The sequence below is a fragment of the Paenibacillus plantiphilus genome, assembly GCF_927798095.1.
Classification (GTDB): domain Bacteria; phylum Bacillota; class Bacilli; order Paenibacillales; family Paenibacillaceae; genus Paenibacillus_Z; species Paenibacillus_Z plantiphilus.
Genome location: NZ_CAKMMF010000001.1, coordinates 173,014 through 288,356, shown reverse-complemented (window position 1 = coordinate 288,356; position 115,343 = coordinate 173,014). Strand labels below are relative to the sequence as shown.

Genomic DNA, 115,343 nt, shown 5'->3' with positions numbered 1-115,343 from the left:
AACTCTCATGGTCAATGCGGGGTACAAGGGAGACGTTGGTCTGGTCCTGCACGGGTTTATTTCTGCTGTCCAGACGCTTCGCGATGGGGTTGATCGAGTAACAACGATCAATGTTTTAGACTCCGAGGATTTATCCAAGCGAGTGCTTAAAGATGTTGCCTATACAAAAGGCACACTGGCCAGTTCAATCATAAAACAGATGGCACAGCAAATCGGGCTTCCAATTGCTCAATTTGACTTATACCAAGATTATCGGTATATGGACGGTTACACTGCTTCCGGAGAGGTCACTGAGATCATCGCTAAAGTCGCCCAGGATTGCCGAACAAGTGTCTACATCAACAAAGGCAAACTGTATGTCCGCAATCTACGCAGCGGGGCAGACGATCTATTTAGGCTATCTGAATCTACTGGATTGATTGGTGTCCCAGAGTGGCAAGAGAGCGATGGCGCACAAGGATACGGATTAACCTCCCAGTTGCAATACCGGATAACAACTGCATCTGTCATCGATCTTAAGAGCCGGTCATTTAGCGGGCGGCTTTACGTGCGCAGTGGATCCCATAAATTCAGCAGGACCGGAGATTTTATCACCGAAATGGAGGCGGTATTGTGAAGAATCCCGATCCTGCAGGCACGCTGGCCCGCCTAATGCTAGCAGGTATGAACAAGAAATATGGAGTTCTTAACGTTGCTCTACCGTGCAGGGTTTTGTCCTACGATGCCTCAAGCTGCTTGGCAACGGTTCAGCCACTTGTACGATCAGGACCGGACAAACCTGCACCGATAGAGTCCGTTCCAGCGCTAGGGCAGCGATATTCGGTAGATGGCGGAGCGGAACAGATATTTAAACCCTCGCTGCATGTAGGTGACGTTGTGCTTGTCGTTTGCGCGGACCGAGAGATTAAAAACACCTTGGCCGGTCAAATTGCAAGCCCGGATACGGCGCGGCAGCACAATCTTAATGATGCGGTAATCGTGGGGGTGTTTGGATGCAATCTTTAAAGTTGATTGACGGTGATCTTGTGTTCGATGGTGGCGAGCTTCAGATGATCGATGGTCCCGAGGAGTTGGCGCAGAGCGTACGGATCGCGCTCGGGACCAATAAAGGCGAGTGGTGGCTTGATCCGGACTTCGGGATTGATTTTTCACTGTTCTTTGGGAAGGATCTCAGTCAAGAAGAGATGCGTGAGGAAATCCGACAAGCTCTGCACCAGAACGATTGGATATCTACCGTTGAAGACATAACTATTGTGGCAGATCGGATAGCACGCAAGCAGTCCATTTCCTTTATTGCGACAGCGCTTAGCGGCGACACGATAACGGGGGAGGTGATGATCGATGCTTGATCGTACTGGATTCAAGCGCCAGAGATTCGAAGATATTTTCGGAAGCATGGAAGCCAAGACCAAAGAAGTATTCGGGGAGACGACCAACACCTCAGAGCGTTCGCCGCTTGGTCTTCTGCTGCGGGTTGTAGCTTGGGCGCTTGCACGGCTCTGGCAGGACACGGAGGCGGTCTATAACAACGGGTATATCAATACAGCTGAAGGTAACAACTTAGACCGTCTGGGTCCGTATGTGGGCGTTACACGTATCATGGCGCAATACGCCACAGGCTCGGTTGTGCTGACGGGATCGCCGGGCTACATCGTGCAGGCGGGATTTGTCGTCGCAGCGGGTGACTTTTATTTCGAGACGGATACTGATGCTGTTATTGCGCCCGAAGGTACAGCGACAGCAACTATTACAGCAATGGAACCCGGTCAGCGGGGGAATTTCGCAGCTAACATGATAACGGATATTGTAAACCCTAATGCAGATGTGACAGACGTTACAAATCCCATCTCGACGGGTGGCGGGAGGGAGAAGGAGACAGATCAAGAGTTCCGCGATCGCTTCGAGCTTTCGGTTTCTGCTGGCGGTGCGGGAACGGTGGACAGTATCCGAGGGGCGCTGTTGTCCGTTCCAAGTGTCCGGGCGGCTGCCGTCATCGAGAATACAACTAATGCGGTTGTTAATGGCCGTCCCCCTAAATCATTCGAAGCTTACGTTTTGGGCGGGCAGCCCCCAGATATTGGTGCTGCTATCTTCGGGAAAAAAGCGGCTGGCATTGAATCTTTCGGTGACGAAGCGGTAATAGTGACGGATCTGAGTGGTAACGACCACGAGGTCCGTTTTTCTTATGCTGAAACGATCACTCTGTCCGTACGAGTTACAGTGACCAAAAATGCCAGTTATCCAGCCGATGGGGTCGCGAAAATCAAAACGGCCATGATTAAGTATGTAGGCGGTGAAGATGCCGACGGACAACTATATGCGGGTCTGACGATGGGCGACGATGTAATCTATGCAAGGATGATCGCCGCTGTACTCAGCGTTCCTGGCGTAGAAGATACAACCATAGAGTTATCAACGGACGACGGTTCTATTTGGGAACAACAGAATATTGAAGTGGATCAGCATCAGGTTGCTCAGACTTCGGCGGCGCAGATCGAGGTGTTACCATGATTGACAACATGATCAAGCGGTTGATGGATGTTTTCGCAAAACGTCCAGATAGCAACGTTAGCAAATTACTTGCTATCATTCGCGACGAAATGGCGAAGGTGGATGAGACACAACAGCGGATGACTCTCTGGAAGGATATTGATCAGGCTGAGGGAACAACGCTGGATCAAATCGGACGCAATGTCGTCCAGCCGCGTGGAGCTGCTACTGACGAGGTATACCGCATCTTGATCAAGAGCAAGATTGCTAGGAATTTGTCCAAAGGTGACATTAACACGGTCATCCGAGTTATCGCGGTCGCAGTTTCAGCGCCGCTGAATGAAATCGAGATTCGCGAGAAGTTTAACGATCCAATTGACCCGGAGCCTGCGACCTTGTCTCTCATGCGCCTACCATTAGACAGGGTCAACGCATCCGGAATAAGCCTGCAACAGTTTGCACGTATCATTCAACGTACGGTAGCGGCTGGGGTGCGAGTTGACGCTGTTGAGTTGGCAGGAACGTTTGCGTTCGGAGCAATTGGAGATGAATCTGATCCAGATAGCGGGTTTGCCGACATCTTGCAGAATACCGGCGGGCGACTAGGAGCTGTGTTGCAGCCGGGAGAGGATACGGATCTTCCAATATAATATAGAAGGGAATCATGGACATGGCTTTTGAAGAACAACCGCCTAAATGGTTAGCGCCGGGAGTTGAACCGCCGGAAAGCAAGAAATCAGAAGGGTGGCTCCCGAACGAGCGTCCGCCAGCAGACTACTGGAACTGGCAAATGAACCAAGTCTACCTCACCTTGCTAGAGTTGCAGCAGAAGGCAGCGGAGGGAACAGAATTAACGGCTCTCGAATCCGCCTTACTCGCCCACATCAACGCTTCAGACAATCCGCATGATGTTACAGCCGCACAGATCGGAGCAGAAACACCGGCAGGAGCTCAAACCAAGGTAGACATGCATGCAATTGCAACATCAGTTCACGGGGCTACGTCAGCAGCAACAGCAAACCGCATACCGATCAGAGATAACAACAGTCGGTTTAAAGTGGGGGCTCCAGTTGCAGCGGATGATGTAGCGCGTAAGGATACGGTAGATAATGCTGTAACATACGGAGTGCTGCGCAATTCAATTATTAATGGTGGTTTCGATATATCCCAACGAATCGGAGTGTTAGGCAGTTTGACTCTCCCGGCAACAGGCGGGTCGGGGAACAATTACGGCTATGCGCTTGATCGTTGGTGGACTCAAGCATTTACAAACACCACAAGTAGTGCCTCTGTAACTGTATCTCAACAAGCATTTAGCTTGGGACAAACGATAGTACCAAACTACCCAAAATACCATTGTCGTATCGCTATAAATTCATTACCTGCGTTGGGGGCAAGTTCGGCGGTTATTCGCCACATACAAAGGATCGAAGGTGTTCATCTCTTTTCCGGTAAAAGTGCCACTTTATCGTTTTGGGCAAAAGCTAGTACAAATCGTTCCATCGCTGTGACAGCGGGTCAAGATTTTGGTATAGAGGGGAGCGCGGGAGTTACGGTCGGACAAGTCATAAATCTAACTACTTCATGGCAGCTTTTCTCTTTAACGTTTAGTTTTCCATCGATAAGTGGCAAAACGGTAGGAGAGCATAATCATTTAGCTATTAAAATCATTCCGTACAAACAGGACGATTTAGCCGGGGAAACTATTCCGTCTGGCCAGGTTGGCTCTTGGACGACGGGGAATATCGACATTGCACAGGTTGTGTTAAACGAAGGGGCCGCTGCATTGCCGTTCCAACCCAAAAGTTTTGCGGAAGAGTTGGCACTGTGTCAACGATACTATGAAAAGTCCTACAATTATGGAGTTGTACCGGGTTGGTCGACAAACATGGGAAGAGAAGGAAGCCGAGTTCAAGGGGCTGGAAATTATACTATGGAGTCCACTATCCATTTTAAGGTACCAAAACGCGTGTCTCCTACAGTTGGTGTATACTCAACTACAGGCGAATGGGGGTTCTGGCGGCTTGGAGGTTCTACCAATATCGCGCAAAGTGCAACTAATGTCTCGGAGACAGGATTTCTTTCGTTTTCGACTCGCGAATGGGCGCTAAACGATATCTATGAGTATCAGTGGACAGCGGACGCAGAGCTATAAGGATAGGAGGGGCGACATGGAACACAAACACTATTACCGGTTAGATGAAGATGGCATTGTAATCCTTGCATTCTCGGATGCGTTCCAGCAACCGGAGGAAGCGGACCACTATGTCACAGACGGGGGGAGACACTTTAACCCGACAATAACCAGTGTTCGCGGGCAATATCTCTATAAGCTTGTAGCAGGAGAGATTGTTGAACGATCTCAGCAGGAACTTGAAGAGGAATGGGCAGCTCGGCCAGCGATTAAGTCGCCGGAGCAGCAGCGCATTGAGCAACTGGAGGCCGATAACGTCTCTCTTATGACTGCTATGGCAGACATTTATGAACAGCTAATAACCCTGCAATCAGGGGGCGAGGCCTAATGGCTGCAATCTACTTTAGATTGATCCAACTCGGCATTAAGACAATCGACGATGTGCCGGATCGGGACAGGGCCGCAGTACAAGCGTTAATAGATAACAATCAAGAGGGCTCCGCATAGCGCGGGGCTCTTTTCTATTGGAGGGGTCAACTTGATAAATCATTTGAAGGAATACGGAATTAATCTGGCGACAGCAGCAATCGGCACGAACGGCAAAGAGGCTGCATTGGGAGGTACGGTTGCTGCAGCGGGTATTATTCTGTCTGACCTATTGGGCGGATGGGACACGGCTTTAAAGGTGTTGCTTGCACTCATGGTTGCTGATTATATCACAGGTCTGCTAGGCGCAATCAAACAGCGCAAAGTGAATAGTGACACAATGTTTTGGGGAGGTATCCGCAAAATTACCGTTCTTTTTGTAATCGGCCTTGCGGCTCTGTTGGATGACTGGATTCAACCAGGCGCTCCAATATTTCGTACAGCCGCGATTTATTTCTATGTCGGGCGCGAAGGGCTGTCAGTCATTGAGAACCTGGGCACGATCGGCACACCAATGCCGCGTGCAATGACCGATTTTCTCACGCAGCTCAACGAGAAGGGAGACGGTAAGCATGCTGACGCTGGACCAAGTAAAAAGTAAATCAGCCAAACGGCTGGAGGGGCTGCTACCCGCAGTCCACGCTGCAGCCGTCAAACTGATCGAACGGACTTATGCACGCGGCGTGCCGATCATCATCACACAAGGACTCCGCACAATCGAATATCAGAACGAGCTTTTTGCTCAAGGGCGAACGAAACCCGGTCCCATTGTCACAAATGCGAGGGGCGGCAAGAGCTTCCATAACTACGGCGTGGCGATTGATTTCGCGCTGCTTCTGCCCGATGGCCGCACCTGCTCATGGGATATGACGCGGGACGGCAACGGGAATAAACTGAAGGACTGGATGGAAGTCGTCGATGAAGCCAAGAAGCTCGGCTTTGAATGGGGCGGGGATTGGCCTCATTTTAAGGACAACCCCCACTTGCAGATGACGTTCGGGCTCACGATCAATGATTACGCTGCTGGAAAACGTCCGGCAGCTCCAGCAAAGGAGGATGAGTGCGAAATGAAAGCAGCGGATGCGAATTTGATAATCAAGAGGTTCCTGCAGCCGGACTGGGCGGATGCCAAGAAGAAAGGCGATGCCGCAGGAATGCAAGAAGCAAACCGCCTTGCAAACGTGTTGCGCGAAGCAAGCGGACAACCTAAACAATAAAAAGAAGCCCTCGGCCTATGCGGTCGGGGGCTTCTTTGCGTTATTTAATAGTAACAAACTTTGTTACAAAGTCAGCTCTATAATCTTTAGTGAAATACTTGTTAGAAACTTCGGTCCGCCATTTTTCGTTTGAATCATCGGAGCCAATCTCTTTGAAGTCAACTTTGAAATATTCTTCAGCAGTTGTGCGGTCAATGTCGATACTATAAGTTTTTCCTTCAAAAGGGATTGATATTTTCACTTGATTCATTCCTTCAAATTCTTTGAATAGGCGAGTAGATTCTTCCATTAGAATCTTGTTAATAGCATCACCAGTGTCAAAGTATGTAGAATATCTGGCTTCATCAATATTCGATTTAGGATTTTCCTTTTTATACGAATCGAAATCACCGAAGTAGGAGATTGTTATTGAATTATCCTCAATTAATCTTTCCTTGATGAACGTATTTCCTTTTAGGTTTTTACTATAGGCCTCGACAGCTGCCTTGTCCAGCTTTTCGATTTTCACATCTTCTCCTCCATTCGTCTTCTCCTGATTGACACCGCAAGCTGAAACAAGCATTATTATAGCTAACAAACTAATCACGATACTAAACCGCTTAATCACTATTATTCCCCCTCTAGTTAATCTAATTGTGATTCTACTATATACTTCTACAAATCCCCACAAGTTTCAACAAATTCTCAAACGCTTGTGATTTTGAAAAAAATAAAATCACTTAAAAATCACATTTTCAGTGAATACAAGAGAAGTCCAACGAATATCGAACTGATAATAATGGTAGGAATCAACCAAATAACCATCGAATACGAATGTGTGCGGAGCCAAACGAAAGTGATCTTTTTATCCGAAACGTGATATAATAAGATGCAGGAGACTGAGACTACAGAAAGCAGGTATGGCTCATGAAGACGAAGAAGCTTCCTGAACGCAAGCCGGACTGGCTTAGAATAAAATTAACGACAGGCGGCAACTATGCCGAGCTGAAAGATATGATGCGTTCCAAGACACTGCACACCGTTTGTGAAGAAGCACGCTGTCCGAACATTTATGAATGCTGGGCGAATCGTACCGCAACCTTTATGATATTAGGCGATATATGCACGCGGGCTTGCAGATTCTGCGCAGTAAACACCGGCATGCCGACAGAGCTGGATCTGCAAGAGCCGGAGCGGGTGGCTGAAGCTGCGGAGCAGATGGGACTAAAGCATTGCGTAGTCACTTCGGTTGCACGCGATGATTTGGCCGATGGGGGCGCGATGATTTTCGCCGAGACAGTCAAAGCGATTCGGAAGAAGCTGCCCTTCTGCAGCGTAGAGGTGCTTATTCCGGATTTCTTGGGCAATCGGGACGCGCTCCAGACGGTCATGAATGTGAAGCCGGATATTTTGAATCATAATATTGAGACGGTTGAAAGGCTGTCTGATCGCGTCCGGGCGAAAGCGAAATATCCTCGTTCTTTGGAATTGCTGAAGCGGGCTAAAGAAATGCAGCCAGACATTCCGACGAAATCGAGCATTATGCTCGGAGTTGGCGAAGAATGGGATGAAATATTGCAGGCGATGGATGATTTGCGGGCAGTAGATTGTAATATTTTGACGCTAGGCCAATATTTGCAACCGTCGCCGAATCATCTGGCTGTTGAGCGCTATGTTCATCCGGATGAATTCGCGAAGCTCAAGGAAGAGGGGCTGAAACGCGGGTTCAGCCATGTTGAATCCGCACCGCTTGTTCGCAGCTCTTATCATGCGCATGAGCAGGTGAAGTCCGCTTCAGAGGCGAAGACGGCAACCTTGTGAGAAGGAGTGGGGAGCAGCTTTGATCCATATTAGCGGCAGAACCTATGAATTAATATACGAACACAAAAATGCCTGGAATCCGGAGTCGTTTCGGGAGCGGTACAGCGATGTGCTGGAGCGCTATGATTATGTTATCGGAGATTGGGGCTACAGCCAGCTGCGTCTAAAAGGCTTCTTCCGTGATAATCATCCGAAGGTAACCCGTGACAGCATGTTTTCGTCTATTGTTGATTATATTAACGAGTATTGCAACTTTGGCTGTGCATATTTTGTCCTTCAGAAGCATCCGGATATGAAACGGGAAGGCAATGAAGGCGAGGCTGGACGCGATGACGAGGATTACGGCTCTCCAGAACGTAAGGAGAGCAGTGAAGAGGGAGAAGCAGCTTCGCTTACAGCGGCATCCGAGGAAGGGCAGGAGCAGCCAGCTCGCGTGCTGCCGCGTCATCAACGTGATCCGCGCCGTGAGCGCCATCAGCGGAATAAGGATAATCAGAAGGATAGCGATAAGGAACAGTCCAAGGAAGGACGCAAGCCCTTCGCTAAGGATCGGGATAAACGGGATCGCAGCAGCAATGGGCAGGGAGCTGCCGCAGGCAGCAATCAGGAGCGTCCACGTCGCAGCAATGATCGTGAACGTCCGGGCAAACGGCACTTCTCAGCAGCTTCGAAGGCAGCACCGGTTGCAGCGGCTGCGGAGACACCAGCCCAGTCGCCTGCTCAGCCACAGGACAAGGAATAGCTGCATCATGCGGCTTTTAAGCAGAAAACCTCCAAAACCACTGAAGGGCGGTCTTGGAGGTTTCTTCTGTTTGGAGTTATTCGTTATTTCTATTTCACATCGTAGCCAAGAAAGGCCTCGCGAACCCGATTCCAGAAAGGAAACGGCCTGTATCGGGCAAAGCTTACTTTGTGGTCTGCAACACTGCAGCGAATGGAACGTATATCGCTGCGCGTCATGTTGAGATGGTCGAAAGCGAGCTGCAGCCGCTGCTCCTTGCGTGAAATAATATCGCAATGATGGTGCTGCGGCAGTAGAACAGAGGAGCCGAGCGTTCGGAAAACCCGATTGTTGATGGATGCGATCTCGGCAAGCTGCAGCGATTCAATCGATGGATGAATAACAGCCCCGCCTAGACTTTTATTGTATGCCGTGCTTCCGGATGGAGTAGAGACGACGATTCCGTCACCGCGAAACATCTCGAACAGCTCGTCATTAATATCAATTTGAGCGACTAGTGTGCCATCGACGCCCTTGATCGTAAATTCGTTCAATGCGACATGCGAGGATGTGCCCTCGTCTGTAACCAAATCGATTTGCGCAAGCGGATAACGAACGATCCGGGGCTCGTTGTCAGCCATCATGCGAACCAACTGCTCTAGCTCATCGGCCTGCCAGTCAGCGAAAAAACCGAGATGCCCCGTATGGACGCCAATGAACGCAACGTCAGCGATCCGGTCAATATGAGAATGAAAGGCTTGCAGAAGCGTCCCGTCTCCACCGATTGAAATAACCATTTCCGGCTGATCATCATTTCGCTTCAGCCCCAACTCCGCTGCAAGGGTATGGAATCGCTCCGCCAGTTCCTTAGACAGTTGATCTCCCCTGTCCACTATGACATAGTTCAATGAAACAAGCTCCTTCCGAACGGATGATACTTCGATTCTATCGGAAATCTCCCCCGAATACAATGTTATCCTACAGGTCCTAATAATCTCCAGAGCAGGTAGACGAGCGCACTGGCTATACAGCCATGGATGAACCTGGCAATCAGAAAGGGCCGGTATCTCAGATCGGTGCGGCTGAGCAGGCTTGCAATTTGGGCGTGAACGGATAATCCGCCCCAGGACAGGATGAAGGCGGCAATTGCGGTCTGATGCATAAGTCCGCTTCCTATAGCTGCTCCTGCAGCCTTCGCGCCTAGCGTTACCTCAAACAAGCCGTTCACCACCGCATTCGATAATGAGGCAGGGAGCCCAAGCAAAGTCATAACCGTTCCAATTCCGGCTGATAAAGCGCTAATCGTCCCTGCCTGTGTCAGCAGCTCCATTAAGACGGAGAAGAATACAACTAAACCGCCAACAACGATCATGAGCCGAAGGGAGGCTTGAATCGCATCCTGAAACAGTGTGCCCAGTGGTCTTCCATCGAGAAGCCTGGCCTGGTGCATAGCTTTGACAGCTTCGATGAGCCGCGGGCTTTTGCGTCTGTTAGAGCGTAAGCTGCTGCCTCTGTCAGATGGCGGACGCCATGCTTCTGCATCCGTTGATCCACGCGAATGACGGTCATGATACCGCATCATAAAACCGATCATCATCGCCCCGCCATAATGAGCCGCCGCTAGAATGGGAGCAAGCGCAGCGTTGTGGAAGAAACCGACGGCCACGGCCCCAATGAGAAAGATGGGATCAGATGAGGTAGTGAATGCAACGAGCCGTTCGCCCTCGGCTCTTGTTATGAGCCGCTGTTCCCATAGCTGGGACGTTAATCTGGCGCCAACAGGATACCCTGACGCGAATCCCATTGTAACAACGAAGCCGCCAATGCCAGGCAGACGGAATAGAGGACGCATAAACGGATCCAGCATAGTGCCGAAGAAATGGACGATTCCGAATCCGAGAAGCAGCTCGGATATGACAAAGAAGGGGAAAAGTGCAGGAAACAGAACCTGCCACCATATAGATAAACCGCGGACTGCCGAATCAAGCGCTGCAGCAGGGAAGATTGCGAGCAGCAGGGCAATAAGCACAGCGGACCAGGCGGGTATAACTGCCGGTCGAAACAGAAAGTGCAGTATGTGCACAAAGTCCCACTCCAATCCGTATTAGCTCGGTTATTATTGTATATGTGAAGCATTGGACAAACATCACTTAGAGCTTCTGTTGGGGCGGAAAATAATTTCGAAAACGCTTGCAAAACATTGTATTTTTTTCGACATATTTATGATACAATGGCAGTACATCGAACGCTTGGGGTGATGACTTATGAGTATAATTGCTGGCATCCTCGTTTGCGCCTTTGTCTATGTTATCCGGGAGTCATTATTGGCTCCAGGTGAAGAGGATTACGAAAGCTGACGAATTGTTTATTCGTACTATTCAATGACCTAAATGCCCTTCTTGAGGGCATTTTTTTTGTCTCTTTGGCGTACATGCACAATAGAGGAGAATATTTGTGATATAATTCAAAAGAACTACAAATTGGAGTTGGAATAGACGATGAATAACTATAGAACGATTTATGAAGCGGTTGGAGAAGATGCAGGAGTAAGACGAATCGTGGAGGCCTTTTATCCCAATGTACAGGCTCATCCACTCCTCGCCCCGCTTTTCCCCGAGGATATTAATCCAGTGATGGACAAGCAGCATATGTTTTTAACGCAATTTTTCGGAGGGCCGTCTCTTTATTCGGATGCCTATGGACACCCGATGATGCGTGCCCGCCATATGCCCTTTCCAATTACGCCGGAGCGTGCGGAGGCGTGGCTGTCATGTATGCGGGAAGCGTTGACCGAGATTGGCATGCCAGAGGATTTGAAGACAATTGTGATTGAACGATTATCTGGACCGGCTCACCACTTTATTAATACGAACGAACGGGAGATGTGAACTATGGAGCCGCTGTACTCGACAACTATTACATGCATTTGCTGTGACAGTCCATTCCAGTCATCGCGGGTTAGACCGAGCTTCAAGAAAGCCGCGTCACGGGACAGCGATTTCTGCTCTTATTACAAGAACGACATTAATCCGGATTATTATGTTGTTCGTGTTTGTCCGAAATGTGGTTTTGCTACAACAGAGAATGGAATAGATGTGCTGAATGATCGGCAGAAACAGCAGTATTATGACCGGATTGGCGTTCATTGGGCGATGCGGGATTACGGCGGCAAGCGTACGATAGACCAGGCAATGGAATGCTATAAGCTTGTACTGCTGTGCATGCAGGTGATAGGCGGCAAGGATCGAGTGGTCGCTGGAATACTGCATCATATTGCGTGGCTGTACAGGTATATGGAGCAGCGGGAGCAGGAGGATCGTTTCCTGCGCTTTGCGCTAGAGGCTTATATCCGCGTATATGAGACGGAAGGTGTAACACTTAACAATGCGAAGCTGATGTTCCTTATCGGGGAATTGCATCGTCGCCTTGGAGACAAGCATGAGGCTGTGCGCTGGTTCTCGCGAGTTGTTAATGACAAGAAGATTGTGGATGCATCCATGATCCGCGCCTGCCGCGAGCAATGGCAGCTGCTGCGCCAAGAGCAAGCTGATAAAGAGGAATCAACAGGTTCAGAGGATGGACAGGCGACACTAAATGCTTAATGGGAAGACAAGAAGCCGATCGGGCGAGCAATCGCGGATCGGCTTCTTTATGCTTGGCGCAGTATCGTATCGGTCAGCAGATAGTCGGGATCGGCATCAAGGATTGTTACTCGACTGTGACAGCATGGGAATACAAGCAGACGTTTCTTGCCGCTCCTAATATCCTCCAGCTCGCGAGGGCGAAGCGGAAGCAGGACATTATCCTGCTGGCAGAAGGGACAGGATTGGACATAGATGTCCTTCATAATAATATCGTAAGGCCACGCGCGTTCGAAAGGGATCACGATTGTGAGGCTCCTTTGCCGTCGGAGCTGCTCTCGGGGCTGGCTGCCGCAGCATCTTGTGAGGAAGCGGTCGACTTGGCCAGCTCAGCAAGCTTCTGCAGCAAAATATGTTTGGGCATATGCATCAGGTGCTCAAGTGGCACATTCATCTCTTTGGATAGCTTGAGTGCTGTTTCCGCTGAAATCTGCAACGGTTTGGACATAGTAATCTCTCCTTCTTGGAACGGCGCATCTGGTGCTGCCGATCATGTTCGCTGAATATTGGAAATTAGTGCGGCCCATTCGATATAATATAAGTTATACACCGTGTATGGAAAAACTGCAACGCGAAGCGGTCAATAATAGTGGTGACACCCGTACCGCCCCACCGCGCGCTGAGAGCGGTGCATGGTGATGGTATAGGTCAAGAACGCGGCTCAATACCGCATGACAGTAAGGAGGAGCAGAATAAATGGAGCAATTGTATCCAATGAAGTGGGATTTGGATGTGTTTTATGAGGGAGGCTCTGGCTCATCCTCGTTCGGGAACGAATTGAATGCGCTGGAGGCCGACATTAAGAAGCTCTCAGCCGATCTGACCGCATGGGCAGATTCGCCGTCAGAGGGGATCAATAAACGGGATAAGCTGTCGGAATGGACATCCGCTGTGCAATCTATTCTGCTGCGGCTGCGGCAGTCGGAATCGTTCGTCTCGTGCTTGCTTGCGCAGCAGGTGAAGGATACGGCAGCGATGGGCTTAAACGACAAGGTGAAGACGTTGGCGGCTAAGTTTAACGGGGTGCTGACAAGCTATGACGAGCAGCTCCGGTTAACCGATGACGAGGAGTGGCAGCACTGGCTGAAGGGGGATGAGGCTGCTTCTCTAGCTTTTTCACTCAATGAACGGAGGGACGCAGCCAAAGAGAAGCTGACGCCCGCGCTTGAAGCGCTTGCTGGCGAATTAGCGGTCGATGGTTATCATGGCTGGGGAGACTTCTACAATACGATCGTTTCTCGCGCCAGATTCGAGGCTGCTGACACTGACGGCACGATAAAGTCACTGTCTGCAGGACAAATGCACAACCGGCTTTCCAGTGGCGACAGGAGCGTGAGAGAAGCCTCCTTCAAGGAGTGGGAGCGAGAATGGGGAGAGCAGTCTGAGCTGTGCGGCGAGGCTTTGAACCGTCTGGCAGGCTTCCGCTTAAAGCTGTATGACCGACGGGGTTGGAGCTCTGTTCTGAAGGAGCCGCTTGCTATGAACCGAATGAGCGAAGCGACGCTTCAAGCGATGTGGACAGCAGTCAATGAAGCGAAGTCTGAGCTGGTCCGCTATATGGAGCGGAAGGCGAAGCTGCTTGGCGTTGCGAAGCTGGATTGGCATGATGTGGAGGCACCGCTCGGCTCTGCAAGCCGAACAGTTCCATATGATGAAGCGGCATCCTTCATTCTTGACCGATTCCGTGAGTTCAGCCCTGATCTGTCGGATTTCTCGGCAATGGCGTTCCGCGATGGCTGGATTGAAGTAGAGGATCGCGCGGGCAAACGTCCTGGCGGTTTCTGCACGGCGTTCCCTAAGAGCGGTCAAACACGTATTTTCATGACCTATTCGGGGACCGCCTCGAACATCTCGACATTGGCGCATGAGCTGGGGCACGCTTATCATCAGCATGTCATGAATGATCTGCCGCCGCTTGCGCAAGAGTATGCTATGAATGTCGCTGAGACGGCATCGACCTTCGCGGAGCTCATTGTTTCCGATTCGGCGCTTCAAGCAGCCGTTGACGAGAATGAGAAGCTGGCGCTGCTGGATGATAAAATTCAGCGATCAGTCGCTTTTTTTATGAATATTCATGCCCGGTTTCTGTTTGAAACGCGTTTCTACGAGCTGCGTCGCCAAGGGATGGTAAGCCATGCGGAGCTGAGCAAACTCATGGAAGAGGCGCAGCAGGAAGCCTTCTGCGGGGCGCTTAATGAACTGCATCCGCATTTTTGGGCATCCAAGCTGCATTTTTACTTAACGGATGTGCCGTTCTACAATTTCCCTTACACGTTCGGTTATTTGTTCAGCAGCGGAATTTACGCTGTGGCGCAGCAGGAAGGGGCAGCGTTCGCAGAGCGTTATGTGGCGCTTCTGCGGGATACGGGCCGGATGACAGTCGAAGAGCTGGCGAGCAAGCATCTTGGCGTGCGTCTGGATGAGCTTGAGTTCTGGCGCGGTGCAGTGGCGTTGACGAAAGCAGATGTGGACGACTTCCTTGCGCTCACGACTGATCAATAACGGATCAGAACGGTCCAAAAACGGATATGCTTGTGCTTTGAGATTGATCTTCTGCAGACTGTATACATGTGGCGAATAATGGAATATTAAAGGGTGAGGACAAACAGCGCAGCTTAACGACTGCGCTGTTTGTCTATTGGAGCCAGTCAGTTGGAAGGAGAATGGGCATGGAACGGACATTTGTGATGATCAAGCCGGATGGGGTAAAGCGTGGTCTCATTGGTCCCATTATTACCCGGTTTGAACAGAAGGGGTTTCATCTTGCAGCGATGAAGCTGATGAGGATTGATCGCGCGCTTGCAGAGCGTCATTATGGAGAGCACCAGGATCGTCCATTTTTTGGCGAACTGGTCGATTTTCTAACCTCGGGGCAAGTATGTGCGATGGTGTGGGAAGGTCAGAATGCGGTTGCGAATACGAGAGCGATCATTGGCGCGACGAATCCTGTACAAGCATCGCCGGGGACCATCCGTGCCGATTTTGCACTCGATATTGCCAGCAACATTGTTCACGGATCAGATTCGCCCGAGAGCGCACAGCGAGAAATAGCGCTTTTCTTTGATGGAGCACCTGCCCTCGAAACAATGTACAGAATGACAGGCGATGGAGCTGCGCTGAATACGACGCATTGAAGGGCGAATATGACGGTATGCGCGCAGTAATGTCTGCGGTAAACAAGATTATCGACCTTTTTGCAGGAAGTCAGCGATTATAATCCCCTTAAACAGCAAAGCTGTCCCGGCAGTAGTCATCTACTCGCGTGGGACAGCTTCACTATGATGTATGATATTAGAATGTTTCGTTGATGACGAGTTTGTCTAGCGGCAAACGATCAGTTGCACGAGCAGGTGTTGCAGCTTCGCCAATTGGCAGGAGCATAACTGGAATGAAGCGAGCAGGAATTTTTAAGGCTTCAACTAACTTCGCGGAATCAAAGCCGCCCATCGGTACTGTATCGTAGCCTTTTGCTTTAGCCGCAAGCATTAGCTGCATGGAAGCAAGACCGGCATTTTTGTTCGCTTCATCTCGTGCTACTTGCGGATTTTGATACGCGCCAGCCACTTGATTGACCATATTATCATGAATTTCCTGCGTAATCTGTCCTGCTGCGAGCTTCTCGCCATATATTTCTTGTGCAGTAATATGCGCTTCTAAATCACCCAGAACGACGACAGTGACTGAAGCATCCGATACTTGCTGCTGACCATAGGAAATCTTCGTCACAAGATCCTTCTGCGCTTGATCGCGGATGACGAGAAAACGCCATTGCTGCAAGTTCCATGAGGAAGGCGCTGCTGCGGCCAATTCCAATATTTCATTCAAAGTTTGATCTGGAATAGTAACATTGCGGTTGTATTGACGTACAGAATGGCGCGCCCGAATGACCTCTTCGGCTGACAGGGCGGTAGAAAGGTTAGTCTGGTTCATTATTATTCTCTCCTTTTATATAGTGAGTTATGGGGAAGCTGCTTGATAATCATTAACAACTAACTTTATTATAGTTACAATTAATTTATTTAGCAACTGCTTTTTTTATACTGGATCAAAGGGCCCGTTTTTCATCTGGAGCAGTATGTTTGGGTGATTCGTTGCAATGTGGAGCGGGGCGTTAATGTCATACCCGATGGATCTGTAGCTATTGTTGCTCTTAACAAGATCATATTGAATTAGAGAGCTTCCCTTATCCGGCAAAGCAACAGATTGTATTGCATGTAGAGCAAAGGTCCCGCTAGTGGATAGAGCACTGAACTCCCAAGCCAAGCCTGAACCAACAGCAGTATAGTTGAGGTTCTCCGATCGATCACCATAGTGTACCGTCGCAGCAGAATGGGGCTCCAAGGCATAGCTGCCGCTATAAGCGATTGCTATGCCAGCTAACAGATCCTCCGTGTTTGGCAAGGGAGGCCCATCCCATTCAAAGGAGCCGATGATGAATTTGGATTCCTCATAGCGTTCGTCAGCCTTTGTTCCCTCGAATAGGTACAATGTCAAGGAAGTATATTGCTGCTCCGTGGTCCATTCATCGCTGTCGACGCTTCTAATCTCATTGTTGTCTGTGATGATGAAATTATTCTTTCCCTTTCTTGCACGAGTTATTTCCAGATTCTCAGACAATTGATCCCAATCGGATTTTAATGTGTAGGATGCTTCCGGGAATAGTTCTGCCGCCTGGAGATGGTTGTTATTATGCTCGACTACTACAAACTCTGTGTAAGGTTTGTTATCGAGGGAGGTATTCGTATTTGAGCAGCTTGACAGCAGGATGGTGATCAAAATAATGATGGGCACAGACAGTCGCATAATTAACACTCCGTTTCCTTACATTGATGCTAGCCAATCCTACATCTCGCAGTGAATTTGATAATCTCGGGTAATAAGCTTCAGTACTTATCGTAAGTTGCACCTGTCTAACAGGTTACTTGATAAACACTCTCTAATCAAATAATAATTTCCAAATAGACCACCAACGCCGCTCAATATAGCGCTTCAAGCACACGCAATCTGAACGTCCTAATAAACACTTCGGAAATTTTGTGTTGACTGCTGATCTGCACCTGTGGTAAATTATGGTCAATCAAATCGAACGAATACGGAAGCACCGTAAATTAGCAGTCATGACTGCGACATTTATGGTGCTTTTTTGTGTTTTTATTCTCTCGTTTTTGGAAAAGGAGCAGGTGAACCACGATGAGTAAACAGCATTTGATTCTAGCTGTTAAAGAGCCCGAATATGTTGAGCGACTAGCGGCATATATCCGGCATTCTTCATTAGGTGAAAGCTGGCAGTTGACTGCTTTTACTAATCTGTCGGCGTTTCGCAATTATATTGACGCCGGTTATAGCATGGACCTTATTGCGGTTCAGCCTCCCTTTCTTGGAGAGCTGGGCGCTGAAATGGAGGGGGCTCCAATCGCAGTGCTTGTCACCCGTCATGGACAATGTCCGGGTCACAAGGAAGTGCTGCAGTATCAGCCCATCCCACAGCTAATCGGTGCTCTTTCTGCAGCGCAAGCTTCGTACGGGGAGCATAATGGCGGAGACGGACGGCCTTCGGCTGCCGCAGCTGTGGTTGCTGTCTACTCCGCAAGCGGAGGAATTGGCAAGACCGCTGTTGCGCGTCAGATTGCTCAACAAGCTGGAGTTAGGGGGTCGCGGGTTTTTTATCTGAATCTGGAGCAATGGAATGCAGCTTCACTTTGGCTTGGAGATGAGGGAGAGGAGGATTTTGCGCAGATGCTCTATACTTTGCAGGCTCAGCCTGATCGAGCCTCATTGCGATTAACGGAGCTTCGCAAACGGCATGCTGTGATGAAGTTTGATTATTTTGCGCCATGCTCCAATGCAGATGAACGCTTGTCTCTCAACATGGAGCAGGGAGGGTTGCTTCTCTCAACCATTGCGGAATGTGGCGAATATGATGTCGTGGTTGTTGATTTGGACAGCAGGGTGGACCCGCTTCATCGAGCGGTGTTCCAGTACTGCACCCATCTGGTCTGGCTGGTAAGCAAGGATGTCGTTGTACAGAGGAAAACAGAGCTAGCGCTGCGTTATTTGGAACAAAAGTGGGGCCGTTTGTTCCAGGAACTGAAGCGCAAGTTCCGTTTCGTCCAGATGCGGGCGGCATCAATTGACAGCACTGCTACTGCTAATGATCCCTTCCCTATGCGGCTTGATGGCGTCATTCCTGCAGTAGCGGAGCTGGCTGAGGGATTGGCAGGCACTGATGGGGTTGTATCACCCGCATTTCGTGGCGCGGTGGAAGCACTGCTGGATCGATTGGTCATAGCCGAGGGGGGAAGGGGAGATGGGTGAGGAGACTGTACTGCGGCTCAAAGCACAAATTCGCGCAGAACTGGATCTGGACAATGCAATGTCGGATGAGCAATTCATAGAGCGGATTGAGAGAACCGTGTTTCTATGGTGCAGGGACAATCCGATGTCCGCAGGAGACAAGCTGCTGCTTGTGCGTCGTTTATTCCACTCCTTTCGGGGATTGGATTTGCTGCAGCCGTTAATGGAAGATTCTGCAGTGACTGAAATTATGATCAATAGCCATGAGGAGCTGTTCATTGAACGGGCGGGACAAATGAGTCGTTCATCGCTTGCATTCGAGAGCCGTGAACGTCTGGAGGATTTGATTCAGATGGTTGTCGCGGGCGTCAATCGTGTCGTTAATGAGTCTGCGCCAATTGTTGATGCGAGATTAAAGGATGGCTCAAGGGTGCATATTGTGCTGCCGCCTATAGCGCTCAAAGGCCCCACGATGACCATTCGTAAATTTCCAGAGAGTCCGATGCAAATGGAGGACCTGGTCCGATTGGGGGCACTGACAGAAGAAGCAGCCAAGTGGCTGAGGCAGCTTGTTGTCGCCAAATACAACATCTTTATTAGCGGCGGTACTGGATCAGGGAAGACGACCTTTCTGAACGCATTGTCCCAGTTCATTCCTGAGGATGAGCGGCTTGTAACCATTGAAGACTCTGCCGAGCTGCAGATTCGCACAGTACCCAATCTGGTAAGTTTGGAAACTAGAAACGCCAATACGGAGGGAAGGGGAGAAATTTCAATTAGGGAGCTCATTCGCGCATCATTGCGGATGCGTCCGAGCCGAATTGTCGTTGGCGAGGTGCGCGGGGGCGAAGCGATCGATATGCTGCAGGCGATGAACACTGGGCATGATGGAAGCTTGTCCACCGGCCACGCCAATAGTGCTCGGGATATGATGGCACGGCTGGAGACGATGGTGCTAAGCGGGGCGGAGCTGCCGATAGCGGTTATTCGACAGCAGATTGGGTCGGCAATTGATATTATCGTTCATTTGTCACGACTGCGAGACCGTTCCAGGCGGGTAACGGAAATTTGCGAGATTGCTGGTGTGAAGAATGGAGAGGTTGTACTTGAATCCCTATACCGGTTTGAAGAAGAGGGCGAGCGCGATGGTCGAGTTATTGGAAGTCTGAAGCCGACAGGCCGCTTGCTGCAGCATACCTGGAAATTGCAAATGGCGGGAATACGATTTCCAGAGGTGGAGGGGGCATGAAGATACAGAGGAAGGTGAAAAATCGGGGAGCTGGCGGATGGTTGAAATGGCTTGGCTGGCCGGAGTCAAGTCAGAACGAGGGAAGCAAAGGACAGCGAACGGCGCAGTTGCCGCAATATACGGTCTATCAGCTCAGCAGGAATCAATTTATGCTGGCAGCAGCAGCAGGCTGCGGGATCGTCTTCATTGCAGCCTATCTGTTCTATCGATCCGTTCCTGTTGCGCTCATACTTGCTATGGCGGGCGCTCTCGCTCCACGGTTGCATCGCAAGTCGCTTCTCTCAAGAAGGCGGATGAGATTAACGCTGCAGTTCAAGGAAGCGCTGTATTCCATCACATCATCTTTGGCTGCTGGCCGCTCGGTAGAAAATGCGGTTGTGACATCGATAGATGATCTTAGACTGCTGTACCCAGATCCGACGACAGAGATTATTACGGAATTCGAAATTATTCGTTCTCGAATGGCATATGGAGAGCCTTTGGAGCATGCGCTTATCGATTTCAGCGATCGGGCAAACATGGATGATATTGCACAGTTCGTGGATGTGTTTGTCACCTGTAAACGGTCCGGCGGCGATCTGGTGGAAGTCATTCGCCGGACTTCGCAGACAATCGGGGAGAAGCTTGATGTGCAGCAGGAGATTGCAGTTATGATTGCCCAGAAGCGGTTCGAATCGCGAATTATGATGGCAGTGCCATTTGTATTTCTTGCTTTTCTCAGCTTCGCAGCACCTGATTATATGACCCCGCTGTACAGCGGCATGGGCTATGCCATGCTTACGGTGTCGATGATTCTTCTTGGTGTTTGTTATGGGTTCATGATCAAAATTATGAATATTCGAATGTAAGGAGGATGGCCCCTTATGGGTATCGCAGTGGGCTCGATCTTGGCGGTTGTATGGGTTTTATTGATCATGATGGATGGACGCAACAGCACGCGCGGCAGTCCCAGAGACAGCTCGCGGGCAGAAGAAGAATGGAAGAGACGGTTTATGATGCAGCCCTTCCGTCTGCTCATAGAGAGGAGTGGACTGCAGGATCGGTTTCAGCCGTTTGTATCTGGCTTGCACGCTAAACTGCTCGTTCTGAATGGAGCAAGCTGGAGTGTTGAATCGACCAGGCAATTTATCGCTTCCATAATTGGTTTTGGCTATGCAGCTATGGCTGGAGGCGCTTGGCTGAGCGTATTAAGTGGTGAAGATTCGCTGCTGTGGCTGGCCGTGCTTATTGGAATGATCATTCCTGTAGCAAAGTGGCGTGATATCAGGAGTAAGGTTGAGAGAAGGAGACAGGACATTTTGCTGATCCTGCCAGAGGTGCTCAGCAAGCTTATGCTGCTTCTGGGCGCTGGCGAAACTGTGCAGCGGGCATTAATCCGTTGTACCGAGCGTTCGCATGACAGCGGGACAAGCCCGTTGTCGAATGAGCTGCGGAAAGCGAATGAAGCGATTCGCAATGGAGAATCCTTCGGTGCTGCAATGGAAGCATTCAGCAGAAGATGTGCCGTACAAGAGGTATCGTTATTCACGACAACGCTGCTTCTGAACTACCGGCGAGGAGGCGATCGGCTGGTGCTGTCACTCAGGGAGCTTTCTTATACGCTTTGGGAGAAAAGAAAGTCGGTCGCCCGATCCCGGGGAGAAGAGGCATCGTCCAAGCTTGTTTTTCCATTGGTCGGCGTATTCCTGATATTGATGGTGCTTGTCGCCACGCCAGCTATTCTATTGATGGGCGGCTAGCCATGTGATGGACTGCCGCGATGCAACGCCACACAGCGCGCTGTGTTATAGACAGAGAGAGGACAGAGTTATTATCAATTTACAATACAGCTACATCAAAGGAGAGATTGAAATGAAGAACATGAAGATGAAGAAGAAATGGGCGAAAGGAGCCAGGACCTTCTGGCGTTCGGAGGCTGGTATTGGAACACTGGAGATTGTTCTTATTCTTGCCGTACTCATTATTCTAGCATTGGTTTTCAAAAAATGGCTGATCATATTAGCAAATAAGCTAATGGGCAAAGTAGATGTTGAAGCAGATAAAATTTTCAGTTGAGCTCCGTTCCAGGCTAAGGAGCGATGAAGGCAGCATAACTATTGAATCGTCAATGGTTATGCCGGCTGTGTTCTTCACTCTAATGATTATGCTTCTATTCAGCATGTATGTGTACCAGAAGGTTGTCATCTACCATACCGCGTCTATTTCGGCAGAACGCGCTGCTTTTCGTTGGGACAACAGCTATCGTGATGCTGCAAGCGGCATGGGAATAACCGGACAATACGACGGCCTGTACTGGCGAATGTCTGATGACGGCGCGCTGCATTCGTTGTTCGGTTTAGGCAGCGATAATGAGAACGGGGAGATGGTCGTTTCTGTCGGCAGCTCTGGCAGCTCTGGCTCTGGCAGTTCTGAGATAGAAGAAGACGGGGCAAGCGCGGTTTCACTTCCTAAGGTGAAGATGAGCAGCATTGCTGGGCGAATACCGAGTTTTTACGAAGGGCAGATGAAGTATGCGCATGGCTTCGTAGAGAAGCGAGTAGAAGTGAAGCTGCGAAAGCCGATGACCATCTTGCCGCTGGAATGGATGTTAGGACATTCTGAACCTGCGGGGCGCAGCTCGGCTGCAGTTGTTGATCCCGTTGAGTTTATTCGCAATGTTGATCTTGTCCGCTACTATACGGCGAAATTCGGCCAAGGGACTAGCGGAGGTCCAAAGCGAGCACAAGCTGCACAGATTTTACAAGAACGAAAAGTTAAATAATTGTAATGAGCGCATTGCCTGGAGGGAGGTATCCAAGAAGCTTGAGATGGAATGAATGTGATAGGAAGAGGGGGGCTCGCTTATTCGCAATGGACCAGCGCGGCTCGGTTTCTGTATTTCTTATTATCGCAACATCGGGAATTCTTTTATTCACGACGCTGCTTATTGACTATGCAAGAATTGCGGCATTCAACAAACAGATTGAGCTGGCTGCTCAATCAGGGGCACGCTCAGCGCTCTCCGCTTATGATGGCATGCTGTATGACCGCTACGGATTATTTGCCGCCGGCGGTACTAGCCGCAGTGAATTATTCGCCCGTACTGCGAAGGGCAATTGGCGCCCTGATTCGGACGAGTCTTTCCCTTTGCTGCGCATACAGTATCGTTCATCGCATGTGAACAGCTATGAAGTGCTGGGTGCTTATCCGGTGTTTAAGAGACAAGTGCTTGAAGAGATGAAGTATAAGGCTCCCATTGATTTCACTATGGAGGTGGCGGCGAGGTTTGCTCCGGTTTCTATTGCGATGAAGGAAGCGTCAGCCACGGTGAAGCTGTTGGAGGAAGTAAGAGAACGATACGATAAACGAGAAAAGCACTTGCAAACCGTGCTTGACTTGCAGCGGCAGTCGGCTGATCGGGCTCTCAGTGGAATTGCAGAGCTAATTCCGGTTCAGCTTGTCGATGCTGTCAGCGGCAGTACTGCGGCGAGCATCGCAGACGGCTATTCCGCTTATGTAAGCTGGTGCGAACAGGACGCGCATCTTGAGGAAAAAGAAAAGCCGCAATATACAGAGGATATCTCTAACTATGAGAATACAGCTCGATCAGTGTCAGGTGATTTGCGCAAAGAGAGCATGCATGCAATGCGTCGTCATCAAGAGCTGGAGAGTAAGGCGCTAAAGGAGCTCGCTGAGGCCGAGCGGTTGAACACGGAGATGAAGGCCGTTATCGAGCGCATAAAGCAGGAGAACCAGAACACTGGCTTTGATCGGGTGAATGGAAGTAAACATGCGGCCGGAACACCTTCAACAGTTACTTCGACCGATACTGCGCAGCTTCGAGAGGCTGGGCAGTCTGCTGAAGAGCTTCTGCTTGCACCGGACTGGTTTGTGAAATATAAGGGGGAGCTTACCTTGCAAACAACGATGTTCGCCTCCTTTGATTCCGAAACATCGGGATTCCAATCGAATGTAACGGCTGCACTTTCCAATCATGGCTCGTCAGCTCTTCTTATTGAAGGAGCTGCTCAACTGCGCATCGCATTTGAGCAGTATGCGCAGAAATTTATTCAACCGGGCTCGGTTCTGGATTTGCGCATGCAAGAAATGAATGAGAGACAGTCCGCTGATGGCGAACGCAAGAAACAAGAAGCAGCCGCCGAGTCCAAATTGGGAGAGGTTCGCAAAATGATGCATGGGATTACATCCATTCCGCAAATGGGGGAGCATCAGGAAATGTTTGATCAAGTGAAGGAGAAGCTCCATTCCAATCTGCAATTCAACGGGCTGGCAGAAGCTTCAGGTTCAGCGGCAGCAGGCTGGGATGATGATCCCAACGATGCGGCCGTTAGCTCTATGTCATCGATGGAAACTATTTTCTCAGGCATGGCGGATTCTATGGAGGGGATTCGAGACTCGCTTTATTTGAATGAATATATCATTCATCGCTTTGCTTCTTTTCCGCCGCAGAAGCTTGGAGCTGTAATGAGGAACGAGGGACATGAAGAGTTCTCGAACGCGTTGAGCCTGAACAATCAAGAGGTGGAGTATATTCTTTACGGCTTTCATTCACCGGCTGGCAATATTGCGGCTGCCTATGGTGAAATATTCGCTGTCAGGCTCGCAATTCGGACTATGGAAGGCTTGATTGCATGCCGTTCATTAGGACATCCGCTGCTTGTGCTGGCAGGCGCGCTGCTCTACGGTCTGGAACAGTCGATTGCCGATATGGTCTTGTTAAGTCAGAAGGGCTCGATACCGCTTTCTAAATATGTCGATATTGAGCTGACTTATGCGGATTATTTGCGCATTTTCTTATTGCTGCACGGGAGCAGCGATGAGAGAATGTCACGGACAATTGCTGTCATAGAACAGAATACTGGAATGACGCTGTCAAAAACCTCAACAGGTATTACTGGGGAGCTTACAGCTTCTGTGAATCTTTGGTTTCTCCCGGGTCTTATGAGAAGCTTCACGAATTTCGGAATATTGAATGGAAGGGTAAAGGGCAACCGATATGAGACGACAAAGACAATCGGATGGTCATACGGTTAACAAAAGAAACGAAGAAGGAAGCATAGCAGTGGAAGCTTCTCTTGTAATGCCGGTCGTGCTCATGGTCATTATTTTATTTGTCTGTTTAATCCGATTGTCAGCCGTTCAAATGGCTCTTCATGGGGCAGTCTCACAAACGGTCAGGCAGGCTGCGGCTAATATTAAACCGATTGAGCTGGCGATTCAGCAAGCCTCGGGGTATATGCCCCCTCAATTGGGGGGATTGGGAGTGCCTTTAATGGAGGCGATGCCGGAAATCAGGTCTGTTGCTGCGACGCTCGCGGGCTGGCTGCCGTCACCAGCGGGGCCGCTCATGTCAGAAGCATTGAATGGCAATTGGAAACCTCTGGAGGATGTCGCTGCTACATCTATTGGCCGCACGGTTGTAGAACCACTGCTGCGTCATGAAGCTGATAAAGAGGTACTGGATGTTTCCGAGCTAAAGCTGAGCAAGCTTTCCCTGCCGGATTTACAGGAGAAGGCGGAGCCGTATATTCGCATTGAAGCCGAATACACGTTCAAGCTGGGACTTCCATTCACGAAGCGTTCTATTGTTCTAAGAGAACAGGCAGAGGAGCGGGTGTGGGTCAGCGATGCTGCTCCAGCTCCTAGAGGCAGCGGGGCTGAGAGTGGGACGGAATCCACCAGGGCGAATATACAGATCGTATCCATTGAGCCGAACCCGCTCCGGCCGGGAAAAAAAGCGACGATCGTTGTTCAAAGTGATCCGAACCGCAAGCTTTCATTGGGGGTCAGCTATAAGAGCGGTCAGAGCGTTGCGAGAAATTTGGGGGATGCGACAGCGGATGGCGAAGGCGCCGTGAAGTGGTCCTGGCTTGTCTCGGGCAACACGACGCCGGGTGTTTGGGAGTTGATCATAACCGCCGATGATGGAACCAAAGTAGCCAGACATTTTGTTGTTGAAAGTTCTGGCAATAGAGATTAGGCTTCGCGATTCGATGCTGTAATGCGCGTGAATAGGCTGACTTTTGCTACTGACCAATATCTTCAGAAAGGAGGGAATTGTATGGCAATGACGATACCCTATGGCGCTACCGCTGTGCTGCTGCTGCTTGCTCTCATTAATGATCTGAAATCGATGCGCATTCCAAATTGGTTGACGGTCTCGTTCTTTACAGCTGGCTGCTGCTATCAGCTAGCTGCAAACGGCTTGGAGGGGGGATGGTTTTCACTGCTGGGCGTATTCGCAGGTTTTGTGCCGCTTATGGTTCTTTATTTATTCAATGGCATAGGAGCTGGAGATGTGAAGCTGTTTGTCGCGCTCGGTGCATGGATTGGAATGACAGCCGTTATCCAAGTGCTTATTTATGCCATTCTATATGGGGGAGCGGTAGGAGTGGTTTTGTTATTGTTCCACAGACCATTCGGGAGACGTCTCCTGACAGGAGTAATAGCCTTTATTGTGCCTGGCTTCCTTAGTCAGCGCGAACTGCTGCATTCATGGACGAAGGATGGCTTGCGCTTTCCTTTCATGATTGTAGTCGTTCCCGCAGCATTGACTACATGGTGGCTGACAGATGTATAGCGAAAGGAGGATTCAGGATGGCTATAGAAGCGTATCGGATCGATTTCTCGATGAATCGGGGACATGAGATGGTCATTGATCGGCCGTCTGGCATATTGCGCGAAGAACTGGATGAGGTGGAGATCGGGATGCTGCAGGGGCAGCGTATCCCTAAGCTGCTCCGTCCCCAATGGGTTGATATTGATGGCTCGGTAACATTTCGTTATTTGCTTTCTGGCAAAAGGATGCTCTCACATCGATTGCAGCTTGTACCGCTCAAGATGATTGACTTCTATGCGCTCCTCCTTGCTGTTGTAGAAGCAATCGATGACTGTCAGCACTATATGCTGCGTGCAGAGGGGTTTCTGCTGCATGAACAATATATGTTTGTTGGTGAACAATGGGAGGATATCGGTCTGGTGTACATTCCACTGAAACATGCAGGAGCTGGACCTTCCGCAAGCGAAGCGGTCATTGCGATGGCTGTGCGATGGATCGGCTATGTCGAACAGCCCGATGGACTGGGCTTGCAGCACATCTTCCAGCATTTAAGGGAAGACCGTGTATCATGGAACGGGTTGCGGCAAGCGCTGCTGTCTCTATTAAGTTTATCCAATAATTATTCAGCAAGTAGCTCGCCGGCAGCTTCGAAGTCTCTGTCTCCAGACATGATTTCTAAGGATGCTCAACAAAAAATTGCTGAGCAGGACTCGCTGCTCTCGGAGAAGCGCAAACGGGTGGCGCTTATCTCATTGCGCAATGATGCCAAACAAGCAGCTAGCGGGCAGTCTGTGGAAGCGGCTGCTAATCTTTCGGAGGAAGGACCGCGCAAATTAGCGGACGAGGATATGCCCGAATTGCAGGATGTTGAGGAGACCTCGGCAGGAGTTGGCTCATTAAAGGTGAAAAAGCTTAGCATCGCTGGTTTTGTCGTTGTAATGGCGCTAATCTGGCGGTTTATTTACATGGCTGCGCCGACGAATGTCAGCTTGCTTATTAGCGCGGGTCTGACTCTGATATCATCCGCCGGATTGTTTTTGCTGTGGCGAAGGATTACGAATGGTCATGAATTCGAGAATGAGGAAGAGGATGACAGCAATTGGATGGAGGAAGGGCTCGCACTGGACTCTACATGGCTGAATAAAGGTCATCGTGCTGCCAACTTGCATAATGAGCTGAATAAAGGGCAGAATGCTGCCATCATCAATAATGCTGCTATCATCAATAAGGAGCAGCACAAATGGGAGCCTGTTAAGGAGGAGAATGGACAACGCATCTCTGATCGATGGAGGTCTGGTGAAGTGGCAATGGAGTCGGCTAATATCAGTGCTCCTCCGAGAAGACAGCAGGATGCGACGGTGCTGCTTGGCAGACAATTGAAGGGTAATTATTCCGCGAGCAATGTCGTCCCTTGGCTGGCAAGAGAATCAGGCGGAACGACGGAAAGAGTTGTTCTTGAGCAACGTGTTATTATTGGACGTTCTGCAGAGGGTACAACCTATGTAGACAATGCGCCTGGTGTATCGAGGGCGCATCTGGAGCTGGTTGACGAGAACGGTGCCTGGATTGTAAAGGATGTAGGCTCCAGAAACGGCAGCACGATTAATGGCGAGGCGATGATTCCTTACAAAACCTACAGTTTAAATAATGGAGATGTACTGCAGCTGGCGGGTGACAAGGGCCCGAAATATGAATTTCGGGCCGGGTAAGGCAAGCGAGCGTGTAAGTTATGCATGTCGTTGTCGTCCGACGAGTTGTTGCGTTGCCTTGTCAATCGTCGGATATTGGAATTGAAATCCGCTCTGCAGCGCCTGGCGCGGGATGACTCGCTGCCCATCCAGCAGCAGAGTGGACAATTCCCCGAAGATGACTTTCATCAGAAATGCAGGAACAGGAAACCAGTGTGGTCTGCCCATAGCTGCTGCCACGGCTTTGCCAAAGGCATCATTGGGGACAGGATTCGGTGTTGAAGCGTTGATTGGGCCGGATATATTAGTATTATCGAGGCAGAACATGATGAGCGCTATCATATCTTCAATATGAATCCATGAGATCCATTGCCGCCCGCTGCCGACCTTGCCGCCCGCGAATAAACGGTATGGCATCGCCATTTTTGGGAATGCGCCTCCTTTGGCTGCAAGCACGAGACTAACCCGCAGCTTCACAAGCCGTGGTACTGCGATACGATCAGCCGCTTCTTCCCATTGCTCAACTACAGAGGACAGAAAGTCATTAACCGTCGCCGGACTATTCTCTTCAAAAATATGGTTTTCTGAAGTCCCGTAGATGGAAATGCCCGATGCGTTCACGACCACTTCCGGCTTGCGATTCAAAGCGGCGACAATCCGCCCGATCTTCTGAGCAGCCTCAATCCGCGACAACAGTATGCGCTGCTTGGCAGCCGCTGTCCATCGCTGATTAATGGACTCTCCGGCCAAATTCACGATGGCATCTACCCCTTCCAGCAGGTCAGGAGCAGTTTCCAGCTCTGCCCAGTTCAAGCTGCGCAGGTGCGAATGCTGTGCAGGGGCGGAAGCCGACGTCCTGGAGATGATCCATACTTCATCCCCTCGGCTAAGAAGCGCTTTCACCAGTGCAGAGCCAATAAATCCTGTTCCTCCTGCAACTGCGATTTTCATTTATACTCCCCCCTGCAAAGTATGCTCTATTCCTTCGATTGCGGTCTGCGGATAGCTGCATCATGTCTTCCCCATCATTATATGGGTTCGCAAGGAGAGAGCCGCCTGTTCAGGCGGCGCATTATTTGTTAAGCAAGTGCTTGTAAGGGGAATAATCAATTCCTTGCTTGTCAAGAAAGCTAATAAGACTGCGGTAATCACGCTTGGGAGTGGCACGAATATATCCTTCAATGCAATGGTTCCTGAGCACCTCGGTTGATCCGCTTTCGACAGCGACTTGTGCGATTTTGGCAGCAATGGAATGCTTCGCTATATCGCGGAAGGCGCCGGGAACCGGAGAAACGAGCTGGTCGAGGAAGCTTTTGGAATCCTCAGGCCACATGCCGCGGCTGCGCTCCACCCAGTAATTCTGCCAATCGAGCTTTGACTTGCCATCGCGCATGGGAAGCACCTTGAGAAATTTGCGGAACATAAAATAACCGCCGATCGCCATAAAGCCAAGCATAACAAACGCCCAAAACATTATAAAATACATAACCCAATCCGGTATATTGTCCATTACGATGCTTCACCTCTCAATAAGGATTATACCTTATTCACGGCTCTCTGTAAGGCCGCTGAAAAATATTCACCAAACTGCCACTCAAAAAATTGATTTCATTATAAGCTACGAAGCTAGTGACTCGCAACATGTACCAGAAGAGGCATTGTTGTTAAACCTAGATTTATTTCGGCATACCCTGTAAAATAGGGGGGACAAGCTATAAATGAAGGCCTTCAGCATGAGGGCAGAAGGCAATTTGTGAGGGGAGCGAGAACAATCATATGTTGAAGATCGGATCGCATGTATCTTTTTCCGACAAAGGTTTGTTAACTGCAGCTAAGGAAGCTGTTTCTTACGGTTCCAGCTCATTCATGATTTATACCGGTGCACCGCAAAACACCCGGCGCAAGCCGATTGAGGATTTATACATTGAAGAAGGCAAGGCAGCTATGAAGGAAGCAGGAATCGACGAGATCGTCGTGCATGCGCCTTATATCGTTAATCTTGGCTCATACAAGGAAGATACGTTTGAGCTGGCGGTACGCTTTCTTCAGGAAGAGATTCGCCGGACGGACAAAATCGGCGTTCGCAATATTGTGCTGCATCCTGGCGCTTACACGGATAAGGATGCTGAATTTGGCATCGCCCGTATTGCAGAAGGGCTGAATGAGGTGCTGGAAGGCACGAAGGAAACGAATGTCAACATTGCACTTGAGACGATGGCTGGCAAAGGGACGGAGATCGGCCGCAGCTTTGAAGAAATCGCGCAAATCATCGACAAGGTGAGAGACAACAGCCGGTTGACTGTTTGTATGGATACCTGCCATATGCATGATGCTGGTTATGATCTTGTAAATGATCTTGACGGCGTGCTTGCCGGATTTGACCGCATTGTCGGTCTCGATCGTGTAGCGGTCGTTCATGTCAATGACAGCAAGAATCCGCGCGGAGCGGGCAAGGACCGTCATGCTCCTGTTGGAGCAGGCTGGCTGGGACATGAAGCGATTCGCAATATTGTGCATCATGACGGCTTGAAGAATCGACCGTTTATTCTTGAGACGCCTTGGATCGGCCAAATTGACAAGAAACAGCGTCCGATGTATGAAGCGGAGATCGCTTTGCTACGCGGAGATGCCATGTCACGTTTCGGCGGAGAGTTTTTCGACCAAGTGGAGCAGCTGCATCATTTTTTCCATAAACAGGATATCGATCCTCGTGCTTATGTGCTGGCGACTTGGGATGTGCTCAAGAATGATGCCAAGGCGAAAAAAGCCGATCCGCGAGAGCCAATGGACCGATTGTATGACCTGGTGGTAGAGCATCGCATCCTTCCTGAATTGTCGGAAGAAGCAGTCAATCAACGAATAACGGCTTGGTTTGCGGGCAAATCGCTGCTCGTTAATGCGTAAAGCACTAGCAACAGCATGAATAGTAGAGGAAGGAAGTCAGCAGCCTAATGACGAACACGTATCAACACAAGCCTGCACAGCAACCGGATAAACGGAATCGAGCGAAAATGCTGATTTCTTGTCCGGACCGTCCGGGAATTGTCGCATCGGTATCGCATTTTCTGTATGAGCATGGAGCGAATATTGTTCAATCGGATCAATATTCGATGGACCCTGGGGGCGGGATGTTCTTCATCCGTTTCGAATTTGATTTGAATGATCTGGACACAGAGCTGCCTGTCCTGCAGGAGGATTTTGTCCGTGTGGCGGATCGGTTCGAGATGAAATGGCATACGTTCCGCGCCAGCCGCAAGAAACGTCTTGCTGTATTTGTATCCAAGGAGGATCATTGCTTGCTTGAACTGCTCTGGCAGTGGCAGGCTGGCGATCTGGAGGCCGATATTGCGATGGTCATCAGCAATCATCCTGATATGCGGGGACTGGTGGAATCATTCGGCATCCCCTACCACCATATTCCGGTGACTGCTGAAACGAAAGCGGAGGCTGAGAAGCAGCAGCTGGAGGTCGTCTCTGATAAGGCGGATCTCATCGTGCTGGCACGTTATATGCAAATTATTTCGCCCAAGTTCATTGAGCAATTCCCTAATCGGATCATAAATATTCACCATTCCTTTCTTCCTGCATTTGTAGGCGGCAAGCCATATGCGCAGGCCTATCAGCGCGGTGTGAAAATCATAGGCGCAACTGCGCATTATGTAACGGAGGAGCTTGATGGCGGTCCGATCATTGAGCAGGATGTTCAGCGGGTTAGCCACCGTGATAACGTGGACAATCTGAAGCGCATTGGCCGAACGATCGAGCGTGTTGTGCTGGCGCGCGCTGTGAAATGGCATATAGAGGACCGCGTGCTGGTGCATCAGAATAAAACGGTTGTATTCAATTAAACATACAGCTGTCATCTTTAATGAAAGAATGGGAATTATAGGCTAAGTCGCGGCTCTGCGCGGCTTGGCTTTTTTCATTGAACTGCACTTTAAGGATGGAAAAGGCTGACGCGTAATGGTACAATGTTTCACAGCTAGTGCGTGAAAAACGCGCAAATAAAAATAGAAAAACAGTAAACGGAAGCAAACCTTACGTTTCTTGACGTTGATTTGCTCCGCAAAATGTTCTGGGAGGAATTACGCAATGACAGTTACACAGAAGTCTATCGACCAGCTTTCCATTGATACGATCCGCACACTCGCAATTGATGCGATCGAAAAGGCTAATTCCGGACACCCTGGTATGCCGATGGGCGCTGCGCCGATGGGCTATCAATTGTTCGCGAAGAGCATGAATCATAATCCGTCGAATCCGAGCTGGATTAACCGCGACCGTTTCGTTCTGTCTGCTGGTCATGGCTCGATGCTGCTCTACAGCCTGCTACATTTGTCCGGCTATGATCTGCCGCTGGAGGAGATCAAGAACTTCCGTCAGTGGGGCTCCAAGACACCTGGTCATCCAGAGTTTGGTCATACTGCCGGCGTTGATGCTACTACTGGACCGCTTGGTCAAGGCGTAGCGATGGCTGTAGGTATGGCGCTTGCAGAAACCCAGCTTGGCGCGACTTACAATAAAGAAGGCTACAATGTTGTCGATCACTTTACGTACGCGATTTGCGGCGACGGCGATCTGATGGAGGGCGTAGCAAGCGAAGCGGCTTCCCTCGCAGCTCATCTGAAGCTTGGCAAATTGGTTGTCTTGTACGATTCCAATGATATCTCGCTTGACGGCGAATTGAATTTGTCGTTCTCTGAGAATGTTCAAGGACGCTTCGAAGCCTATGGCTGGCAAGTCATCCGCGTTGAGGATGGCAATGATCTGAACGCTATTGCAGCAGCGGTTGCAGCGGCTCAAGCTGATACAAGCAAGCCGACGCTGATTGAAGTGAAGACGGTTATCGGCTACGGCAGCCCGAACAAGGGCGGCAAAGGCGGACATGCAGGTCCTCACGGATCGCCGCTTGGCGCTGAAGAGACGAAGCTGACGAAGCAATTCTATGCGTGGAGCGAGGAAGAGGCATTCCACGTACCGGCTGAGGTTCGTTCGCACTTTGCAGAAGTGAAAGCCAGTGGCGAGCAAGCCAACGCAGCTTGGGACAAGCTGTTTGCAGCTTACAAAGACGCTCACCCTGAGCTTGCAGCTCAATTCGAGACAGCTATCAGCGGTAAGCTGCCGCAAGGCTGGGACAATGATTTGCCTACCTACAGCAATGAAGACAAGGCGGTATCGACGCGTGTCGCTTCAGGAAATGCACTGAACGGACTTGCGAAGAATGTGCCGAACCTCGTAGGCGGCTCTGCCGATCTTGAGAGCTCGACCATGACTCATCTGAAAGGCTTGCCGGTCTATAAGGCGGGCAACTATGACGGACGCAACATCTACTTCGGCGTTCGTGAATTCGCAATGGCGGCAGCAATGAACGGTATTGGGCTTCATGGCGGTTTGAAAGTGTACGGAGCAACCTTCTTCGTATTCACCGACTACCTCCGTCCGGCAGTGCGTTTGTCCGCTCTGATGAAGCTTCCGGTTGTATATGTGCTGACGCATGACAGTATTGCTGTCGGCGAAGACGGACCTACACATGAGCCGATCGAGCAGCTTGCTTCGCTTCGCATCATTCCAGATCTGACGGTCATCCGTCCTGCGGATGCCAATGAAACGTCAGCGGCATGGGCATATGCATTGGAGAATGGCAGCAAGCCAGTTGCGCTGGTTCTGACTCGCCAGAATCTGCCGATTTTGAAAGATACGAATGTGAATGCGCGCGAAGGAATCACGAAGGGTGCATACGTCGTATCCGAAGCAGCTAGCGGCAAACCGCAAGCGCAAATTATTGCGACCGGCTCTGAAGTGCAGCTGGCCGTTGAAGCGCAGCGAGCGCTTGCAGCGGAAGGCATTGAAGTGCGTGTAATCAGCATGCCGAGCTGGGATTTGTTCGAGGCGCAGCCGCAATCCTATAAGGATTCCGTCCTGCTTCCAGATGTTAAGGCACGTCTTGCAATCGAGATGGGATCGCCATTCGGTTGGGAGCGTTATGTAGGGGACAAAGGCGCTATCCTTGGCATCAACACCTTCGGCGCATCGGCTCCAGGCGGCAAGGTTATTGAAGAGTATGGCTTCACAGTTAACAATGTTGTCAGCAAAGTGAAGGCTCTGCTGTAAGCATCATCATATAAGCGGGGCTAGCCGCATTATTTGCAGCTGGCCCTGCACCATTTTAACTATAAGGAGATTACAAGAACGATGTCCCAACAATTCGAGAATGTAACAGTCGTGAAAAAAGCCAATATTTATTTTGATGGAAAAGTAACGAGCCGTACGGTTGTATTCGCTGACGGAACGAAAAAAACGCTCGGAATTATGATGCCGGGCGAGTATGAATTCGGCACAGACGTGAAGGAAATAATGGAAATTGCTGCAGGCGATTTGAAGGTGCTTTTGCCAGGCGAATCCGAGTGGATTACGATCTCCGGTCAAGGCGAGTTTATCGTTCCTGCCAACGCGAAGTTCAAGCTTCAAGTGGAGACCGTTACGGATTATTGCTGTTCTTACATCGCTGAATAGTTGCAGACAGGGAGTCAGAGTTCCTGCTATATTCAAACTACTGTGAGCGCAATTGCAAAAATACAGTTGTTCCCTCGATTCGATGATCGAACAGCGGAAACAACTGTATTTTTGCGCCAATTTCTCAAAACGCGCCCATCGCAGCAGCTGCCTCAAATTGGTCACGGATGATGTGTTCTGCAGCAGCTGCCTGGAATTTGAGCGGGCGGGGAGAAAGAGAGCAGCTTCGGCGACGACTGCGCAAATGAAAGGAGGGTTGTCTCATGAGTAGAAATCTACTTATGGGACAAACCTCCTTTCTTTTTCATTTCCTGCTCGTCTTCTATTCGATCTTGCTCTGTCTATTAATATAATCCTCCAGCAGCAAGCGCTGATAGGGGGCTAATCCAGCAAGCAGGCAGCCGTATCGGAATGCGCCATCGATCGTTTCGATGCGAATGATGCGGCCCATGACAGGCGGAAGGCCAGCGTCCTTGGGAAACTGAATGTGAATGAACATATCGCGCTCAAGCGGTGAGGCGGATGAAATTTGCAGGCCGCTGTCGGAAAGATCGCATAAGATACCGTCAATCGGTTGGCCGGTGAAAGAACCTTCCTGCTCCCATTGGTATACCGATAATACGAGCGGGATATGAAGCTTGAGCCGGCCGCTTCGCCTGCGGTCACTCTGATTATCATCCTGAGTAGTATGGCCAGCTCCATCAAGTGCTAATGCTGCTGCTGTTTCGTTATTGCTGTGCGATGTGATAGGCTTGCCAATCCATTGCTCGTAGCAGTATGCCAGGGCAGAGAGATCCAGATCGCCTACTCCCATCGATTCACTGGCCTGGAACACGCTTTTGACTGCTTCAAGGACAGGGGTTGGAGTCTTGAGATTGTCGGAGAGGACGGAGGATAACCGCAGGTCCTTCAACATAAGCGACAGGGAGAATTGCACGCTGAAATCACGCTCCAGCAGCTTGGGCGCTTTCATCTCGGTGAATCTGCTCGCAGCCCCGCCAGAGCCAACGAGTTCAAGGAAGGCCGCAGCATCTATGCCGCCGCTTGCTGCAATCGTCATACCCTCAATTAAGGCGGCGGCATTAATGCCGACCACTGTATTATGCGCAAGCTTAGCAGTTGCTCCGCTCCCGCTTGGCCCCATATGAATAATTTTGCGTCCCATAGCGAGCAATACTTCCTGTGATCGTTCCATAACAGCGGGATCCCCGCCAACCATGAATACAAGCGTGCCGTTCTCTGCTGCTGGCTTGCTTCCTGTGACAGGAGCATCGAGGAAATCAGCGAATCGTGCAGCGGTATCCCCGGCAATTTCGCGCGCGAGCGAAGGAGAGATTGTACTGCTGTCTATAATAATAGAACCTGGCATCAGTTCACTGAGAAGACCATTCTGTCCATAATAGACTTCGCGAATGGCATCGTCGTTGCTGATCATCGTTATGACAAGCTCCGCTGCTCGCGCAACGGCCGCTGGAGTTTCGGCGTTATCTGCGCCTAATTCAATAAGTTCCTCTGCTTTGCCGGGTGTGCGATTGTAAATTGTGACCTGATAGCCCTTGCGAAGCAAATTTGCAGCCATCGGAGCTCCCATGACGCCAAGCCCGATAAATCCGATTCGGTTCATTCGATACATCTCCTTGTTTCCGATTTATATTTCACTTGCTTTATCATAACACAGCATCCTTGCAGTTTAGTGACCATTCCAAGTCTATCCCTGTCATTGCCTTGTTTTTGTGTCGGAAATCCATTATCCTAATGCTAGGTAAAAAAAGGACAGTCTATGGGGACTTGCATGAGCCGCTACAGCATCAGCGAGAAAGTCTCTGAGCAATGCAAGGCGTACATATATGCAACGAGGCTCTGCTTGTCCTGTCTGCTCGCGAGGTATTCTGGCACAAGCAGCGCTAAAAATTTTTCGGGAGGTTTCACATCATTATGAGTAAAGCCGTAAAGTTTGATTACAGCAAGGCGTTGACATTTGTAGGGCAGCACGAGATCGATTATTTGACGGACCAGGTTCGTCTGGCTCATGATCAGCTGCACAATGGAACGGGTGCGGGATCTGATTATCTGGGCTGGATCGATCTGCCGACTAATTATGACAAGGAAGAATTCTCGCGTATCCAGAAGTCCGCAGCGAAGATTCAATCCGACTCCGAAGTGCTGGTCGTCATCGGCATTGGCGGCTCCTATCTCGGAGCGCGCGCGGCAATTGAAATGCTGTCGCATTCCTTCTATAACATTCAAACCAAGGAACAGCGCAAGACGCCGCAAGTGCTGTTCGCAGGCAACAATATAAGCTCGACATATGTTACGCATCTGCTGCAGGTGCTGGAAGGCCGCGATTGGTCGATTAATGTGATTTCCAAATCCGGCACGACGACCGAGCCGGCTATTGCATTCCGCGTATTCCGTGAAGCGCTGGAAGCCAAATACGGCCAAGCCGAAGCACGCAAACGCATCTATGCGACAACAGACCGCGCAAGAGGGGCGCTTAAGAAGCTCGCAACGGAAGAGGGCTATGAGTCCTTCGTCATTCCGGATGATGTAGGCGGACGTTATTCCGTTCTTACAGCTGTGGGACTGCTGCCGATCGCTGCTGCCGGCATCGACATTGAGGCGATGATGAAGGGCGCTGCTGACGCATCAAAGGAATACAGCAACCCTAATCTGGCTGAGAACGAAAGCTACCAATATGCTGCTGCCCGGAACGCGCTCTACCGCAAAGGCAAGACGACGGAAATTCTCGTTAACTACGAGCCGGCATTGCACTTTGTTTCGGAATGGTGGAAGCAGTTGTACGGAGAGAGCGAAGGCAAGGATTTCAAAGGCATTTTCCCTGCTGCAGTCGATTTCTCGACGGATCTGCACTCCATGGGTCAGTTCATCCAGGAGGGCAACCGCAATATTTTTGAAACGGTCATTCAGGTGAACAACGTTGCCGAGCAAATCGTTATTGGACATAACGAGGGCGATCTTGACGGCCTGAACTTCCTCACTGGCAAAACGATGGATTTCGTGAACAAAAAAGCATTCGAAGGCACGCTGCTTGCGCATACGGACGGTCAAGTGCCGAATTTTATCGTTAACATTGCTGATATGACACCCTATACGTTCGGCTATCTCGTCTATTTCTTCGAGAAGGCTTGCGGCATCAGCGGCTATCTGCTGGGCGTGAATCCATTCGATCAACCGGGTGTGGAGGCTTACAAGACGAATATGTTCGCTTTGCTCGGCAAACCTGGCTTCGAGAAGGAGAAGGCGGAGCTGGAAGCTCGTCTTTAATCGGCTAGCCGTATAACGGCGGTATAAATCTCCTCCTGAGGAGCATGCATGATGCTGGATAAATATCGCACATTGCGACAGATGGCGAGCAAGGAAATCATCATCAAGAAATCCCGATTTATTGGATATGGCAAACCTGTTGAATCCGAAGCGGAAGCGGTCGCTTTCATTGAAGAGATCAAGAAGCAGCATTGGAATGCGACCCATAACTGCTCGGCTTATATGGTAGGCGAGCGTGACGAATTCCAGAAGCAGTCGGATGACGGAGAACCGAGCGGCACAGCGGGCAAGCCCATCCTTGAGGTCATCAAGCATCAGGGACTCAAAAATGTCGTCATCGTTGTCACGCGTTATTTCGGCGGCATTATGCTGGGAGCGGGCGGATTGATCCGGGCGTATACGGACGGGGCGGTTGCCGCCATTGAAGCGGCGGAGCCAGTCCAGTACACGCTTCACCGCGAAATCATCGTAGATGTCGATTATACGTGGTACGGGAAGCTGGAAAATGAGCTTCATGCCCGGGGCGTCAAGGTGGGCGAGACGAATTTCACCGACAGGGTCATTCTTACTTGCCTGCCCGAAGCGCCGGACGCGGAACGGTTCGTCGCCTGGATGACGGATGTAACCCAGGGCCAAGCCATCATTACGGCAGGCGAGACGAAGTATGAGATGGAAGCGGAATAGTGTCGGGTAAGGCCAGCCGAATTTGGGGCTGGCCTTTTTGCTGCTGCCGCAGCGGGTTATTTTACACGGGCAGCAGGTGATTGGTATGATTGAAGCAGAGATTCGAGACTTGACGGAGCAAGGTGAGCAGATATGGGAAGATATCTTTATTCATACAGAGCGGCGCAGCAATTGAATATTCTCGCGGATGATCCGGGCTTCAGACTGTGGACGGAGACGTATATGCTGATTGCCGTTACCGGAGGCAAGGGAGAGGTGCATATCGATGGCAGGGAATGGCTGGCGCAGCGGGACAGCCTGTTTATGTGCAATCCGGACAGAATGCTGGAAATCAAAGCAGTTCCCAAGCATGATCTGGTGCTTCATCTTGTTCATTTTCACATTCTGGAGGAAGACTCGCCTTCAGGCGAGCCTATGCTGTACCGCGAGAGGAGAACGTCCTGGCAGCCGGACGGACCGCTGGACAAGCCCTCCCCCACTTACCGGATCATAATGATAATGAAGGAATTGACGAAGCTGATGGAGAGCGCTGATGACGGCGGGGAAATCGGGATGAACATGCGGCTGCATGAAATTTTGCAGCTCATGATAAGCGGCGGGAAGCCGGGGGGAGAGAGCGGCCAGCCTAATGAGCGGATACAGGCAGCGGTCGATTATATGCAGCAAAATTACAAGGAGGAAATTACGAGGGAGTCTATCGCCGCGATGACGGGATTTCACCCTCGCTTCTTCTCCTCGCTGTTCCGCAAGGAAACAGGCTTCGGCTTCTCTGAATATTTGACGAACCTCCGCATCAACAAGGCGAAGGAGCAGCTTCTTCTAAGCAGAGGCCGAACCTTGAACGACATTGCCCGTGATGTAGGCTATTCCAATGGCCTGTACTTGAGCAGGAAGTTCAAGCAGGTTGTAGGAGTTGCGCCTTCCGCATACGGAGGGCAGCCTAAACGGATTGTCGTCTACGATTGGGTCGGCAATCTGCTGGCGCTTGGCATCAAGCCTGTAGGGGCCTCATTTCCCTATGGGCTGGACAGCCTGAAGCTCTTGAAGGACGAGCTGGAGGGAATACCTGATATTGGCCGCACATCGGTTAATTCGATGCTGGAGCTGGAGCCGGAGCTGATTATTGCCTCGGACTGGCTGTATCCGCAATTAATTAAAGGAATGCAGAAGGTTGCTCCGACTTTGGTCGTTCAATACGGCGATCCGTTCGAGCGCTTCAAGGATCTGGCGGAAATTCTCGACAGGCAGGAGGAGGCGAGGGCGTTCATCTCGCGTTATGAGGAACAGGCTATGCGGGCGAAGGAGCTGATCGCTGAAGCGGTCTCGCTGGAGGAGACGGTGGCCCTCTACGAAATCGGCAATGGATGCATTTGGATTCTCAATGAGTTCCATGGCAGAGGCGGCTACAATCTGTACCGATCATTGGGTCTGACTCCTCCGGCCATTATTCAGGAGCATGTGCTGGGCAGAGGAAGGGTGCGGTCGCTGCCGCTGGAGAAGCTGCCTGACTATGCGGCCGATCATATGATCGTGAGCGTCTCCTCGGCAGTGCAGGACCGGGCAGAGACGGAGCGGCTGCTGGCGCATGAGGTGTGGAAGCAGATTCCGGCGTACCGCAACAATCGCATATACCGGGTGGATAAGCAGCTTTTTTATCCATTCGATGTGTATTCGCTGAGCAAGCAGCTGGAAATTCAGACGAAGCTGTTTCTGTCCCGCAAGTAGGCGCTTCCCGGCATATGTCCATTTTGTGCATGAAAGGAATGACTTTAAGGCATAGACAATTACCCGCAGCCTGATAAAATGATAATAGATAATGATAATCATTATCACTATATTAGGAGGGTCATAAACGATGCTTTTTTCAAAACAAACATTAAAGCTGGGCGTAGTCATGATTGCGCTCACGCTCATTCTTGCCGCATGCGGGGGAAACCAGTCCAATAATGGAGGCTCGGGAGCAGGCTCGGCCAACGGCAACGGAGACAACAAGCCGAAGCAGGAAGCCGGCAGCAATCAAACGGAAGCTCCGAAAACCAAAATATACAAAGCGGAAAACGGCGATATCGAGGTTCCTGTCAATCCCGAGCGGATCGTCGCCATTACATTTCTCGGCGATTTGCTGGCGCTTGGCGTAACGCCGGTGGGCGCAGGCTCGATTGCGCTGGATAATTCCGTGCTGCTCAAGGAGGAGCTTAGCGGCGTAACCAGTGTCGGCGACGTATCCGTGGAGGCGGTTATGGACCTTGAGCCTGACCTTATTATCGTGCCGAGCTATCTTCCAGGGGAGACGGTCGAGCAGCTTGTGAAGATTGCGCCTACGGTGGCTATTCCTTGGTTCGGCTTTACCGGAACAGATCCGCTGGATCAGGTGAAGACGATTGGTGGTCTGATCGGCAAGGAAGCGGAAGCCGAGGCCTTTATTGCACGGTATAAGGAAAAAGCGGCCGAAGCGAAAGCACGGATAGCCGGGGCGATCGGGCCGGACGAAACGGTCGGCAGCTATTCCATCTGGGCGAAGAGCTTCTGGGTATTGCCCAAAGGAAGAGATGCCGGATACAATTTGCTGGAGATGTTCGGGCTGACTCCGCAGGCCAAAGTGAATGAAGAGGTCATAGCAACCGGAGAGGGCAAGGATATCTCGCTGGAGGTGGTGCCGGAATATGCGGCTGACCATATGTTCGTCACCGTGTACGAGCCGGACGGCGGCAGTGAGCGGGCCAAGGAAATTATGGAGGGCTCGTTGTGGAACAACCTTGATGCGGTCAAAAACAACCATGTCTATATGCTGGATATGACCGAGTTCTGGATGAATGACGGGCTTAATCTGGAAAAGCAGCTCGATATACTGGTGGATATTATTTTGGCGCAGAACAAATAAGAGAACGGCAAATGATGCTGGCGGACATTTCCTATTGATGGGGAATGTCCGTTTTATGTTGCTGAATCTGTCTGCGGACTTCTGGACGGCCGTTCTTGCATTCTCACCGACGCCCCTTCTTCAAAAGTTCAAATAGATGTCATTATTTTTTCTTATGACAAGGATTGACTAGACAGGCTGTTATCTGCTACATTATCAATACCGAGTAAATTAATAGGAATTAGCGCGATTCCATGAGGAAAGCGTCAGGGGGTAACTAGGCTTTGAATCTTATGCTGCGGAGCAAGTGGTGGAGCTTCGGATTCCGTACCACGATCATGCTTTATTTTATTGTACTTATCGTATTGCCTATTATCGGAATTTATACCCAATCGTTCTCGCTTGGTTGGCAGCCATTCTGGGACAGTGTCACTGATCCTCTTGCATGGAATTCGGTGCTGCTGACGATCAAGCTGTCGGTTATTGCCACCGTTATTAATGTGCTGCTGGGCACAATGATTGGCTGGGTTCTCGTTCGCTACCGGTTTCCGGGACGGCGCCTGCTTAACAGTCTTGTAGATTTGCCATTCGCACTGCCGACTGCTGTCGGCGGGTTAATGATATTGCTGCTGCTTGGACCGAACAGCTTCGTCGGCGATATTGCCGCGAGATTCGGTATTGAGATTGTGTTTCACGAGCCGGCGATTGTCATCGCTATGCTGTTCGTCACCTTTCCCTTCGTCATTCGCGCCATCCAGCCGCTGCTGGAGGAGCTCGACAAGTCTGAGGAGGAGGCGGCCTACACGCTGGGCGCTTCGGCATCGCGAACGTTCATGCAGGTCATATTCCCAACGATCCTGCCAGGAATTCTGAGCGGGGCGATGCTCGCATTCTCGCGGGCGCTTGCAGAATTCGGCGCGGTTGTTCTTGTAGCGGGCAACATACCGGGCAAGACGCTGATTGCTTCCGTCTATATTTTTGGCGAAATCGAAAGTGACAATCCGCAAGGCGCGGCGGCAGTATCGGTACTGCTGCTCACCCTCTCGTTCTTCATTCTATGGGTCGTCAACCTCATTCAATCGAGGAGGTTGGACAAATGAAGAAGCTGTGGATTACACTTACGTACCTTGTCTTTATCATTCTATTGATCATTCCGATTATCAAAATATTCACCGGCGCATGGGAAGAGGGCTGGGACGGCTTCGTCGAAGCGTTATCCCGCAAGCAATCGCTGCACGCCCTCATGATGACCGGCATTATCGTCGTCGTCGTAACGGCAATTAATACCGTGTTCGGCGTTATGCTGGCACTTTACCTCGTCCGTGCGGGCTGGATCGGCAAGCGGATGAAGCAGTTTATGAACAGTCTCGTTGATTTGCCGTTCGCGGTATCGCCGGTTATCGGCGGACTGATGATCGTTCTGCTGCTGGGACCGAGCTCTATTATGGGCGCGTTCTTCGAGGATATCGGATTTAAGGTGGTTTATGCGCTGCCGGGCATGATTCTGGCGACGTTGTTCGTTACATTCCCGCTGATGGTCCGCGAGGTTATGCCCGTGCTGCAGGAGATTGGCTCTCAGCAGGAGGAAGCGGCGTCAACCTTGGGCGCATATTCCTGGTATACCTTCTGGCATGTTACTTGGCCTTCGATTCGCTGGGGCGTTATATACGGGGTCGTGCTTACGGTCGCCCGTTCGCTTGGAGAATTTGGAGCCGTCCTCGTCGTTTCGGGCAATATAATGAATAAGACACAGACAGCGACAACGCTAGTCTATCAGGATGTAGAGAACTTCAACGTGATCGCGGCGAACAGCATTGCACTTGTGCTGGCGGCCTTCTCGGTCGGTTTGCTGCTTCTTATGGAATGGGCGAAAAAGAGAAAGGAAGTGCATTAAACGATGCATATCGAGGTGCGCGGATTAAAAAAGCAATTCGGTGATTTTCAGGCTGTTAATGATGTCAGTTTCGAGATAGAGAAGGGTCACCTTATCGGTCTGCTGGGACCGAGCGGCGGCGGCAAAACATCCATTCTGCGCATGCTGGCAGGGCTGGAATCTCCGAGCTCAGGCGATATTATTTTTCATGGCAAAAGAGTGAATGATCTGCCTCCGCAGGAGAGAGGGATCGGCTTCGTCTTCCAGAACTATGCGCTGTTCAAGCATATGACGGTCTATGACAACGTCTCCTTCGGCCTTAAAGTAAAGGGGCAATCGAAGGAGTTTATCCGCGAACGGGTCATGTCCCTGGTTGAGCTGACGGGTCTCAAGGGCTTCGAGCATCGCTACCCGCATCAATTGTCCGGCGGACAGCGGCAGCGTGTCGCCTTCGCGCGCGCGCTTGCGCCGGAGCCGCAGCTGCTGCTGCTCGATGAGCCGTTCGCGGCGATTGACGCGAAGATTCGTACAGAGCTTCGTACTTGGCTGAAGGATATGATCGAGCGCGTCGGAATTACCTCGATCTTCGTTACCCATGACCAGGAAGAAGCCATCGAGGTAGCGGATGAGATTATGATTATTAACAAGGGCCGTCTGGAGCAGAAGGGATCACCTTGGGAAATATACAAAAATCCGCAGACGCAGTTTGTTGCAAGCTTCATCGGCGAATCTACGATCGTTGAGAACATCGAGCGGCTGAAGGGCTTTGAGGAAGCGGCCAATTGGCCTGGAACACAGGCGCTGATCCGGCCTGAGTATATTGAGATCGGGAAGCTAAGCGAGTTCCGTCTGCCATCGGCGACGTTTCAGGGTACAGTGAAGCACTTGCATTTCCGAGGCAGCGAATGGATGGTTGAGGTACAGGTTGGCGATATCAAGCTGATTACTTACCGGTCCCTGGAGAAGGATGTGCTTCAGCCTGGCGATGAAGTAACGGTGCTCATTCATCGCGCTTATCTGTTCAATGATAGCGATACGTGGATTATGGAGAATAGGCTGAAGGTAGATCCGATGCCTATCCATATTTAATTTGCTTATGAGAAAGCGTTGTGTATACTCGATGAAATCTTATTTGGCACAGGGTGGTCGATTCGCGGCAGCAGTGCTTCTGTCTCTTGTATTGCTGACTGCTGCGGCATGCGGGAATAACGAAGGAACGCCTGCGGATAACGGGGACGGCAAACCGGCAGCGAAGGGCGATGTGACGTTGGTCATTGGAGCCTACTCTGTCGTGAAGGATGCATTCGGTGAGCTGCTCCCGCAATTTCAGGCCGAGTGGAAGGCGAAGACGGGACAGACGGTTGTATTCCAGGAATCCTACGAGGCATCGGGAACGCAAGCCAGAGCTATTGCTGGCGGGTTCGAGGCGGATGTCGCGATACTGGCGATGGAAGGCGACCTCGACAAGATTGAGAAGGCGGGATTCATCTCGCATGATTGGAGATCAAAGCCCAGTCAAGGCATCATTACCCGCTCAATCGTCGTGATTGGAACTCGGGAAGGCAATCCCAAGAAGATTCAGGACTGGGAGGATCTTACCCGCGATAAGGTGAAGGTGCTGTATCCCAATCCCAAGACATCCGGCGGCGCGCAATGGGACATCAATGCGATCTATGGCGCCGGCTTGAAGAAGTCGGAGACAGAGACAGGCAAGAAAGACCATGCATATGCCAAAGACTTTCTCGTTCGGGTTCACGACAATGTAGAGTCTCTCGACAAGAGCGGCCGCGCTTCGATGGCGGCATTCGAATATGGTGTCGGCGATGTCATCGTGACCTATGAGAACGAGCTGCTCGCACGTATCAAGCAGGGCATTCCCTACGAGATTGTCGTACCAAGCTCGACCATTCTGATCGAGAATCCGGCAGCGGTCGTAGACGCCAATGTGGATAAGCACGGCACTCGCGAGATTGCAGAGGCATTCATCGATTTTCTGCACAGCAGGGACTCGCAGAAGGTATTCGCTGAGCGGGGCTTCCGGCCTGTAGATGAGATCGTTAATGAGGAAGTGAAGGATCGGTATGCGCAGCCTCAGGAGCTGTTCGATATTCACTACCTTGGCGGCTGGGATAATGTGCGTGAGACGCTTTATTCGCCTAAGGGAATCTGGTATCAGGTGCTTGCGGGATTGTAAAATATCACGAAATCAGCTATGATGAAATGACATAATCTAACAGGCGCATTCTGTCCAGGGAGGGTCTTTCATGAATATCTCATCAGCTTCTTCATCCGACTTTTCAATCGGGGCTAGTACTGGTTCTATTGAAGCCTCCTCTGGAGCAGAGGGCAGCATCAGCCAAATCGAGGCCAAGATCCGTCAGCTTGAGAAGCGGAAAATTGTCGTTCTAAAGCAAGTCGCTGAAGTGGTGACGGGCAAGGACACGGAAGAAATCAAGAAGAAGCGGGTAGAAGTGCTTAGGATGGAGATTACTGGCCTTGACCTGCAAATACAAATGCTGCGAGCAAAGATTATGGAGCTCGTCCGGAAACAGGCAGAAGAGAAGGGGCAGCATGTGAACCATGCAAGGAGAGATAATGACTCCCGAGCAATTGATATTCTTATCTAATAAGGTAGCATAATAAATTTAAAAAGACTGTTCCTAAGCTGATATGCTCTTCATGCGGCGAAAGAACAGTCTTTTTTGTATGCTTACCGGGTGGGAGTCGTGGCAGCCATTGTCGCTGGCAACCGATAGTTGGGGCTGATGAAGAAGGAGATTTCAGCTACCTACAACGATCATCGCAAAAGCTTGCCGGCTGCCCACTCTCCCTCCTGCAGCAGATCGATGAACAGCTGTGCAGCCTTCGTATGATAAGGAGCGACGCCAGTGACTAGGGAAAATTGGCGGGTGACTGGGGTTCCCTCTGCTGGGATTGTTCGCAGTGTGCCTAGTGCGGTTTCCTTCCGAATAGCCCACTGGGAGAGCAGCGTAATTCCGAGCCCCGCTTCTACAGATTCTTTAATAATTTGCGTACTTCCAAATTCCATCACGCTGGCGGGAAGGAGTTGAAGCTGGGCGAATAAGCGATCAGTTGCCTCTCTTGTTCCTGAGCCGGATTCCCTGACAATCCAGGTCTCCGATTGCAATTCCTTGGAAGTTGCCCTGCTTTCACTATGGAGTCGATGATTCTCTGCAACTACAACCTCCATAATATCTTCCGCAAAAGGCTGAATGAGCAGCTTTTTGTCCTCGTACTCTCCTTCGATAATACCGACATCTATTTTATGATGAGTGATCAATTCGGCGATTTCCTTCGTATTCCCGATTGTGATGGCAGGCCTGATAAGCGGATAACGGTCGCGAAGTCTGCCTATAACATGTGGAAGAACATACTCCCCAAACGTATAGCTGGCCCCGATTGAGATGCCGCCGCTTGCAACTTGACTCAAATCATCAACCAAATTTTGCATGCGGGCGTACAATCCAATAATTTCTTTGGCGTGATGATAGACGATTTCTCCCGCTTTGGTCATGCGGATATATTTGTTGGTCCGCTCTAACAATTTGGCTCCTGATGTGCGCTCAAGGGCCGCAATATACTGACTGACTGCGGGCTGTGTCATATGAAGCTCCTCCGCAGTGCGGGTGAAGCTGCCACGTTCTACAACAGCAACAAATACGAACAGTGCTTGATCCACTCGCCCTCAGCCCCCTAATCGTTATTCATAACTGATTACTTATGATAATCATCATTATGAATTATTTTTCTTATTCATGCAATTGACATAAGATAAGAGGAATCTTACACAACTAAGGGTGATCAGCATGGCGGCCACATATACAACCTCAGAATCAAACCGACACAATGAAAATAACGGCATTGCCGAAGGCCATATCAAATATGTGGTTGACCACCGTCATGTGACGCCAAGCACTGCACGCTCGGGCGGCATGTGGCCGACGGGCCGCCGCGATGCAGCGAAACAACATGCGCTGGAAGCTGCGCGCGGTGTTGGCTTTACTTTGCTGCTTGCTTTGCTCGGATTCGCTCTTTCTAGCCTGAATGGACTGGCTGCTATCGGCCCCATGGCATGCGCGATTCTGCTGGCTGTCACTTATCGTCATCTATGCGGATATCCAGAGCGATTTCGCGCAGGCATTCAATTTTCCAGCAAAAATCTGTTAAGGCTCGCTATTATTTTGTTCGGCCTCAAGCTGAACATTGGTGTTATATTCCAGCAAGGTATCGGCTTGCTCCTTCGTGATGTTCTCGTTGTACTATTCGCGATCAGCTTGACCTTATTGCTTGCCAAATGGTTCAAAGCAGACCTCTCGCTATCTCTGCTGCTCGGTATCGGCACTGGTGTATGCGGCGCTGCTGCGATTGCCGCTGTGTCCCCGATCCTGAAGTCCAATGAGGAGGATACTGCTGTCAGCGCTGGCATGATTGCATTAATCGGCACTGTATTCGCGGTTGGATATAGTGTACTGCGGCCCATCGCCGGCCTGACAGATATTCAGTACGGGATATGGGCGGGCGCAAGTCTGCATGAAATTGCCCATGCTGCGATGGCGGCAGCGCCAGCGGGAAGAGATGCTCTGGCTATCGCTCTGCTGGCGAAGCTGGGACGTGTATTCCTGCTTGTGCCGCTAAGTCTGGTGCTTATTATGTGGATGCGAAGCAAGGAGAGAGGAAGAAGGAGAAGGAGTGAGCAGCAGGAGCACCAGCAACAGCAGGAAGCGCAACAGAAGCAGGAACACCAGCAGCAGGAAGCGCGAGTCGAATCAGCTGCCGCTATCCAGTTCCCTTGGTTTCTGCTCGGGTTCGTTGCGATGAGCCTGCTCGGCAGCTATGTTATTGGGGAATTCATTGTTATTCCAGCCGGCATCATGGATGGGGTGTCGAGCTTGACGACATTGCTGCTGACGATGGCTATGGTGGGGCTCGGATTGAATGTCAGCCTGCGAAATATAAGAGCGGCCAAGCTCAAAGCGCTTGCCGCCCTCTCATTGACTTCGATTGCGCTTGCGATTGCAACCTATGTCACCGTATAGTCGGAATTTTATCCATTAGATGCTCATGAAGCAGCTAGGCCCGATTCAGAATAAACTTCTCGATGACATGCCGGACGCCTTCGTCATTATTGGATTTCGTTATGTAGTTGGCGAGCTCCTTCAGTTTGGGAACAGCGTTGTCCATAGCAACGCCTAGTCCGGCCGCCTCGATCATTTCATGATCATTCCAGGAATCTCCGATTGCAATAACCTCATCCATTGAACAGCCGATATGTGCTGCCATGAACGAAATGGCATGTCCCTTCGTGCCTTCTTTATGGGTAAACTCCAAATAATGAGCTTTGGATTTCGTAATATGAACCCGGTCGCCAATTAGCGGGGCCAGTTGAGTGGCCAGCTCATCCAAATAGGCCGGATCGTCGATAATGAGCATTTTGGTAGAGGGCATTGCGATCAGCTTGTCGAGATCAGGCTCTATAACAAATGGTATGTTGGTCAATGCGGCATAATCGCGCCCCTTCTGATTATCCTCCCGCACATATAGAATATCGTCCACATAGAGCTGCAGATGAAGGTCGCGCTCCAGGCAAAAGGTCAGCAGCTGCTTGGCCGCATCCAGCGGTACGCTGCGCTCATAAAGCACCTGCTCATCTAGCAGCGTCTTTACGAGCGAGCCTTGATAAGTAATAATTGGAACATTGAGTTCAATTTGATCGGCGATTTTTTTGGCGGAAGGAAACATCCGGCCAGTTGCCAGTGTTACGAAGACACCGCTGCGGATAGCTTCGGCAAGCGCATCCTTCGTTCCCTGTGTGACAATCAGGTCATCAGTCAATAAAGTATCATCAATATCTATTGCGATTAGTTTGTACATGTTGAGTTCTCCTGCTCCTTCTCTCTATTTTCATTTTCATTGATTGTACTCCTAAAGGGATAAGCGGACAAGTATTATCTCGTGGGGGTATTGAGGGTTCATCAGAGGGCTGCTTGCAGCGCTGACTCGAATAAGATAAAGTGATAACGGTAACCAGAAATCCTTGTCAGAAATACCTCAATATACAGATTGTTCAGGGCAGAACGGAGAGATGGAATGAGTATGTTTAGCGAGAGTGCGGTCAAGCAGCGCAAGGGTGTGAAGGTAGGGTTAATTATAGCTGCGGCATGTGTGATTGGGTTCGCGGGGGGCCGCTATTCCATGCTGCTGCAATATCCGATGATGCAGGATTCCGCTTTTCGCAATTTGGCGTTCACTTATGATGAGATTATGGCAAATTATCTTAACGGGGCAGATTCCAAGGATCTGGTCGATGGAGCAGCGGTGGGAATGGTAGCTTCGTTGGAGGACCCTTATTCCGTGTATCTCGTTGGCGACAGCGGCGAGAAGTATGTGCAATCATATAGTGATCATATCGTCGGCATTGGGGTGGAGATTCGAGAGCAGGATGGCGAATTCATCATTGAAGAGACGATCAAGGGGGCGCCTTCGGAGAAGGCAGGACTGAAATCCGGGGATGCAATTCTGGAGGTTGACGGCAAGGCCGCTGAAGGACTTTCGCTGGCAGATTTGAAGAAGCTGGTCCAGGGCGAGGAGGGAACGACAGTCAAGCTGGCGATACGCCGTGAGCAGCAGGCGGAACAGCTTGAAATATCGGTTAAACGCGGAGCGGTCCCTATACATACAGTTACTTATGCAATGAAGGATAATCTGGTCGGGGAAATTATCATCAGTCGTTTCGCAGAGAAGACGGACGAAGAATTCAATGAAGCGCTGGATTCACTTCTGAAACAGGGGATGAAATCACTGCTGCTTGATCTCCGCAGCAATCCGGGCGGACTGCTTGATCCGACGATTGAGATTGCGAGCCGTTTCGTACCCGAGGATGAGGTTATTGTTCAGGTCGTCTATAAAGGTGACAAGCGTGTCATTACGCATAAATCAGAAGGGAAGAAGCCGTGGACGCTGCCGCTTGCCGTCTTGGTCGACAAGCATTCGGCAAGCTCCTCCGAGGTGCTGACAGCTGCATTAAAGGCGTCCGCTCATGCAGAGATTATCGGGGAGCGGACGTTCGGTAAAGGAATTGTGCAAAATTTTCGCCAGCTGAGCGATGGTTCTGTCCTCAAGCTGACCGAGGCGCAATGGCGTTCCTCGGATGGGCAATGGATACACAAGAAGGGAATAGATCCGACGGTGCTAGTCGAAGCGCCCGCTTATTCACAGCTGCCGATGCTGTCTGCGGGCTTGAAGCTGGAGCAGGGCGATTACGGTGAGAAAGTAGATACGGTGCAGCAAATGCTGCAGACGCTGGCATATCTCAAGCTGACAGAGCGCGGCGTTTATGATGCGGCGACTGTGGAAGCGGTGAAGGCTTTTCAACGGGCTGAATCATTGCCGGCGACAGGCATTACGAATGACCGGACTGCTTACAAGCTGACTGTGCGTCTATCCGAGAAATACCATGCGGAAGATCCTCAACGGAATAAGGCGCTGGAGCTGCTTGCGCGGAGTGGTTGATTGATTTCGAACCATGTGATATGATTTTGGGAATTTATTCGACCTACAAATGAATCCAAGGAGGATGAGAGAGAATGGCTTTCTACTATATGGAGCCGTCACGCACGTTCAGTGAATTTTTGCTCGTGCCGAATTTAACGACTAAGGAATGTACCCCTGGCAATGTGAGCCTGAGAACGCCGATTGTCAAGTTTGGTGCTGGAGAGAAGCCGTCCGTCTCGCTCAACATTCCATTCGCATCCGCTGTTATGCAGGCGGTATCCGATGATGTAATGGCAGTTGCGCTTGCCAGATGCGGGGGGATTTCGTTCATCTTCGGATCGCAATCGATAGAGGATCAGGCTGCGATGGTGCGGAAGGTAAAGGGGTACAAGGCAGGGTTTGTCGTAAGCCGTTCCAATCTGACGCCAAGCCATAGCCTTAAGGATGTGCTGGAGCTCAAGGAGAGAACAGGCCATTCTACTGTTGCGATTACACATGATGGCTCGCCTCAAGGCAAGCTGCTTGGCATCGTGACGAGCCGCGACTACAGAATTAGCCGAGATGCGCTGACTAAACAAGTTAGCGAATTTATGACGCCGTTCGAATCGTTGTTCTACGGTACTTCCGGCATTACGTTGTCGGAAGCGAATGACCTGATCTGGGAGCATAAGCTGAATTGCCTGCCAATTGTGGACAAGGAGCAGAAGCTCGACTATCTTGTATTTCGCAAAGACTATGACGCGCATAAGGAGAATCCTTACGAGCTGCTGGACGAGAACAAAAGCTATATCGTTGGCGCGGGCATCAATACGAAGGATTACATGGAACGAGTGCCAGCGCTTGCTGAGGCAGGCGTAGATGTCGTCGTTATTGATTCGTCGGACGGGTTCAGTGAATGGCAGCGGGAAACGATCCAATATGTGAAGGCGAACACGAACGTAAAGATCGGAGCGGGCAACGTTGTGGATCGCGAGGGTTTCCTTTATCTCGTTGAATCGGGCGCTGATTTCATCAAGGTCGGAATCGGCGGCGGTTCTATCTGCATTACGCGGGAGCAGAAAGGAATTGGCAGAGGACAAGCCTCAGCGCTCATTGAGGTTGCTGCTGCGCGCGATGATTATTACAGGGAAACCGGCATCTACGTTCCGATCTGCTCGGACGGAGGGATCGTGCACGATTACCACATCACGCTTTCTCTGGCGATGGGTGCTGACTTTGTCATGATGGGACGTTATTTCGCCAGATTTGACGAAAGTCCGACGCGGAAGCTTAAGGTTGGAACGAATTTTGTGAAGGAATTCTGGGGAGAAGGCTCCAACCGTGCGCGCAACTGGCAGCGGTATGATACAGGCGGCAAGGAGAGTCTCGTGTTCGAAGAAGGCGTTGACTCCTATGTTCCTTACGCCGGCGGATTGCAGGAGAATCTGGACCGTACGATTCACAAGATAAAGTCGACGATGTGCAATTGCGGCTCCACATCAATCGAAGAGCTTCACCGGACAGCGCGTATTACACTAGTTTCCGCGACGAGCATCGTCGAGGGCGGGGCGCATGATGTTATTCTGAAAGACAGCAGTCTATCAGGGGAATAATGATAGGTCATGAAAATAAGAGGCTGTTTCATCGGCAGGTTGCTGCTGATGAAACAGCCTCTTTGTTATTGTGGCACAGTATCGCTTGTTTCCGCGGTCATGTCGATCACGGGTTTGATCGGCCCTTATTGCCGCGATCGCGACAATTGGGAGATGGAAGCGCTGCTGCAAAAATACAGTTGCTGCAGCCAAAACAGCCGCATAATACCGACATTGCTGCAAAAACTCTCGTGACGTCTATGAATTCACCCCAGAATGAATAGGTGAGTTGGGATGGGAGTTACTTACTAATTCGCATAAGTACATCTGCTGCCGCCAGCAGCAGCGTAATCAGCGTGTTTCGGGTTCATTTCCTGTACTATTCATGCCGCTGAAAAAGCCAATCCAGCCATTCGTTATAAACCATTCGTTGTAAGGCGGAAATACCACTTTACAGCATGGAAAAGTGGGGTGAATCGCGCCGTAAGCCTGAAAAACCTTCTTACAGTATGAGAAAGCGTCATACATTGCTTTTCGCTGTAGCTGTAAGGCGGAAAAAACGTGTTACAGCACGAAAAAGTAGGATGAATCGCGCCGTAAGCCTGAAAAACCTTCTTACAGATGGCAATACATCGCAGACTACTCTTCGGCTGAGCTGGGTAATGATGAAATGACGCTTTCCCATAAACTGCTGTACTTTTGCAGCAGCGCGAGGGAGGAAAGCAGTGGCTACAACGGCGGATTCGCCGCTGCTACGTCCGCTTCCCGAATCCAGAATACGCCTTCCTTAGCTGTGATGAGCAGCCATTCGTTCCATTTGTCCAGCAGTGTCACTGTCTGTTCGGCTAAAGCAGCAGCATTCGCTGTCTTGGAGGATTGCAGCGGTGAAAGGTACGCCGCAGTTCCCGCTGCAATATCAGCTGTCGTACTTGTGAGTGGCTCGAAAGGTCCTGCCAGCACTGCCCTCGTCGAAATCCACTGGACGCCGTGAGCGGTTTGGACCTCTATCCAATCTCCCTTTTGTCTGACCGCTTTATAACGGCCGGGATACACGATACCAAGCTTCTTGGACTTCAAATCCGGCCATGTATAACTGCGCTCCGCGCTCGTCAGTCGAAAATCTGTGTCATAGCTCGTAGTCTGCTGACGCGCCATCCATAGCTTGTAGCCTTCTTCTGCAAGGAACCAAATGGTATTCTTCTGTTTGCTCCAATTGTAGCTCCATTCGGATAGCGGCACATGTGTTTCCCCGGCTGTTCGTCCAAGCTCCGGTGTTAAGCCAGGACGTCCGAATTCGGTAATGAACCAGTCCGTAAAGCCGCCGCCGGAGGGATTGGCTTGTGGGGCGATGAGCCGATAGCCTGTCAGCTTCCCGTAAGCGGAAGCAATGAGCTTGTCGCGATAAACATTCTCTGCCTTGGTCTTATAATTCCAGTATAAAATTTCGCCAGATGAGTGGTAGGCGAGAGATAATTCTGGCTGGGACGCTCTTGTCAGGTCGTACATCGCTATCGCCTCTTTGGCCTGCAGCGGTTGTGTCCCTTTGTAATTCATGTAATAAGGCGCGGAGCCCGGATTGCGAATGCTGTCCCAGCCTGCTGGATATTGCCTGTTCAGGTCAATGCCTTTCGCATTGGCCTTCCATCGTTTGAAATTGCTTTTGCCGCCGTTCATCTTAATCAAGGAAGCATGCGCCGAGGCGGGAAAAGCAGTCAGCCCGGATTGCTGCAGAATAACGCCATCGGGGTTGACCATTGGTACGAACCGAAAGGTAACCCGCTGAAGCAAGTCGCCAGCCTGATAACCTCTCACGATAGCGGATTTCTCCTCATCCCGGGCCAACTGCTCGATCTGCATCATGAGTGTGATCGTCGTAATCCACTCGCGGGCATGATGCGAGCCGTTCAGCATCACAATTGCAGGTCCATGGCCGACATCGGCGGTCCATATCTTGCGTCCATACTCGCTTAGACCGGCAGAGCCGAGCTGGATGAGGTCCGGATAACGGGCAGCTAGCGCTTGAAGATCTTTGGACATCTGTGCATAGGTATACACTTGCTTAGGATTGACAATGGGCTTGGCTGCCGCTGCATCTGCTGTCAGAGGCGCAATGGCAAGGAAAAGGAGGGGGAGGCTGAGAGCCATAGTGGTAAGTAGAAGGAGCATTGTTTTCTTTAGTTGCGTTGATGAGTATCTGTATGAGGGCTGAAGTTCCATATTTGCTGCAATCTCTCCTGTCGAATATGCTGGGATCATGTATTCGACATTTTTCGAGTGAATCCTTCTCAGAGAACGGGCAACCAGCATAAAATAGGAGATTTGCTTGTCTGCTGACAACCAAATCTCCTATGTAAATCCTATTATTCTATTCAATTATTGCTTGCACTCCATTCAGACAACTTCCGTTGCATCATTAATTTTTTTCATTATCCTGTGAACCAAATACTCATCATCGAAAGACTTCGTCCTTATCTGCTCGTGTACCCACATGCCCCGCAAGCAAGGTTACCTGCCTGCTAACTCCTTTCTTTCATCAATCAAGGGACATGTTTCGCTTACTTGATCCATTGGACTATCCCCTCTCGGTGTAGTCATATCATCCATCCTATTCGAGGTCAGCATGCTTGCTCCTAACTGGGAAGAAGCACGTCTTGAATGATATAGCCCTAGTGTACAAGTCATTTTAAATATTGTAAATATTCAGAAAACTCAATTATTTATCAAAATAGCAATTATTCCGCCTCATTTCTACAATTTCCTCCGCTTTCTTTACAATTTCGCAATATTTCTAGTTTGTCTGAATTTGTTAATTCCGACAATCCCCGCACCGACAGTTAATAGAATGGCGCCTATCCATGCAGTAATAACAATTGCCTGATGATTCTCCTGTTTGATCATGATGGCCATGAATGCCCAGACAAAGACCAGCATGTAGAAGAGATCACGGTGGAGCAATCCCTTGGTCAGTGCAAGCAGTGTTGCGACTGCAAGCATAATGACGGCCCAGGCTGTATCCGATAGTCCGAACCCATTCCAGTCCGCGTTGTCCAGCACAATGCTCAGGTTCACGATTGTTGCGACGCTGATCCAACCCAGATAAATGCTGAAAGGAAGCTGTACGAATATTCGCTCTCCGAATGTAAGGATATAGCCAGCTTTCTGGACTCGGCGATAAATGACGAGGAGTGTGAGCAGAAGCGCAATCATAATAAACCCGCTGCTCGTTACGTATTCATAATGCCAGAGGAAAATCCATCCCATATTCAATAGGCAGCTGATGAGAAACCAAGGTCCGATGCTGGCAGCGATCCCCTTTCTCCTTCCGGTGCGTGTCGCCTGATAGATGGCGAAGCCGATCAGCAGCACATAGATAACGCTCCAGATTGAGAAGGCATAACCAGCAGGCGTTATTAATACGGGATGCTTGTCGGAAAGCTCTCCTGTTGTTTGGCCGTTGAGAGGAAGCAATGCGGCGAGCATATTAACCGCGATAACCGCTGCAACCCCGACGATATTCCATAGTGTATAAGCAGAACGTGGACTTCTCATCGAATGAATCTCCTCCTAGAGTTCGTTTTCAGTTCGGCATACTGCTATATATTCACCACAGCTCCATTGTATGAAGCAGAAGTTTAGTAGATGGAGTGTCAGCAAATGATGAAGCAACAAGACTATAGTGCTCTGGTGTCAATAAGGAGGTGTCAGCAGGTGTCAGCAGGTGTCAATAAGCATGCCAATAAGCATGTCAATAAGCATTGACAAGGGCTAAGAAGTTGGATATATTTATAACCAACGGTTAGTAACCAATGGTTATTAATAAATTTAAGGAGCTGCCTTTATGAAAATCGTACAGATATCAGAGCATATTTGGAGCTTGAAATCATGGATGATTATTCCGATTCATGTCTGGATTGTGAAGGACGGGGATGGCGTCATACTGGTCGACGGTGGAATTTCATTGATGACGAAAGGGATCATAGCGGCAATCGATAAGCTGCAATGGGGCCCGCTTAAAGCTGTTGTTCTCACGCACGGCCATTCGGATCACGTTGGCTCGCTTGCAGGTATATTGAAGCAGCGGAAAGTGCCGGTATATGCCCATCGCATTGAGATGCCCTATATGGAGGGGGAGCTTCCTTATCCAGGCCGCAAGAGGGCAGCGCAGTCAGTCGCTCCAGGCATAGCTGTGCCGCTGCCGCAATCCGATAGTGGAGAATTGCTGCCCTTCGGGAAGTTGAAGCCTTACTTGACGCCAGGACATTCTCCAGGCCATGTTGTGTATTATCATGAGAAGGATGGCGTGCTGCTGGCTGGAGATTTGTTCACCTCCAAGAAGGGAAGGCTGAATAAGCCGATGCCGATGTTCACGGCAGATATGGGGGAAGCGATCAGCAGCAGTGTCATTCTTCGCGAGCTGAAGCCTGTGCGGCTGGAGGTATGCCACGGCGGTCCAGTGGTGAATCCGGCAGAGCAACTGGACGAATATCTGCAGAAGTTTTCGACGAATGCGAGAGCTTCTGCCTCTCCGTCAGCCTGGACACGCAGAACTGGCTATAAAGAATAGTAACCAATAAATCGGCCCCATGCTTCACACACGGGGCCGATTTATTATTTCGTCGGATGCGATTCTCGGAATGGAGCAAGGAATGATTTGGGGGCCGGCACTTCGAAGCGCATTCGTTCGCCTGACACAGGATGAACAAATGCCAGCACGCTGGCGTGAAGGCCAAGTCTGCCAATTGCCTTCGATTTGGAGCCGTATTTTTTGTCGCCAGCAACGGGATGTCCGATTTCCTCCATATGAACACGGATTTGATTCTTGCGTCCCGTTTCAAGCTGAACCTCAAGCAAGGTGAAATCTCGGCTGGATTGGATTGTTCTGTAATGGGTTATCGCGAGCAAGCCATCATTGGGATAAGGACTGGCATACATCTTAAGCGTGCTGCTTTCCTTCAGCCAGGATTTGATCGTGCCCTTATCCTTCTTGACGAGCCCATCCACAAGCGCGATGTAGGTTCTTTCGTCCACCATGTCCTTCCAGCTGTTCTGCAGCGTTTGCTGCACGTGCTCACTCTTGGCAAACATCATGACGCCTGAAGTGTCGCGGTCTAATCGGTGAACGACGAAAATCCGGGCGCTGGCATCTCTATTCCGCACATGGGCTGTAAGCTGCCGATAGGCAGTCAGCTCATTTTCCTTGGACGATGCGATGGACAGAAGACCGGCATCCTTCTTGACGACGATAATATCCTCGTCCTCGTGCAGGATGGCAAGGCCGATCATCGGCTCCTCCTCAATAATCCGCTCCTTGCTTATGGCAACGGCTTGTCCGGGCTGCAGCGGATAATTGTACACTTTAACGACGCTGCCGTTAACTGTAATTTGCCCGCGGGCCAGCATGGATTTGAGGGTATTCCTGCCTGTATTGGCGGCGGAAGCAATGAGAAATGCAAGAAGCTCGCCTGGCTCCTGAACGATGTATTGTTTAATGTCCGGACGCTGCACTGCGCCTCGTTCTTCCCTCCTGCTGTTGCGTTGTGAAGGCTTGGACGCGGCTTTGCGTGCGCTCCCGATCTGTTTGTTCCCATTCGTATGACGCCCTGCAGCTGTTCTTCGTTTATTCATTCGTCTACTCACACCGTCCTCTATTCATTACCCTCAATATAGCATGAACCATTCCTTAAATGCTATGTAGCATTGCATGAACCATTCCTTAAATGCTATGTAGCATTCAAGATATGCGGGGGCACAGCCTATACTGCTTATTTTCATTCTTTCTACTAGCTGAAGTATAATAGAAAAGTCCTGCAAGCAATCAATTTTAGCGGATATGGGGGTATGAATGGTGAAGGATCATGCGCAAGCGGAGCGCTCAGGCGAATCGCAGGCAGAGAATATTATTGAGGTGGACGGACTGGTCAAACGATACGGTTCATTCACCGCAGTGAACGGCATTCATTTTCAGGTGAGGCGCGGTGAAATTTTTGGCTTGCTTGGCCCCAATGGAGCTGGCAAAACGACGACGATGGAAATGATAGAGGGGCTGCGCCAGCCGGATGAGGGTGTCGCACGGGTTGCAGGCTATGATACGCGCACACAGCTGGGCAAGGTGAAGGAAGTCATTGGCGTGCAGCTGCAATCGACATCCTTATTTGACCTGCTGACGGTAAAAGAGATTACGAATATGTATGCCAGCTTCTACAATGTGCCTACTGTACCGATTCTGCCGCTGCTCGATAGTGTCACCTTGTCGGAGAAGCTTAACGATCGGGTCAAAAATCTGTCTGGCGGACAGAAGCAGCGGCTTGCTATAGCGCTTGCCCTGGTCAACGACCCTCAGGTGGTATTCCTCGATGAGCCGACTACCGGTCTGGACCCGCAGGCCCGCCGAACGCTGTGGGATATCATTCTCCGGCTTCGGGATGAAGGGAAGACCATTGTTATTTCGACCCACTATATGGATGAAGCGGAGCTGCTGTCTGATCGCATCTGTTTGATGGATCGTGGGGGCATCGTAGCGCTGGATTCGCCGCGCAATCTTATTCGCAGTCTGGAATCAGAGAGCGCGATAGAGTTCCGTGTGCCCGAGCTGGAAACGATGTCGGAGGCGCACAAATCAGAGCTGCTGGGCAGCATGCAGGCTATAGAAGGTGTGCGGCAAGCAGAATTTCGCAAGGATAGCTATGTGCTGTATACTGACCAGCTGCAACTGTCATTAACCGGACTTATAGCAATGACAGAGCGGGAGGGCGTGCAATTCACCGATTTGCTGACTCGCACCGCAACTTTGGAGGATGTGTTCATTCACATGACGGGAAGGAGCCTGAGAGAATCATGAAATCGTATACGCAGCTAACGATTGCCCAGCTTCGATTGTTCGCACGCAACAAGCAGGTGCTGTTCTGGACACTGGCCTTTCCAGTGTTTCTGATGATTATGCTTGGTTCCTTTGCCGGGGGCAGTGGAAGTGGAGCCATTAACGGGTACTATTATGACGAGGACGGGGGCAGCGAGGGCTCCAGGACTGTCATTGCAGCGTTGGAACGCCAGAATGATGTGCTCCGTCTTGAACCGGCGGCGATTAAGGAAGCGGCTATGCAGGAGCTTCGGGAAGGCGAGAAGGGAGCGCTCATCATTATTCCAAAAGGGTTCGGAGCCTCCATGTCGCCAGAATCCATTGCAGCCGGGACACAAGCGAAGCTACAGCTCTATTATGATCAGACGCAAGCGGTCAGAGCTCAGACCGCCATCAACGCTTTGGAGCAGGTGACCGATGGACTGAGCAAGTCGCTTGTTCATTATGCTCCTGTTGTTGTTCTTGATGCTGTCGGCGTACAGTCTCTGGAGCTGGAATATATCGACTTTCTCGTTCCCGGCATTGTAGCGATGATGATTATGTCGAATAATTTGAACGGTGTTGCCGGACAGATCGCTTCCTGGCGCGAGCGCGGTGTTCTTCGCCGGATGCAGAGCACGCCGCTTCGTCCGTCTTCATTCATTGCCGCGCAAATAACGGCACGTCTGCTGTTGAACGGCTCACAGGCCGTCATTGTGCTGCTCATCTCATCCCTGCTGTTCGGGACACAGGTCAACGGCTCTTGGCCGCTTCTGCTCGTCTTCGTCATTCTGGGCACACTTGCCTTCATGGCAATCGGCTTTATTATCGCCGGACTTGCCAAAACACCTGAGAGCGCGGGTCCAATCGCCGGCTTCATCGCGTTCCCGATGATGTTCCTGGGCGGCGTTTTCTTCCCGATCAGCAACATGCCGTCTTACTTGCAGCCGATCGTTAATGCGCTGCCGATTGCCCATCTTTCGACCTCGCTGCGCCAGATTATGAATGTTGGCGCTGGACTGACGCAGCTATGGGGCGAAGCGCTGCTGCTGGGCGGATGGCTTGTCCTTGCTTTTATTATTGCCAGCTTCACTTTCAAATGGCAGTAGTAGGCAAGCCGTTCGGGAGCCTCTATGAATCTGCTGTCTCCTATTCGAATCTGATAGACAAACACTAGTACGGGTGTTACGATATTCGCATAGGAAATATTAGGAGATTATTGGAGGAAAATTGTGGTGAAATTTAAGTTGAAGCAAAAGCTGCTCTTATCCGTACTTGCATTCGGCCTTGTAATCGCACCATTGACGGGCATTGGTGGAGCCAGCGTGTCAGCAGCAGCGTCTGCCAAGACGGCTGCTGCACAGTCATCCGCATTGCAAATTTATGTGGATGGGAAGAAGCTCAGTTTATCTACTGCTCCGGTCACGCAGAAGGGCGTCGTGCTTGTGCCTATGCGTCAGATTTTCGCAGCATTAAACGCAGATTTGTCATGGGAACCAACAACCAAAACAATTATTGTTAAGAAAGACTATTCAACGATAACGCTTCAAGTCGGCTCCAAGCAAGCGGTCATAAACGGCAAATCCATTCAGCTCTCGGCGCCTGCGCAGCAGTTGAACGGATCGACGATGGTGCCGCTTCGGTTCGTAGGGGAAGCGCTTGGAGCAGATGTACATATGGATAATAAATCCAACTCGATTTACATCGTCTCGCTAGAAGCAAAGATGAAGAAGTATGAAGATCCTGACAATACTGATTCTGATCAGGATGAGGAGTCTTCCTCCGCCAAGAAGCTGACGACGAGAGAGATTGTAGAAATGAACGACTTCAGTGTCGTTATGATTACAACTGATGCCGCTCAAGGCAGCGGCGTTGTCATAGGCGAGAAACAGATTATAACGAATCACCATGTTGTGGAGAGCGCACAATCCGGCACTGTAATGACGGTGGATGGCGAGGTCATCGATATTGCAGGAATTGTCGTATATAACGAAGAGGCTGACTTAGCCATTATTGAGACAAAGGAACCGCTCAATGTCGATCCTGTCATTATAGGCAGCGGTTATACCGATCGCAAGGGCGATAAAGTAGTTGCAATCGGAAGTCCGCTCGGATTTCAGAACACAGCTGCTGAAGGCATTATTAGCAATATTGAATTTTTAGGCATGACAAGAAGCTATCAAATCAGTGTGCCGATCGATCACGGCAGCTCAGGCGGCGGATTGTTCAATGAATACGGAGAGCTTATCGGCATTACAACGTCTGGAATGGACGAGACGCAAGCGGATTTGAATTTTGCGGTATCCGTATCTGCTGTAACTGAGCTGCTCTATGAATTGGAGGACAGCCCAGAGAAGAAGGCGGCGTTCTTCGATAAGCGTCTGCCTGACAGCATGAAGGGCGCAACGACGGACGAGATTAAAGAGCTGATGAAGAAAGAATTCGGTACGATTGGCACGTTCAACGGTTCAACAGAGCTGAAACGCTGGGAAGTGACACGGGACGCACAGGGCTGGCTGGTCATAACAGCGATCCTTGACCCATCCTTTTACATGCTGTATGGGAATCAGGCAAACGATGATTTCCGCTATTGGGCAATCGATGCCGGATACGAGCTGCTTCGTATGATGCCTGATGAAAAAATTCAGATTGTCGTCTATTATGAGCAAGTCTTCAGCTTTGAGCCACGGGGCTTTGCGCCTGGTGAAGTGAGTGCAGTCGGAGACGGGACTTGGCGTGTTCGTTACCCCGTCATTCAAATGCAGGGCAAAGAAAAGATGCATGTTCAGGTTCGCAGCTAGTAAACAGGATATGAATAAGGGCTGTTCCTTCTAGCGCTGCTGGCGCTGACGAAGGGAGGGCCCTTCTTTTTTGGCCTCATATTATGTACAATAGGTATGGCTCCCGCCCATTGCCTGTGCGATATGTCGAGGCTCCATGCAACGCGAGTGCGGGACGGGAATTGAGGAATGAAATGACTAATGAGGGAATGAACGCAGGATGAAAGTCGTACTGACGACCTTAAACGCTAAATTTATTCATACCTCGCTGGCGCTGCGCTGCTTGAAGGCCTATAGCGCTAATGAGTTTGATATCGATATTGCAGAGTACACGATCAAGGACCCGGCCATGAATATTGTGGGGGACCTGTTCGCGCGCGAGCCCGATGTTATCGGATTCTCCTGTTATATATGGAACATTGAAGAGACGATTACCGTTATCGATATGCTCCGCAAAATAAAGCCGTCGCTCCGTATCGTGCTGGGCGGCCCTGAAGTGAGCTACGACACCGGCTTCTGGATGGAGCGTCTGCCGCAGGTCGATTATATCGTTGTAGGCGAAGGGGAGGAGACGTTCCATCACCTCCTGACCGAGCTTCGCGATGCAGAGAAATTCCATATGGTATTCGGATTGGCTTACCGAAAGCAGAACGAGGATGGCTCGCAGAAGGTCATTATCAATCCGCCGCGTCCCAAGCTGGATCTTGCGACACTGCCGACCCCGTACCGTTTCGCTGAGGATTTGCCGACGCTTGCCAGTCGGGTTGTATATTTCGAGACGAGCCGGGGCTGTCCGTTCAGCTGTCAATTCTGCTTGTCCAGCATCGAGGTAGGTGTCCGTTATTTCGATATGGAGCGCACGAAGGCGGATTTGCTGTACCTGATCCATGCCGGAGCGAAGCTGATCAAGTTCGTGGATCGGACGTTTAATATTAAACGCGACTATGCGCTGGACATATTCCAGTTTCTTATTGAGAACCACCGGGGCACGGTGTTCCAATTCGAGATCACGGCAGATATTATGCGTCCTGAGGTGCTGGACTATCTGGCCGAGCATGCTCCCCCGGGCATATTCCGTTTCGAGATCGGCGTTCAATCGACGAATGATATTACGAATGAGGCTGTACAGCGTCGCCAGAACTTCACGAAGCTGACCCGTACAGTGACCAAGGTGAAGGAAAGCGGCAAGATCGACCAGCATCTGGATCTCATTGCAGGACTGCCGCATGAAGATTACAATACGTTCCGCAAAACCTTCAACGATGTATTCGAGCTGCGTCCCGAGGAGCTGCAGCTCGGCTTCCTCAAAATGCTTCGCGGCACGGGCATGCGTCTGGATGCGGAGAAGTATGGCTACATCTACATGGACCGCGCTCCCTACGAGATGCTTGGCAACAAGCTGCTGCCTTTCTCGGATTTGGTTCGGATCAAGCGGGTTGAGGATGTGCTGGAGAAGTATTGGAATGCGCATCGGATGGACCACTCGCTGCTGTATCTGGTGGAGCGGGCATTTCCTTCGGCCTTCGATTTCTTCCAGCAGTTCGGCGATTATTGGGAGGGACGCGGCTGGCAGAAGATCGGCCACCAGCTGGAGGATTTGTTCTCCCGTCTCTGGGCGTTTCTGGAGGAATACGATGCGAAGCCGCCTGTCTTGACCGAGCAGGCCACCGATTGGCAGCTTGAAGTGGCGCTCGGCCTGATGAAGCTCGATTACTTCTTGAACCACAATTACAAGCCGCGCAAGGTATGGTGGGACTTCACGATGGACAAGCAGGCGTGGAGCAGCTGGATGCAGCAGCTGGCCGCTCGTCCTGAGAACGTATCGGAAGCGTTCGCTTCGCTCGGACTTGGGGAGAAGGAGCTGCACAAGCATGCCGTAATCGAACAGCTGCCCTTTGACTTGGCGCAATATTTATCCGAAGGGACGCTCTCGCAAGAAATGGAGACGCTGCTGATCGTAGTCTACAATGGTGGAGGCAAAGGTGACGGCAGCTCCGCGAAGCCTTACATGCTGCGGCTTGCCCGCGAGGAATTGATAACAAGCTTGTGAATAATCTCCGCCGAAGGGCGTAAGGAAACGACAAAGCAGCAGCAGGCCGAAGCGATCTTCTGGAATGCTGCTGCAATTCATATTTGCAGCCGTCATTTGACTCCGATTTGGACGGCATGAATAATGCATAGATCACCAATAACGTTTAGACTACTCCGCTCGTCATAATCCCCGATCCTCATACCCCCTGTCCGCTGCTGTCAGTCTTCCTTAAATGAACATCAAGATTCTATAACCACACATAGCACACATAGCACACATAGCACACATAGCACACATAGCACACATAGCACGCATAGCACGCATAGCAAACAGAAAGTCGAATCTCAAACCCGTAGAGGAGTTGACGTCTCTTCATGAAACGTTTACTGACCAAACAACAGGCGAGACATTTAATTCTGGCCCATCAAGGATTGCTGGGACATCGGAAATTTGAAGGCAAAGAGGGCATCATGGCCTACATCAAAAAAGTAGGATGCGTGCAATTCGACCCGCTTAACGTCGTCGGATACAACCAGGAGCTCGTGCTGCAGTCCCGTATACAAGGATTCCGTTCGGGCCTGCTGGAGGAGCTGCTGTATGAGGATCGGGAGCTTGTTGACGGCTGGGACAAAAATATGTCCATCTATCCGACAGAGGATTGGCCTTTCTTCGCGCGCATAAGGGAATCGGCGAGGAACAGGCTGCTTTCCATGCCGCATGTCAACGCAATCGTGCCTCAGGTTGTGGAGAGGATGAGGGCTCAAGGGCCATTATCCTCAAGTGATCTTGAATACAATGAGGTTGTAGCCTGGTCGTGGGCGCCTACCCGTTTGTCCCGTGCTGTGCTGGAGAGCATGTATTTCACAGGGGATTTGATCATTCATCACAAGGAGAGGACGAGAAAGGTATATCATCTGGCCAGCCGGTTTCTGCCCGATACGTATTTGCAGGCGACTGAACCGAATCCGACAGCGGATGACTATTGGCAATGGTACGTCCTGCGCCGCATAGGAGCAATTGGCCTGCTGTGGAACAAGGCGAGCGATGCATGGCTCGGAATCGACGGATTGAAAAGCAAGGAGCGGACTTCCGCCTTTCAAGGACTGCTGGCCAAGGGGAAATTGCTTGTGCTTCAAGTTGAAGGCCTGGACAAACAGGAGTTCTACATGAGGGCGGAGGATGAGCCCGTGCTGGACGAGGTGATGCGCGAGGACTGCAAATTTCCTCTGCGAGCGTTCATTCTAGCTCCGCTGGACAATATGATGTGGGACCGGCGTTTAATCAAGGAGCTGTTCGGTTTCGAATATCGTTGGGAGGTCTATAAGCCTGTGGTTGAGCGCCAGTTCGGCTACTATGTTCTTCCCATCATGTGCGGCGACCAGTTCGTTGGTCGGTTCGAGCCAGGTCTGGATAAGAAGATGAATGAGCTGATTATTAAAAACTGGTGGTGGGAGCCCGATATTCCAAGGACAGAGGAGCTATTCCAGCTATTGCGCAATTGCTTGGAGGAGTTCATGCGCTTCACAGGCACAGTGGCCATTCGTTTGGAAGGGCCGCTTGCCGGCGGCGAGCGGCCAGAGCTGGAATGGCTCGCTCCTTTGCTGGCACATTCGTAGGACAGACGCCTGCTGTACGGAAGCGAAGCGGGAAGCTCTCACAGCAAATCCATGCCTGCAGCAAATGCCGAGAGGCCGCGCCAGGTTCACGAAACGTTGATAGCCAAGCATGCCATTCAAATGTTATTCTAGCGTTGGGGGATGGAAATGGAATGTATTACTAGATTAGAGAGAAAAACAAAGTGTGCATAGAGGAGCTGTACCACATGATTTCGGGCTTTCAGGAGATCGAAGAGATCGGGAATGAGTACCAATTCCAGTGCGCCGCTGAAGAGATTGCCCCCTGTCTGGATTATATGCGTGTTCATAGGAATGAAAGCGCATGATGATAGAATCGGGCAAGGCGATAGATATTCGAATGGTGCGCATGGATCGGGATTTGGCTGCTGATGAATGGAATGGCCTGAGTCGACTTCTGTCGGAGGAGAAGCGGCAGCGGCTGTCCCGGTTTCGCAACAGAGAGGATGCTTGCCGCTCGCTTCTGGGCGAATTGCTCGTTAAAGCGACGGTGAGTGAACGAACGGGGCGGCCGATCAGCAGCATCAGCATGAGGACGAACAGCTTTGGGAAACCGCTGCTGAACGGTTCGCAGCCGCTGCATTTCAACATCTCGCATTCGGGCAACTGGATCGTCGCGATCATTGCAGACGAGGAAGTCGGAATTGATGTCGAAGTGATCAAGCCAATCGATTTGATCATTGCCAAGCGTTATTTTGCCAAGGAGGAATACAGCCAGCTGATGGCTGTCCCGCCGCAGGACAGGCTCGCGATGTTCTATACGCTGTGGACATTGAAGGAGAGCTATGTGAAGGCTGTGGGCGAGGGACTCAGCATTCCGCTGAATTCTTTCCACTTTCAGCTTGATGATCCGGCTTCCATTCGTTTCGAGGTGTTGGAAGGCAGCTATTCACAGCTGGTGAATCCGTCCTCGCATCGCTTTCGAATCAGCCGGCTTGCCGATGAAGCGGTTCTGGCGGTCTGCTATGGCTCCACCGGATATTTGAAGGAGCACGCTTGTCTTGGAGTTGATGAATTATTGGCAGAGATCGGCTCGTTAGAGGGCCGCGAAGCATAGGCTCGTATATGTGAGGGAGGGTAATCGTAAAGATGGAAACGAATGCTCCAATGCGGAGCAAAGTCAAGATTATGACTGAGATTACGGAAAATGACGACAATTATTCATGGAGGGAGCTTAACTGCTTTTATAAACCGATCGCGATTCTAAGCAAGTCCTATAATCCCGCATATTTTGACATTTTTCTTTTTTACATCAGCTATTATGAAACATTTAATGTGGACGGAAGGTTCTCGCCTCTGGTTAATCCCCCGGCAATCCTCTATCCTACGTTTTTCGGATTTTTCGAGCAAGTACTGGAGAATAAGTTGAATCTGCGCTTTGCGGCGCATGTTCACAGCTCGGAGCAAGATTTTCATGAGCAAATCCGCGCAGAAATAGACAAGGAAGGCCGTGTTCTAGTTCCCGGAAATTTATATGCCCTGTATTATGATGAGCATTACAAGAAGGAGGATCACGGCCACTATTTCATTATTAAGGGTTATGATGCCGAACGGGAAATTTATTATATTCTGGATACTGTCCATGTCGATGGAGGATTCAGCAGAATCTACAAAAACTTTTCAATCAGCTTCTCGGGACTCGCTGAAGTGAACCAATGCTATTTCGAACGTTTTTTCAATCGGAAAGTATACCACTTCTGGTCGATGCATGAGACGGCATCCGCGCAGCATTATAGCTATGAGGAAACGCTGCTTGACCATTTTCAACATCTCAAGCAGTTGCAGCGCGGGGAAGCGGAAATCTGTCATTGGGAGCGCGATGCCGCCCAAATGCTGCAGACGCGCCAGCAGTCAGCGGATTTCGATGCGCTGGCTTGGACGATGGCCGTAAGCGCGAATTTCAAGACGATCTATTATGATAAGCTGTTCCATATGCTGTCCCGGCTTGGGGCAGATCCCCAGCGCATTCAATATTTGCTCCAGTTGAAGAACGCAGTGAGCAATGACTGGGGGAAGATACGACATGAGCTCAGCAAGCTGATCTACAAATACAGTAAGGGGGATATTGATATTTCGCCTCTCCTTCCCGATATAGAGGGCAATCTGAATCAGGAAGCGCGTTTTAGAGACGCTTTAATGGGCTTGATCCACGAGTTGGGGCTTGAAGAGCAGCTTGAAGCGATAAGAAGCCGCCAGCGCAATGCGGCGTTCTCGATTCAAAACGGTCAATATGTCAAGCTAGCCAGAGACAACGGCATCATTACGATCAACCATAGCCCTAGCAGCGTTTGCAACATTTGGTCGGTTCAGGACAGTGCGCCGCAGCTGCTGGTTGCTGTCGAGCGAAAGCAAAATTTCAGTTTGGCATGCAAGGTTGAGGTGCGGACTCTGCAGGAGAGCAATTATTACCGCTCTGGAATCATTATCCGGCTGAAGGACGGAACGAAGCTGCTGTTCGGCATCGTTCGCGGGGAGACGATCGATCTTCTATGTCCTGAATTGGAGGAGAAGAACAACTTACGGAGCGAGCCGTTCTTCGGCGGCGCTGTATATCTTAAAGTGGAGCATAGCTCCGGGGACTACCAATTCCATTACAGATATAATACGGATCTGGATTGGGTTCTGTTTTATAAAGGCAGCTTTGACGCAGAAACGAGGCAGTTCGGCCTGTATACATCAACATGGGAGGCGATGGCGCTTGAAGTCGAATTTTCTGAGACGCAGCTATCGATTGACAGCGAAAGGCTGGAGGATGCATGGATGATTGGAAAGAAGTGAACACGCTAGCCCCCTACCGCAATCGGATGGAGGACAATTTGGATGCGCTCAGGAAGACCTACTTCTCCCTGTATGGAGAGCGTTCTTCCGATTTCGAGGATTTGTTGAAGACGATCCATCTCGCTTTCGATAATCGGAAGCAGGAGCTGAAGATGCAAGATCTGCGGCGGCTGCAAGACGCTGGCTGGTCGGTGTCAGAGCAAGTGGTGGGGATGTCTCTTTATGTGGATCTTTTTGCGGGAGGACTTAATAGTTTTAAGGAGAAGCTCCCTTATTTACAGGAGCTCGGCATTAACTTCATTCATTTCATGCCTGTATTGAAAACAAGAGAGGGCAAGAATGACGGCGGCTTCGCTGTATCGAGCTTCACTGAGATCAATCCGCAGCTTGGAACGATGGATGAATTTGAGCAATTGCAGGATGTGTTAAGAGAACAGGGGATACATACGTGTATAGATTTTGTTCTGAATCATACAGCGGATGATCATGAATGGGCTATCAAAGCGCGTCAAGGAGACCCCTATTACCAGAACCTCTATATGATGTACGATACGCGGGAAATACCCGACTTGTACGATCAAACACTCCCGTTCATATTTCCGGAGGCTTCGCAGTCGAATTTTGTCGTTGATCCGGAAACGGGCAAATGGGTATGCTCGATCTTTTATGATTATCAATGGGACTTGAATTATAAAAATCCGGCGCTGTTCAACAAAATGGCGGAAACGATGCTGTATTTGTTAAATCGCGGTGTTGATGTGCTGAGGCTGGACGCTATTCCGCATATATGGAAGGAGCTTGGAACGAACGGCTTCAATCTGCCGCAGGTTCATGATATCGTAGGTATGCTCCGGCGCATCGCCTATATGGTCGCCCCAGGAACGGTGTTTAAAGGGGAGACGATCGGCGAGTCTCGGGATATCGTGACGTATTTCGGCGATCAGCAGAATGGTCTGCAGTATATGTACAATTTCCCCATGATGGCAGGGCTGTGGAACGCATTGGCGATGAGCGATACCACCTATCTGCGTTTATGTCTGGAGGCGCTGCCCAAGCTTGAGGCTGGCAATGCCTGGATCAATTACGTGCGCTGTCACGACGATATTGCCTGGCTGTTTGAGGAGGAATTGCTTCAGCGCTTGGCGATTGACAAGGTTCCGTTCGTCGGGATGCATACAGATTTTTACGTTGGACAAGCTTCAGGCAGCTTCGCAAGAGGAGAGGCCAAGCCATTCAGTGAGAAAGCGAAGGAGGCCAAAACCTCTGGAACGGCAGCCTCCTTATGCGGTTTGGAGAAGGCTGTCGAATGCAAGGATGCAGAACAAGCCGAGACGGCTTGCAAGCGAATGCTGCTGTTGTACAGCATCGCTTTATCCTATGAGGGCATCCCGATGATATACAGCGGGGATGAGATCGGCATGCTGAACGATTACAGCTATGCTTCGAACCCGGATATGGCGGATGACAGCAGATGGCTTCACCGGCCGAAGATGGACTGGACCAAGGCTCTGAGAAGGAAGGAAGACGGCACGCCCGAGCAAATGATATTCAAAGGCTTGCAGCGCCTGATCAGCGTTCGCAGGCAGCATGCGGTGTTCCATTCAGATGTTCATGCTGCCTTGCTTGATGTGCACAACAAGGCCGTGCTGGCCTATTGCAAAACAAACGGCAAGGAGAGGCTTCTCGTTCTTTGCAATTTCTCAAGCGGGGTACAGGCTGTGTCCGGCGGAGTATTGGAGGAGCAAGGATTTGGAGGAGTTATGCGAGATGCTATGGAAGGGGAGCGGTATCAACTAAACGAAGGAATTTCTTTGCAACCTTACGAATTTCGCTGGCTGCACGAAACGATTACTTAACGACTAGGGGGAGCTATGAAGCAAAATCATTTGAAGCAGCTGCTGGACATGCTGAAGCAAACGAGCGACAGCTATCAGGGGGATTACTATATTCCTGAGCTATGGAACAGCTTTGGCTATACCGATTACAGCAAGCACGCCGCAAGAGCTGGAGAAATTAATGTCAACCCGTATCGCTTCCTTATTGCGTGCATAGAGCAGCATATTTTGTCACCTGCGAATTCCAATCCTGGGGATCGCCCAAGCGGCGCGCCAATTGAGGAAAGCGTCATCTACAGTATGCTGGTCCGCATGTTTAGCGCATGGAAGCATGATTCCAATAAGGAGCAGTTGCATTCAGGCACATGGCTGAAGACGATTGCCCTGCTGCCGTATTTGAAGGCGATGCATATCAATGTCATTTATTTGCTCCCTGTCTTTGAGCAGAGCGATATCTATAAGAAGGGTGAGATCGGCAGTCCGTATGCGATCAAGAACATATATAAGCTGGACCCGAGCTTGCATGACCCGCTGCTGGGAAGCTGCAGCGAAGCAATAGTGGAGCTGCAATTTCATGCATTTATTGAAGCCTGCCATCTGCTTGGCATCAAGGTTGTCGTAGATTTCGTATTTAGAACGGCGGCCAGAGACAATCATTTGATTCTTGATCATCCGGACTGGTTTTATTGGATCGATAAGGAAGTTGGGCAAACGTTTGCGCTGCCTCCCGTGGAGACGCTGCCGGAGCTAGCTCCGCTTAACGATGAATCGTTTCAGCAGCTGTACCGTTCTCCCAAAATCAACGAATATTTGTCCTCGTTCGCGCTCGCGCCAAGCGAAACGGACGAGGAGAAGTGGAAGTCGCTCCTTGCGGCTTACTCGGAATCAGTAGGAAGCGACAGCATTCTGACAAGAATCGAAGAGCTTTACGGGATTACGACCTGCCCGGCGTTCTCGGATGTATTGAATGACCCTCAGCCGTTATGGACGGATGTAACCTATTTGCGGTTCTATTTGGACTTTCATGAGAAAGTCCAGCCCTATCTTCCGGATAATCAGCCGCCGTATATCCTTCAGGATGGCGCCAAGCTCAGTCTGTACAGCTGCCGCGTCAAGAACAGCGGCTTATGGGAGTATGTCCTGAGCGTTATTCCCTATTATCAGGAGAAGTTCGGGATTGACGGCGCTCGGGTCGATATGGCGCATGCGCTTCCGCAGCCATTGAATGAGGAAATGATCGCCCGCGCGAAGGCGATCAATCCAGCGTTTATTTTCTGGTCGGAGGAGCTCGACGCTAATCGGTCATTGGCGGCCAGGGAGAACGGCTTCCATATGATCAGCGGACGGACGTGGGAATTTTATTATGGCTGCAAGGGAGCAAGCGATTATTCGGCATTCGTTGCGAATACTTTGATGCCATCGCATCTACCGATGATCGGGGCATTGGAAACGCCGGATACTCCACGAGCGGTCATGCTGCACCGCGATAAAAAAAGAATAGCGCTGCTTCTGCTGCTTAATTGCTGGTCTCCCAATGTTATTCCGCTCATTAGCAATGGTCTTGAGCTTGCAGAGATGCTTCCTATGAATATGGGATTCCAGGCTGGAGATGGAAGCGAATGCAGCGATTTTGTGGTAGACGAGCAGGATGAGAGACGGGGCAAGCTGGCTTTTTTTGATCCGTTTTACTTGAGCTGGACCAATGGGGAGCATGCTTGGCTGATGGAGCTAATGAAGGAGGCGCTTGGTTTAAGAGCGGCCTTTATTGGGGTTATCGCCAATGGAAGCTGTCATGTGGGTTCTTCGGCGATGGACAAGGAAGATGTCGTGTATCTGGTCTACGAGGATCATGGTGATAACAGTCGTCTCTTATTTGTAACCGCTAATTGGGGCAGCCAGGTGGTTGAGCTGGATGTATGTGCTGATATATATCGGGTCGCAGGACGAGAAGTCAATACGATTCAGCTTGTTTATCAAGACGGGCAGCTATGCGGAGAAGCCGCGCCTCTGAAGAAAGCTGCTGTATCGCTGCAGCCATTTGAAGTCATGATCGGATACGCTTCTTACACGAATCTGAATTTTGCCAACTAGGACCGGGGGTTGTATGATTGATTCAAGTCATAGAAAGCTTTCTTAAGGGGAAAAAGCAGCAAGCGGATTTATGCGAGGACGGTTTCGTCGTTACGCCCCATTATGCTGTTGTAATCGACGGGGTTACGGCCAAAACAGATATGGATTTTGCCGGAAAAACAAGCGGACGGTATCTGATGGAGCTCATTAAGGAGCATATTCTGCATATGGAGGGACATGCTGACGCCGATGCCGGTGAATTCATAGCCGCCTTATCGGAGCATATTAGAGAGGACTATGAGCGCCAAGGCTGGCTGGAGCTGTTAAGGCGGGAGCCGCTTCTCAGGCCGGCCGCATCGCTGCTGGTCTACAGCGCAGCGCATAAGGAGCTGTGGTTTTTCGGAGACTGCAAGGCCTACATGGACGGTGTCCAATATGATAACGACAAGTATATCGATAAAGTGATGCTGGAAGCGAGAAAGCTGTTTATCGAAGGCGAGCTGCTGGCAGGCAAGACGATTGAAGCCATTAGAGAACAAGATACGGGCAGGCAGTTTATTGAGCCGCTGCTGAAAATACAGCAGGTTTTTCAAAATGACAATGGCGCTTCAATATTTTCTTATTCAGCGGTGGATGGATTTGCGTTTCGATCTGAGGATATACGAATCGTGAAGGTTTCAGAGGACGTCGAGGAATTGGTTATGGCTACAGATGGATATGCCATATTAAAGGGAACAGTGAAGGAGACGGAATCGATCCTGCAGGAGACGCTTTCCAATGATCCGTTAGCGATTGAACAATTTCTGGGGTTCAGTACGTATAAGTCAGATCTTCACTCGTATGATGATCGGGCGTATTTGCGAATCGGAGTCGTCTCTTAAAACGGACAATAACGAAGAAAGCGCATAGTTGTGAAAGACCGTTCTAATCGCTCACACAAGACGATTAGCGGTCTTTTTTGCGCTGTGTGAATAACTTTATTGCTATGCGTTACTCTGAGTGCAGCGGCCCTTTGTTCATTCCAATCGTTCAACTTATTAGCAGTCAAAATGACGGTTGCATTATGGGGGATTATTTTTTATAATAGAAATGCAACCGGTTGCATAGAAGGAGAAGGTGAGTACGAACAGATGTCAAAGCTAACGATTCAGAACATTGCGGATTTGGCGGGCGTGAATAAAGCGACGGTATCGAGAGTACTGAACGGGAACAAGAATATATCGGAGAAGACTCGGCTCAAGATCGAGAAGATTATGAAGGAGCATAATTATGTTCCCAATTCGATTGCCAGAGGGCTTGCCTTCAACAAGACGTTTACGGTTGGTTTCTGCTTTGATTACACGGATAAGAAAGCGTTTGCGAATCCATTTTTCTATAAGGTGCTGCAAGGGATCGAGGATGTCATTTATGACAATGAATATCTGCTTCTGATGATGAGTGACCATGATAAGAAGGGAGGCAAATCAACCTTCGAGCGCATCGTGGTCGAGCATCGGGTTGATGGCCTTCTGCTTCCCGACACCTTGCTCAATCAAGCGAATTATGAGCTGCTCATAGAGCATGAGATGCCCTTCGTTATTATCGGGGAGCATTCGCTGCAGCAAGAGGGAATACGCTGGGTCGATGTGGATAATGTTCAGGCAGCCGGTATTCTAACGGAACGGCTCTTGGCTCTCGGTCATCGTTCTATCGTCATGTATGCGGGTGCGGCTGATGGCCGGCGGGACAAGTTTATCGCGGATCGCATGGAAGGCTACAGAGCCGTTATGGGGCAGCATGGCCTGGAGGCTCATATTGTGGAACAGGCAGATTCATTGGCAACGCTCAGAGCATTTGAAGGAGGTGAGGCGGGGAACAACGGACACAATCCGGAAGCGGTCATCTGCTGCACGCATGAGCTGCTGTTTGAGATGCTCGATTGGGAGCACGGCAATCCGATGCTCAAGGAGATTAGCCTGGCCACGTTCGATGATTATCCGATGTTCCGTCATTTGAAGCATCCTGTTCATTATGTTGAAATCGATCTGGAGATGATGGGCAAGCAGGCGGCGGGGTTACTTTTTTCATTAATCAACAAGGAAGCGAATCCGGCGCAATCGATTCGTATTCCGACCAGCATTGTGAATTAGTTTATAAAGGATAGAGGTACATGGCAATGACAAACTATTATGGACATGATCCCATTATTGAAACGACGCTCGTATCCCTGCAGCAATTGGAGATCAGGCTTCGATTGCCTGTGAATGCACAAGCTGTGCAACTGGTGTATTGGAATAAATACAAGCTGGAGCAGGGCGTTAGGCAGCAGAAGATGGACAAATGGGCGGAATCAGATGAAACAGCCTTCTACCGCACCATATTGAACAGTGAGGAAGCTCGCCTTCGCTATCTTCAATATACCTTTCAATATCAAGCGGAGGGGGAGACGGTGTGGCTCAGCGCGGATGGCGTTCAGGCGGTTGATGCGAAGGGGGGCAGCTATTCGTTCTCTTATGCTGGCGATCGCGATATTGTTAGCTCTCCCGATTGGATCAACAGCCGGGTATGGTATCAGATCTTCCCGGAGCGCTTCAGCAACGGGGATGCCGCTATTAACCCTGAGGGAACAGAGCCATGGGGCAGCGAGCCGACAAGAGACAATTTCATGGGAGGTGATCTGCGGGGGATAATAGACAAGCTGGATTATATGAGCAGTTTAGGCATTAATGCGTTGTACTTGAATCCGATCTTCAAGTCATTGTCCAACCACAAGTACGACACCATCGATTATTTCGAGATTGATCCGCAATTCGGAACGATTGAAGAGCTGAGGAAGCTGATAGACGAATGCCATGAGCGTGATATAAAAGTGGTGCTGGACCTCGTATTCAACCATTGCGGCTATTATCATCCCTACTTCCAGGATGTTGTTCAGAACGGCGAGGGCTCGATCTACAAGGATTGGTTTTATGTGAATGAATATCCTGTAATGCGCAGTGAGGATCGTTATGATTCCGTGGGCTACTATCAGTGGATGCCCAAGCTGCGGACATCAAACCCCGAGGTAAAACAGTTCGTCTTTGATATCGTCTCCTTTTGGCAGAAGGAAACGGGCATTGACGGTTGGAGAATTGATGTCGCAGATGAGGTTGAAATCAGCTTCTTGCGGGAGCTGAAATCGTTTGTCAAGACGCTTAATCCTAACGCTTTTATTATTGCAGAAATCTGGTACGATGCCAAGGGCTTGATGATGTCCGGCGGCGTAGACAGTGTGATGAACTATGAATTAAGGACGATTCTGTTCCAATATGTGCTGGATCGCTCCATTACGCTTGGGCAATTCCATGGCAGACTTGTCCGCTTGGCGCATCGCTATTCACTCGCAGAGCTGCATCAGATGTTCAATCTGCTTGGGAGCCATGATACGGAGCGCATCCTGACGAGATGCGGGGGCCGTGAAGAGGATCTGCTTCTGCTGCTCGCTATCCAATTTGTATTCCCGGGCAATCCTGTCGTCTATTATGGCGATGAACTGGGAATGACAGGAGAGAATGATCCCGGCTGCCGTGGCAGCATGCCATGGGAGAGCGTATCGCCGGATATGTCGCTGCTGCGCCAAATGGGGCAATGGATTGACCGCAAGACGTCAAGCTCCATCCTGCAGCAGGGGACGTTGGAGCTGGTTTATGCAGAGGGATATGAGCTGTATGCGATTAAGCGCAGAGAGGGAGCGCGCGTCGTTACTTTGCTGCTGAACTTCTCCGTCGAGCGCGTGGCGCTCGACACTGTGCTCCCCGTCTTCGGGATCGGCCGTGATGAGCTTGCGGACGGATATGCCGACATCGCGGATATGCCTGCCCATATAGGTCCAAGACAAGTCATGTTATTCCAAAACATTCGATAAGGAGTTACCCTCTATGACGATAAAAAAGTCTATTCCAGGCGCGATTGCTCTTCTGCTCATCCTTTCCTTGCTTGCGGCATGCGGATCAGGGTCTAACAGCAATACGAGCGGCAATGCTGAAGGAAAAGGTGATAAGCCGGCCAAGGAGACGACGCTTACGTTCTGGCATCATTACAGCACGGCTTCTCCGGAAGAAAAGACGTTGACCGAACAGCTCATTCCGCAATTCGAGGCTGCAAACCCCGGAATTAAAGTGAAAGCGGTTGCGTATCCGTGGGATCAGCTTCATAAGAAGCTGCAGATCGGCAGCAGCAGCAGCGAGATGCCGGATGTAGCCCGACTGGATATTATTTGGGTTCCAGAGTTTCAGAAGCAGGGGCTGTTAGTTGCACTCGATGAGAAGTTCGCGGATTTCGACGAGACAGCGAAGGAGCTTCTGGAAGGACCGTTGTCAACGGGCAAGATCGGTGATCATTATTATGGTCTTCCGCTTAACACGAATACGAAGGTCATGTTCTGGAACGAGTCGATGCTGAAGGCGAGCGGCCTTGACAAGGCGCCGGAAACGGCCGATGAGTTCTTCACAGCGATCGCAGGGGTTAAAGCCCAATCTGACAGAGCTTGGGGCTTCGGCGAGCCGGCTCTGCAAGGGTGGAATATCCTTCCTTGGATCTGGAGCAACGGCGGTGATGTGCTGTCTCCTGCGATGGATACAGCTCAAGGCTATTTGAACAGCTCGGCCACGATAGAAATTTTGACGAAGCTGAGAGCCGCTATACAAGCTGGGCAAATTGCCGGATTCAAGCCTGGGGATGTTCCTGTTACGGAAGGACATGCGCAAGGAAGCTACGCGATGATGGCGGAAGGACCGTGGGCATTTGCCCAGTTCGAATCGCAATTCCCTGACTTCAAAGCTGCTGCCGCATCCTTTCCCAAAGGATCAGCAGGCTCTGTCCAAGTATTGGGCGGAGAGGATCTGGGCATTTTCAGTAAGGACAAGCAAGAGGAATCATGGAAATTCGTGAAGTTTCTTACATCGGAAGCGGCTCAGGTCAGCATGGGCAAGGTGGGCCAAATTCCTGTCAATCTCAAAGCCATGGAGAACAGCGAGATTAAGAGTATTGCATATTTCGCACCGTTTCTTGAGCAATTAAAAACATCGAAGGCACGTCCGCCGGTGGCGGCATGGCCGCAGATTGATACCGTCATTAATGATACGATGTCGGCGATCTTCATGACCGATCGGGATATTCAAGGCGAGCTGGATAAAGCTGCAGACCAAATCGATGCCTTGCTCAAATAATAACAGCAGCAGAAGAAGCGCTTCGCGTAAGTTAACGGCGGGCGCTTCTCCTCTAAGGAGTTACATCATATGAACAAAAAAGGCGGGCTTGCCGGGTATTTGTTTGCTGCACCCGGATTTCTGTTCTTCTCATTTTTCCTCGTGTATCCGCTGCTGCGGAATTTCATGTTCAGCTTCTATGACTTCAAGCTGACGAATCTGAACGAGATGACGTTTATCGGGTTTGGGAACTATTTGCATGTATTTCAGGATTCGGTGTTCTGGATTTCATTGCGCAATATTATCATCTACGGGGTTATTTCTGTTCCGGGACAGATGATTCTGGGTTTCCTTGTTGCATATGCCCTTCATCAGAACCGCAGGGGCGTTACTGCTTATCGGGTGTTCTATTTCTTGCCGGTCATTACATCATGGGTCGTTGCTTCCTTGATTTTTAAATTCGTGTTTACAGACCAAGGGCTGTTGAATTATATCATTACGGACGCGCTTCACTTGACCAGCACAACGATAAGCTGGCTCAGCGATCCGATGAAGGCGCTGCTTGTCATCAGCTTTCTCGGAATATGGAAGGGCGTTGGATGGGTCATGGTCATCTATTTGGCCGCCCTGCAGGGCGTACCGAAGGAATTATATGAAGCGGCATCCCTGGATGGCTGCAACGGCTGGCAGAAAATCCGCTATATTACTCTGCCGGCTGTCCGTTCGACAACGCTGTTTATCCAGCTCATGCTTATCATTGGCGCATTCAACGTCTTCACATCCGTCTATCTGGTCACGAACGGCGGACCTATGCACGAGACCGAGGTCATGCTGACATGGATGTATCAGAAGGCTTTCACCGAATATGATCTTGGATATGCATCAGCGCTTTCCTATGTGTTCGCCGTCCTGATCGCCTGCTTGACATTCATTCAATTCCGATTAAACAAAAGGGACTAAGGAGGCGGATAGGATGCGAACGTTATGGAAATCGATCATTCTGTATGGTTTGCTGACAGCGGGCGCTGTGCTATCGGTGTATCCGCTTATCTATATGCTATTGACGGCATTCAAGCCGATGACCTTGCTGTTCGAGTTCCCGCCTAAGCTCATTCCTTCCGAGCTGACATGGGACAATTTCGCAGAGGCATGGGCCAGCCAGAACTTCTCTATTTATATGTTCAACAGCGTTATCGTCACGATAGCGAGCTTCATTCTTATATTTGCACTGTCCGCGATGCTGGCGTTCTCCTTCTCACGGTTTCAATTTCGCGGGAAACGAATGGTCTTCGGCATTCTGATGGGCAGTCTGGTCATACCGAGTCTGACGCTTATTATTCCACAGTTCATGCTCATTCGCGATTTGGGATTGTTCGACTCGCATTGGGGCTTGATTACGGTTTATGCGGCTGGAGGGATTCCATTCACGACCTTCCTGCTAAAAGGTTTCTTCGACTCCATCTCGCGCGATATCGACGAATCGGTGGAGATGGATGGGGGCAGTGCATTCAAGCTCTTCACTGCAATTATTTTGCCATTGTCCAAGCCGGCTTTCGTACCGGCAACGATATTCAATGCGCTGGTCATATGGGAAGAATTCCCTTGGGCGCTGACGATCATTAACGATCCGTTGAAACGGACGCTGCCGATCGCGCTCGCCAACTTTCAAGGCCAATATACAACACAATGGGGAATCGTGTTTGCAGGCTCATTAATTGCGATTGTGCCAATTATTGTGTTGTTTGTCCTGCTGCAGCGTTATTTCGTCGCAGGGATAACGGCTGGGGCGGTCAAGGGCTAGATGGATTGAGACCAGAGTGCTGGATATGTATGGCTAGTTACATCGTTGTTGTTCATCACTTTGCATACTGGATTAAGCTGGTGCTCCTTTTGAATAAGGGACACCAGCTTTTTAACGTTGGAGCTTGGTTTTGTTGATTTCATAGGCGTGCTGGCAGTCCGCGATATTTATGCTCATAAAGTACAATGTTCATCAGCATCGGATCAGCATGACAAAATGAACGTTGTTCCTCATAATGTAGGTATGCGATATAGAAAGTAACTTCTGGCTCCCTTTCATTCCAGGAGGAGACGTCAAAGACGTCAAAGACGTCATGAGAGTTTAGATCTTTTGTGGCAGGTTGCTATATGGTCTGTCACATGCAAAGGTCCGGTTCGTTTTTTGAAGCTAAGCATTACGATCAGGTGGAGGGATTGGAAATTGCTTTTTAAAAATCATATTTTGAATGGGATCGCTCGCGGTACTATTTCGGTGGCGTTCCGACGATGGAAGCGGGCTAATATAAAGAAGGGGAGCCAGCTGCACACCGCAGTTGGGTTGATTGAGATCAAGTCGATTGCCATCGTTGCTGACATTGACATAACCGAATCGGACGCGATAATTGCTGGATGCTCCACTCGTGAAGAACTGTTCAAGGAAATCAATTCCTTTAGCGACGAGGGAGACATCTATCGTATTGAAGTGGCTCGTATCGGGGCCGATCCGCGAGAAGTGCTGCGGGAACGGGACATCATGACGGAAGAAGAATTGCTGGCATTGCTTACTCGGCTCGAACGATTGGACAAAGCGAGCTCTCGCGGTCCTTGGACCACCGATTTTCTGTGTCTTATCGACAAGCATCCCGGTGTAAGAGCGATGGAGCTAGCAGCAGCAATCGGCTGGGAAACCGAGAAATTAAAGCTGAATGTGCGCAAACTGAAAAACCTTGGCCTGACTATAAGTCTGGGGACTGGTTACAAAATATCGCCGCGAGGAAAAACGGTCATTGCCAGACTTGCTCCCAACTAAAGCCGACAATGGAGGCCTGATGTACTGTCCAATAGAGGAGGCCGCAGAACCTGCCACGGCTGTTGCCGTAAGACTGAAAAACAGTGTTACAGCACGAAAAAGTGGGATGAGGAGAGCTGTAAGCATGAAAAATCGTCTTACAACTGGTAAGATGCTGTAGAAAGTGCCATGGCTGTTGCCGTAAGACTGAAAAACAGTGTTACAGCACGAAAAAGTGGAATGAGGAGAGCTGTAAGCTTGAAAAATCGTCTTACAGCCGGCAAGATGCCGTAGAAAGTGCCATGGCTGTTGCCGTAAGACTGAAAAACAGTGTTACAGCACGAAAAAGTGGAATGAGGAGAGCTGTAAGCTTGAGAAACCGTCTTACAGCCGGCAAGATGCTGTAGAAAGTGCCATAGCTGTTGCCGTAAAGCTGAATGCGATAGCCGATAGCGAGTAAGCGGTGTGAAGGAAGGTAAGGTGTTGGTACCTTGAAACGCATATGTGACCGAGCACCGCGTGCGCGATGGCACCGCGAGCCGGAAGGATGCATCGGGTTTCGGGGTTGATTTACTTCACTCGGGAAGCACAGTAATCCAACCTGAAAACTTTGTTTACTTTGGCCGCCGTCGTCATGCAACGCCGCACCGCGCAAAGGGATCTACGCACTGGGAGCTGCGCACTGGGAGCTAAGCACCGGGATCTAAGCACCGGGATCTAAGCACCGGGATCTAAGCACCGGGATCTAAGCACTGGGAGCTAAGCACTAGGCACCGCGCGCGGTGCGAGCTGTCGGCGATCGTGAAGATAGTTGCTGTGCTGCTGCTGTACTGTGAACAGCTCCATTCATTGTTGCCTGAAGCGTTCTCCCGTTAAGCGTAGCGTGCCGACAAACCGATGCAGGCAACTCCGCCGAGAATGAGCAGGCAGCCGATAATCTTCAATGCAGACAATGATTCATCGAATATGTAATAGGCGCCGAAGATGGAGATAATATAAGCCAGACTTTGGATCGGATACGCGAGGCTGAGATCGACCTTGGACACAATATAGAGCCACAGTACGGTTGCGAAGCCATAAATCAACAGCCCTCCGATAATATAGGGCGAGATCATCAGCTCAATAATTGTTCGCAGGCTGTCGAACGCTTTGCCCCGCTGCATCAGGCCGTATTTCCATAGAAATTGACCTGTCACAAGCATGAGCGTATTGGCTACAATAAGCCCGAATTGCAATAAACTCACTTGCTTTCACGTCCCTCTGTTTGTTTCTGCAAATCGAGCACCTTCTTCTCCAGCACAGCGAATTCCTGTGTGAGCGTCTTGATGCGGTCGGCCTGCTTGGAGAGGCTGATTGTCTGCCTGACCAGCAGGCCCAGTATGAAAATAATAGTTATGAGAAAAACGAAGGTCGGCATATACGCAATGCCAATCCATAGGGCGAACCGGTTAAGCAGCGGGATGCATAGTGCCGCTATAACGCCTGCAGCAGCAGTTACGAGCCACAGAAAGGCATAACGGTCCTTCAGTTTGTGCGTCACTGTGAATTGAACGATGAGCGCAAGGAAAAGCACGGTAACAATAATTGCGACATACTGATTCATCAACGATTATCCTCCATTACGAGAAGCTCTTGCGTATGAGCGAGAACATCGTAACCTTCATCATATAATAGATCGATTTGGACCAGTTGATCGAGGAGGACCCGCCTTGGCGATTGCGCATCTCGACACTGATTTCCTTTAATTTGCATCCGCGCTTGGATAAGCTGACCAGCACCTCGACCTCTGGATAATCGGTGGGGTACGACTTGGAGAACTGCTCGATCGTTGAACGATTCACAATGCGGAAGCCAGAGGTAGGGTCGTAGATTCGAACCCCTGTAAGCATACGGACCAGCCAGTGGAAATAGAGGATGCCGCTTCGGCGCAGCGCGCTTCCCCGATAGCTGCTTAGCTCTACGAATCGCGAGCCGATGACCATATCGCAGCGGCTTGCCTTGATCTCATCCACCAGCTTGGCGATATCCTCTGGACGGTGCTGCCCATCTGCATCGAGCTGAATGGCATATAGATAGCCGTTCTGATCCGCATATTTGTAGCCGCTCTGCATCGAGCCTCCGATGCCGAGATTTACAGCGTGGCGCAGAGAAGGATAGCCTTCTCTCTTTATAATATCCGGCGTACGGTCCTTGGAGCCATCGTCAACGACGACGAAGTCATACGGTGTATGCCGCTTGAGCTCGCTAATCGTGCGGAGGAGCGTAGCCTCCTCATTGTATGCTGGAATAATGACAAGTATTTCGCTGCTTCGTTGTTGAATCATGTCCATGTGCCCTCTTTTCAATACCTTCATTGAAGCCATTTGCTTTCTAGGCAACCTTATATAGTATAATAGAAAACGTTGCTTGATAGAATACCTGTAATATGGAAGGGAGTTTTCCTGTTGTTTTCATTAAAATCTGAGACGCCTGCTGTACGTAAGACACTGTTTATCGTCATGGCGGCTGTTCTTCTCGTCAATGTGATCGTTGTATTATGGCTGGGTGATCATTTCCTGCTCGGTTCTTATGATAAACGGAATAACGACGATGTCAAATATGTTCATGCGGCGCAGATGCTGAATGAAACGAAAACGCTTGTCTACAACAGCGGAGATCGGCCTACAAATTATATTATGCCGACGATTCCTGTCATGCTGAGCGGCTTTACGGCCTTGTTCGAACGCGATACAGCGGTTATGGGCTTCCGGCTTATGCAGTGCCTTATGCAGACCCTCTCTGTATACCTCCTGTTTGTGATTGCGAGGGCGGTATTCAATAGCAAGGTTGCCATTACGGCCGCGATCATCAGCGCATTTTATATACCTGACCTGTTCGCGTCAGGGGCGATTCTAACAGAATCGACGTTTAAATTGATCTTTTTGTTGCTGCTTTGCAGCACGATTCATGCTTTTCGCCAAAAAACCGTCTCCGCCTATGTGCTGGTCGGCATTATGCTGGGCCTCTCCTGCTATATTAAACCTCAAAGCGCATTATTTCCAATCTGCCTGTTCATCATGTGGCTGGTCCAGAAGTACAGCTGGAAGGACATTGTGAAATTCACGGCGATTGTCGGCGTGTGCAGCATGCTGCTGCTGACGCCTTGGTGGGTGCGCAACTATCAGGCATTCGATGAATTTATTCCGTTCACGAAGTCAACAGGCAACCCGATGCTGCTGGGTGCGCTGATCAAGCGCGCGATGCCTCCCCAGGGGTTCTTTGAACAATACCCGGGCGAGTATAAGGATGGCAAGCTGTTCGTCGGCAGCGACAGCGCTGAGCTGCGGACTGCGAAGCGAGTGATCGCTTACGGCTTCCAGCACCATACGCTGGATTACACCTATTGGTTCACGGTGGGCAAAAGCATTCAATTGTTCGAAGCGCCGTTCTACTCGCGTCCGGTTCCGGGACTGCCCAGACCATTAATTAATGTGGAGCACTGGATCTATGTGCTTGTCGGATTTGCCGGTATTGTCGTTACTGCGTTTCAAAAGCGTGTTAGGCAATCGCTGCCGATTCTGCTGCCATTCCTGTACTTCTGGTTCATCCATCTGCCATTCATAACCTTTGCAAGATATGGTTATCCGCTTATGAGCATTCTGATTATATTCGCTGCGGTGGCAGTTGTAGCGATTATGGATCGGCGCTCGAAGATACGGACTGGCGATAGGTTGCTTCGGGAGCGATAGTCCTCTGAGGTGGTTTGCTCTTAAAATTGTAAAATGGCGATGGCCTTGGTGCGGCCATCGCCATCTATTTAACCTCTTTTACAGTTGCATTTGTTATAGTGAAATTTGCCCCCTCATATTCAATTTTTTGAGGTTTCTCACCTGTCAATTTTACTTTGACAACCAAGTCAGCTGTGTCGGTAAGTTGTTCAAAAGTATTAAACTCTTCGGATACATCCAAGTTGCCATAGCTAACTGTCGTGTTAGCAGGTTTTATAGAGCCGCTGCGCTGTTCCTCATTATTCACTGAGCCACACCCGCTGAGAAGAAGAATCAGCATTGCTGAATATGTGTACTCGTTGCCCCGACACGAATGACAAACTTCGGCTTTCTGCTTATACTTGTTAAACGAACGGGAAACGAGAGAAAAGAAGTTTTATCCACGAGAGAGGGGAATGCTTATTGCTGCAGAGATACATTAGATCAGACCAGGATCAATTGGAAGAGTTTATGGAAACTATGTATGTTTCCAGAGGATATGACTTTGATCCTGAAGGGTCGCATTCAGATATTAGAAGTATTGAACTTCTATATTTTAAGACTGGAGGCGGATTCTGGTTATTGAAGGAAGGACAGAGCGTTATTGGGACTATTGGTTTAAAGGGTATTGATTCTGAAAACAGAATTGGTGAAATAAAGAGGTTCTTCGTCTTACCTGAACATCAAGATAAGGGTTACGGCAAAAGCATGATGAGCCAAATAATAGCATTTGCAAGACAAGCTGGATTAATAAAGCTGAGGTTGGACACTAAGAAACAATCTTATAAAGCGTTGTCAGTGTTTCGAAGTTTTGGCTTTTATGAGATACCAAAATACAATGATAATGATATTGCTGAAATATTTATGGAATTATCCATTGTGTCATAACGATTTCAATCAATATACGTTCAGCTAACGGGTACGATAGCTCAATAAGCACCTCTTCAACGAGGCGGATTTCTTATCGTGAAAATCAACATCAGAATTTAATATAGCCTTAATAAAAGGTGGTTTAGTACATGATGGCTCGGATAAAGATTCATGAATCGACCGCCAATTGAACGGCATGCAGCCGTGCAACCATTTACTAGCATTCCTCGTCAATCAGGGTACATGATTACAAAGGATGTGTGCCTATGCGACGATATTATACCATTATACTGACAGTGTGTGCCTTATTGACTGTCGTTTCTTGTTCCAGCAATGGAATTCCGTTGATTGGGAAAAATTGTCCGGACGCAGAAGTTGAATATATGAATGCGTTTAAATATAACGGGATTACGTACAGTGAGCTGTATGACAGTGATCTCTCCAAGGTGGAGAAGGGGGCGCGGATCGGCGCGATCGGCTACATGCTGTCCGGCAATGCCTGTTCGGATTATGAAATGAAGGATGGGGACGCCACGCTCATGGCAGCCGGTACAGAGCTGTTCCAGGTGAAGGGCTACAAGCAGCAATTCCGCATTTTAGCCGACAATAAATTGTTTCAGGTGTCGCAAAATTCATCGGTATCCACCGTAAAGGACTTATACGATATAGACGGCAGAATTGCGTCTGTGCGCTTCGAAAGCGGCATAGACGGGTCGCCGATGAACGCTTTTACACCTGAAGCGGCTGCTCTCTTTGCCAAGGAGTACATGAAGCTGACGCTTGAGGATGAAACGACACTGCACAAACAAACAAAAAGCCTAAGTGGAGGCAGCTACTTTATGCGTGTCATCCTTAATGACGGCACCTCGTTTCGCGTCCTTTATTGGATGAAGCATGATGTTATCAGTCCAGGCGCCTATGCCACCGACAAGCTTAAGAAAGTTGTGGCCGAGCAGCGTGAGCTGCTCTATACGAACTAATGAAGCCGCAAGCTGCAGCCTAAGCAGGCGGCAGCAGTCCTATACGAAATGGACTAAGCCCCCGCATATAGGATGAAAAAGATGCTTCCATCCTCACTTTTATAGTGGTTTTGGAGGCATCTTTTCACATCATTTGGGACTCGCGAATTGGATATTGGACTTTTCGGACAGCCCCATTTCATACAACAGCCTGCATGGCATGGCCCATTAGACGCTGCCATAGATTTGGTGCAGCAGGAAAATCTCGCTCAGCGACTTATGGCCCTTCGTTACAGAGTAGTCAGGCTGACCCTTGTTCAAGAGTGAATAATCGGAACAGGTGCGTCCGTGATGATCCTTGGCATTGATATCGGCCCCAGCGCGGAGCAGGGCCAGCCCGATATCCGCGATGTTGCATTGAGCCGCTATATGCAGCGCTGTCTGGCCATCGAACGTCCTTGCATAGTTGACATTGGCTCCTCTTCTAATCAACTCCTGCACAACAGGAAGAGAATTGGCGAGAGTGGCTTTAATAAGCGCCGTATGATTGGTGATTGGATCCTCATAATCCAGATCGGCTCCATGCCCGCTTAATTGGCTGACGCCTTCGACATGTCCTCTATTGGCAGCGAGCAGCAGCTCTGTTGAATAATTGCGGTCATCCGCATATTTTCGCAGCAGCTCAATAATGGCTTTAAGCTCGGGGTCAGGCTCATTCTTCTTCTCATAGGCTAATTTCAACGCGTATTCCAATGCGCTCAAATTTCCCTCCATCGAATGAATCGTAATATGCGGGTCAGCCCCGGCCTTCAGCAGCATCTCAACGATCTGCACTGATTTCTTCTGAATGGCGCTCGTGAGCGGCGAGAAGTCGAAAGGGGGTTCGCTTGCCTTGTAGTTCAATTCCGGACCATTCTCCAGAAAAAAGGCGACCATCTCCGGATTATTGGCATCTACCGCATAAAATAATGATGATTTCACAGCATGCGCGCCATTATCCAGCAGAAATTTGACCATCTCGGTGTTGTTGTGACTTATGGCTGTCTCCAGCGGCGTCGAATGGATATATTTCCGATCCACTCTAATTCGCGGCAGCAGGCTCTTCGCTTTCTCGATATTTCCGTCCTCGATTGCCTGGTTGAAGTAAGCTGGAAGAGGATTGTAATTGTCGTAGGTTTCTCTCTGGAAATCGTAGAACGGCTCACCGCGCTTTGCTTCGAGATATTGGACCAGCAGGGAGCTGTGCTTCTGAATTTCGTAGTGTTCGATTTGATTCAGCAGCACACTGTGCTCAGCGTAATAGGGAGGGGAATCGAAAAACCGTACTTGCGCGCGTCTGCGGTCAGAGCTGATCGTTCGAATATATCCAATACGTCCGACCAATGGAAAGTTGTCCTCGTTGCTGTCGGGTTTTTGCTTCTTGGCAATAATGATGACGATATCTCTGAAGTTGAACATGGCTGCCGATGTCTCCTGTCGATGTGAGTTGCAAGCTGATAGCGGAATAGAGTCAGAACGACGGTATCGCGCACAGCTCCCGGCGCGATACCGTCGTTCTGCATGTCGGCGGTCGAACAGCCGCAATGACGCGCAGCTCCCAGCGCGCGGTGTGGCGTTGCATGACGGCGGTCGACAAATGACCATTATTCTGACTCTATATGGTTTGAGCTGTCCGCTGCTTCTAAGGGATTATGCTGCGCAGAACGGTCATGCTTCCATCTAATGTGTAGCCGCCAAGGCTGGCTGGCAGCAGGAAGCAGTCGCCGGCTTTGGCGGCTTGCTCGCCGTCATTCCAGCCAATGGTTCCTGAGCCTTCGGCAATGACGAGAATAACGAAGCTCTCCGGTGTTGTCGAGAGCTGCCAGGGAGCGCGTACAAGACCCTTTTCGACGATAAAATAAGGCGATTCCGCAATCGTGAGCCATTCATTGGCGCCGATGCCGTCAGTCTTCATGCGCTTGGCGCCTGCGCCCTCATAAGCGGTAACATTCAGCGAATCCTCCACATGCAGCTCTCTGGGCTTGCCGTCAAGTCCCGGGCGGTTATAATCGAACACGCGGTAGGTCGTATCGGAATTTTGTTGAATTTCGGCAACGACGACGCCTGCGCACAGCGCATGAACAGTTCCCGCAGGAATGTAGAAGGCATCGCCCGCTTCTACTGGCACTTCCTGCAGGCAGTCCATTACGCGGCCTTCCTCAATAGCTGCGGCTAATGCGGCGCGATCGATGCCGTCCTTCAGACCGTAGATGATTCGCGCGCCCGGCTTGGCATCGAGAATATACCACATTTCCGTCTTGCCAAGCTCTCCGTCCGGCAGCCCTTCATAGGCATCCGTGGGATGCACCTGAATAGAAAGATCATCGTTGCAATCGAGCAATTTAATCAGAAGCGGGAATCGTCCATTGCGCTCCGAGAAGCCGTGCGTTCCGAAAAACTCGCGACCGTATTTCACGCGTATGTCGTCCAGGCCAAGTCCTGCCAGCTCGCCATTAATGACCTTCGTCGTACCATTTGGATGGTCGCCGATCATCCAACCCTCGCCGATGGCCCCCTCCGGAAGCTGCAGCCCGAATTCCTCAAGCGCACGTCCGCCCCATATGCGTTCTTTCATCTCTGCCTGAAATTGAAGTGGATATGGCTGTATCAATATGATCGCTCCTTATAAGTTGGTTTGAAAGATATAGATGTTGGATATGAGCTATAAAATAAACATTTCTGCTGCTTCCCTCGGTTTGCATGTACGCGTCATGGGACATCCAGCCGGAGGGGTAAATAAGGTCGCATTGTGCTGCGAAATGATGGCGTACGCGGTAAAGATTATTTTGCCGCAGGCTGGAACATCTCAAGATACTCCCCATCTGGACCGTAGAAGAAAAAATATCGGCTGCCGTTTGGCAATGTTGTAATCTCCGTATCTTTAAGGGGGACCCCGAGTTCCGTGATGCGCTCGAATTCGGCCTCTACATCATCTACCGTAAATGCGATGTGATGCACTTTGCCTTCAGCCGGCAGTGAATGGTTGTAGCCTTCTATCAACTCAACCTCAGTCTCGCTGCTATCAGCCGCTGCCAGAAAGGCGAGGCGAATAACACCATTCGTATGTACCATCGTGCCCAGATGGCGAAATCCGATAATCTCGGTGTAGAAGGAGATCGATTTCTCCAAATCAGCTACCATAATTCCCACATGCTCAAGCTTGCGAACAGCCATGGTCATAGACCTCCTGAAATAATTAATTTAGTCGGATGATTAAATGAACAAACAGGCAGCTGCATCATCGATTGCTTCGAGCGGGAGAAACCGCTTTACAGCTCCAACCCAGCCCATCTGAGCGCACAAGCCCCGTCTGTAAAACGGAAAAACCTGCTTACAGCGCGCCAAACTAACATCATTACTAGCTGTAAGCGGGAGAAAGAGACTGTCGATTAATTCGTTTACAAAAATAGTTGAGCTTCAAAAATCGATTTCCGGTGAGAAAAACCCCACCTTTCACCCCAAAAAGTCGATATAAACGCTTTTGAAAGGCGAATTTCAATCGATTTCAGTGAATGGTTTGAAATGTAAACAGTTAATCGACTGTCTCAGAAACCGCTTTACAGCTTCAACCCAGCCCATATGAGCGCACAAGCCCCGTCTGTAAAACGGAAAAACCCGCTTACAGCGCGTCAAACCAGCATCATCGCAGGCTGTAAGCGGGAGAAATCGCTTTACAGCTTCAACTCAGCCCATCTGAGCGCACAAGACCCGTCTGTAAAACGGAAAAACCCGCTTACAGCGCGTCAAACCAGTATCATCGCTGGCTGTAAGCGGGAGAAATCGGCTTCCAGCCCCAACCCAGCCCATCTGAGCGCACAAGCGCCGTCTGTAAAACGGAAAAACCCGCTTACAGCGCGTCAAACCAGCATCATTGCAGGCTGTAAGCGGGAGAAACCGCTTTACAGCTCCAATCCAGCCCATCTGAGCGCACAAGCCCCGTCTGTAAAACGGAAAAACCCGCTTACAGCGCGTCAACCCAGCATCATCGCAGGCTGTAAGCGGGAAAAACCCGCTTTCAGATGTTTACGGCTTTATTTCTTCTCGACTGCAATGAGATAAGGAGAATCGGGTTTCTGGGCCATTCGGTAAAGAACGGCTTGCGCTGTTAGTTGAGGCAGAGCAGATGCCCAGTTTTCGACGGATGCTGCTTCCAGCTCGCCGCCAACATGCCCCGGATAAACGACTATCGTTATAATGCCGCCCGGGCGAAGCAGTGTCAACGCGGCATCCAATGCTGCCAGTGTGGAATCCGTCTTGGTTATAACGGCGGGATCCGCATCCGCTCCCGGCAAATAGCCGAGATTGAACATGACCGCAGCAGCTTTGGACGAATGTTGGGCAGCCGCATACTCCGCCCGCGAGCCATTCGCAGCAGCCACGTCCCCAGCGGCCGCCCACGACAGGCTCTCGGCCGCTAATGACTCCGCCAACCGCGCGGCCTCAGCCCCAGCTGGCCCCACCAGCCTCGGCCCCATCAGCCTTGAGCCCGAGGCCGCAGGCGGCGCGACCATCGCGGCCATCACCCCCTGCGGCGGCATGGCAACGTAGGCCGCCATCGCCGCGTGGCTGTCCTGCACAAGGTGCAGTAGCGGCAGCTTGCCTGCGGCCGCAAGCGGAGCGAGCCGCTCGCTGGTGCGCTGCAGTGCTTGCGCCTGGATGTCAAAGGCGTACACCGTGCCGCGAGCGCCTACGAGCTCAGCGAGAAAGCGCGTGTCGACACCGTTGCCGCAGGTAGCGTCGACAACGGTGTCGCCTGGCGATACCCGCTCCACGATCAACTTGTGAGCCATGCTCAGCACAGATAGAAAACCCATCCTACTGCGCCTCCCACAGTCGGCCTTGCCATGTCTCGCGGGTACGCAGCGCGCTGTCTATCGCGTTGAGCACCTCCCATTTCTTGAGGCTCCACATCGGGCCGATGAGCAGATCGCGCGGCGCATCGCCAGTCAATCGGTGGACGATCATGTCTGGCGGCAGTATTTCGAGCGTATCGACGATCAGCTCAATGTATTCGTCCTGCTCCAGAAACCGAAGCAAACCGGCCTCGTACTGCTTGACCATCGGTGTTTTGCGCATGAGATGGAGGAGGTGGATCTTGATCCCCTGCACGTCCATCGCTGCGACGGCTTTGCCGGTAGCCAGCATCATTTCGTGGGTTTCCTGAGGCAGGCCGTAAATGATATGGGCGCAGACACGGATTCCGCGCGCGCGCAGCCTTGCCACTGCATCCAGATAGCATTGCGTATCATGGGCGCGGTTAATGAGCTTCGAGGTCGATTCATGAATCGTCTGAAGCCCCATCTCCACCCACAGGTATGTGCGCTCGTTCAGCTCGGCCAAATAGTCGATAACATCGTCTGGCAAGCAATCCGGTCTGGTCGCAATTGCCAATCCGACAACGCCGGGCTGCTGCAGTACAACCTCGTAATATTCCCGAAGCTCATCAACTGGGGCATAAGTATTCGTATAAGCTTGAAAATAGCCGATATACTGCGCCGCAGGCCATTTCTGATGCTGGCGGTCCCTTATCGTATTGAATTGTGTTACGAGATCATTCCTGCGGCTTCCGGCAAAATCACCCGACCCGCGCGCACTGCAGAATGTGCAGCCGCCAGTGGCGATAGAGCCGTCGCGATTCGGGCAGGTGAACCCGGCATCCAGCATCACCTTGAACACTTTGCCGCCGAATTGTTCCCGCATTTCAACATTCCAGGTATGAAATCTTTTGTCGCCCCAAAGCTGCGGCTCAAGGTGGAGTCCGGCTTGCTTTGCTTGTGTATGCATATGTTGTGCTCCTCTTGCGATATCATTCGGTTCTTGTCCGCATTGATTCGCAGGCTATACTGTCCTGTCTCTCGTTCAACCTATTAAGTAGGGTGTCAGAACGTTATCGTCTGGTTAAATATAATTGTAACGAAAAACCCGGCGAAACGCTATGCCGCATAACAATATGCTGCAGTTCGGACGGATTGAAGGCGACGGCGCGCCCCGGCGGCTTCAAGCGCGGGAGATGGCGCTGCAAATGCAGCGAAACACCGCGTGCCCGGAGCTGCGCGCAATGCGGCATGATCACAGTCGAACGATTAAAACAGGCGCTGATAGCTGGGAATTTACCAAACTTTATTTTCGAAAATCGCTTGCTAAACCTAACATGATGTGTTAAATTAAAAGTGCGACAGATCAACATTTTCTTTCATTTTACTACTCATCACTCCCTTGTCATAGTAAGTCGGTTTTCTGGAAATAATGGTACAATTAAACCGTGAGGTGATGTGAAATGAACACACAGGTAAAAATTCCGCATGGGGACGAGAAAGTAACCGTGGAGCTAACGAGAAAAGAAATGATGGCGCTGGCCGGTATTCGCTTTCATGGCAATCACAACATTGAAGTGTCGGCTCGCAAGAAATTGAACGAAATGCTCGAAGGCAAGAGTGATTCCAGCAATGGACAGGGCATTCCGCGTCAGTTGCTTAACTAAGACAGTATACCAGCAACCTTTCAAGCCGGATGGGGCATCAACGCCTTTCGGCTTTTTATTTTGCCCAAATCTATGGACAGGCTTTACATTCCCGTCGATGTTAGGCACAATAGGGACTAGTTTATTAATGGAGGAATTGATCGATTATGCGTCTTAGAGGAAGAAAAGGAATACGTGAAAGTTTGGAGGCTCAGCCTGAGCTTGTCGTGCTGGATGCGGCGCCGATCAAAGGTCGCTGGCGTGAGTTTTTTGGCAATGATCATCCGATTTATGTGGAGCTGGGCATGGGTAAAGGCCGCTTCATCAGTGATATGAGCGTACGCAACCCGGACATCAACTTCATCGGGGTGGATATGTATGATGAGCTGATTCGCCGGGCTAGCGAGAAGGCGCGGAATGCATGGGCGGAGAAGGGGGTTGAAGAGCCGCCGAATCTGGCGCTGCTGCGTGCTAATATCGAGGGCATTGAAGCGATGTTTGCGCCTGGCGAGATTGATCGCATCCATCTGAATTTCAGCGATCCGTGGCCGAAGAGCAAGCATGCCCGCAGAAGATTGACCCATCCGCGGTTTGTGGAGAAATATATTGAAATTCTGAATGAAACCGGTCAGATTCATTTCAAAACGGATTCACAATCGCTGTTTGAGTTCTCCCTTAACAGCTTCGCGGATATGGAGCTGCATATGCGGAACATCTCCCTGCATCTGCACAAGGACAGTCTGCGCGACGATCTCGTGCTGACCGAATATGAAGCGAAGTTTGTCGAGCGGGGGAACAATATTTATCGCGTGGAGGTTGTGATTGGTGAACGGGCGATTGCCGCTCATCGCGAAGCGAAGCAGGAAGCTCAGAAGAGGGATCAGGAGAGCGCTACGAGCGCGGAAGTCAATGACCCAAGCAGTGCGCCTGCTGCAACATCGGAAGGGTAATGCAAGCCTAGATACATGCGGGACCATGCCACGGACAAGCCAATGACGAGCGCGACAGGAAGCAGAAGCGAGAGCGAGGCGGCATCGACGAGCAGCCAAGGCGTCAGCCAAGCGAAGATCGCTGTCGTATGACCGGAAGGAAACGACGAGTCGCGCAGCGGGTTGCGGCATGTATGCACATCGGGCAGCGCCTGATAGGGGCGCAGCCGGCGGAAGTTTCGTTTAACAATCGCAACGGGAATATGACTTATTGCAACAGCTGCGGCACACTGCCAGCCGGCTGATTGCCAAGGCTCAGGGGCAAGAATGGCGCATAGCAGGGCGGTAACGAGCGTAAAGGTGGCGCCGCCCATATGCGTAACCATACCCAGCCAGCCTCCAAGCCACGCATCGACGACAGGCCTGGCAGTTCTCCGGTTCACCCACAGCAGCATCCTCTGTTCATTAATAAGCAGCCAGAACATCATCCGATTCATATTTGTGCCCCCTTATTACAATCATTCACCTGTCTTTTTTTATCCAGAAGTTATAAGCGACCTTCTCAAAGTTATATCTTTCATTGTAGAGGCTCTTTGTTCTCGCCATGTCAACGGTATACGAATGGTATGTGAATAATTCCTTCCACCTGTTTTGAAAAAGGGTCTTCGGGCGCAGCGGGCAGGAGAGGGGCTGTTTGCCATGGCGATTGGCGCGGCTTATGTCGTTCTCGTGAGCAGTGAACTCACCTCATTGCAGGGCGCAACGCCACTTGCCCGATATTTGCCGTTTTACAATCGCCATTGGATGGTTAAGATGTTAGAGAGATATGGTTTTCATCCGTTAGGGCGGCGTTAAGCGCATTCACCTTCACGAAACCGTCACAGCGCCAGGCAAGAAGAGTGAAACTTTTCGTTGTTCCATATCGTTATTGATGTTATAACGTTATTTTTTCGTAAATGGGTGAAAATGAGAGCGAAACGATGGAAAAACTATGTTTCAAAGCTGCTTTTGCGTCAAGCACGCTGTTTTTAACGCTTTCCTGCCTATCTATGATCTTTTGGGCTTTTGACAAAATGGCTTAAAGTGTGGAAAATCAATATGGTTGCAGTGTATACAAACAGATGAGCACTGGAATTCATAACGATTCAAATAAATAGTAGAGAATATGAAAAATGGGGTCTCAAGGGGGCAGTAATTGCGTATGGTTAACATCCTTATTATTATGTTTCAAGTATTTCTGGCGTTCGTCGGCGTTTACCAGTTCAGCATCTCCCTGTTTGGAATTATTAGAAAACGCAAGGAACTGAAGCACAAGCCACAGAAGTCATTTGCCGTTCTTGTCGCTGCGCACAATGAAGAAAAAGTGGTTGGCGCGCTGATCGATAACTTAAAGAACCTCGACTATCCGAAAGAACTTTATGACATATTTGTTATTTGCGATAACTGCACGGACGGTACGGCGGAGATCGCCCGGAGTTACGGGGTTAACGCATGCGAGCGTCACAATCAGCAGCTGAGGGGCAAAGGCCACGCAATCGAGTGGATGCTCAAGGAATTATGGGCCATGCCTCGCCAATATGACGCAATCGTTATGTTCGACGCCGACAATCTGGTCAATACGGATTTCCTGAACCATATGAACAACGATCTGTGCGATGGACATCAAGTTATTCAAGCTTACCTGGATACGAAGAACCCGGAAGATTCCTGGGTTACCGCTTCCTACGGCATTACCTACTGGTATTGCAACCGTCTGTGGCAGCTTTCCCGTAAAAATCTGAAGATGGCCAATTTCCTCGGCGGTACAGGAATGTGCTTCGAGACGAATCTGATGAAAGAAATGGGCTGGGGCGCTACAAGCCTGGTTGAGGACCTTGAGTTCTCAATGCGCTGTATCAAACGGGGCATTCATCCCGTACTGAACTACGAAGCAAAGGTGTATGACGAGAAGCCGCTAACGTTCAAGGCGTCTGCGCGTCAACGGTTGCGCTGGATGCAGGGACACTTTACAGTGGCCCGCCAGTACTTCTTCCCGCTGCTGTGGGCAAGTATTAAAGATCGCAGCTTCGTGAAGTTTGATGCGGCCATTTATTCAGCTTCCGTGTACAATACATTCCTTGGTTTTGTCGTAACTGCAATGCTGTGGCTGGATAATCTGATCCCGGCGGACAATGTCTTCACCTCGATCTATTATTACATGCCTTGGTGGATTGCAGGCATCGTGATTTCATTGACGCTAGTCATGTTCCCGCTTGTTATGATTCTTGAAGGCATCAAATCGCGCAAAATGTATGCGCACCTGTTCTCGATGATCATCTTCCAGCTCTCATGGCTGCCAATTACGTTCTATGCTTTCTTCACACAGAACAACAAGCAGTGGAGCCATACGCAGCATACGCGTGTGATCCGGCTTGAAGAAGTGCAAAGCAAGCAAGTGTAGTGTTTGCATGAAATTGCAACAAATAGATTGACAAGAGATTTGCTCATGTGATAAAGTATGTCGGTAACACTTACACATGAGTTTATAACGCACAAGCAGAAGCACCCGCTTCTCACCTGTCTGGCGCATGTCGGCTGGTTCGCGATCGATGATTGGAAATGGCAGCATTGCATGTAATGCGATGATTGAAATGCCGACAATCTTGGTTAATGGAATGCGGGTCCGTGCGGACTCGCATTTTTTATTTGCGCCAAATGGCGCCATTAAAGGGGACAATTTACGGAGGTGGCGAGTTATTAGCAGAGAACATCAAATCAACGATGAGATTCGAGCCAGAGAAGTGCGGGTTGTAGGTGCTGAGGGCGAACAAGTCGGAATCAAATTGTTGCGTGAAGCGCTCCAGATGGCTGTGGATTTGAATATGGACTTGGTCAATATTGCGCCTACGGCGAAACCGCCTGTATGCCGCATCATGGATTATGGCAAATTCCGTTATGAGCAGCAGAAGAAAGAGAAAGAAGCAAGAAAGAACCAGAAGATCGTTGACATCAAGGAAGTTTGGTTCCGTGCCAATATTGATGAGAATGACTACCAGACGAAATTCCGCAATGTCGTGAAGTTCCTGAACGAAGGCGATAAAGTGAAATGCTCGGTCCGCTTCCGCGGTCGTGAAATTACACATGCCTCTGTTGGTCAACGGATTCTCGACCGGCTTGCGAAGGAAGTTGCAGAATTATGCGTCATGGAACGTGTGCCTAAGCTTGAAGGCCGAAGCATGATTATGATTCTGGCTCCTAAAAACAACTAACGATTATTTCCTTAAGGAGGAACACCAAATGCCTAAAATGAAAACACACAGCAGTCTGAAAGGTCGCTTCAAAATTACCGGTACTGGTAAAGTGATGCGTTACAAAGCTTACAAAAATCACTTGCTTTCCGGTAAGTCGGCTCGTCAGAAGCGCGTATTGGCTACTCAGCCGATCATGGCTGCGGGCGACGTTCGTCGCTTGAAGCAAGGTCTGTCCAACTTGAAGTAATCCGTCATCGGATCTTATAGCAATAAACAACATTCGGGAGGTTTCTACTCATGGCAAGAGTTAAAGGCGGATTCGTCCGCGCACGTCGTCGTAAAAGAATATTGAAGCTTGCAAAAGGTTATTTCGGTTCCAAGCACCGCTTATTTAAAACAGCAAAAGAGCAAGTGATGAAATCACTGCTGTACGCTTACCGTGACCGCCGTCAACGGAAACGTGATTTCCGCAGACTGTGGATCGTTCGTATCAATGCTGCTGCTCGCCAAAACGGCTTGTCCTACAGCAAATTCATGTTCGGCTTGAAGCAAGCTGGCGTTGAAGTGAACCGCAAAATGCTCGCTGACCTTGCTGTCAACGACATCAATGCATTCAACTCGCTTGCAGGCATCGCCAAAGAAAAAGTAAACGCATAGCTTGTGATTAAGATTTGCGTTTAAGATACAATGAATAACGCCGTCCCTACTGGGACGGCGTTTTCTTAAGAATTCCGTATATAGCGTGCCAGTCATGCTTACCGCTTTTATCGCGAATGCTGAGTATGCGTGCCAGTCATGCTTACCGCTTTATTGCGAATGCTGAGTATGTGTGCCAGTCATGCTTACCGCTTTTATTGCGAATGCTGAGTATGCGTGCCAGTCATGCTTCCGCTTTTCTTGTGAATGCTGGGTATACATGCGGGTCCATCATACTTCTGCTATGGCGTATACGTATTTCCCTGCTCATCGACAAAGACGGATTTCACGATTGTTCGCGTGTACTTGTATCCCTCTGTTGTTTCGCCCTCTATCTCAGCGGTTACATTGTATACGCCGCTTCCTTCCGAGGTGGAGATCGTTAGCTCGTCTGCCGCAGACAGCTGCTGCTCCTGCTGCTTAATGCGTTTCGTTCCCTGCTTTCCATGTGTCTTGCCTGCATCTTTACTAATAAAGTCGATGCTGTAGGACACCTTCGTTTTATCTGCCTTCAATCCGTCTGTCTTCACCTTCAGCTTTTTGTTGCCCTGCTCCTTGTGAAGCTTCACTTTATTTTTGCCCTTCGTATTATAAGTGACGGTGAGCAAATAACCGCTTGATTGAGCGCTCGCTGCCGCAGCCTTCCATTCCCCCGCTTTTGGTTTGGCGATTGTCGCGGTGTGATGCCAAGCGCCGCTGAATACGCCCTCGTCAGCGATTGGAGATACCTGAGTCTTCTGAATGGAGCCGTCCGGACCTATGAGCTCAAGCGAGTCGAGCGGCTTGTCGCTGATCCAATCGATCACAATGGAAGCCACATCATTCTCTACTGTAAATGCTTCCTCAGCCTGCCCACTAAGCTGACCGCCGCGAATAAAGGCTTGGCTTTCCTGCTCTTCCTGCTGCGAATGTTCCTTTTTCTTCTCCTTCGCGGAGGCGATCTCCACAAGGCTGCCAGCGGCCTTCGCCGTTTGAAGCATAAGATACGGCTTGATCAGGTTGAACAGATTGGAGCCGTTCTTCACGCTGCTATGGTTCCAATTGCCGATCTTGACCATCGTGCCGGTCGGCAGATGCGCATTGTTGACGGTCACTACGCCATCGTTTGCGCCGTAGCTGGACAAATACAAGCCGCCGAAGAAATGGGCCGTGCTTCCGGAGTTCCAGTCCTTTCCGGCGAAGGTGTAGAATTTGTTCTTGCTGACATTGGCGTGGTTGTTCGTGATGGAACGATAATAAGCCATATAGGAGGTTTGCATGGAGTATGTACCAGGATTCTGTGCGCCGAGAAGGCTGGAGAGCCAGCTGGCCCAGCTGCTGTAAGCGAGATCAGCCAGTTGGGAGCCGTGATGCGGACTGCCGAGTGTGATGACATTGGACACATAGGGATAGGCATTGTAATGAACGAGTGCGGTTTGCGTGTCCACGCCGCCTTTGCTGTGGGCGACGATCACTAGCTTTTTGCCGAAGTATTCACTGATTTCCTTAATCTTGGCTGCCAGCAGCTGTCCGTTGTCCCACATGCTCTGGGAGGTTCCTGTAATGTCATGCAGATTAATGAATGCAGTCTGGTAGCCATTATTGAGCGCGAGCTGATACATGTCATTGTTGTCATACCAGCTGCCGGCGCTGCCGTTCAAGCCGTGGACGAAAAGAAGTGCGGGCTTGCCGGGATCGATGACGGCTGGATTGCTCCCTGGCGACCAGGAGCCCGGCACACCGCCGGTATTGGGGTTCAGCGCTCCGCCGGCCTGCGCGGGTACAACGAGTACAGTTAGAGCAAGAATAAGAGCTACTAACAATGACGAGCCTTTCTTTAACATAATTCTCCTCCTTTATTAGGTAAGTTCAGTCTCATTATAAAGGGAGGATGGATTGGGTTAAATGCAAAAATTATGAAATTTTTTTAATTAATAGATCATATAGGAGTTTATCTTTGGGCAGCGAAGGAAGCCATTGCTTGATCTTTCTTGGGACATGGACATAGATACAGTCGAAAGGAATCGATGCGGCATAAGGTATAGGACAACGGGATAAGGAGGGAATACGCATGCGCGTATCCAAAGAGCAAGTGCGCAAACTTGTCGGAAAGACGATCTATGCGGTTCGCAAGGACGGTTCGATTGCGACAGGGAAGCTCGTTCGCGCTCATCAGAACAAGCTTTTTTTGCAGCCGGTAGGCAGGGATAAAGGCAAGACGGTCAAAACAAAGGCGATTTTGCCGCTTGTATTGTTCGATTTGCTTGCTATAGGCACGCTGCCATTTGCATTCGGCGGTGGTTTTGGAGGTGGTTTTGGCGGCGGCTTCGGAGGCGGAGGCTGCTGCCCTGGCCCTGTACCATATGGTCCTGGAGCAGGAGGCCCCGGAGCATATGGTCCATACGGCGGCTTTGATGGCGGTTGCTGTCAGCAGCAGCAGCCTTATGGCGGCGGGTATAACAACTTCTACTGAGGTTAAGTAGACTGGACGGGATGTTTGCACAGTGAAGGATTGCTTGCGGCTGTGTTCAGAAGGGGAGCTTCAATGTTTTGGTCATCTCATAGAGCCGCAGCTCCGGATAGTGGCGGATGGCCTCATAACCGATGCGGGCGTACAGTCGGGACGCGCGGGGGTTGATATCGTCTACGAATAATCGCGCTATGCTGCACCCTTGTGTACGACCGTAAGCTTCCCCTTGTGCCATCAGCATTGTGCCGACTTGCTTTCCGCGATGCTTTGGGTGAACGGCGAGCATGTCGAAGAGGAGTATATCACCTGCGGTCATAAGGTGTACAAAACCTCGGGGCTTGCTCGTCTTTGTTCGCGATGCGACAAAGGTGATGCCGCGACGCAGCCTCTTGGGCAGCTCCCGGATTACCGACGCATCGCGCGGGTGCGCCGTGTGTGAAAGCGGAATGAGCTCCGTCTTGATGAGATGGATAATCTCGGCATCATCGGTTCGTGGACGTCGGAGTCTAATCAATACCATCATCCTGTCTCCAGTTTATTGCTGAAACCTTGACTGACAAAGGCTGGCATAACGATTCTATATTGTATGTTGTGCTTTTAAGGTGCGCCACAGCGGAGGGGATTTCACACGGATAACTTTTTGCAAGGATACATAAGCTAGAACTTGACGAACGGGATAGTGAAGCATATAATAAGCTTTAAGCTAATATTGTTATCTGCTGTGATGAGGACGAAGTGTTAAGGGCTCTTTTGCTCAGAGAGCGGACGGATCAGCTGCAACCGTCGCCAAAATCCCTTTCCAACGAGCTCACCTCGGAGCTGTTTCCTTGAAAAGACCATCGTCGCATAATGCGAGGACGGCCGTATTAGGGGAAATCGTAAGGCACACGTTAATGTGCCAAGGTATGAACGATTGTGCACACCGTTCTTACCTATTGAGGTTATATGCCGCGAGGCGTATAACAAAGTTGGGTGGTACCACGAAAGGATAACCTTTCGTCCCTCTAGACGCACTTGGCGTCAGGGGACGAGAGGTTTTTTTGTTTTTCTAGAGAGGAGGACGACTTGATGGTCGCGCAAAATGCAACGTTAAGGTCAAAAGAAGAATTGATGGAAAAATTGAGCAAGCCTGAGGTCATTACCGGTTCGGAAATACTGCTTCGCAGCTTGGTGTTGGAAGGTGTCGACTGCGTCTTCGGCTATCCAGGTGGAGCCGTATTGTACATCTACGACGCTATGCACGGTTTCTCGGATTTCCAGCATCTGTTGACCCGCCACGAGCAAGGCGCTATCCATGCGGCTGACGGCTATGCGCGCGCAAGCGGTAAAGTCGGCGTATGTATTGCAACGTCGGGTCCGGGAGCGACAAACCTTGTGACTGGAATCGCAACCGCGTATATGGATTCGGTGCCGCTCGTCGTTATTACCGGCAACGTCGCTACGAATTTTATTGGGACGGATGCTTTTCAGGAAGCGGATATTACGGGCATCACCATGCCAATTACCAAACACAGCTACTTGGTGCGTGATGTAGAGGATCTGCCGCGCATCATTCATGAAGCATTCTATATTGCCAATACAGGCCGCAAGGGTCCGGTTCTTATCGATATTCCCAAGGATGTATCGGCACAGAAAACATTGTTCAAGCCGGTTACTGAGGTCAGCATTCGCGGCTACAATCCGACTGTGACAGCTAACAAGCTGCAGGTCGACAAGATGATTAAAGCGATCGAGCAAGCGGAGCGTCCGGTCATTCTTGCCGGCGGCGGGGTTGTCTATTCCGGCGGTCATGAGGAGCTGCTTGAGTTCGTTACGAAATCGGGCATTCCGATTACGACGACGCTGCTTGGACTTGGCGCATATCCGAGCGGTGAGGATCTGTGGATGGGCATGCCAGGCATGCACGGAACCTATACAGCGAACAAAGCGATTCAAGGATCGGATCTGCTCATTAATATCGGCGCGCGGTTTGACGACCGGGTAACGATGAAGCTCAATGGCTTCGCGCCGAACGCGAAGATCGTCCATATCGACATCGATCCGGCTGAGATCGGCAAGAACGTGCCGACCGATATTCCGATCGTAGGCGATATCAAGACGGTTCTGCAGCAGGCGAACAAGGATGTCAAATGGGCAGGCAATGCGGATGCATGGCGTACTCAGATCGCGGAATGGAAGCAGGACAAACCGCTTAAGTATATTCCGTCTGATGTTGAGCTGAAGCCGCAATGGGTTATCGAAATGATTCACGAGACAACCAAAGGCGACGCGATTGTAACGACGGACGTTGGCCAGCATCAGATGTGGGCCGCTCAGTACTACCGCTTCAATAAGCCGCGCTCATGGATTACATCCGGCGGCCTTGGCACGATGGGCTTCGGATTCCCGTCTGCAATCGGCGCTCAGATGGCTCATCCCGACCGGCTCGTCGTTTCTATCAATGGCGATGGCGGAATGCAGATGTGCGCACAGGAGCTTGCGATCTGTTCCATTAACAACATTCCTGTCAAGGTTGCGATCATTAACAACCAGGTGCTCGGAATGGTTCGTCAATGGCAGGAGATTATCTATGACAATCGCTACAGTCATATCGATCTGGCAGGCAGCCCTGATTTCGTGAAGCTGGCTGAAGCATACGGGGTCAAAGCATTCCGCGCTTCCAACAAGGAAGAAGCGCGTGATGCATGGATCGCAGCGATGGAGCATCCGGGTCCGGCTGTTGTGGAATTCGTTGTCCGCAAGGGCGAGAACGTATACCCGATGGTAACGCAGGGCAGCACGATCAGTGATATGTTAATGGGGGATTCGGAATGAAGAAGCATACGATAGCCGTTCTCGTAAACGATCAGCCAGGCGTTCTGCAGCGTGTATCCGGCTTGTTCGGCCGCCGTGGCTTCAATATTGAAAGTATTACCGTCGGGACAAGCGAGGAAGCCGGCTTGTCCCGGATGGTAATCGTCACCTCCGGTGACGACAAGACGCTGGAGCAGGTTACGAAGCAATTGTACAAGCTTATTGATGTTATTAAAGTAGTAGATCTCAGCGCTAATCCGATGGTTGGCAGGGAGCTGGCGCTCATTAAGGTTAATGCGGAGCCGGCGTCACGGCCGGAAATTCTCGGTGTTGTCGATACGTTCCGGGCAGCGGTTGTTGATATCGGCACGAATACTCTAATGGTGCAAGTAGTCGGCGATAGCGAGAAAATCGACGCTATGGTTGAACTTATGAAGCCGTATGGCATTCGCGAGCTGTCGCGCACTGGCGTGACAGCGATGATTCGCGGCAATTACCGGTAGTTGAATCATTGCATTTTGAACCGCCCTCATTTGGGCGGGAGTTAAAGCGGGGGAGGTCGGACCTGGCTTCCGATCATCCCTCCTTTAACACCCGCTCAAAAGGGTTAATTTAAAGGAGGCTTTATTTACTCATGGCAGTTACACTGTACTATGAAAAAGATGCAGACCAAGGCGTTCTGCAAGGTAAAACAATCGCAGTTATCGGTTACGGAAGCCAAGGCCACGCACAAGCGCAAAACCTGCGCGACAGCGGACTGAAAGTTGTTATCGGTCTTCGCGCCGGTAAATCCGCAGAAAAAGCTAAAAACGACGGCTTTGAAGTTCTTTCCGTTAGCGAAGCAGCAAAAATCGCAGATGTTGTTCAAATTCTTATGCCTGACGAAACGCAAGCTCGCGTATACAAAGAAGAGATCGAACCAAACCTCAAAAAAGGCGCGGCTCTCATGTTCTCCCACGGCTTCAACGTTCATTTCGGTCAAATCGTTCCGAATAAAGATACAGACGTGCTGCTGGTTGCTCCTAAGTCCCCGGGCCACATGGTTCGCCGTACTTACACAGAGGGCTTCGGCGTACCAGGCTTGATCGCAATCGAGCAGGACGCTACTGGCAATGCTAAAGCGATTGGTCTTGCGTATGCTAAAGGTATCGGCTGTACGCGTGCAGGCGTTATCGAAACGACTTTCCGTGAAGAAACAGAAACCGACTTGTTCGGTGAGCAAGCTGTACTTTGCGGCGGTGCAACTGCACTGGTTAAAGCTGGATTCGAAACGTTGGTTGAAGCAGGCTACGCGCCAGAGATGGCATACTTCGAGTGCTTGCATGAGCTGAAGCTGATCGTTGACATGATGTATGAGGGCGGTCTTGCTTCGATGCGTGACTCCATCTCCAACACTGCTGAGTACGGCGACTATGTAACAGGACCTCGCGTTGTTACGGATGAGACGAAAAAAGCGATGAAAGCTGTTCTTGAAGATATTCAAGCTGGCCGTTTCGCACGCGACTTTATCCTTGAGAACCAATCCAACAATGCATTCATGTCGGCAACTCGCCGCAATGAAGCCGAGCACCCGATCGAAGTTGTCGGCGCGCAGCTTCGTGAATTGATGCACTGGATCAAGAAGTAATCGTTTAGCCGATTGTCGGCTGGCAATAATAAGAATGACATGTTATCCCGGACTGTCGGGACGGTCCCCGCGTCGCCTATGGCAGACGCCGAGGCGGTCTCGCCTGTCCGGGATCATTCCGTTCGTGGAGGTGCAAGAGATGCGTAAAATTTATATTTTCGACACGACGCTCCGCGACGGTGAGCAATCTCCGGGCGTCAACCTGAATACGAAGGAAAAGGTCGAGATTGCTCTGCAGCTTGAGAAGCTTGGGGTAGATCGGATTGAGGCTGGTTTCCCGGCGGCATCTCCTGGCGACCTGGCGGCTGTTAACGCGGTTGCCCGCGCGATTAAGAATGCTTCGGTGATCGGGCTGTCCCGTTCGCGCGAGCAGGATATCGATGCGGCGCGCGAAGCGCTCCAGGGCGCTCAGGACCCGTGTCTCCATCTGTTTCTGGCGACCTCTCCTATCCATAGGAAGCACAAGCTTCGGATGGAGAAGGAGCAGGTATTGGAGACAGCGGAGAAGGCGATTCGTTATGCGAAGCGATATTTTGACAAAATCGAATTCTCGCCTGAGGATGCGGGACGCACAGAGCTGGACTTCCTGTGTGAAGTAACAGCTATGGCGATCCGCGCTGGCGCGACTGTAGTGAATATACCGGATACGGTCGGTTATATGACGCCATCTGAATTTGGGAACATTTTCAAAACATTGAAGAATGAAGTCGTTGGCATTGAGAAAATCCAGTTGAGCGCCCATTGTCACGATGATTTGGGCATGGCGACTGCGAATGCGCTCGCTGCGATTCTGAATGGCGCGGATCAGATCGAAGGAACGATCAACGGTATTGGCGAGCGTGCCGGGAACACGGCGATTGAAGAGGTAGCGATGACGCTTGCGACTCGCGCTGATTTCTTCCAGGCGACGACCTCGCTGCAATTGACGGAGATTGCCAAGACGAGCCGGCTTGTCAGCAAGCTGACAGGCATGGTTGTGCCAGGCAACAAAGCGATTGTGGGCGCGAATGCTTTTGCTCATGAGTCGGGTATCCATCAGGATGGTATGCTGAAGGAGAAAACGACGTATGAGATCATCTCGCCGGAGACGATTGGTCTGAAGGAATCCAAGCTCGTACTGGGCAAGCATTCCGGCCGTCACGCATTCCGCGAGAAGCTGATCGATCTTGGCTACGAGCTGGAGGAAGAAGCGGTGAACGTCGCATTCGCGAAGTTCAAGGATCTTGCTGACAAGAAGAAGGATGTCAGTGATGAGGATATTCGCGCTCTGCTGGAAGAGAAGCTGATTGATACGCCTGAAGTGTATACGCTGGAGACGCTTCAAGTGAATTACGGCAATCAGTCCGTGCCAGGAGCTACTGTCAGCATCCGTACTGCTGAAGGCGTTGCGGAGAAGACAGCAGCAGGCAACGGCTCTGTTGACGCGATCTACAATGCGATAGACGCGGTTACAGGCGAGGCGGTCGAGCTTGAGGACTATTCCATCAAGTCCGTTACGCAAGGCAAGGATGCGCTGGGCGAGGTGCATGTCGTGCTGAAGCAGGATGACGTATCGGCGCAGGGCCGCGGCCTGAGCACCGATATTCTGGAAGCAAGCGCACGCGCGTATATCGACGCCCTGAACCGTCTTATCGAGAAGCGCAAGTCTCCGGGCAGACGCGACAAGATGAGCCTGATCTAGAGGGATTCCATGTATGGATGAACGTGCGATGAAATAGGTTTGCGCATTACGAAGCAAGTATGAAATCGCACGAGGCGATACGAGGCAGCCCGCATTCTCTGAAATGAGAAGGCGGGCTGCTTTGTTGCAGCTTCACGACAACTGCTGCATATGCTGAATGCTGAGACGAACATTAAATTGTTGCGAGAGCAAAGCTCATTTCTTCTCAACAGGAGAAGATTGGCAGAAGAAGATTATTTTCCTCATGTTCATTCTCCTTAACAAATACTACGCTGAGAGATCCCCACATTTTCTCCTGTTGTCTGGTCGAAATGTTCTGTTCCGGATTCGCAGCTTTGTGGTCGTTTCCACTTTACCCGATATTGGCCATTGCTTAGAAGCTTGGTTTCGATAATCGTTATCTCACCATGGATGCTGGTATCGAATTTGTTTTTCGCGATAGTCTCAATTTGGGCGATGCTGAGAATCGGCGGGGCCGTCTTGCTGGTATTCGCTTCTTGACAGCCGGTGCTAATAAGCAGACATAAGCTTAAAAGGATTGCTCCGAAAGTAAGTTTAGTTCTCATTGTAGTGTCCCCTTTCCAAATTCACATTTGGATGTAATTACCTCTATAGACGTTAATAGGGGGGATTTGTTGCAGATTAAACACCCTGGGCTGGAAATCCGATGATATAATGAAAAATAAAAACAAGTTATATCGGGGGAAAGCTAAGCGCATGTTATTCGTTTGGATTGCCTTATGGCTGGTCTCTTTGCTGCTTCTTGTAGCCAATAAAAACAGCATAGCTGTGCGCTGGTTGGCCCTTGTCGCCTTCTGTGGTGGATTTGGCGCTCTAGCTTCAACTATCGAGAGTTGGATCGCAGTCATGAATAAAGCCGGTCAAATTAGCGAAGGGCAAGAACGGCTTCTATATTACTTTCAGAACTGCTGCTCCTGGGTTAGCTACTATGGGCTTCCTTATAGCTTTCTTTGTTTTGCTGCGGTTTACCATACTGCTCAATTGCCTAAGGTCGGAGAAGGCTTCTCCCTCCGTATGTTAATTATGAAAACGCTGCGATGGCTGCCATATGCAGCACTCGTCATGCCGCTCTTCATGCTCCTGCTCCCAACTGCTGATGTATATCCGGTTCATTACGACATTCTTGGTATCTGGGCAATTCCTTATATTGTGCTGGGCATGATTCTACTCTTGACGAAGCATGTTCTTCATCCGGCAGACCGCCGCGCGCATGCGATTCTGACGACTGTCACTGTTCCGGCGGTATTGTTCGCTACAACAATGAATTATGTTATGCCTCTCTTTGGCTACTACGGGATGTGGAAGTATAATGTTTGGTCGATTACTTTCGCATTCATTGTGTTTATTGTAGCTTTATTCAAATTCGGATTTCTTGGGGTGCAGCTGCTAATTGAACGAAGACAGATGGATTTCTCGCTTCGAGCGATTACGAGCGGTACAGCTATGCTTAATCATGCGATCAAAAATGACATCGGCAAAATCAAGCTGTTCAGTGATAAAATCGATCGCGCTGCAAATTCCCATCAGGAGGGGATGCAGGAGCTTCGCGAGGATATTGGGGTCATTGCTACAGCCGCATCCCATATCGAAGCGATGATTCGAAGTGTGCATGATCGGACGCAGGAGCTGCGCCTGCAGCCTCAGCGGCTCAGCTTGTCGGAGCTGGTTCGTGAGCAGCTGTCGGCATTGGTTCCGCGCGTAATGGGACGAATTGACGTAAAGACCGAGTATGACGAGAGCGCAGAGGCTGAGGTTGATCCCGCGCAAACGGCGGAGGCCATTAATAATATTTTGAACAATGCAGTTGAAGCTATGCCGGATGGCGGGGAGCTCCTCGTCAAAGTAATAAGCGGCAGAAGAGGCTGCACAATCGAGATTCGTGATACGGGGATGGGCATTGATAAGAAGCATCTGCACAAGGTTGCAGAGCCTTTCTTCACTACGAAGAGCGGGAAAGCGATGAATTTCGGACTTGGACTGGCCTATTGCAGCCAATTGATGAACCGCCAGAGGGGCGAGCTTCGTGTTCAAAGTGTTCTCGGCAAGGGGACAGCCGTTACGTTGCATTTTCCAATTCCAAAAAGGGTAAAAGGAGCGGAGTCATGAGCAGCACGAGTATTCGCGTTATGATTGTTGAGGACGACCCGGATTGGCTGAGAGGCTTATCGGCGTATTTGAACGCAGCCGGAGGCCTGCTGGTTGTGGCGACCGCAGATAATCCTGAGCAAGCCTTGCTTGTTGCGGAGGAAGCCGCGCCGGACGTTATTCTGCTTGATATTATGCTTGCTGATAGCCCGGAGGGTCTGCGGCTCGCAGGTGAGCTGTCGGCAACGTCAACTGCGCGACTGATTATGCTGACCTCCATGGAGGACAAAGCTTTTGTCGTTGAAGCGTTCCGTGCCGGGGCCGTGAACTATCTGGTCAAGTCGGATTTCTCGTCCATTCCTGACGCGATTCGCGAAGCAGCAGGCGATAAATCCGCTATTGATGCGTCTGCCGCGCGGCAGATGCTGGAGGAATTCCGCAGGCTGAAAAAGGTGGAGCGCGAATATGAGGTCGACAAGTTCAAACGGATGGTGACGCCGGCAGAGGTGCAATTGCTGTCCATGATTCATGATGGCTACAGCCAGACGCAAATTGCGGAGAAATCTTTTTTGTCCGTGCGTACGGTGAAGAATCATGTGAGCAATATTTTGCGCAAGCTGGGCGGCAAGAGCAGCAAGGAAGCGGCACAGCAGGCGAAGGATATGGACCTGTTCTGACAAGGCAGCGGCCTCATGTGGTGGAGAGACGGACATGTAGACCGCCGGCATGCAGCGCCATACCGCGCTCTGGGAGCTGCGCGCGGTGAACAGCAGCCGCGCAACTCGCAGGGCCCGCCCAGTCGCATCCTGCAATGCGCTCCTTTATCTGGTACTAGAGAAAGTTGGTACTATTGCAATTCTGCAAGTTCTATACAATAAGGTTTAAGGACCTGGTCCTAAAACTTTATCCCAAATGGGAGGCTTGCAGGATGAATGATTTTTGGAAAAGGCATTGGACGACGCTCGTTGGATCTTTATTTATGGTTGCATCTTTAATTACGCTGTTTAAGTATACGTCAGATCAAGGCTTGCTTACTGATCCGATTAAGATCGGGATTGGATTGCTGGCAGGAGCGGCATTCGCGGCAGCCGGCTTGTCGCTGCATCGATCGAAGCGCGCTGGCGCGAGAATCGGAGGCGAGCTTGGCACAGGCTTTGGGGCAGCCATCTGGTATACGACCTGCTCCTATGCCGGCATTTATGCGGCTGTATGGAACTCGATGACCGTGCTGGTCGTGATGAGTGCCATTACGATCGGAATCTCGCTGTTCGCTTATCGCTTCGGCTCCAGAATGCTGATGTCGGTTGGCCTCGGCGGTGCGCTGCTTGCGCCGCTTGTCATGCAGCCTGTTACGGATCAAGTGTTCACGTTATTCCTGTACCTGCTTATTGTGAACATTGCGTTCTTCACGATTAGCGTTATGAAATCATGGGTCGAGCTGCGAATTGCGGCTTTCATTCTAACCTGGGTGATGTATGCGGTCTATTACATTCACTTTCTGCCGGAGGGCGGCGAGTGGTGGAGTATGCCGATGAGATATGCGATTGCGGCATTTCTGTTCTATCTTCTGGCCTTCTATACCGCTTCATGGCGGGAGAAGAGCGGATTCAGCGGGGGCAATATTTATTTTAGCTTCACGAATACGGTCTTGTTCGGCATCTGGGCGGCTATTGTGCTGAAAAGCAGCTCCTCCATGATGATTCTGCTCGCGGTTATCGGAATCCTGTATCTGGCTCTGGCAGCATTGGTTTATCGTCATGGCGGCAAGAATGAGGCAGCATTCTATATGCATGCAGCCTTTGGCGGACTATCTCTGCTGCTTGGCATGGCTAATCTGGGCAGCGGCTCAGAGCTTCGGCCGATGTTCGGCGTCTATGTGTGGACGGCTATTGCATCTCTTGGCATGTTGCTTGGCTTCGGGCTGCGCAAGGACTGGATTAAGGGAGTGTCCTCTTTTATCTGGATATGCACAGGCGTATATTGGTTCGTTGCTACCTGGGACGTTCCGCGAATGAACTGGTTTGACGTCTATGTGCCGTTCTTGAACGGAGGCGCTGTCGTCTGGATAGGGCTGGCTGCATTCGGATTTGTCTGCTCCCGCAAGGTTCGTTACTCATTCACAGATACGGAGAACAATGCATTATTCTCGAATCTGTATGCGCTTGGCGGCCACTTCGTGGTTGGAGGACTGCTGACCGTCCAAATTATGAACAGCTTCGAGGAATATGCGTTGTCATTCAGCATGCATCTTGCATTGTCCGTCACTTGGGCGATTTATGCGCTGCTGCTGTTCGTATGGGGGGCATACAGCCGTCAGCGGCTGTTCCGCTGGATTGGCTCCATTGTGCTCGTTATTGTTTCCCTTAAAGCGATTCTGCTGGATATGTCGAATGAGGCTACGATCTCCAAAATGTTTGTGTTTGTCGCGCTTGGCGCCATCTCGTTTGGCATCACATGGGTGAACCAGCGTTGGCGAGACAAGGAAGAAAGTGCACCGACCGTCTCGGCATCACCTATGCCTGCAGCTGCATTACCTTCTTCAGCAAGCGTGCATGATTCCGAATAGGGAGCGTTATACTTCGCGCCTATAGAAGTCATAGCTTTAATATCTTTGTCTTCATGACGATTTTATGGTACAACTGAGAGTAGAATGAGAACCATAATCACTAATAGGGCTGACGGTCCAGCGGCGGGAGTAACAGCAGCTGAAGCGGGCAGCCCTTAATACAGAAGGAGTGTCTTAAAAAGAGTATGGCAGACGTGAAAAAAATCGCGGTTATCGCCGGTGATGGAATCGGCCCGGAAGTTGTTGGAGAAGCATTGAAGGTATTGAAAAAAACCGAGGAGCTGTTCGGCTATCAGTTCGAGACGGAGCATGGCTTGTTCGGCGGAATCGCCATTGATGAGAAGGGAACTCCGCTTCCACAGGAGACGCTCGACATCTGTAAGCGCGCAGATGCTGTGCTGCTCGGCGCAGTAGGCGGTCCTAAATGGGACAACAACTCCAAGGAGCTTCGTCCAGAGACGGGCTTGCTCGGCATTCGCAAAGCATTGGGCCTGTTCTCGAACATTCGCCCTGCTACGGTCTTCGACTGCTTGAAGGAAGCTTCCACGCTGAAGCCTGAAGTGCTTGAAGGCACAGATTTGATCGTTGTGCGCGAGCTCACTGGCGGCATCTACTTCGGCGAGAAGTTCCGTCGCGAAGGCGCTGGAGGAGAAGAAGCGGTTGATACTTGTGTATATAATGTTACGGAAGTAGAACGCATCGTGCGTCAAGGCTTCGAAATTGCGCAAACACGCCGCAAGAAGCTGGCTTCTGTTGATAAAGCTAACGTTCTTGAGACATCCCGCCTGTGGCGTGAAGTTGTGAACCGGATCGCTCCTGAGTATCCGGATGTAGAGGTTGAGCATGTGCTTGTAGACAACTGCGCAATGCAGTTGCTGCGTCGTCCTTCCAGCTTCGATGTTATCGTAACTGAAAATATGTTCGGCGATATTCTGAGCGATGAAGCAGCTATGCTGACAGGCTCTATCGGCATGCTGTCCTCTGCATCGCTTGGCGAAGGAAGCTTCGGCCTGTACGAGCCGGTACATGGCTCTGCGCCTGATATTGCGGGACAAGGCATCTCCAACCCAATCGCTACAATTCTTTCCGTTGCGCTTATGTTCCGTCTGACGTTCGGTTATGCGGAAGCTGCCCAATCCATTGAGGATGCAGTCAAGTCTGTTCTCGACGCCGGACACCGCACGGGCGACATTGCTGTTGATAAGAGCAAAGCAATCGGGACAGAAGCAATGGGCGATCTGATTATTGCAGCGATGAAAAAGTAAATTAAAATAATTATTAAAAAGAAATAATTTCATTCTTGACTTTGTTATAAAGTGATGTTACGATTTTAATCGAACAGTTACCCGGTAACAGGGTCTAATAAACGCGAAAGCGTCAAGGAGGTTTTTCATAATGGCAGAACGTTTGGTAGGTCGTCCGGCTCCTGATTTCACGATGGAAACGGCAACTGGAAATGGACAGGATTTCAGCAAAGCATCTTTGACAGATTACAAAGGCAAATGGCTTGTGCTCTTCTTCTATCCGCTGGATTTCACTTTCGTATGTCCGACTGAAATTACGGCGCTTAGTGAAGCAGCTGGCGAGTTCAACAAGTCGAACACTGAAATTCTTGGTGTCAGCGTAGACAGCAAGCACAGCCACCGCGCATGGATCAACACACCAGTTAACGATAATGGTCTTGGCCAATTGAACTTCCCGCTTGCAGCAGATATTACGAAATCAGTTGCACGTGACTACGGTGTTCTGATCGAAGAAGAAGGTATCGCATTGCGCGGCCTGTTCATCATCGATCCGGAAGGCGAAGTGAAATATCAAGTCGTTAACCATAACAATGTAGGACGTAGCGTTGAAGAAACGCTTCGTGTACTGCAAGCATTGCAATCCGGCGGATTGTGCCCAATCAACTGGAAACCAGGCGACAAGCATCTGGTAGCGAAATAAGCCAGACTTCACAATTGAGCATATAGGAGGACCCGGCACCGGTACAGGCTGCCGGGTTTTCTATTCTTTGTATGTCTCTGCAGGCAGGAATTTAACGTATGGAGAGCGAATAAGGTTAGTATGATTTTCTGCAATTCAATTTGAGGAATGAGTTAGGGGGGACTGTCATGAGTTTTTGCTGCGGCGCTAGTATGATTGGCACGAACGGAACATTAAAGCATTTTCGAACACACATTCATAATGTACCTATTCTTTTTTGTCCGGTATGCAATCGGGTTGATATTCATCCTATGATTGAGAATGAATACGAGATTCTAGCCGAATACGCTCATGGTGATGGCGCCTCCGAAGTCGATTTTCTCGAATATGTGGATGATGAAGGCAAGAATCTGTTCGAGAATTGCGTCAACAATGAGAACGAGGATCCGCTGGATGTCGTTCAGAACCAGATTGATATGGCTCTCGATCTTCTAAGCTTCGCCAAGGGGATTGAAGACGCCGCTTGGGAGACGGAGTTGAAACGCCGTCTAGCCGTTCTAAGCAAGCGGCGCAGCAAGCTTCGCGCCCGGCGCACTTCCTGCTAAACATTCTGCTCCCTGTAGAAGGGGGCTTTTTTTTCTTATGAGGACGATTTGCCATACCCCCACAAGCGAAATGAACATCACGAAAACTATAACTGTGAGGTGGAGCGGGTGCTACTCGTACTATTCAAGCGATTATTCGGCAAGAATGGATCGGCTCAATCACCACCTGACGATGAACGGGACGCCCCTGAAGCAAGAGTGGAGCGAATCCGCGCGGGAGAGGATTCACGCGATGCGTTTATCGCTGCGTATAAGCCCTATATCGCCAAGGTGACGAGCAGATTCTGCAAAAGATATATCGATCCTTCGCGGGATGATGAGTTCAGTATTGCGCTCAGCGCCTTCGACGAAGCGATCAACCAATTTTCAAGCCATGCAGGAAAATCGTTTCTCGGCTTTGCCGAAACGGTCATTCGGCGGAGGCTTATTGACTATGTCCGCAGAGAGCAGCGTCATACGCGCTCTGTTCCCTATAGCGCTTTTGACCATACAGATGAAGAAGACCAAACGATTAATTCGATTGAGCTGAAGGAAGCGATCTCGCGCTACAATATCGATCAGGAGGCAGAGGCTAGACGGCTTGAAATTGCGGAGTATAATCTTTGCCTGAATGGCTATGGGATTGCTTTTTCCCAACTGCCTGATTTGTCGCCGAAGCATGCTGATTCCAGGGAGCTGCTGATGTCCATTAGCCGCAATTTTGCAGCCGATTCTTCGCTGTTCGAGCCCTTTGCGATTACGCAGAAGCTGCCGATCAAGGAATTGTGCGCGTTAGCCGGCGTCTCCAGAAAGACAATTGAACGCAATCGCAAATATATTATTGCCATTGCTTTGTTACATAAGGGCGAATATCCCTATCTGCAGGCTTATTTGCAGCCGCTGCTGTCGGTGGAAGAAGATGTCGAAGAAGAGAAAGAGGTGAGAGCATGAATCGTGGAATCGTGATGGAGAAGGGAAAGCGGCATCTTATTGTGATGACGTCGCAAGGTGAATTTCGCAAGGTTACCCATAGAGGCGATGCAGCAGTCGGGGAAGAAATTGTTATCCCGGAGCAAGTGCGAATATTGAAATCGCGGCCGATATTTGGAGCCGGCATTGCTGCTGCGGTCATGCTGCTTATCCTAATTCCTTTTCTTGTGGGGCAGTTTGGGAAGGGCTCGCCAGTCGCTGCTTATTTGACGATGGACATTAATCCAAGTATAGAAATTGGTGTTGATGTTGACGATGAGGTGGTGGAGCTGCGCGCTTTGAATGAGGATGGAGCGGTAGTGACGGACCAGTTGGACTATAAAGGATTGCCGGTCGGCAAGGTCACAGGCTTGATTATGGATCGTGTGAAGACAGGGCATTATCTGGAGCATGGCGACGGCGATGTCATTATTACGAGTATTTTGATGAATGAGAAGGCAGGAGCCGCTTTCGAGGAGAAGCTGACGGATACGGTGAATGACGCGGTGAAGAAAGCATTGGATTCGGACAAATCGGGGACGGGTTCCAGCTCGAATGTTCAGGTGACGACTGTTTCTGCGCCTGTAGAAATTAGGGATGCGGCCAATGAGAAAGGGGTATCCTCCGGCAAGCTGGCTTTCTATTTGATGGCGAAGAGCAAAGGCCACGAGGTGCCGCTTGAACAGCTGCAAACCCAGTCCATCCACAAGACAGCAGAAGCTATGGGCGGGGTCAAGGCTGTGATTGGTGATGGGAATGGGAATGTGCAAGGGAATGCGAATACGAAGGAATCGACCAAGCTGAGCAAGGAGCAGAAGGAGCAGTTGAAGCAGCTGCTGAAGAAGGATAACAAGAAAAATAAGAAGCAGGAAGAGAAAGAGAAAGAGAAAGACAAGAAGAAAGACAAGGATAAGGAGAAAGACAAGAAGAAAGACAATGATTCCTCCGATAAAAAAGGGGGCAAACCAAACAATAACGTCGCAGATCCCGAGAGCGGAAAAAGGAACAAGAACGGGTCCCACCAAACGAAAGATGATGACGATGACGACGATAACGACGATAACGACGATAACGAAAATAAATTAAAACCAGGCAATCATAAGGGTGATAAATGGAATTCGACAAATAAAGACGGCAAATCCGATAATAAGGGTTCCAAGAAGGACGATGACAAGGGCAATAATAAGAAGGATAAAGATAAAGATAAGGATAAGGATAAAGATAAAGATAAAGATAAAAATAAAAATAAAGAGTCCCAAAACAATATGAGTGATCGTGATAG

The 115,343-nt window shown here is 50.3% G+C and carries 110 protein-coding genes and 1 pseudogene (2 of these 111 only partly in view); 83 read left to right on the top strand and 28 right to left on the bottom strand.

Annotation, left to right across the window (positions count from 1 at the left end; all coding sequences use genetic code 11):
• The 10 genes in view from L6H65_RS01255 to L6H65_RS01215 are tightly spaced (at most 31 nt apart) and all read left to right on the top strand, a layout consistent with a single transcriptional unit that may run on beyond the window.
• Nucleotides 1-616, top strand: the 3' portion of a protein-coding gene (locus tag L6H65_RS01255; protein ID WP_236338469.1) for a phage protein. The gene continues 179 nt to the left of window position 1, outside the view; the window shows 616 of its 795 coding nt (coding positions 180-795); its start codon lies beyond the left edge, outside the window; its stop codon occupies nt 614-616.
• Nucleotides 613-1,005, top strand: coding sequence for a Gp138 family membrane-puncturing spike protein (locus L6H65_RS01250; RefSeq protein WP_236338468.1), 393 nt, complete (start codon nt 613-615; stop codon nt 1,003-1,005). Before L6H65_RS01255 ends, L6H65_RS01250 begins: the two co-directional genes overlap by 4 nt.
• A complete protein-coding gene (locus tag L6H65_RS01245; protein WP_236338467.1) occupies nt 993-1,349 on the top strand; it encodes a DUF2634 domain-containing protein in 357 nt (118 codons plus the stop codon). Before L6H65_RS01250 ends, L6H65_RS01245 begins: the two co-directional genes overlap by 13 nt.
• The gene (locus tag L6H65_RS01240; RefSeq protein ID WP_236338466.1) at nt 1,342-2,511 is read left to right on the top strand and encodes a baseplate J/gp47 family protein; all 1,170 of its coding nucleotides are present in this window, start codon (nt 1,342-1,344) and stop codon (nt 2,509-2,511) included. The genes L6H65_RS01245 and L6H65_RS01240 overlap by 8 nt, the downstream gene beginning before the upstream one ends.
• Nucleotides 2,508-3,140, top strand: a complete 633-nt coding sequence (locus L6H65_RS01235; protein ID WP_236338465.1) for a hypothetical protein — start codon at nt 2,508-2,510, stop codon at nt 3,138-3,140. The genes L6H65_RS01240 and L6H65_RS01235 overlap by 4 nt, the downstream gene beginning before the upstream one ends.
• Nucleotides 3,141-3,160: 20 nt before the next feature.
• On the top strand, nt 3,161-4,645 hold the full coding sequence (locus L6H65_RS01230) for a carbohydrate binding domain-containing protein (protein ID WP_236338464.1): 1,485 nt from the start codon (nt 3,161-3,163) through the stop codon (nt 4,643-4,645).
• A gap of 16 nt (nt 4,646-4,661) precedes the next feature.
• On the top strand, nt 4,662-5,012 hold the full coding sequence (locus tag L6H65_RS01225) for a hypothetical protein (protein WP_236338462.1): 351 nt from the start codon (nt 4,662-4,664) through the stop codon (nt 5,010-5,012).
• Nucleotides 5,012-5,131, top strand: a complete 120-nt coding sequence (locus tag L6H65_RS26510; protein ID WP_253074658.1) for a CD1375 family protein — start codon at nt 5,012-5,014, stop codon at nt 5,129-5,131. The genes L6H65_RS01225 and L6H65_RS26510 overlap by 1 nt, the downstream gene beginning before the upstream one ends.
• 31 nt (nt 5,132-5,162) lie before the next feature.
• Nucleotides 5,163-5,651, top strand: coding sequence for a phage holin family protein (locus L6H65_RS01220; protein ID WP_307728290.1), 489 nt, complete (start codon nt 5,163-5,165; stop codon nt 5,649-5,651).
• Nucleotides 5,623-6,267, top strand: a complete 645-nt coding sequence (locus L6H65_RS01215) for a M15 family metallopeptidase (protein WP_236338460.1) — start codon at nt 5,623-5,625, stop codon at nt 6,265-6,267. The genes L6H65_RS01220 and L6H65_RS01215 overlap by 29 nt, the downstream gene beginning before the upstream one ends.
• A 40-nt stretch (nt 6,268-6,307) precedes the next feature.
• Here L6H65_RS01215 and L6H65_RS01210 read toward each other — a convergent pair whose 3' ends face one another.
• Nucleotides 6,308-6,874, bottom strand: a complete 567-nt coding sequence (locus L6H65_RS01210) for a hypothetical protein (RefSeq protein ID WP_236338458.1) — start codon at nt 6,872-6,874, stop codon at nt 6,308-6,310.
• A 290-nt stretch (nt 6,875-7,164) separates the two neighbouring features.
• Between L6H65_RS01210 and lipA the strand changes: the two are divergent.
• Nucleotides 7,165-8,067: pseudogene (gene lipA, locus L6H65_RS01205) on the top strand (lipoyl synthase); the annotation flags it as partial.
• A gap of 19 nt (nt 8,068-8,086) precedes the next feature.
• Nucleotides 8,087-8,809: a YutD family protein gene (locus L6H65_RS01200; RefSeq protein ID WP_236338455.1), complete on the top strand. Its 723-nt coding sequence runs from the start codon at nt 8,087-8,089 to the stop codon at nt 8,807-8,809.
• A gap of 89 nt (nt 8,810-8,898) precedes the next feature.
• Here L6H65_RS01200 and L6H65_RS01195 read toward each other — a convergent pair whose 3' ends face one another.
• Both L6H65_RS01195 and spoVV read right to left on the bottom strand, forming a co-directional pair.
• On the bottom strand, nt 8,899-9,696 hold the full coding sequence (locus L6H65_RS01195) for an NAD kinase (protein WP_236338454.1): 798 nt from the start codon (nt 9,694-9,696) through the stop codon (nt 8,899-8,901).
• A 65-nt stretch (nt 9,697-9,761) separates the two neighbouring features.
• Complete coding sequence (gene spoVV, locus L6H65_RS01190; RefSeq protein WP_236338535.1) at nt 9,762-10,865, bottom strand: dipicolinic acid transporter SpoVV; 1,104 nt, start codon at nt 10,863-10,865, stop codon at nt 9,762-9,764.
• A 421-nt stretch (nt 10,866-11,286) separates the two neighbouring features.
• On the opposite strand from spoVV, the gene L6H65_RS01185 reads away from it, so the two are divergent.
• Nucleotides 11,287-11,676, top strand: coding sequence for a globin domain-containing protein (locus L6H65_RS01185; protein ID WP_236338453.1), 390 nt, complete (start codon nt 11,287-11,289; stop codon nt 11,674-11,676).
• A gap of 3 nt (nt 11,677-11,679) precedes the next feature.
• Nucleotides 11,680-12,390 (top strand): DUF2225 domain-containing protein, encoded by a 711-nt coding sequence (locus L6H65_RS01180; protein ID WP_236338452.1) that lies wholly within the window; start codon nt 11,680-11,682, stop codon nt 12,388-12,390.
• 47 nt (nt 12,391-12,437) lie between these two features.
• On the opposite strand, the gene L6H65_RS01175 is transcribed toward L6H65_RS01180, so the two are convergent.
• Both L6H65_RS01175 and L6H65_RS01170 read right to left on the bottom strand, forming a co-directional pair.
• On the bottom strand, nt 12,438-12,674 hold the full coding sequence (locus L6H65_RS01175) for a hypothetical protein (protein ID WP_236338451.1): 237 nt from the start codon (nt 12,672-12,674) through the stop codon (nt 12,438-12,440).
• On the bottom strand, nt 12,671-12,877 hold the full coding sequence (locus L6H65_RS01170) for a YycC family protein (RefSeq protein WP_236338450.1): 207 nt from the start codon (nt 12,875-12,877) through the stop codon (nt 12,671-12,673). Before L6H65_RS01170 ends, L6H65_RS01175 begins: the two co-directional genes overlap by 4 nt.
• Nucleotides 12,878-13,125: 248 nt before the next feature.
• Between L6H65_RS01170 and L6H65_RS01165 the strand changes: the two genes are divergently transcribed.
• Together L6H65_RS01165 and ndk are read left to right on the top strand one after the other, a co-directional pair.
• The gene (locus L6H65_RS01165) at nt 13,126-14,931 is read left to right on the top strand and encodes a M3 family oligoendopeptidase (protein ID WP_236338449.1); all 1,806 of its coding nucleotides are present in this window, start codon (nt 13,126-13,128) and stop codon (nt 14,929-14,931) included.
• Nucleotides 14,932-15,098: 167 nt separating this feature from the next.
• Entirely contained in the window at nt 15,099-15,563 is a 465-nt protein-coding gene (ndk, locus tag L6H65_RS01160) for a nucleoside-diphosphate kinase (protein WP_236338448.1), read from the top strand.
• Between the two features lie 157 nt (nt 15,564-15,720).
• Here the strand turns inward: ndk and L6H65_RS01155 are convergent, their stop codons facing one another.
• Together L6H65_RS01155 and L6H65_RS01150 are read right to left on the bottom strand one after the other, a co-directional pair.
• Nucleotides 15,721-16,359 (bottom strand): nitroreductase family protein, encoded by a 639-nt coding sequence (locus L6H65_RS01155; RefSeq protein ID WP_236338446.1) that lies wholly within the window; start codon nt 16,357-16,359, stop codon nt 15,721-15,723.
• 105 nt (nt 16,360-16,464) lie between these two features.
• Nucleotides 16,465-17,232, bottom strand: coding sequence for a hypothetical protein (locus L6H65_RS01150; protein WP_236338444.1), 768 nt, complete (start codon nt 17,230-17,232; stop codon nt 16,465-16,467).
• A gap of 387 nt (nt 17,233-17,619) precedes the next feature.
• Here L6H65_RS01150 and L6H65_RS01145 point away from each other — a divergent pair, with 387 nt between their 5' ends.
• The 10 genes from L6H65_RS01145 (at nt 17,620) to L6H65_RS01100 (ending at nt 28,240) form a co-directional block, all read left to right on the top strand.
• Nucleotides 17,620-18,744 (top strand): P-loop NTPase family protein, encoded by a 1,125-nt coding sequence (locus L6H65_RS01145; RefSeq protein ID WP_236338443.1) that lies wholly within the window; start codon nt 17,620-17,622, stop codon nt 18,742-18,744.
• Nucleotides 18,737-19,972, top strand: coding sequence for a TadA family conjugal transfer-associated ATPase (locus L6H65_RS01140; RefSeq protein ID WP_236338442.1), 1,236 nt, complete (start codon nt 18,737-18,739; stop codon nt 19,970-19,972). Before L6H65_RS01145 ends, L6H65_RS01140 begins: the two co-directional genes overlap by 8 nt.
• On the top strand, nt 19,969-20,820 hold the full coding sequence (locus tag L6H65_RS01135) for a type II secretion system F family protein (RefSeq protein WP_236338441.1): 852 nt from the start codon (nt 19,969-19,971) through the stop codon (nt 20,818-20,820). The genes L6H65_RS01140 and L6H65_RS01135 overlap by 4 nt, the downstream gene beginning before the upstream one ends.
• A 15-nt stretch (nt 20,821-20,835) precedes the next feature.
• Nucleotides 20,836-21,711, top strand: coding sequence for a type II secretion system F family protein (locus L6H65_RS01130; protein WP_236338440.1), 876 nt, complete (start codon nt 20,836-20,838; stop codon nt 21,709-21,711).
• A 112-nt stretch (nt 21,712-21,823) separates the two neighbouring features.
• Nucleotides 21,824-22,027: a Flp1 family type IVb pilin gene (locus L6H65_RS01125; RefSeq protein WP_236338439.1), complete on the top strand. Its 204-nt coding sequence runs from the start codon at nt 21,824-21,826 to the stop codon at nt 22,025-22,027.
• Nucleotides 21,999-22,733 carry a TadE/TadG family type IV pilus assembly protein gene (locus L6H65_RS01120; RefSeq protein WP_236338438.1) on the top strand — a complete coding sequence of 245 codons (735 nt, stop codon included), beginning with the start codon at nt 21,999-22,001 and terminating at the stop codon, nt 22,731-22,733. The genes L6H65_RS01125 and L6H65_RS01120 overlap by 29 nt, the downstream gene beginning before the upstream one ends.
• Before the next feature lie 41 nt (nt 22,734-22,774).
• The gene (locus tag L6H65_RS01115; protein WP_236338437.1) at nt 22,775-25,006 is read left to right on the top strand and encodes a hypothetical protein; all 2,232 of its coding nucleotides are present in this window, start codon (nt 22,775-22,777) and stop codon (nt 25,004-25,006) included.
• Nucleotides 24,969-25,952 (top strand): TadE/TadG family type IV pilus assembly protein, encoded by a 984-nt coding sequence (locus tag L6H65_RS01110; RefSeq protein WP_236338436.1) that lies wholly within the window; start codon nt 24,969-24,971, stop codon nt 25,950-25,952. Before L6H65_RS01115 ends, L6H65_RS01110 begins: the two co-directional genes overlap by 38 nt.
• 81 nt (nt 25,953-26,033) lie before the next feature.
• Nucleotides 26,034-26,552 (top strand): A24 family peptidase, encoded by a 519-nt coding sequence (locus L6H65_RS01105; RefSeq protein ID WP_236338435.1) that lies wholly within the window; start codon nt 26,034-26,036, stop codon nt 26,550-26,552.
• A gap of 17 nt (nt 26,553-26,569) precedes the next feature.
• Entirely contained in the window at nt 26,570-28,240 is a 1,671-nt protein-coding gene (locus tag L6H65_RS01100; RefSeq protein ID WP_236338434.1) for a DUF6382 domain-containing protein, read from the top strand.
• An 18-nt stretch (nt 28,241-28,258) separates the two neighbouring features.
• Here the strand turns inward: L6H65_RS01100 and L6H65_RS01095 are convergent, their stop codons facing one another.
• The gene (locus L6H65_RS01095) at nt 28,259-29,170 is read right to left on the bottom strand and encodes a TIGR01777 family oxidoreductase (RefSeq protein ID WP_236338433.1); all 912 of its coding nucleotides are present in this window, start codon (nt 29,168-29,170) and stop codon (nt 28,259-28,261) included.
• Nucleotides 29,171-29,291: 121 nt separating this feature from the next.
• The gene (locus L6H65_RS01090; protein ID WP_236338432.1) at nt 29,292-29,729 is read right to left on the bottom strand and encodes a DUF2621 family protein; all 438 of its coding nucleotides are present in this window, start codon (nt 29,727-29,729) and stop codon (nt 29,292-29,294) included.
• Nucleotides 29,730-29,995: 266 nt separating this feature from the next.
• On the opposite strand from L6H65_RS01090, the gene L6H65_RS01085 reads away from it, so the two are divergent.
• From L6H65_RS01085 to ppnP, 4 genes are all read left to right on the top strand, one after another.
• Entirely contained in the window at nt 29,996-31,123 is a 1,128-nt protein-coding gene (locus L6H65_RS01085; RefSeq protein WP_236338431.1) for a deoxyribonuclease IV, read from the top strand.
• Nucleotides 31,124-31,170: 47 nt separating this feature from the next.
• Nucleotides 31,171-32,067: a formyltetrahydrofolate deformylase gene (gene purU, locus L6H65_RS01080; protein WP_236338430.1), complete on the top strand. Its 897-nt coding sequence runs from the start codon at nt 31,171-31,173 to the stop codon at nt 32,065-32,067.
• Nucleotides 32,068-32,311: 244 nt separating this feature from the next.
• Entirely contained in the window at nt 32,312-34,330 is a 2,019-nt protein-coding gene (gene tkt / locus L6H65_RS01075) for a transketolase (RefSeq protein ID WP_236338429.1), read from the top strand.
• Between the two features lie 81 nt (nt 34,331-34,411).
• The gene (gene ppnP / locus L6H65_RS01070) at nt 34,412-34,732 is read left to right on the top strand and encodes a pyrimidine/purine nucleoside phosphorylase (protein WP_236338427.1); all 321 of its coding nucleotides are present in this window, start codon (nt 34,412-34,414) and stop codon (nt 34,730-34,732) included.
• A gap of 322 nt (nt 34,733-35,054) precedes the next feature.
• On the opposite strand, the gene L6H65_RS01060 is transcribed toward ppnP, so the two are convergent.
• Nucleotides 35,055-36,356 carry an NAD(P)-binding domain-containing protein gene (locus tag L6H65_RS01060; RefSeq protein ID WP_307728289.1) on the bottom strand — a complete coding sequence of 434 codons (1,302 nt, stop codon included), beginning with the start codon at nt 36,354-36,356 and terminating at the stop codon, nt 35,055-35,057.
• A 311-nt stretch (nt 36,357-36,667) separates the two neighbouring features.
• Here L6H65_RS01060 and L6H65_RS01055 point away from each other — a divergent pair, with 311 nt between their 5' ends.
• The 9 genes from L6H65_RS01055 to L6H65_RS01015 all read left to right on the top strand — a co-directional run bounded on the left by L6H65_RS01055 (nt 36,668) and on the right by L6H65_RS01015 (nt 46,061).
• Nucleotides 36,668-38,017 carry a glucose-6-phosphate isomerase gene (locus tag L6H65_RS01055; protein ID WP_236338426.1) on the top strand — a complete coding sequence of 450 codons (1,350 nt, stop codon included), beginning with the start codon at nt 36,668-36,670 and terminating at the stop codon, nt 38,015-38,017.
• A 51-nt stretch (nt 38,018-38,068) separates the two neighbouring features.
• A complete protein-coding gene (locus tag L6H65_RS01050) occupies nt 38,069-38,701 on the top strand; it encodes a YigZ family protein (RefSeq protein WP_236338533.1) in 633 nt (210 codons plus the stop codon).
• A 132-nt stretch (nt 38,702-38,833) separates the two neighbouring features.
• Nucleotides 38,834-40,426: a helix-turn-helix domain-containing protein gene (locus tag L6H65_RS01045; protein ID WP_236338424.1), complete on the top strand. Its 1,593-nt coding sequence runs from the start codon at nt 38,834-38,836 to the stop codon at nt 40,424-40,426.
• Nucleotides 40,427-40,556: 130 nt separating this feature from the next.
• A complete protein-coding gene (locus L6H65_RS01040) occupies nt 40,557-41,582 on the top strand; it encodes an ABC transporter substrate-binding protein (RefSeq protein ID WP_236338422.1) in 1,026 nt (341 codons plus the stop codon).
• 272 nt (nt 41,583-41,854) lie between these two features.
• On the top strand, nt 41,855-42,661 hold the full coding sequence (cysT, locus tag L6H65_RS01035; RefSeq protein ID WP_371877614.1) for a sulfate ABC transporter permease subunit CysT: 807 nt from the start codon (nt 41,855-41,857) through the stop codon (nt 42,659-42,661).
• The gene (locus L6H65_RS01030; RefSeq protein WP_236338418.1) at nt 42,658-43,455 is read left to right on the top strand and encodes a sulfate ABC transporter permease subunit; all 798 of its coding nucleotides are present in this window, start codon (nt 42,658-42,660) and stop codon (nt 43,453-43,455) included. The genes cysT and L6H65_RS01030 overlap by 4 nt, the downstream gene beginning before the upstream one ends.
• A gap of 3 nt (nt 43,456-43,458) precedes the next feature.
• Nucleotides 43,459-44,523 carry a sulfate/molybdate ABC transporter ATP-binding protein gene (locus L6H65_RS01025; protein ID WP_236338416.1) on the top strand — a complete coding sequence of 355 codons (1,065 nt, stop codon included), beginning with the start codon at nt 43,459-43,461 and terminating at the stop codon, nt 44,521-44,523.
• Between the two features lie 31 nt (nt 44,524-44,554).
• On the top strand, nt 44,555-45,628 hold the full coding sequence (locus L6H65_RS01020; protein WP_236338415.1) for a sulfate ABC transporter substrate-binding protein: 1,074 nt from the start codon (nt 44,555-44,557) through the stop codon (nt 45,626-45,628).
• Between the two features lie 70 nt (nt 45,629-45,698).
• Nucleotides 45,699-46,061, top strand: a complete 363-nt coding sequence (locus L6H65_RS01015; RefSeq protein ID WP_236338414.1) for a FlxA-like family protein — start codon at nt 45,699-45,701, stop codon at nt 46,059-46,061.
• Between the two features lie 170 nt (nt 46,062-46,231).
• Here L6H65_RS01015 and L6H65_RS01010 read toward each other — a convergent pair whose 3' ends face one another.
• Nucleotides 46,232-47,134: a LysR family transcriptional regulator gene (locus L6H65_RS01010; RefSeq protein ID WP_236338413.1), complete on the bottom strand. Its 903-nt coding sequence runs from the start codon at nt 47,132-47,134 to the stop codon at nt 46,232-46,234.
• Between the two features lie 253 nt (nt 47,135-47,387).
• Here L6H65_RS01010 and L6H65_RS01005 point away from each other — a divergent pair, with 253 nt between their 5' ends.
• Nucleotides 47,388-48,491 carry a YeiH family protein gene (locus L6H65_RS01005; protein ID WP_236338532.1) on the top strand — a complete coding sequence of 368 codons (1,104 nt, stop codon included), beginning with the start codon at nt 47,388-47,390 and terminating at the stop codon, nt 48,489-48,491.
• A gap of 34 nt (nt 48,492-48,525) precedes the next feature.
• On the opposite strand, the gene L6H65_RS01000 is transcribed toward L6H65_RS01005, so the two are convergent.
• Nucleotides 48,526-49,326 carry a Cof-type HAD-IIB family hydrolase gene (locus tag L6H65_RS01000; protein ID WP_236338412.1) on the bottom strand — a complete coding sequence of 267 codons (801 nt, stop codon included), beginning with the start codon at nt 49,324-49,326 and terminating at the stop codon, nt 48,526-48,528.
• 216 nt (nt 49,327-49,542) lie between these two features.
• Here L6H65_RS01000 and L6H65_RS00995 point away from each other — a divergent pair, with 216 nt between their 5' ends.
• From L6H65_RS00995 to L6H65_RS00985, 3 genes are all read left to right on the top strand, one after another.
• Nucleotides 49,543-50,964: a S41 family peptidase gene (locus L6H65_RS00995; protein WP_236338411.1), complete on the top strand. Its 1,422-nt coding sequence runs from the start codon at nt 49,543-49,545 to the stop codon at nt 50,962-50,964.
• A gap of 74 nt (nt 50,965-51,038) precedes the next feature.
• Nucleotides 51,039-52,538 carry an IMP dehydrogenase gene (locus L6H65_RS00990; protein ID WP_236338410.1) on the top strand — a complete coding sequence of 500 codons (1,500 nt, stop codon included), beginning with the start codon at nt 51,039-51,041 and terminating at the stop codon, nt 52,536-52,538.
• A gap of 9 nt (nt 52,539-52,547) precedes the next feature.
• The gene (locus L6H65_RS00985; RefSeq protein ID WP_236338409.1) at nt 52,548-52,772 is read left to right on the top strand and encodes a hypothetical protein; all 225 of its coding nucleotides are present in this window, start codon (nt 52,548-52,550) and stop codon (nt 52,770-52,772) included.
• A gap of 474 nt (nt 52,773-53,246) precedes the next feature.
• Here the strand turns inward: L6H65_RS00985 and L6H65_RS00980 are convergent, their stop codons facing one another.
• Complete coding sequence (locus tag L6H65_RS00980) at nt 53,247-54,734, bottom strand: M14 family zinc carboxypeptidase (protein ID WP_236338407.1); 1,488 nt, start codon at nt 54,732-54,734, stop codon at nt 53,247-53,249.
• Nucleotides 54,735-55,286: 552 nt separating this feature from the next.
• Nucleotides 55,287-56,066 carry a TspO/MBR family protein gene (locus tag L6H65_RS00975; protein ID WP_236338405.1) on the bottom strand — a complete coding sequence of 260 codons (780 nt, stop codon included), beginning with the start codon at nt 56,064-56,066 and terminating at the stop codon, nt 55,287-55,289.
• A gap of 289 nt (nt 56,067-56,355) precedes the next feature.
• On the opposite strand from L6H65_RS00975, the gene L6H65_RS00970 reads away from it, so the two are divergent.
• Entirely contained in the window at nt 56,356-57,081 is a 726-nt protein-coding gene (locus L6H65_RS00970) for an MBL fold metallo-hydrolase (protein WP_236338402.1), read from the top strand.
• A 44-nt stretch (nt 57,082-57,125) separates the two neighbouring features.
• Here the strand turns inward: L6H65_RS00970 and L6H65_RS00965 are convergent, their stop codons facing one another.
• A complete protein-coding gene (locus tag L6H65_RS00965; RefSeq protein ID WP_236338400.1) occupies nt 57,126-58,142 on the bottom strand; it encodes an RluA family pseudouridine synthase in 1,017 nt (338 codons plus the stop codon).
• A gap of 217 nt (nt 58,143-58,359) precedes the next feature.
• On the opposite strand from L6H65_RS00965, the gene L6H65_RS00960 reads away from it, so the two are divergent.
• From L6H65_RS00960 to L6H65_RS00885, 16 genes are all read left to right on the top strand, one after another.
• Entirely contained in the window at nt 58,360-59,355 is a 996-nt protein-coding gene (locus L6H65_RS00960) for an ABC transporter ATP-binding protein (protein WP_236338398.1), read from the top strand.
• The gene (locus L6H65_RS00955; RefSeq protein ID WP_236338396.1) at nt 59,352-60,461 is read left to right on the top strand and encodes an ABC transporter permease; all 1,110 of its coding nucleotides are present in this window, start codon (nt 59,352-59,354) and stop codon (nt 60,459-60,461) included. Before L6H65_RS00960 ends, L6H65_RS00955 begins: the two co-directional genes overlap by 4 nt.
• A 126-nt stretch (nt 60,462-60,587) precedes the next feature.
• Nucleotides 60,588-62,153, top strand: a complete 1,566-nt coding sequence (locus L6H65_RS00950; RefSeq protein ID WP_236338394.1) for a stalk domain-containing protein — start codon at nt 60,588-60,590, stop codon at nt 62,151-62,153.
• A 199-nt stretch (nt 62,154-62,352) separates the two neighbouring features.
• Nucleotides 62,353-64,182, top strand: a complete 1,830-nt coding sequence (locus L6H65_RS00945) for a B12-binding domain-containing radical SAM protein (RefSeq protein ID WP_236338393.1) — start codon at nt 62,353-62,355, stop codon at nt 64,180-64,182.
• A 356-nt stretch (nt 64,183-64,538) separates the two neighbouring features.
• A complete protein-coding gene (locus L6H65_RS00940) occupies nt 64,539-65,780 on the top strand; it encodes a winged helix-turn-helix domain-containing protein (protein WP_236338391.1) in 1,242 nt (413 codons plus the stop codon).
• Nucleotides 65,781-66,102: 322 nt separating this feature from the next.
• Nucleotides 66,103-66,855 carry a 4'-phosphopantetheinyl transferase family protein gene (locus L6H65_RS00935; RefSeq protein WP_236338389.1) on the top strand — a complete coding sequence of 251 codons (753 nt, stop codon included), beginning with the start codon at nt 66,103-66,105 and terminating at the stop codon, nt 66,853-66,855.
• Between the two features lie 32 nt (nt 66,856-66,887).
• Complete coding sequence (locus tag L6H65_RS00930; RefSeq protein WP_236338388.1) at nt 66,888-68,576, top strand: BtrH N-terminal domain-containing protein; 1,689 nt, start codon at nt 66,888-66,890, stop codon at nt 68,574-68,576.
• Entirely contained in the window at nt 68,555-70,432 is a 1,878-nt protein-coding gene (locus tag L6H65_RS00925) for an alpha-amylase family glycosyl hydrolase (protein ID WP_236338387.1), read from the top strand. Before L6H65_RS00930 ends, L6H65_RS00925 begins: the two co-directional genes overlap by 22 nt.
• Nucleotides 70,433-70,447: 15 nt before the next feature.
• On the top strand, nt 70,448-72,502 hold the full coding sequence (locus tag L6H65_RS00920) for an alpha-amylase family glycosyl hydrolase (RefSeq protein WP_236338386.1): 2,055 nt from the start codon (nt 70,448-70,450) through the stop codon (nt 72,500-72,502).
• 17 nt (nt 72,503-72,519) lie between these two features.
• On the top strand, nt 72,520-73,362 hold the full coding sequence (locus L6H65_RS00915) for a hypothetical protein (protein WP_236338385.1): 843 nt from the start codon (nt 72,520-72,522) through the stop codon (nt 73,360-73,362).
• Between the two features lie 249 nt (nt 73,363-73,611).
• Nucleotides 73,612-74,610 carry a LacI family DNA-binding transcriptional regulator gene (locus L6H65_RS00910; protein ID WP_236338384.1) on the top strand — a complete coding sequence of 333 codons (999 nt, stop codon included), beginning with the start codon at nt 73,612-73,614 and terminating at the stop codon, nt 74,608-74,610.
• Between the two features lie 26 nt (nt 74,611-74,636).
• Complete coding sequence (locus L6H65_RS00905; protein WP_236338383.1) at nt 74,637-76,364, top strand: glycoside hydrolase family 13 protein; 1,728 nt, start codon at nt 74,637-74,639, stop codon at nt 76,362-76,364.
• Nucleotides 76,365-76,377: 13 nt separating this feature from the next.
• Entirely contained in the window at nt 76,378-77,667 is a 1,290-nt protein-coding gene (locus tag L6H65_RS00900; protein WP_236338382.1) for an extracellular solute-binding protein, read from the top strand.
• Between the two features lie 69 nt (nt 77,668-77,736).
• Nucleotides 77,737-78,606 (top strand): carbohydrate ABC transporter permease, encoded by an 870-nt coding sequence (locus L6H65_RS00895; RefSeq protein WP_236338381.1) that lies wholly within the window; start codon nt 77,737-77,739, stop codon nt 78,604-78,606.
• 13 nt (nt 78,607-78,619) lie between these two features.
• The gene (locus L6H65_RS00890; protein WP_236338379.1) at nt 78,620-79,447 is read left to right on the top strand and encodes a carbohydrate ABC transporter permease; all 828 of its coding nucleotides are present in this window, start codon (nt 78,620-78,622) and stop codon (nt 79,445-79,447) included.
• Nucleotides 79,448-79,867: 420 nt separating this feature from the next.
• On the top strand, nt 79,868-80,455 hold the full coding sequence (locus L6H65_RS00885; RefSeq protein WP_236338377.1) for a hypothetical protein: 588 nt from the start codon (nt 79,868-79,870) through the stop codon (nt 80,453-80,455).
• Between the two features lie 851 nt (nt 80,456-81,306).
• Here the strand turns inward: L6H65_RS00885 and L6H65_RS00880 are convergent.
• From L6H65_RS00880 to L6H65_RS00870, 3 genes are read right to left on the bottom strand one after another with little or no spacing between them, the layout of a single operon-like run.
• Nucleotides 81,307-81,678: an EamA family transporter gene (locus L6H65_RS00880; protein ID WP_236338375.1), complete on the bottom strand. Its 372-nt coding sequence runs from the start codon at nt 81,676-81,678 to the stop codon at nt 81,307-81,309.
• Entirely contained in the window at nt 81,675-82,037 is a 363-nt protein-coding gene (locus tag L6H65_RS00875) for a DUF2304 domain-containing protein (protein WP_236338531.1), read from the bottom strand. The genes L6H65_RS00880 and L6H65_RS00875 overlap by 4 nt, the downstream gene beginning before the upstream one ends.
• Nucleotides 82,038-82,053: 16 nt before the next feature.
• Nucleotides 82,054-82,764 (bottom strand): glycosyltransferase family 2 protein, encoded by a 711-nt coding sequence (locus L6H65_RS00870; protein ID WP_236338374.1) that lies wholly within the window; start codon nt 82,762-82,764, stop codon nt 82,054-82,056.
• A 114-nt stretch (nt 82,765-82,878) separates the two neighbouring features.
• On the opposite strand from L6H65_RS00870, the gene L6H65_RS00865 reads away from it, so the two are divergent.
• Nucleotides 82,879-84,162: an ArnT family glycosyltransferase gene (locus L6H65_RS00865; protein WP_236338373.1), complete on the top strand. Its 1,284-nt coding sequence runs from the start codon at nt 82,879-82,881 to the stop codon at nt 84,160-84,162.
• Nucleotides 84,163-84,226: 64 nt separating this feature from the next.
• Here the strand turns inward: L6H65_RS00865 and L6H65_RS00860 are convergent, their stop codons facing one another.
• Nucleotides 84,227-84,448 (bottom strand): hypothetical protein, encoded by a 222-nt coding sequence (locus L6H65_RS00860; protein ID WP_236338372.1) that lies wholly within the window; start codon nt 84,446-84,448, stop codon nt 84,227-84,229.
• Between the two features lie 155 nt (nt 84,449-84,603).
• Here L6H65_RS00860 and L6H65_RS00855 point away from each other — a divergent pair, with 155 nt between their 5' ends.
• Both L6H65_RS00855 and L6H65_RS00850 read left to right on the top strand, forming a co-directional pair.
• Entirely contained in the window at nt 84,604-85,068 is a 465-nt protein-coding gene (locus L6H65_RS00855) for a GNAT family N-acetyltransferase (protein WP_236338371.1), read from the top strand.
• A 365-nt stretch (nt 85,069-85,433) separates the two neighbouring features.
• Nucleotides 85,434-86,030: a hypothetical protein gene (locus L6H65_RS00850; protein ID WP_236338370.1), complete on the top strand. Its 597-nt coding sequence runs from the start codon at nt 85,434-85,436 to the stop codon at nt 86,028-86,030.
• A 207-nt stretch (nt 86,031-86,237) separates the two neighbouring features.
• Here L6H65_RS00850 and L6H65_RS00845 read toward each other — a convergent pair whose 3' ends face one another.
• From L6H65_RS00845 to mnmL, 5 genes are all read right to left on the bottom strand, one after another.
• Nucleotides 86,238-87,467 (bottom strand): ankyrin repeat domain-containing protein, encoded by a 1,230-nt coding sequence (locus tag L6H65_RS00845; protein ID WP_236338369.1) that lies wholly within the window; start codon nt 87,465-87,467, stop codon nt 86,238-86,240.
• A 223-nt stretch (nt 87,468-87,690) separates the two neighbouring features.
• Entirely contained in the window at nt 87,691-88,659 is a 969-nt protein-coding gene (locus L6H65_RS00840) for a type I phosphomannose isomerase catalytic subunit (RefSeq protein WP_236338368.1), read from the bottom strand.
• A 170-nt stretch (nt 88,660-88,829) separates the two neighbouring features.
• A complete protein-coding gene (locus tag L6H65_RS00835; protein WP_236338367.1) occupies nt 88,830-89,222 on the bottom strand; it encodes a VOC family protein in 393 nt (130 codons plus the stop codon).
• 857 nt (nt 89,223-90,079) lie between these two features.
• Nucleotides 90,080-90,862: a class I SAM-dependent methyltransferase gene (locus tag L6H65_RS00830; RefSeq protein WP_236338365.1), complete on the bottom strand. Its 783-nt coding sequence runs from the start codon at nt 90,860-90,862 to the stop codon at nt 90,080-90,082.
• Between the two features lies 1 nt (nt 90,863).
• Nucleotides 90,864-91,832, bottom strand: coding sequence for a tRNA modification radical SAM protein MnmL/YtqA (mnmL, locus tag L6H65_RS00825; protein WP_236338363.1), 969 nt, complete (start codon nt 91,830-91,832; stop codon nt 90,864-90,866).
• A 151-nt stretch (nt 91,833-91,983) separates the two neighbouring features.
• Between mnmL and L6H65_RS00820 the strand changes: the two genes are divergently transcribed.
• The 3 genes from L6H65_RS00820 to trmB all read left to right on the top strand — a co-directional run bounded on the left by L6H65_RS00820 (nt 91,984) and on the right by trmB (nt 93,458).
• The gene (locus L6H65_RS00820) at nt 91,984-92,211 is read left to right on the top strand and encodes a hypothetical protein (RefSeq protein ID WP_236338361.1); all 228 of its coding nucleotides are present in this window, start codon (nt 91,984-91,986) and stop codon (nt 92,209-92,211) included.
• Between the two features lie 114 nt (nt 92,212-92,325).
• A complete protein-coding gene (locus tag L6H65_RS00815; protein ID WP_236338359.1) occupies nt 92,326-92,529 on the top strand; it encodes a hypothetical protein in 204 nt (67 codons plus the stop codon).
• A 146-nt stretch (nt 92,530-92,675) separates the two neighbouring features.
• On the top strand, nt 92,676-93,458 hold the full coding sequence (gene trmB, locus L6H65_RS00810) for a tRNA (guanosine(46)-N7)-methyltransferase TrmB (RefSeq protein WP_236338357.1): 783 nt from the start codon (nt 92,676-92,678) through the stop codon (nt 93,456-93,458).
• On the opposite strand, the gene L6H65_RS00805 is transcribed toward trmB, so the two are convergent.
• Nucleotides 93,389-93,934, bottom strand: a complete 546-nt coding sequence (locus L6H65_RS00805; RefSeq protein ID WP_236338355.1) for a phosphatase PAP2 family protein — start codon at nt 93,932-93,934, stop codon at nt 93,389-93,391. The genes trmB and L6H65_RS00805 overlap by 70 nt on opposite strands.
• A 704-nt stretch (nt 93,935-94,638) precedes the next feature.
• Here L6H65_RS00805 and L6H65_RS00800 point away from each other — a divergent pair.
• From L6H65_RS00800 to rplT, 4 genes are all read left to right on the top strand, one after another.
• A complete protein-coding gene (locus L6H65_RS00800) occupies nt 94,639-95,877 on the top strand; it encodes a glycosyltransferase family 2 protein (RefSeq protein WP_236338353.1) in 1,239 nt (412 codons plus the stop codon).
• A 313-nt stretch (nt 95,878-96,190) separates the two neighbouring features.
• Nucleotides 96,191-96,685: a translation initiation factor IF-3 gene (infC, locus tag L6H65_RS00795; protein WP_371877613.1), complete on the top strand. Its 495-nt coding sequence runs from the start codon at nt 96,191-96,193 to the stop codon at nt 96,683-96,685.
• 28 nt (nt 96,686-96,713) lie between these two features.
• Nucleotides 96,714-96,914: a 50S ribosomal protein L35 gene (rpmI, locus tag L6H65_RS00790; protein WP_236338351.1), complete on the top strand. Its 201-nt coding sequence runs from the start codon at nt 96,714-96,716 to the stop codon at nt 96,912-96,914.
• A gap of 50 nt (nt 96,915-96,964) precedes the next feature.
• The gene (rplT, locus tag L6H65_RS00785) at nt 96,965-97,324 is read left to right on the top strand and encodes a 50S ribosomal protein L20 (protein ID WP_236338349.1); all 360 of its coding nucleotides are present in this window, start codon (nt 96,965-96,967) and stop codon (nt 97,322-97,324) included.
• A gap of 281 nt (nt 97,325-97,605) precedes the next feature.
• On the opposite strand, the gene L6H65_RS00780 is transcribed toward rplT, so the two are convergent.
• On the bottom strand, nt 97,606-99,186 hold the full coding sequence (locus L6H65_RS00780; protein WP_236338348.1) for an esterase/lipase family protein: 1,581 nt from the start codon (nt 99,184-99,186) through the stop codon (nt 97,606-97,608).
• Between the two features lie 227 nt (nt 99,187-99,413).
• On the opposite strand from L6H65_RS00780, the gene L6H65_RS00775 reads away from it, so the two are divergent.
• Nucleotides 99,414-99,815, top strand: coding sequence for a hypothetical protein (locus L6H65_RS00775; protein WP_371877607.1), 402 nt, complete (start codon nt 99,414-99,416; stop codon nt 99,813-99,815).
• 55 nt (nt 99,816-99,870) lie between these two features.
• On the opposite strand, the gene L6H65_RS00770 is transcribed toward L6H65_RS00775, so the two are convergent.
• The gene (locus L6H65_RS00770) at nt 99,871-100,326 is read right to left on the bottom strand and encodes a GNAT family N-acetyltransferase (protein WP_236338347.1); all 456 of its coding nucleotides are present in this window, start codon (nt 100,324-100,326) and stop codon (nt 99,871-99,873) included.
• Between the two features lie 554 nt (nt 100,327-100,880).
• On the opposite strand from L6H65_RS00770, the gene ilvB reads away from it, so the two are divergent.
• The 4 genes from ilvB (at nt 100,881) to L6H65_RS00750 (ending at nt 105,913) form a co-directional block, all read left to right on the top strand.
• Complete coding sequence (gene ilvB / locus L6H65_RS00765) at nt 100,881-102,626, top strand: biosynthetic-type acetolactate synthase large subunit (RefSeq protein ID WP_236338346.1); 1,746 nt, start codon at nt 100,881-100,883, stop codon at nt 102,624-102,626.
• Nucleotides 102,623-103,108 (top strand): acetolactate synthase small subunit, encoded by a 486-nt coding sequence (ilvN, locus tag L6H65_RS00760; RefSeq protein ID WP_236338345.1) that lies wholly within the window; start codon nt 102,623-102,625, stop codon nt 103,106-103,108. The genes ilvB and ilvN overlap by 4 nt, the downstream gene beginning before the upstream one ends.
• A gap of 131 nt (nt 103,109-103,239) precedes the next feature.
• Nucleotides 103,240-104,232: a ketol-acid reductoisomerase gene (gene ilvC / locus L6H65_RS00755; protein ID WP_236338344.1), complete on the top strand. Its 993-nt coding sequence runs from the start codon at nt 103,240-103,242 to the stop codon at nt 104,230-104,232.
• Nucleotides 104,233-104,371: 139 nt separating this feature from the next.
• A complete protein-coding gene (locus L6H65_RS00750; RefSeq protein WP_236338343.1) occupies nt 104,372-105,913 on the top strand; it encodes a 2-isopropylmalate synthase in 1,542 nt (513 codons plus the stop codon).
• A 257-nt stretch (nt 105,914-106,170) separates the two neighbouring features.
• On the opposite strand, the gene L6H65_RS00745 is transcribed toward L6H65_RS00750, so the two are convergent.
• Nucleotides 106,171-106,479, bottom strand: a complete 309-nt coding sequence (locus L6H65_RS00745) for a hypothetical protein (RefSeq protein ID WP_236338342.1) — start codon at nt 106,477-106,479, stop codon at nt 106,171-106,173.
• Nucleotides 106,480-106,630: 151 nt separating this feature from the next.
• On the opposite strand from L6H65_RS00745, the gene L6H65_RS00740 reads away from it, so the two are divergent.
• The 8 genes from L6H65_RS00740 to L6H65_RS00705 form a co-directional block, all read left to right on the top strand.
• Nucleotides 106,631-108,040: a sensor histidine kinase gene (locus L6H65_RS00740; protein WP_236338341.1), complete on the top strand. Its 1,410-nt coding sequence runs from the start codon at nt 106,631-106,633 to the stop codon at nt 108,038-108,040.
• Nucleotides 108,037-108,696: a response regulator gene (locus L6H65_RS00735; protein ID WP_236338340.1), complete on the top strand. Its 660-nt coding sequence runs from the start codon at nt 108,037-108,039 to the stop codon at nt 108,694-108,696. Before L6H65_RS00740 ends, L6H65_RS00735 begins: the two co-directional genes overlap by 4 nt.
• Before the next feature lie 251 nt (nt 108,697-108,947).
• Complete coding sequence (locus L6H65_RS00730; RefSeq protein WP_236338338.1) at nt 108,948-110,585, top strand: DUF2339 domain-containing protein; 1,638 nt, start codon at nt 108,948-108,950, stop codon at nt 110,583-110,585.
• A 185-nt stretch (nt 110,586-110,770) separates the two neighbouring features.
• Complete coding sequence (gene leuB / locus L6H65_RS00725) at nt 110,771-111,850, top strand: 3-isopropylmalate dehydrogenase (protein ID WP_236338337.1); 1,080 nt, start codon at nt 110,771-110,773, stop codon at nt 111,848-111,850.
• Between the two features lie 130 nt (nt 111,851-111,980).
• Nucleotides 111,981-112,529, top strand: a complete 549-nt coding sequence (locus L6H65_RS00720) for a peroxiredoxin (RefSeq protein WP_236338335.1) — start codon at nt 111,981-111,983, stop codon at nt 112,527-112,529.
• Nucleotides 112,530-112,696: 167 nt separating this feature from the next.
• Nucleotides 112,697-113,113, top strand: a complete 417-nt coding sequence (locus tag L6H65_RS00715; protein ID WP_236338333.1) for a hypothetical protein — start codon at nt 112,697-112,699, stop codon at nt 113,111-113,113.
• 108 nt (nt 113,114-113,221) lie between these two features.
• Complete coding sequence (gene sigI, locus L6H65_RS00710; RefSeq protein ID WP_236338331.1) at nt 113,222-114,043, top strand: RNA polymerase sigma factor SigI; 822 nt, start codon at nt 113,222-113,224, stop codon at nt 114,041-114,043.
• Nucleotides 114,040-115,343 carry the 5' portion of an anti-sigma factor domain-containing protein gene (locus L6H65_RS00705; protein ID WP_236338329.1) on the top strand. It continues 385 nt past the right edge of the window, so only the first 1,304 of its 1,689 coding nucleotides appear in the window; its start codon is at nt 114,040-114,042; its stop codon lies beyond the right edge, outside the window. Before sigI ends, L6H65_RS00705 begins: the two co-directional genes overlap by 4 nt.

Coding starts and splice junctions, on each gene's coding strand:
- L6H65_RS01215 (WP_236338460.1), top strand. CDS start 5,623: ATGCTGACGCTGGACCAAGTAAAAAGTAAATCAGCCAAACGGCTGGAG.
- L6H65_RS01105 (WP_236338435.1), top strand. CDS start 26,034: ATGGCAATGACGATACCCTATGGCGCTACCGCTGTGCTGCTGCTGCTT.
- L6H65_RS01030 (WP_236338418.1), top strand. CDS start 42,658: ATGAAGAAGCTGTGGATTACACTTACGTACCTTGTCTTTATCATTCTA.
- L6H65_RS01025 (WP_236338416.1), top strand. CDS start 43,459: ATGCATATCGAGGTGCGCGGATTAAAAAAGCAATTCGGTGATTTTCAG.
- L6H65_RS00745 (WP_236338342.1), bottom strand. CDS start 106,479: ATGAGAACTAAACTTACTTTCGGAGCAATCCTTTTAAGCTTATGTCTG.
- L6H65_RS00980 (WP_236338407.1), bottom strand. CDS start 54,734: ATGGAACTTCAGCCCTCATACAGATACTCATCAACGCAACTAAAGAAA.
- L6H65_RS00965 (WP_236338400.1), bottom strand. CDS start 58,142: ATGAATAAACGAAGAACAGCTGCAGGGCGTCATACGAATGGGAACAAA.
- ilvB (WP_236338346.1), top strand. CDS start 100,881: ATGGTCGCGCAAAATGCAACGTTAAGGTCAAAAGAAGAATTGATGGAA.
- L6H65_RS00910 (WP_236338384.1), top strand. CDS start 73,612: ATGTCAAAGCTAACGATTCAGAACATTGCGGATTTGGCGGGCGTGAAT.
- ilvC (WP_236338344.1), top strand. CDS start 103,240: ATGGCAGTTACACTGTACTATGAAAAAGATGCAGACCAAGGCGTTCTG.
- L6H65_RS00995 (WP_236338411.1), top strand. CDS start 49,543: ATGAGTATGTTTAGCGAGAGTGCGGTCAAGCAGCGCAAGGGTGTGAAG.
- L6H65_RS00985 (WP_236338409.1), top strand. CDS start 52,548: ATGAAAATAAGAGGCTGTTTCATCGGCAGGTTGCTGCTGATGAAACAG.
- L6H65_RS00720 (WP_236338335.1), top strand. CDS start 111,981: ATGGCAGAACGTTTGGTAGGTCGTCCGGCTCCTGATTTCACGATGGAA.
- L6H65_RS00925 (WP_236338387.1), top strand. CDS start 68,555: ATGGATGATTGGAAAGAAGTGAACACGCTAGCCCCCTACCGCAATCGG.
- L6H65_RS00935 (WP_236338389.1), top strand. CDS start 66,103: ATGATGATAGAATCGGGCAAGGCGATAGATATTCGAATGGTGCGCATG.
- L6H65_RS00735 (WP_236338340.1), top strand. CDS start 108,037: ATGAGCAGCACGAGTATTCGCGTTATGATTGTTGAGGACGACCCGGAT.
- L6H65_RS00890 (WP_236338379.1), top strand. CDS start 78,620: ATGCGAACGTTATGGAAATCGATCATTCTGTATGGTTTGCTGACAGCG.
- L6H65_RS00900 (WP_236338382.1), top strand. CDS start 76,378: ATGACGATAAAAAAGTCTATTCCAGGCGCGATTGCTCTTCTGCTCATC.
- L6H65_RS00930 (WP_236338388.1), top strand. CDS start 66,888: ATGGAAACGAATGCTCCAATGCGGAGCAAAGTCAAGATTATGACTGAG.
- purU (WP_236338430.1), top strand. CDS start 31,171: ATGACGAACACGTATCAACACAAGCCTGCACAGCAACCGGATAAACGG.
- L6H65_RS00870 (WP_236338374.1), bottom strand. CDS start 82,764: ATGGACATGATTCAACAACGAAGCAGCGAAATACTTGTCATTATTCCA.
- L6H65_RS01040 (WP_236338422.1), top strand. CDS start 40,557: ATGCTTTTTTCAAAACAAACATTAAAGCTGGGCGTAGTCATGATTGCG.
- L6H65_RS01245 (WP_236338467.1), top strand. CDS start 993: ATGCAATCTTTAAAGTTGATTGACGGTGATCTTGTGTTCGATGGTGGC.
- L6H65_RS00780 (WP_236338348.1), bottom strand. CDS start 99,186: ATGTTAAAGAAAGGCTCGTCATTGTTAGTAGCTCTTATTCTTGCTCTA.
- L6H65_RS00830 (WP_236338365.1), bottom strand. CDS start 90,862: ATGGGTTTTCTATCTGTGCTGAGCATGGCTCACAAGTTGATCGTGGAG.
- cysT (WP_371877614.1), top strand. CDS start 41,855: ATGCTGCGGAGCAAGTGGTGGAGCTTCGGATTCCGTACCACGATCATG.
- L6H65_RS00875 (WP_236338531.1), bottom strand. CDS start 82,037: ATGAATCAGTATGTCGCAATTATTGTTACCGTGCTTTTCCTTGCGCTC.
- L6H65_RS01100 (WP_236338434.1), top strand. CDS start 26,570: ATGGCTATAGAAGCGTATCGGATCGATTTCTCGATGAATCGGGGACAT.
- L6H65_RS00960 (WP_236338398.1), top strand. CDS start 58,360: ATGGTGAAGGATCATGCGCAAGCGGAGCGCTCAGGCGAATCGCAGGCA.
- L6H65_RS00730 (WP_236338338.1), top strand. CDS start 108,948: ATGAATGATTTTTGGAAAAGGCATTGGACGACGCTCGTTGGATCTTTA.
- ilvN (WP_236338345.1), top strand. CDS start 102,623: ATGAAGAAGCATACGATAGCCGTTCTCGTAAACGATCAGCCAGGCGTT.
- L6H65_RS01170 (WP_236338450.1), bottom strand. CDS start 12,877: ATGTCCAAACCGTTGCAGATTTCAGCGGAAACAGCACTCAAGCTATCC.
- L6H65_RS00775 (WP_371877607.1), top strand. CDS start 99,414: ATGCGCGTATCCAAAGAGCAAGTGCGCAAACTTGTCGGAAAGACGATC.
- L6H65_RS00920 (WP_236338386.1), top strand. CDS start 70,448: ATGAAGCAAAATCATTTGAAGCAGCTGCTGGACATGCTGAAGCAAACG.
- L6H65_RS01135 (WP_236338441.1), top strand. CDS start 19,969: ATGAAGATACAGAGGAAGGTGAAAAATCGGGGAGCTGGCGGATGGTTG.
- L6H65_RS00740 (WP_236338341.1), top strand. CDS start 106,631: ATGTTATTCGTTTGGATTGCCTTATGGCTGGTCTCTTTGCTGCTTCTT.
- L6H65_RS01130 (WP_236338440.1), top strand. CDS start 20,836: ATGGGTATCGCAGTGGGCTCGATCTTGGCGGTTGTATGGGTTTTATTG.
- L6H65_RS00975 (WP_236338405.1), bottom strand. CDS start 56,066: ATGAGAAGTCCACGTTCTGCTTATACACTATGGAATATCGTCGGGGTT.
- L6H65_RS01180 (WP_236338452.1), top strand. CDS start 11,680: ATGGAGCCGCTGTACTCGACAACTATTACATGCATTTGCTGTGACAGT.
- L6H65_RS00820 (WP_236338361.1), top strand. CDS start 91,984: ATGCCGCATAACAATATGCTGCAGTTCGGACGGATTGAAGGCGACGGC.
- L6H65_RS01165 (WP_236338449.1), top strand. CDS start 13,126: ATGGAGCAATTGTATCCAATGAAGTGGGATTTGGATGTGTTTTATGAG.
- L6H65_RS01060 (WP_307728289.1), bottom strand. CDS start 36,356: ATGAACCGAATCGGATTTATCGGGCTTGGCGTCATGGGAGCTCCGATG.
- L6H65_RS00990 (WP_236338410.1), top strand. CDS start 51,039: ATGGCTTTCTACTATATGGAGCCGTCACGCACGTTCAGTGAATTTTTG.
- trmB (WP_236338357.1), top strand. CDS start 92,676: ATGCGTCTTAGAGGAAGAAAAGGAATACGTGAAAGTTTGGAGGCTCAG.
- rplT (WP_236338349.1), top strand. CDS start 96,965: ATGGCAAGAGTTAAAGGCGGATTCGTCCGCGCACGTCGTCGTAAAAGA.
- tkt (WP_236338429.1), top strand. CDS start 32,312: ATGACAGTTACACAGAAGTCTATCGACCAGCTTTCCATTGATACGATC.
- L6H65_RS01015 (WP_236338414.1), top strand. CDS start 45,699: ATGAATATCTCATCAGCTTCTTCATCCGACTTTTCAATCGGGGCTAGT.
- L6H65_RS01020 (WP_236338415.1), top strand. CDS start 44,555: ATGAAATCTTATTTGGCACAGGGTGGTCGATTCGCGGCAGCAGTGCTT.
- L6H65_RS01235 (WP_236338465.1), top strand. CDS start 2,508: ATGATTGACAACATGATCAAGCGGTTGATGGATGTTTTCGCAAAACGT.
- L6H65_RS01005 (WP_236338532.1), top strand. CDS start 47,388: ATGTGGCCGACGGGCCGCCGCGATGCAGCGAAACAACATGCGCTGGAA.
- L6H65_RS01110 (WP_236338436.1), top strand. CDS start 24,969: ATGAGACGACAAAGACAATCGGATGGTCATACGGTTAACAAAAGAAAC.
- L6H65_RS01240 (WP_236338466.1), top strand. CDS start 1,342: ATGCTTGATCGTACTGGATTCAAGCGCCAGAGATTCGAAGATATTTTC.
- L6H65_RS26510 (WP_253074658.1), top strand. CDS start 5,012: ATGGCTGCAATCTACTTTAGATTGATCCAACTCGGCATTAAGACAATC.
- L6H65_RS01155 (WP_236338446.1), bottom strand. CDS start 16,359: ATGAACCAGACTAACCTTTCTACCGCCCTGTCAGCCGAAGAGGTCATT.
- L6H65_RS00945 (WP_236338393.1), top strand. CDS start 62,353: ATGAAAGTCGTACTGACGACCTTAAACGCTAAATTTATTCATACCTCG.
- L6H65_RS01050 (WP_236338533.1), top strand. CDS start 38,069: ATGCTGGATAAATATCGCACATTGCGACAGATGGCGAGCAAGGAAATC.
- L6H65_RS00815 (WP_236338359.1), top strand. CDS start 92,326: ATGAACACACAGGTAAAAATTCCGCATGGGGACGAGAAAGTAACCGTG.
- L6H65_RS01090 (WP_236338432.1), bottom strand. CDS start 29,729: ATGGACAATATACCGGATTGGGTTATGTATTTTATAATGTTTTGGGCG.
- L6H65_RS01120 (WP_236338438.1), top strand. CDS start 21,999: ATGTTGAAGCAGATAAAATTTTCAGTTGAGCTCCGTTCCAGGCTAAGG.
- L6H65_RS01150 (WP_236338444.1), bottom strand. CDS start 17,232: ATGCGACTGTCTGTGCCCATCATTATTTTGATCACCATCCTGCTGTCA.
- L6H65_RS00850 (WP_236338370.1), top strand. CDS start 85,434: ATGAATGCGTTTAAATATAACGGGATTACGTACAGTGAGCTGTATGAC.
- L6H65_RS01145 (WP_236338443.1), top strand. CDS start 17,620: ATGAGTAAACAGCATTTGATTCTAGCTGTTAAAGAGCCCGAATATGTT.
- ndk (WP_236338448.1), top strand. CDS start 15,099: ATGGAACGGACATTTGTGATGATCAAGCCGGATGGGGTAAAGCGTGGT.
- rpmI (WP_236338351.1), top strand. CDS start 96,714: ATGCCTAAAATGAAAACACACAGCAGTCTGAAAGGTCGCTTCAAAATT.
- L6H65_RS01000 (WP_236338412.1), bottom strand. CDS start 49,326: ATGTACAAACTAATCGCAATAGATATTGATGATACTTTATTGACTGAT.
- L6H65_RS01045 (WP_236338424.1), top strand. CDS start 38,834: ATGGGAAGATATCTTTATTCATACAGAGCGGCGCAGCAATTGAATATT.
- L6H65_RS01230 (WP_236338464.1), top strand. CDS start 3,161: ATGGCTTTTGAAGAACAACCGCCTAAATGGTTAGCGCCGGGAGTTGAA.
- L6H65_RS00970 (WP_236338402.1), top strand. CDS start 56,356: ATGAAAATCGTACAGATATCAGAGCATATTTGGAGCTTGAAATCATGG.
- L6H65_RS00845 (WP_236338369.1), bottom strand. CDS start 87,467: ATGTTCAACTTCAGAGATATCGTCATCATTATTGCCAAGAAGCAAAAA.
- L6H65_RS01125 (WP_236338439.1), top strand. CDS start 21,824: ATGAAGAACATGAAGATGAAGAAGAAATGGGCGAAAGGAGCCAGGACC.
- L6H65_RS00895 (WP_236338381.1), top strand. CDS start 77,737: ATGAACAAAAAAGGCGGGCTTGCCGGGTATTTGTTTGCTGCACCCGGA.
- L6H65_RS00715 (WP_236338333.1), top strand. CDS start 112,697: ATGAGTTTTTGCTGCGGCGCTAGTATGATTGGCACGAACGGAACATTA.
- L6H65_RS01185 (WP_236338453.1), top strand. CDS start 11,287: ATGAATAACTATAGAACGATTTATGAAGCGGTTGGAGAAGATGCAGGA.
- L6H65_RS00750 (WP_236338343.1), top strand. CDS start 104,372: ATGCGTAAAATTTATATTTTCGACACGACGCTCCGCGACGGTGAGCAA.
- L6H65_RS00940 (WP_236338391.1), top strand. CDS start 64,539: ATGAAACGTTTACTGACCAAACAACAGGCGAGACATTTAATTCTGGCC.
- mnmL (WP_236338363.1), bottom strand. CDS start 91,832: ATGCATACACAAGCAAAGCAAGCCGGACTCCACCTTGAGCCGCAGCTT.
- L6H65_RS01225 (WP_236338462.1), top strand. CDS start 4,662: ATGGAACACAAACACTATTACCGGTTAGATGAAGATGGCATTGTAATC.
- L6H65_RS01085 (WP_236338431.1), top strand. CDS start 29,996: ATGTTGAAGATCGGATCGCATGTATCTTTTTCCGACAAAGGTTTGTTA.
- L6H65_RS00905 (WP_236338383.1), top strand. CDS start 74,637: ATGACAAACTATTATGGACATGATCCCATTATTGAAACGACGCTCGTA.
- L6H65_RS00835 (WP_236338367.1), bottom strand. CDS start 89,222: ATGGCTGTTCGCAAGCTTGAGCATGTGGGAATTATGGTAGCTGATTTG.
- leuB (WP_236338337.1), top strand. CDS start 110,771: ATGGCAGACGTGAAAAAAATCGCGGTTATCGCCGGTGATGGAATCGGC.
- ppnP (WP_236338427.1), top strand. CDS start 34,412: ATGTCCCAACAATTCGAGAATGTAACAGTCGTGAAAAAAGCCAATATT.
- L6H65_RS00805 (WP_236338355.1), bottom strand. CDS start 93,934: ATGAATCGGATGATGTTCTGGCTGCTTATTAATGAACAGAGGATGCTG.
- L6H65_RS00955 (WP_236338396.1), top strand. CDS start 59,352: ATGAAATCGTATACGCAGCTAACGATTGCCCAGCTTCGATTGTTCGCA.
- L6H65_RS01055 (WP_236338426.1), top strand. CDS start 36,668: ATGAGTAAAGCCGTAAAGTTTGATTACAGCAAGGCGTTGACATTTGTA.
- L6H65_RS01140 (WP_236338442.1), top strand. CDS start 18,737: ATGGGTGAGGAGACTGTACTGCGGCTCAAAGCACAAATTCGCGCAGAA.
- L6H65_RS00800 (WP_236338353.1), top strand. CDS start 94,639: ATGGTTAACATCCTTATTATTATGTTTCAAGTATTTCTGGCGTTCGTC.
- L6H65_RS01095 (WP_236338433.1), bottom strand. CDS start 29,170: ATGAAAATCGCAGTTGCAGGAGGAACAGGATTTATTGGCTCTGCACTG.